Annotated in this window: 92 protein-coding genes, 4 tRNA genes and 1 pseudogene (1 of these 97 cut by a window edge); 25 read left to right on the plus strand and 72 right to left on the minus strand. The window is 70.7% G+C overall.

Features of this window, described 5'->3' with window-relative positions:
- The 4 genes from ACZ4N4_RS04425 to hrcA all read right to left on the minus strand — a co-directional run.
- Positions 1 to 742: 16S rRNA (uracil(1498)-N(3))-methyltransferase (locus ACZ4N4_RS04425; RefSeq protein ID WP_467584301.1), on the minus strand; the 742-nt coding region annotated here is incomplete at its 3' end.
- On the minus strand, positions 739 to 1,848 hold the full coding sequence (locus ACZ4N4_RS04430; RefSeq protein WP_467584303.1) for a nitronate monooxygenase: 1,110 nt from the start codon (positions 1,846 to 1,848) through the stop codon (positions 739 to 741). The genes ACZ4N4_RS04430 and ACZ4N4_RS04425, both read right to left, overlap by 4 nt.
- Positions 1,849 to 2,093: 245 nt before the next feature.
- Positions 2,094 to 3,230: a molecular chaperone DnaJ gene (gene dnaJ, locus ACZ4N4_RS04435; RefSeq protein WP_450755540.1), complete on the minus strand. Its 1,137-nt coding sequence runs from the start codon at positions 3,228 to 3,230 to the stop codon at positions 2,094 to 2,096.
- On the minus strand, positions 3,231 to 4,247 hold the full coding sequence (hrcA, locus tag ACZ4N4_RS04440) for a heat-inducible transcriptional repressor HrcA (protein ID WP_360484040.1): 1,017 nt from the start codon (positions 4,245 to 4,247) through the stop codon (positions 3,231 to 3,233).
- A gap of 163 nt (positions 4,248 to 4,410) precedes the next feature.
- Between hrcA and ACZ4N4_RS04445 the strand changes: the two genes are divergently transcribed.
- Complete coding sequence (locus tag ACZ4N4_RS04445) at positions 4,411 to 5,133, plus strand: MBL fold metallo-hydrolase (RefSeq protein ID WP_467584306.1); 723 nt, start codon at positions 4,411 to 4,413, stop codon at positions 5,131 to 5,133.
- Positions 5,134 to 5,167: 34 nt separating this feature from the next.
- A complete protein-coding gene (locus ACZ4N4_RS04450) occupies positions 5,168 to 5,974 on the plus strand; it encodes a DUF3097 domain-containing protein (protein WP_467584309.1) in 807 nt (268 codons plus the stop codon).
- Between the two features lie 44 nt (positions 5,975 to 6,018).
- On the opposite strand, the gene hemW is transcribed toward ACZ4N4_RS04450, so the two are convergent.
- Positions 6,019 to 7,251: a radical SAM family heme chaperone HemW gene (hemW, locus tag ACZ4N4_RS04455; RefSeq protein ID WP_453572769.1), complete on the minus strand. Its 1,233-nt coding sequence runs from the start codon at positions 7,249 to 7,251 to the stop codon at positions 6,019 to 6,021.
- Between the two features lie 27 nt (positions 7,252 to 7,278).
- The gene (locus ACZ4N4_RS04460) at positions 7,279 to 9,216 is read right to left on the minus strand and encodes a SpoIIE family protein phosphatase (protein WP_467584313.1); all 1,938 of its coding nucleotides are present in this window, start codon (positions 9,214 to 9,216) and stop codon (positions 7,279 to 7,281) included.
- 102 nt (positions 9,217 to 9,318) lie between these two features.
- Here ACZ4N4_RS04460 and ACZ4N4_RS04465 point away from each other — a divergent pair, with 102 nt between their 5' ends.
- Together ACZ4N4_RS04465 and ACZ4N4_RS04470 are read left to right on the plus strand one after the other, a co-directional pair.
- On the plus strand, positions 9,319 to 13,422 hold the full coding sequence (locus ACZ4N4_RS04465) for a HAMP domain-containing protein (protein WP_467584316.1): 4,104 nt from the start codon (positions 9,319 to 9,321) through the stop codon (positions 13,420 to 13,422).
- Positions 13,419 to 14,015: a response regulator gene (locus ACZ4N4_RS04470; RefSeq protein WP_467584319.1), complete on the plus strand. Its 597-nt coding sequence runs from the start codon at positions 13,419 to 13,421 to the stop codon at positions 14,013 to 14,015. The genes ACZ4N4_RS04465 and ACZ4N4_RS04470 overlap by 4 nt, the downstream gene beginning before the upstream one ends.
- 11 nt (positions 14,016 to 14,026) lie before the next feature.
- Here ACZ4N4_RS04470 and ACZ4N4_RS04475 read toward each other — a convergent pair whose 3' ends face one another.
- The gene (locus ACZ4N4_RS04475; protein WP_467584321.1) at positions 14,027 to 15,901 is read right to left on the minus strand and encodes an AMP-dependent synthetase/ligase; all 1,875 of its coding nucleotides are present in this window, start codon (positions 15,899 to 15,901) and stop codon (positions 14,027 to 14,029) included.
- A gap of 273 nt (positions 15,902 to 16,174) precedes the next feature.
- Entirely contained in the window at positions 16,175 to 18,049 is a 1,875-nt protein-coding gene (gene lepA, locus ACZ4N4_RS04480; RefSeq protein WP_453572757.1) for a translation elongation factor 4, read from the minus strand.
- Positions 18,050 to 18,270: 221 nt separating this feature from the next.
- On the opposite strand from lepA, the gene rpsT reads away from it, so the two are divergent.
- The gene (gene rpsT, locus ACZ4N4_RS04485) at positions 18,271 to 18,537 is read left to right on the plus strand and encodes a 30S ribosomal protein S20 (RefSeq protein WP_351691285.1); all 267 of its coding nucleotides are present in this window, start codon (positions 18,271 to 18,273) and stop codon (positions 18,535 to 18,537) included.
- Between the two features lie 212 nt (positions 18,538 to 18,749).
- On the opposite strand, the gene holA is transcribed toward rpsT, so the two are convergent.
- The 8 genes from holA to leuS all read right to left on the minus strand — a co-directional run bounded on the left by holA (position 18,750) and on the right by leuS (position 29,732).
- Complete coding sequence (gene holA / locus ACZ4N4_RS04490) at positions 18,750 to 19,739, minus strand: DNA polymerase III subunit delta (protein ID WP_467584325.1); 990 nt, start codon at positions 19,737 to 19,739, stop codon at positions 18,750 to 18,752.
- Between the two features lie 114 nt (positions 19,740 to 19,853).
- The gene (locus tag ACZ4N4_RS04495; protein WP_467584327.1) at positions 19,854 to 20,099 is read right to left on the minus strand and encodes a hypothetical protein; all 246 of its coding nucleotides are present in this window, start codon (positions 20,097 to 20,099) and stop codon (positions 19,854 to 19,856) included.
- 175 nt (positions 20,100 to 20,274) lie between these two features.
- Positions 20,275 to 21,129 (minus strand): arylamine N-acetyltransferase family protein, encoded by an 855-nt coding sequence (locus ACZ4N4_RS04500; protein WP_467584330.1) that lies wholly within the window; start codon positions 21,127 to 21,129, stop codon positions 20,275 to 20,277.
- A 4-nt stretch (positions 21,130 to 21,133) separates the two neighbouring features.
- Positions 21,134 to 23,815: a ComEC/Rec2 family competence protein gene (locus ACZ4N4_RS04505; RefSeq protein WP_467584331.1), complete on the minus strand. Its 2,682-nt coding sequence runs from the start codon at positions 23,813 to 23,815 to the stop codon at positions 21,134 to 21,136.
- Complete coding sequence (locus tag ACZ4N4_RS04510) at positions 23,812 to 24,915, minus strand: ComEA family DNA-binding protein (protein ID WP_467584333.1); 1,104 nt, start codon at positions 24,913 to 24,915, stop codon at positions 23,812 to 23,814. The genes ACZ4N4_RS04505 and ACZ4N4_RS04510 overlap by 4 nt, the downstream gene beginning before the upstream one ends.
- A gap of 131 nt (positions 24,916 to 25,046) precedes the next feature.
- Positions 25,047 to 25,892, minus strand: a complete 846-nt coding sequence (locus ACZ4N4_RS04515) for a DegV family protein (RefSeq protein ID WP_467584335.1) — start codon at positions 25,890 to 25,892, stop codon at positions 25,047 to 25,049.
- Between the two features lie 72 nt (positions 25,893 to 25,964).
- Entirely contained in the window at positions 25,965 to 26,693 is a 729-nt protein-coding gene (locus tag ACZ4N4_RS04520; protein ID WP_467584338.1) for a hypothetical protein, read from the minus strand.
- Positions 26,694 to 26,852: 159 nt separating this feature from the next.
- Positions 26,853 to 29,732 (minus strand): leucine--tRNA ligase, encoded by a 2,880-nt coding sequence (leuS, locus tag ACZ4N4_RS04525; protein ID WP_467584340.1) that lies wholly within the window; start codon positions 29,730 to 29,732, stop codon positions 26,853 to 26,855.
- Between the two features lie 426 nt (positions 29,733 to 30,158).
- On the opposite strand from leuS, the gene ACZ4N4_RS04530 reads away from it, so the two are divergent.
- On the plus strand, positions 30,159 to 31,451 hold the full coding sequence (locus ACZ4N4_RS04530) for a cytochrome b/b6 domain-containing protein (RefSeq protein WP_467584342.1): 1,293 nt from the start codon (positions 30,159 to 30,161) through the stop codon (positions 31,449 to 31,451).
- Positions 31,448 to 33,058 carry an NADH-ubiquinone oxidoreductase-F iron-sulfur binding region domain-containing protein gene (locus ACZ4N4_RS04535; protein WP_453572730.1) on the plus strand — a complete coding sequence of 537 codons (1,611 nt, stop codon included), beginning with the start codon at positions 31,448 to 31,450 and terminating at the stop codon, positions 33,056 to 33,058. Before ACZ4N4_RS04530 ends, ACZ4N4_RS04535 begins: the two co-directional genes overlap by 4 nt.
- A gap of 166 nt (positions 33,059 to 33,224) precedes the next feature.
- Here ACZ4N4_RS04535 and ACZ4N4_RS04540 read toward each other — a convergent pair.
- Positions 33,225 to 33,297 (minus strand) — tRNA-Ala (locus ACZ4N4_RS04540).
- Between the two features lie 113 nt (positions 33,298 to 33,410).
- On the opposite strand from ACZ4N4_RS04540, the gene ACZ4N4_RS04545 reads away from it, so the two are divergent.
- Positions 33,411 to 34,622 (plus strand): glycosyltransferase 87 family protein, encoded by a 1,212-nt coding sequence (locus ACZ4N4_RS04545; RefSeq protein ID WP_467584345.1) that lies wholly within the window; start codon positions 33,411 to 33,413, stop codon positions 34,620 to 34,622.
- Here ACZ4N4_RS04545 and ACZ4N4_RS04550 read toward each other — a convergent pair.
- From ACZ4N4_RS04550 to ACZ4N4_RS04560, 3 genes are all read right to left on the minus strand, one after another.
- The gene (locus ACZ4N4_RS04550) at positions 34,601 to 34,834 is read right to left on the minus strand and encodes a hypothetical protein (protein WP_006136074.1); all 234 of its coding nucleotides are present in this window, start codon (positions 34,832 to 34,834) and stop codon (positions 34,601 to 34,603) included. The genes ACZ4N4_RS04545 and ACZ4N4_RS04550 overlap by 22 nt on opposite strands.
- 3 nt (positions 34,835 to 34,837) lie before the next feature.
- Positions 34,838 to 35,011: a hypothetical protein gene (locus ACZ4N4_RS04555; protein WP_467584347.1), complete on the minus strand. Its 174-nt coding sequence runs from the start codon at positions 35,009 to 35,011 to the stop codon at positions 34,838 to 34,840.
- Between the two features lie 68 nt (positions 35,012 to 35,079).
- Positions 35,080 to 36,549 (minus strand): MFS transporter, encoded by a 1,470-nt coding sequence (locus tag ACZ4N4_RS04560; protein ID WP_467584350.1) that lies wholly within the window; start codon positions 36,547 to 36,549, stop codon positions 35,080 to 35,082.
- Positions 36,550 to 36,643: 94 nt separating this feature from the next.
- On the opposite strand from ACZ4N4_RS04560, the gene ACZ4N4_RS04565 reads away from it, so the two are divergent.
- Entirely contained in the window at positions 36,644 to 37,585 is a 942-nt protein-coding gene (locus ACZ4N4_RS04565) for a helix-turn-helix transcriptional regulator (RefSeq protein WP_467584353.1), read from the plus strand.
- 60 nt (positions 37,586 to 37,645) lie between these two features.
- On the opposite strand, the gene ACZ4N4_RS04570 is transcribed toward ACZ4N4_RS04565, so the two are convergent.
- The 7 genes from ACZ4N4_RS04570 to ACZ4N4_RS04600 form a co-directional block, all read right to left on the minus strand.
- A tRNA-Ala gene (locus tag ACZ4N4_RS04570) sits at positions 37,646 to 37,718 on the minus strand.
- A 136-nt stretch (positions 37,719 to 37,854) separates the two neighbouring features.
- Entirely contained in the window at positions 37,855 to 38,523 is a 669-nt protein-coding gene (locus tag ACZ4N4_RS04575; RefSeq protein ID WP_450755586.1) for a histidine phosphatase family protein, read from the minus strand.
- Complete coding sequence (gene rsfS / locus ACZ4N4_RS04580; RefSeq protein WP_450755588.1) at positions 38,523 to 38,966, minus strand: ribosome silencing factor; 444 nt, start codon at positions 38,964 to 38,966, stop codon at positions 38,523 to 38,525. Before rsfS ends, ACZ4N4_RS04575 begins: the two co-directional genes overlap by 1 nt.
- Before the next feature lie 102 nt (positions 38,967 to 39,068).
- Positions 39,069 to 40,829 carry an LCP family protein gene (locus ACZ4N4_RS04585; protein WP_467584356.1) on the minus strand — a complete coding sequence of 587 codons (1,761 nt, stop codon included), beginning with the start codon at positions 40,827 to 40,829 and terminating at the stop codon, positions 39,069 to 39,071.
- Between the two features lie 16 nt (positions 40,830 to 40,845).
- On the minus strand, positions 40,846 to 41,538 hold the full coding sequence (gene nadD / locus ACZ4N4_RS04590) for a nicotinate-nucleotide adenylyltransferase (RefSeq protein WP_453580759.1): 693 nt from the start codon (positions 41,536 to 41,538) through the stop codon (positions 40,846 to 40,848).
- Between the two features lie 69 nt (positions 41,539 to 41,607).
- On the minus strand, positions 41,608 to 41,775 hold the full coding sequence (locus tag ACZ4N4_RS04595; protein WP_351692895.1) for a hypothetical protein: 168 nt from the start codon (positions 41,773 to 41,775) through the stop codon (positions 41,608 to 41,610).
- 176 nt (positions 41,776 to 41,951) lie between these two features.
- Positions 41,952 to 42,113 carry a hypothetical protein gene (locus ACZ4N4_RS04600; RefSeq protein WP_453580758.1) on the minus strand — a complete coding sequence of 54 codons (162 nt, stop codon included), beginning with the start codon at positions 42,111 to 42,113 and terminating at the stop codon, positions 41,952 to 41,954.
- Positions 42,114 to 42,214: 101 nt separating this feature from the next.
- On the opposite strand from ACZ4N4_RS04600, the gene ACZ4N4_RS04605 reads away from it, so the two are divergent.
- Positions 42,215 to 43,384: a M48 family metallopeptidase gene (locus ACZ4N4_RS04605; RefSeq protein WP_467585317.1), complete on the plus strand. Its 1,170-nt coding sequence runs from the start codon at positions 42,215 to 42,217 to the stop codon at positions 43,382 to 43,384.
- 10 nt (positions 43,385 to 43,394) lie between these two features.
- Here ACZ4N4_RS04605 and ACZ4N4_RS04610 read toward each other — a convergent pair whose 3' ends face one another.
- The 5 genes from ACZ4N4_RS04610 to proB all read right to left on the minus strand — a co-directional run bounded on the left by ACZ4N4_RS04610 (position 43,395) and on the right by proB (position 48,347).
- A complete protein-coding gene (locus ACZ4N4_RS04610; protein WP_467584361.1) occupies positions 43,395 to 44,465 on the minus strand; it encodes an SCO2583 family membrane protein in 1,071 nt (356 codons plus the stop codon).
- 89 nt (positions 44,466 to 44,554) lie between these two features.
- The gene (locus tag ACZ4N4_RS04615) at positions 44,555 to 45,142 is read right to left on the minus strand and encodes an SCO2584 family spore wall biosynthesis protein (protein WP_467584364.1); all 588 of its coding nucleotides are present in this window, start codon (positions 45,140 to 45,142) and stop codon (positions 44,555 to 44,557) included.
- Positions 45,143 to 45,312: 170 nt separating this feature from the next.
- On the minus strand, positions 45,313 to 46,599 hold the full coding sequence (locus ACZ4N4_RS04620) for a glutamate-5-semialdehyde dehydrogenase (RefSeq protein ID WP_360483950.1): 1,287 nt from the start codon (positions 46,597 to 46,599) through the stop codon (positions 45,313 to 45,315).
- Between the two features lie 87 nt (positions 46,600 to 46,686).
- Complete coding sequence (locus tag ACZ4N4_RS04625) at positions 46,687 to 47,115, minus strand: hypothetical protein (protein WP_046733220.1); 429 nt, start codon at positions 47,113 to 47,115, stop codon at positions 46,687 to 46,689.
- 125 nt (positions 47,116 to 47,240) lie between these two features.
- The gene (proB, locus tag ACZ4N4_RS04630) at positions 47,241 to 48,347 is read right to left on the minus strand and encodes a glutamate 5-kinase (protein ID WP_453580771.1); all 1,107 of its coding nucleotides are present in this window, start codon (positions 48,345 to 48,347) and stop codon (positions 47,241 to 47,243) included.
- Positions 48,348 to 48,581: 234 nt separating this feature from the next.
- On the opposite strand from proB, the gene ACZ4N4_RS04635 reads away from it, so the two are divergent.
- Positions 48,582 to 49,985 (plus strand): polysaccharide pyruvyl transferase family protein, encoded by a 1,404-nt coding sequence (locus ACZ4N4_RS04635; RefSeq protein ID WP_467584367.1) that lies wholly within the window; start codon positions 48,582 to 48,584, stop codon positions 49,983 to 49,985.
- 39 nt (positions 49,986 to 50,024) lie between these two features.
- Here ACZ4N4_RS04635 and ACZ4N4_RS04640 read toward each other — a convergent pair whose 3' ends face one another.
- From ACZ4N4_RS04640 to ACZ4N4_RS04665, 6 genes are all read right to left on the minus strand, one after another.
- Entirely contained in the window at positions 50,025 to 51,185 is a 1,161-nt protein-coding gene (locus tag ACZ4N4_RS04640) for a glycosyltransferase family 2 protein (RefSeq protein WP_467585319.1), read from the minus strand.
- Positions 51,186 to 51,568: 383 nt separating this feature from the next.
- The gene (locus ACZ4N4_RS04645; RefSeq protein WP_467585323.1) at positions 51,569 to 53,653 is read right to left on the minus strand and encodes a hypothetical protein; all 2,085 of its coding nucleotides are present in this window, start codon (positions 53,651 to 53,653) and stop codon (positions 51,569 to 51,571) included.
- A 183-nt stretch (positions 53,654 to 53,836) separates the two neighbouring features.
- A complete protein-coding gene (locus tag ACZ4N4_RS04650; RefSeq protein WP_467584370.1) occupies positions 53,837 to 55,336 on the minus strand; it encodes a D-ribitol-5-phosphate cytidylyltransferase in 1,500 nt (499 codons plus the stop codon).
- A gap of 323 nt (positions 55,337 to 55,659) precedes the next feature.
- Entirely contained in the window at positions 55,660 to 56,892 is a 1,233-nt protein-coding gene (locus ACZ4N4_RS04655) for a hypothetical protein (RefSeq protein WP_467584372.1), read from the minus strand.
- A gap of 128 nt (positions 56,893 to 57,020) precedes the next feature.
- On the minus strand, positions 57,021 to 58,571 hold the full coding sequence (locus ACZ4N4_RS04660) for an alkaline phosphatase D family protein (protein WP_467584375.1): 1,551 nt from the start codon (positions 58,569 to 58,571) through the stop codon (positions 57,021 to 57,023).
- 174 nt (positions 58,572 to 58,745) lie between these two features.
- Positions 58,746 to 59,537 (minus strand): LysR substrate-binding domain-containing protein, encoded by a 792-nt coding sequence (locus ACZ4N4_RS04665; protein ID WP_467584378.1) that lies wholly within the window; start codon positions 59,535 to 59,537, stop codon positions 58,746 to 58,748.
- A gap of 75 nt (positions 59,538 to 59,612) precedes the next feature.
- Between ACZ4N4_RS04665 and ACZ4N4_RS04670 the strand changes: the two genes are divergently transcribed.
- A complete protein-coding gene (locus tag ACZ4N4_RS04670; RefSeq protein ID WP_467584381.1) occupies positions 59,613 to 59,780 on the plus strand; it encodes a hypothetical protein in 168 nt (55 codons plus the stop codon).
- Positions 59,781 to 59,837: 57 nt separating this feature from the next.
- Here the strand turns inward: ACZ4N4_RS04670 and obgE are convergent, their stop codons facing one another.
- The 6 genes from obgE to ACZ4N4_RS04700 all read right to left on the minus strand — a co-directional run bounded on the left by obgE (position 59,838) and on the right by ACZ4N4_RS04700 (position 68,634).
- Positions 59,838 to 61,280 carry a GTPase ObgE gene (gene obgE / locus ACZ4N4_RS04675; RefSeq protein ID WP_453575987.1) on the minus strand — a complete coding sequence of 481 codons (1,443 nt, stop codon included), beginning with the start codon at positions 61,278 to 61,280 and terminating at the stop codon, positions 59,838 to 59,840.
- Between the two features lie 157 nt (positions 61,281 to 61,437).
- A complete protein-coding gene (rpmA, locus tag ACZ4N4_RS04680; protein ID WP_020940020.1) occupies positions 61,438 to 61,692 on the minus strand; it encodes a 50S ribosomal protein L27 in 255 nt (84 codons plus the stop codon).
- Positions 61,693 to 61,706: 14 nt separating this feature from the next.
- Positions 61,707 to 62,027 (minus strand): 50S ribosomal protein L21, encoded by a 321-nt coding sequence (rplU, locus tag ACZ4N4_RS04685; RefSeq protein WP_007381993.1) that lies wholly within the window; start codon positions 62,025 to 62,027, stop codon positions 61,707 to 61,709.
- Positions 62,028 to 62,465: 438 nt separating this feature from the next.
- Entirely contained in the window at positions 62,466 to 66,632 is a 4,167-nt protein-coding gene (locus ACZ4N4_RS04690) for an Rne/Rng family ribonuclease (RefSeq protein ID WP_467584386.1), read from the minus strand.
- 277 nt (positions 66,633 to 66,909) lie between these two features.
- Positions 66,910 to 67,674, minus strand: a complete 765-nt coding sequence (locus ACZ4N4_RS04695; RefSeq protein WP_467584389.1) for a TIGR03936 family radical SAM-associated protein — start codon at positions 67,672 to 67,674, stop codon at positions 66,910 to 66,912.
- 108 nt (positions 67,675 to 67,782) lie between these two features.
- Complete coding sequence (locus tag ACZ4N4_RS04700; RefSeq protein ID WP_467584392.1) at positions 67,783 to 68,634, minus strand: hypothetical protein; 852 nt, start codon at positions 68,632 to 68,634, stop codon at positions 67,783 to 67,785.
- A 181-nt stretch (positions 68,635 to 68,815) separates the two neighbouring features.
- Here ACZ4N4_RS04700 and ACZ4N4_RS04705 point away from each other — a divergent pair, with 181 nt between their 5' ends.
- The gene (locus ACZ4N4_RS04705) at positions 68,816 to 69,169 is read left to right on the plus strand and encodes a DUF805 domain-containing protein (RefSeq protein ID WP_453575977.1); all 354 of its coding nucleotides are present in this window, start codon (positions 68,816 to 68,818) and stop codon (positions 69,167 to 69,169) included.
- A gap of 104 nt (positions 69,170 to 69,273) precedes the next feature.
- Here ACZ4N4_RS04705 and ACZ4N4_RS04710 read toward each other — a convergent pair whose 3' ends face one another.
- The 4 genes from ACZ4N4_RS04710 to ACZ4N4_RS04725 form a co-directional block, all read right to left on the minus strand.
- The gene (locus ACZ4N4_RS04710) at positions 69,274 to 69,510 is read right to left on the minus strand and encodes a DUF6400 family protein (protein ID WP_453575974.1); all 237 of its coding nucleotides are present in this window, start codon (positions 69,508 to 69,510) and stop codon (positions 69,274 to 69,276) included.
- Between the two features lie 216 nt (positions 69,511 to 69,726).
- Positions 69,727 to 70,344: a VOC family protein gene (locus ACZ4N4_RS04715; protein WP_453575973.1), complete on the minus strand. Its 618-nt coding sequence runs from the start codon at positions 70,342 to 70,344 to the stop codon at positions 69,727 to 69,729.
- Positions 70,345 to 70,410: 66 nt separating this feature from the next.
- A complete protein-coding gene (locus ACZ4N4_RS04720) occupies positions 70,411 to 71,163 on the minus strand; it encodes an SDR family oxidoreductase (RefSeq protein ID WP_467584396.1) in 753 nt (250 codons plus the stop codon).
- Positions 71,153 to 71,845 carry a cysteine hydrolase family protein gene (locus ACZ4N4_RS04725; RefSeq protein WP_467584398.1) on the minus strand — a complete coding sequence of 231 codons (693 nt, stop codon included), beginning with the start codon at positions 71,843 to 71,845 and terminating at the stop codon, positions 71,153 to 71,155. The genes ACZ4N4_RS04720 and ACZ4N4_RS04725 overlap by 11 nt, the downstream gene beginning before the upstream one ends.
- A gap of 746 nt (positions 71,846 to 72,591) precedes the next feature.
- On the opposite strand from ACZ4N4_RS04725, the gene ACZ4N4_RS04730 reads away from it, so the two are divergent.
- Both ACZ4N4_RS04730 and ACZ4N4_RS04735 read left to right on the plus strand, forming a co-directional pair.
- On the plus strand, positions 72,592 to 73,800 hold the full coding sequence (locus ACZ4N4_RS04730; RefSeq protein WP_467584400.1) for a cytochrome P450: 1,209 nt from the start codon (positions 72,592 to 72,594) through the stop codon (positions 73,798 to 73,800).
- A gap of 206 nt (positions 73,801 to 74,006) precedes the next feature.
- A complete protein-coding gene (locus ACZ4N4_RS04735; protein WP_467584401.1) occupies positions 74,007 to 74,696 on the plus strand; it encodes a DUF899 domain-containing protein in 690 nt (229 codons plus the stop codon).
- A 125-nt stretch (positions 74,697 to 74,821) separates the two neighbouring features.
- Here ACZ4N4_RS04735 and ACZ4N4_RS04740 read toward each other — a convergent pair whose 3' ends face one another.
- The 12 genes from ACZ4N4_RS04740 to ACZ4N4_RS04795 form a co-directional block, all read right to left on the minus strand.
- Complete coding sequence (locus tag ACZ4N4_RS04740) at positions 74,822 to 76,798, minus strand: TIGR03960 family B12-binding radical SAM protein (RefSeq protein WP_467584404.1); 1,977 nt, start codon at positions 76,796 to 76,798, stop codon at positions 74,822 to 74,824.
- 102 nt (positions 76,799 to 76,900) lie between these two features.
- Positions 76,901 to 78,406, minus strand: a complete 1,506-nt coding sequence (locus tag ACZ4N4_RS04745) for a CYTH and CHAD domain-containing protein (RefSeq protein ID WP_467584407.1) — start codon at positions 78,404 to 78,406, stop codon at positions 76,901 to 76,903.
- 147 nt (positions 78,407 to 78,553) lie between these two features.
- Positions 78,554 to 79,753, minus strand: coding sequence for a rod shape-determining protein RodA (gene rodA, locus ACZ4N4_RS04750; RefSeq protein WP_450755641.1), 1,200 nt, complete (start codon positions 79,751 to 79,753; stop codon positions 78,554 to 78,556).
- A gap of 28 nt (positions 79,754 to 79,781) precedes the next feature.
- The gene (gene mrdA / locus ACZ4N4_RS04755) at positions 79,782 to 82,031 is read right to left on the minus strand and encodes a penicillin-binding protein 2 (protein WP_467584410.1); all 2,250 of its coding nucleotides are present in this window, start codon (positions 82,029 to 82,031) and stop codon (positions 79,782 to 79,784) included.
- Positions 82,032 to 82,125: 94 nt separating this feature from the next.
- Positions 82,126 to 82,803: a rod shape-determining protein MreD gene (gene mreD / locus ACZ4N4_RS04760; RefSeq protein WP_360483879.1), complete on the minus strand. Its 678-nt coding sequence runs from the start codon at positions 82,801 to 82,803 to the stop codon at positions 82,126 to 82,128.
- 15 nt (positions 82,804 to 82,818) lie between these two features.
- A complete protein-coding gene (gene mreC, locus ACZ4N4_RS04765) occupies positions 82,819 to 83,829 on the minus strand; it encodes a rod shape-determining protein MreC (protein ID WP_467584413.1) in 1,011 nt (336 codons plus the stop codon).
- A gap of 162 nt (positions 83,830 to 83,991) precedes the next feature.
- Positions 83,992 to 85,011 carry a rod shape-determining protein gene (locus ACZ4N4_RS04770; RefSeq protein WP_004931372.1) on the minus strand — a complete coding sequence of 340 codons (1,020 nt, stop codon included), beginning with the start codon at positions 85,009 to 85,011 and terminating at the stop codon, positions 83,992 to 83,994.
- A gap of 321 nt (positions 85,012 to 85,332) precedes the next feature.
- Positions 85,333 to 85,746 carry a nucleoside-diphosphate kinase gene (gene ndk / locus ACZ4N4_RS04775; protein ID WP_467584415.1) on the minus strand — a complete coding sequence of 138 codons (414 nt, stop codon included), beginning with the start codon at positions 85,744 to 85,746 and terminating at the stop codon, positions 85,333 to 85,335.
- A 149-nt stretch (positions 85,747 to 85,895) separates the two neighbouring features.
- On the minus strand, positions 85,896 to 86,252 hold the full coding sequence (locus tag ACZ4N4_RS04780) for a DUF4233 domain-containing protein (protein WP_453575947.1): 357 nt from the start codon (positions 86,250 to 86,252) through the stop codon (positions 85,896 to 85,898).
- A 2-nt stretch (positions 86,253 to 86,254) separates the two neighbouring features.
- Entirely contained in the window at positions 86,255 to 87,769 is a 1,515-nt protein-coding gene (gene folC, locus ACZ4N4_RS04785) for a bifunctional tetrahydrofolate synthase/dihydrofolate synthase (RefSeq protein ID WP_453575944.1), read from the minus strand.
- A 55-nt stretch (positions 87,770 to 87,824) separates the two neighbouring features.
- Complete coding sequence (locus ACZ4N4_RS04790) at positions 87,825 to 90,269, minus strand: SpoIIE family protein phosphatase (RefSeq protein ID WP_467584419.1); 2,445 nt, start codon at positions 90,267 to 90,269, stop codon at positions 87,825 to 87,827.
- Between the two features lie 176 nt (positions 90,270 to 90,445).
- Entirely contained in the window at positions 90,446 to 93,076 is a 2,631-nt protein-coding gene (locus ACZ4N4_RS04795) for a valine--tRNA ligase (protein WP_467584423.1), read from the minus strand.
- Positions 93,077 to 93,213: 137 nt separating this feature from the next.
- On the opposite strand from ACZ4N4_RS04795, the gene ACZ4N4_RS04800 reads away from it, so the two are divergent.
- Positions 93,214 to 94,158: a hypothetical protein gene (locus ACZ4N4_RS04800; protein ID WP_467584426.1), complete on the plus strand. Its 945-nt coding sequence runs from the start codon at positions 93,214 to 93,216 to the stop codon at positions 94,156 to 94,158.
- Positions 94,159 to 94,241: 83 nt separating this feature from the next.
- Here ACZ4N4_RS04800 and clpX read toward each other — a convergent pair whose 3' ends face one another.
- From clpX to ACZ4N4_RS04825, 5 genes are all read right to left on the minus strand, one after another.
- Complete coding sequence (clpX, locus tag ACZ4N4_RS04805; RefSeq protein WP_351319384.1) at positions 94,242 to 95,528, minus strand: ATP-dependent Clp protease ATP-binding subunit ClpX; 1,287 nt, start codon at positions 95,526 to 95,528, stop codon at positions 94,242 to 94,244.
- A gap of 189 nt (positions 95,529 to 95,717) precedes the next feature.
- Entirely contained in the window at positions 95,718 to 96,383 is a 666-nt protein-coding gene (locus ACZ4N4_RS04810) for an ATP-dependent Clp protease proteolytic subunit (RefSeq protein ID WP_351691078.1), read from the minus strand.
- A gap of 67 nt (positions 96,384 to 96,450) precedes the next feature.
- Entirely contained in the window at positions 96,451 to 97,059 is a 609-nt protein-coding gene (locus tag ACZ4N4_RS04815; protein ID WP_089107498.1) for an ATP-dependent Clp protease proteolytic subunit, read from the minus strand.
- A 392-nt stretch (positions 97,060 to 97,451) separates the two neighbouring features.
- Positions 97,452 to 98,840 (minus strand): trigger factor, encoded by a 1,389-nt coding sequence (tig, locus tag ACZ4N4_RS04820; protein ID WP_467584430.1) that lies wholly within the window; start codon positions 98,838 to 98,840, stop codon positions 97,452 to 97,454.
- A gap of 187 nt (positions 98,841 to 99,027) precedes the next feature.
- Positions 99,028 to 99,104, minus strand: a tRNA-Pro gene (locus tag ACZ4N4_RS04825).
- A 163-nt stretch (positions 99,105 to 99,267) separates the two neighbouring features.
- Here ACZ4N4_RS04825 and ACZ4N4_RS04830 point away from each other — a divergent pair.
- Positions 99,268 to 99,338 (plus strand) — tRNA-Gly (locus tag ACZ4N4_RS04830).
- Positions 99,339 to 99,568: 230 nt separating this feature from the next.
- On the opposite strand, the gene ACZ4N4_RS04835 is transcribed toward ACZ4N4_RS04830, so the two are convergent.
- Complete coding sequence (locus tag ACZ4N4_RS04835; RefSeq protein WP_123976981.1) at positions 99,569 to 99,763, minus strand: hypothetical protein; 195 nt, start codon at positions 99,761 to 99,763, stop codon at positions 99,569 to 99,571.
- Between the two features lie 462 nt (positions 99,764 to 100,225).
- On the opposite strand from ACZ4N4_RS04835, the gene ACZ4N4_RS04840 reads away from it, so the two are divergent.
- Positions 100,226 to 101,347 (plus strand): acyltransferase family protein, encoded by a 1,122-nt coding sequence (locus ACZ4N4_RS04840; protein WP_453575928.1) that lies wholly within the window; start codon positions 100,226 to 100,228, stop codon positions 101,345 to 101,347.
- Positions 101,348 to 101,353: 6 nt separating this feature from the next.
- Here the strand turns inward: ACZ4N4_RS04840 and ACZ4N4_RS04845 are convergent, their stop codons facing one another.
- Positions 101,354 to 101,806 (minus strand): HD domain-containing protein, encoded by a 453-nt coding sequence (locus tag ACZ4N4_RS04845; protein WP_467584433.1) that lies wholly within the window; start codon positions 101,804 to 101,806, stop codon positions 101,354 to 101,356.
- Positions 101,807 to 102,003: 197 nt separating this feature from the next.
- Positions 102,004 to 103,167 (minus strand): PP2C family protein-serine/threonine phosphatase, encoded by a 1,164-nt coding sequence (locus ACZ4N4_RS04850; RefSeq protein ID WP_453575922.1) that lies wholly within the window; start codon positions 103,165 to 103,167, stop codon positions 102,004 to 102,006.
- 175 nt (positions 103,168 to 103,342) lie between these two features.
- Between ACZ4N4_RS04850 and ACZ4N4_RS04855 the strand changes: the two are divergent.
- Positions 103,343 to 104,583, plus strand: a pseudogene (locus ACZ4N4_RS04855) (GNAT family N-acetyltransferase).
- A 22-nt stretch (positions 104,584 to 104,605) separates the two neighbouring features.
- On the opposite strand, the gene ACZ4N4_RS04860 reads toward ACZ4N4_RS04855, so the two are convergent.
- Positions 104,606 to 105,409 (minus strand): Fpg/Nei family DNA glycosylase, encoded by an 804-nt coding sequence (locus tag ACZ4N4_RS04860; RefSeq protein WP_467584436.1) that lies wholly within the window; start codon positions 105,407 to 105,409, stop codon positions 104,606 to 104,608.
- Between the two features lie 280 nt (positions 105,410 to 105,689).
- Positions 105,690 to 106,175, minus strand: a complete 486-nt coding sequence (locus tag ACZ4N4_RS04865) for a ribose-5-phosphate isomerase (protein ID WP_450755675.1) — start codon at positions 106,173 to 106,175, stop codon at positions 105,690 to 105,692.
- A 205-nt stretch (positions 106,176 to 106,380) separates the two neighbouring features.
- Here ACZ4N4_RS04865 and ACZ4N4_RS04870 point away from each other — a divergent pair, with 205 nt between their 5' ends.
- Complete coding sequence (locus tag ACZ4N4_RS04870; RefSeq protein WP_467584439.1) at positions 106,381 to 107,859, plus strand: amino acid permease; 1,479 nt, start codon at positions 106,381 to 106,383, stop codon at positions 107,857 to 107,859.
- A 12-nt stretch (positions 107,860 to 107,871) separates the two neighbouring features.
- Here ACZ4N4_RS04870 and ACZ4N4_RS04875 read toward each other — a convergent pair whose 3' ends face one another.
- Entirely contained in the window at positions 107,872 to 109,542 is a 1,671-nt protein-coding gene (locus ACZ4N4_RS04875) for a protein kinase domain-containing protein (RefSeq protein WP_467585325.1), read from the minus strand.
- A 350-nt stretch (positions 109,543 to 109,892) separates the two neighbouring features.
- On the opposite strand from ACZ4N4_RS04875, the gene ACZ4N4_RS04880 reads away from it, so the two are divergent.
- Positions 109,893 to 110,603: an LPXTG cell wall anchor domain-containing protein gene (locus tag ACZ4N4_RS04880; protein WP_467584441.1), complete on the plus strand. Its 711-nt coding sequence runs from the start codon at positions 109,893 to 109,895 to the stop codon at positions 110,601 to 110,603.
- Between the two features lie 95 nt (positions 110,604 to 110,698).
- Here the strand turns inward: ACZ4N4_RS04880 and ACZ4N4_RS04885 are convergent, their stop codons facing one another.
- The gene (locus tag ACZ4N4_RS04885; RefSeq protein WP_450755681.1) at positions 110,699 to 111,283 is read right to left on the minus strand and encodes a biotin transporter BioY; all 585 of its coding nucleotides are present in this window, start codon (positions 111,281 to 111,283) and stop codon (positions 110,699 to 110,701) included.
- A gap of 443 nt (positions 111,284 to 111,726) precedes the next feature.
- On the opposite strand from ACZ4N4_RS04885, the gene ACZ4N4_RS04890 reads away from it, so the two are divergent.
- The 4 genes from ACZ4N4_RS04890 to ACZ4N4_RS04905 all read left to right on the plus strand — a co-directional run.
- Complete coding sequence (locus ACZ4N4_RS04890; RefSeq protein WP_453575909.1) at positions 111,727 to 112,911, plus strand: ROK family protein; 1,185 nt, start codon at positions 111,727 to 111,729, stop codon at positions 112,909 to 112,911.
- A 206-nt stretch (positions 112,912 to 113,117) separates the two neighbouring features.
- On the plus strand, positions 113,118 to 114,185 hold the full coding sequence (locus ACZ4N4_RS04895) for an ABC transporter substrate-binding protein (RefSeq protein WP_467584444.1): 1,068 nt from the start codon (positions 113,118 to 113,120) through the stop codon (positions 114,183 to 114,185).
- Positions 114,182 to 115,024 (plus strand): ABC transporter permease, encoded by an 843-nt coding sequence (locus ACZ4N4_RS04900; RefSeq protein ID WP_467584446.1) that lies wholly within the window; start codon positions 114,182 to 114,184, stop codon positions 115,022 to 115,024. The genes ACZ4N4_RS04895 and ACZ4N4_RS04900 overlap by 4 nt, the downstream gene beginning before the upstream one ends.
- Positions 115,000 to 115,343, plus strand: partial view of an ABC transporter ATP-binding protein gene (locus tag ACZ4N4_RS04905; RefSeq protein ID WP_453575901.1) — the 5' portion only. 370 nt of this gene lie beyond the right edge of the window; the window shows 344 of its 714 coding nt (coding positions 1–344); it begins with the start codon at positions 115,000 to 115,002; its stop codon lies off the right edge, out of view. Before ACZ4N4_RS04900 ends, ACZ4N4_RS04905 begins: the two co-directional genes overlap by 25 nt.

The raw sequence follows: 115,343 nt of genomic DNA on the forward strand, positions 1-115,343 counted from the left end.
TACGGCCGAGGAGCAGGGCCGCGGCCGCGGTCCCGGCGGTCGATGTGCGCATCACGGTAGGCCCCAGGGTGTAGGCCTTGGCGCCCGCCTCCTCGAAGAGCGCCACCTCGTCCCGGGCGACGCCCCCCTCGGGTCCGACGACCAGCACGATCTCGCCCTCGGCGGGCAGTTGGGCGGCGGCGAGCGGCTCGCTGCCGTGCTCGAAGTCGGAGTGCAGTACGGCGGCCAGATCGGCTTTGGCGAGAAGTGCGGCGACCTGCTTGGTGGTCGCCGCGTCCGTGATCTCCGGGAAGCGCACCCGGCGGGACTGCTTGCCGGCCTCGCGGGCGGTGGCCCGCCACTTGGCGAGGGACTTCAGGCCCCGGTCGCCCTTCCACTGGGTGATGCAGCGGGCGGCCTGCCAGGGCACGATCCGGTCGACACCGACCTCGGTCATGGTCTCCACGGCGACCTCGCCGCGGTCGCCCTTGGGCAGCGCCTGGACGACGGTGACACGGGGCTGCGGAAGGGGTTCCTCGTGGAGGATCTCCAGGTCCGTCACGACGAGCCGGTCCTTGCCCTCGGCGGCCCTGACGACACCCTCGCTCCAGCGTCCGCGCCCGTCGGTGAGGATGACGTCCTCCCCGGGCCGCAGCCGCTTCACGGAGACGGCGTGCCGGCCCTCCGGGCCGTCCAGGACGACCTCGCCGCCGGAGGAGCCGGGCACCACCAGCGGGTCGAGCACGAACACCGGGGCGGTCATCGTCCGTCCCCCCTGTCGGCTCCGCCGGCCCGGGCGCCCTCGGGCTTGCCCGACAACGCTGTCGAGGCGGCGGCGAGCTCCTGGGCGAGGACCTCCACCAGCCGCCCCGCGGGCAGCTCCCGGGCCATCCGGTGCCCCTGCCCGGCCCACAGGGCCATGCCCTGCGCGTCCCCGGCCTTGGCGGCGGCCTTGCGCAGCGGGGAGGTGAGGTGGTGGACCTCGGGGTAGGCGGCGGGCGCGTACGGGCCGTGCTCGCGCATGAAGCGGTTGACCAGGCCGCGGGCGGGCCGCCCGGAGAACGCCCGGGTCAGCGCGGTCCGGGTGAACAGCGGGTCGGTCAGCGCCCGCTTGTGCGGGTCGGCGGCGCCGGACTCGGGAGTGGCGAGGAAGGCGGTGCCCAGCTGGGCCGCGCTCGCCCCCGCGGCGAGCACGGCGGCGATCTGGCTGCCGCGCATGATGCCGCCCGCGGCGACCACCGGGATGCTCACGGTCTCGCGTATCTGGGCGACCAGCGACAGCAGGCCGATCCCGGAGCCGTCGTTCTCCGGCACGTCCCGGTGGGTGCCCTGGTGTCCGCCGGCCTCCACGCCCTGGGCGATCACCGCGTCGGCGCCGGCCCGCTCGACGGCGAGGGCCTCCTCGGCGGTGGTGGCGGTGACGAGGGTGAGGGTCCCCGCCCGGCGCAGGGCGACCAGTGCCTCGGGACTCGGCACACCGAAGTGGAAGGAGACCGCGGCCACCGGGTTGTCGAGGAGTACGGCGAGCTTCGCGTCGTACCCGTCGTCCCGGCCGCTGTCCGGGTCGCCGAGCTCGGTCTCGTACCATGCGGCCTCACCGGCCAGCTGATGCGCGTAGACCTCGACCGCGCCGGACTCGGCATGCTCCGGCTGCGGCATGAAGAGGTTCATCCCGAAGGGGCGGCCGGTCAGTCCGCGCAGCTGCTTGATCTCCTGGTACATCCCGTCGGCGGTCTTGTACCCGGCGGCCAGGAACCCCAGCCCGCCCGCCTCGGACACGGCGGCGGCGAGCTGCGGCACGGAAACCCCGCCCGCCATCGGGGCCTGCACGATCGGAAGCGGGAAGAGATCGGTCAGTGCGGAGGACATGACGGCATGTTGTCACGTCCTCCGAACAAGACCGAATCGGGCCGTCCCTTTGGCACATGCCAGATATTTCCGGGCCGAAGGGGCGGCGCCTGTTTCCGGGCCGAAGGGGCGGCGCCCCCGGCCCGGTGAGCCGTCAGCGCCCGTTGAACGCGTCCTTCAGCCGGCTGAACAGACCCTGCCGGCCCGGCTGACCGCATCCGCCCGGGGGCCGACCCCCGGACCCCCGGCAACTCCGGCAGCCCGCGTCAGCGCCCGTTGAACGCGTCCTTCAGCCGGCTGAACAATCCCTGCTGGCCCGGCTGGAACTGCCCCGTCGGCCGTTCCTCGCCGCGCAGCTTCGCCAGCTCGCGCAGCAGCCGCTCCTGCTCGGGGTCGAGCTTGGTCGGGGTCGTCACCTCGACGTGGACGATCAGGTCGCCCCGGCCGCCGCCGCGCAGATGCGTGACACCGCGGCCGTGCAGCGGGATCGACTGCCCGGACTGCGTGCCCGGCCGGATGTCGACCTCCTCCATCCCGTCCAGCGTCTCCAGCGGCACCTTCGTACCGAGCGACGCCGCCGTCATCGGAATCGTCACCGTGCAGTGCAGGTCGTCGCCGCGCCGCTGGAACGTGGAGTGCGGCAGCTCGTGGATCTCGACGTACAGGTCGCCGGCCGGACCGCCACCGGGCCCGACCTCGCCCTCGCCGGCGAGCTGGATCCGGGTGCCGTTGTCCACACCGGCCGGGATCTTCACGGTCAGCGTCCGCCGCGACCGCACCCGCCCGTCACCGGCGCACTCGGGACACGGCGTCGGCACGACCGTGCCGAAGCCCTGGCACTGCGGGCAGGGCCGCGAGGTCATGACCTGGCCCAGGAAGGACCGGGTCACCTGCGACACCTCGCCGCGACCGCGGCACATGTCACACGTCTGGGCGGAGGTGCCCGGCGCCGCGCCCTCACCGTTGCAGGTGTTGCAGACGACCGCCGTGTCGACCTGGATGTCCTTGGTCGTACCGAAGGCCGCCTCGTCGAGCTCGACCTCGATCCGGATCATGGCGTCCTGGCCGCGCCGGGTGCGCGAACGCGGACCGCGCTGCGACGCGGTACCGAAGAACGCGTCCATGATGTCCGAGAAGTTCCCGAACCCACCGGCCCCGAAGCCGCCCGCGCCCGCGCCGCCGCTCTGCGAGAGCGGATCGCCGCCGAGGTCGTAGACCTGCTTCTTCTGCGGGTCCGAGAGCACCTCGTAGGCGGCGTTGATCTCCTTGAACCGCTCCTGGGTCTTCGGATCCGGGTTGACGTCCGGGTGCAGCTCGCGCGCGAGCCGACGGAAGGCCTTCTTGATCTCTTCCTGCGACGCGTCGCGGCGCACGCCGAGAACGGCGTAGTAGTCCGTGGCCACTTACGACTCCGCCAGGATCTGTCCGACGTACCGTGCCACCGCTCGTACCGCTCCCATCGTTCCCGGGTAATCCATGCGGGTCGGGCCGACCACGCCGAGTTTGGCGAGTGCCTCGCCGCCCGAACCGTAGCCGACCGACACCACGGACGTGGAGTTGAGTCCCTCGTAGGCGTTCTCGTGACCGATGCGTACGGTCATGCCCGAATCCCCCGCCTCGCCCATGAGCTTGAGGAGGACGACATGCTCCTCCAGTGCCTCCAGGACGGGCCGGATCATGAGGGGAAAGTCATGTCCGAAGCGGGTGAGATTGGCGGTGCCGCCGATCATCAGCCGCTCCTCGTTCTCCTCGACGAGCGTCTCCAGCAGGGTGGAGAGCACCGCCGAGACCGTACCGCGGTCCTCGGCTTCGAAGGCGTCCGGCAGGTCCTCGACCAGCCGGGGCACGTCCGAGAACCGGCGACCGGCGACCCGGCTGTTGAGCCGCGCCCGCAGATCCGCCAGCGACGACTCCCCGAAGGGCGCCGGGCAGTCGACCATCCGCTGCTCGACCCGCCCGGTGTCGGTGATCAGCACCAGCATCAGCCGGGCCGGCGCGAGCGCGAGCAGTTCCACGTGCCGCACGGTGGACCGGGTCAGCGACGGATACTGCACGACCGCGACCTGCCGCGTCAGCTGCGCCAGCAGCCGCACCGTCCGCGCCACGACGTCGTCGAGGTCGACGGCGCCGTCGAGGAAGTTCTGGATGGCCCGCCGCTCCGGCGCGCTCATCGGCTTCACGCCGGCGAGCTTGTCGACGAACAGCCGGTAGCCCTTGTCGGTCGGGATCCGCCCGGCGCTGGTGTGCGGCTGGGCGATGTACCCCTCGTCCTCCAGGGCGGCCATGTCGTTGCGCACGGTCGCCGGGGAGACGCCGAGGTTGTGCCGCTCGGTCAGCGCCTTCGACCCCACCGGCTCCTCGGTGCCGACGTAGTCCTGGACGATGGCGCGCAATACCTGAAGCCTGCGTTCACTCAGCATCCAGCGCCACACCTCCAGAAAGTCGTCCCCGCGGCCGTTCGGGTCTTTCGCCTGGCACTCTGCGAGTCCGAGTGCCAGCATCCCCGGCCCAGTGTACGGCCGTCGGGTACCGACTGGGCAAGGTCGGCGAGGACCCGGGACGTTCTACCGCTAGCGTCGCGGTGTGACGGTGACTTGGGAAGAGCTGGGCTGGGAGCGGGTGGCCGAGGGGGTCGGCCGGTGCCGGCTGCCGGGCTGGGACTGCACGGCCGGGCTGGTCCTCGGGGCGGGCCCGGTCCTGATGGTGGACGCGGGGTCGAGCCTGGCGGAGGGCGCGAGGCTGCACGGGGAGGCGCAGCGGCTGGCCGGGCGCCGTGTGACCGATCTCGCGCTCACCCATCCGCACTTCGACCACGTCTTCGGCGCCCCGGTGTTCGCGGGCGCGGAGGTGTACGCGGCGGCGGGCGCGGAGGCCGTCCTCGCCCACGGCCGCGAGGCACTCCGCCTGGACGCGGTCCGCAACGGCCTGCCGGCCCCGGAGGCCGAGGAGGCGGCCGACGCGCTGCCCCGGCCCCGCCGCCCTGTCTCCGGCGAGTGGAACCTCGACCTCGGCGACGGCCGCCGGGCCCTGCTGGCCGACGTGGGCCCCGGCCACACCCGCCACGACCTCGCCGTCCTCGTCCCCGGCGACCCGCCGGTGGTGTTCTGCGGCGACCTGGTGGAGGAGTCCGGCGCTCCCCAGGCCGGCCCCGACGCCGTACCGTCCCGCTGGCCGGCCGCCCTGGACCGGCTGCTCGCCCTCGGCGGCGAGGACGCCCGGTACGTGCCCGGTCACGGAGCGGTGGTGGACGCGGCCTTCGTACGACGGCAACGCGACGCCCTGGCCGCCCGTTTCGGCGTGTCGTGACCACGCCGCCGCCGCTTCTCCTATCGTCATCCGAATGCGCCAGTACTCCGCCGACCTGACCCCGCCGTGGAAGAAGCCGAAACCGGCGCCGGAGGTGGCCGCCGAACCCGGCCTGGTCGTCGAGGAACCCGGCACCGGCTTCTGCGGCGCGGTGATCCGCTGCGAAGCGGGCACGGTGACGCTGGAGGACCGCTTCGGCAAACACCGCGTCTTCCCGCTGGAGCCGCGGGGCTTCCTCCTGGAGGGCCGGGTGGTCACCCTCGTGCGCCCCGCCTCGGCCGGCCCCGTACGTCCCGCGCGCACCGCCTCCGGTTCGGTCGCCGTGCCCGGCGCACGCGCGCGCGTGGCCCGCGCCGGCCGCATCTACGTCGAGGGCCGCCACGACGCGGAACTGGTCGAGAAGGTCTGGGGCGACGACCTGCGCATCGAGGGCGTGGTCGTGGAGTACCTGGGGGGCGTCGACGACCTCCCCTCGATCGTGGCCGAATTCGCACCGGGCCCCGACGCACGCCTCGGTGTCCTGGTGGACCACCTGCTCCCCGGCACCAAGGAGTGGCGCATCGCACAGTCGGTCACCAGCGAGCACGCCCTGGTGGTCGGCCACCCGTACATCGACATCTGGGAGGCGGTGAAACCCGCCGCCCTGGGCATCGAGTCCTGGCCGCGCGTCCCGCACGGCCAGGACTGGAAGACGGGCGTGTGCCGGGCGCTCGGCTGGCCCTCGGACAACACGGGCGCGGTGTGGCAGGCGATCCTGGCCCGCGTGGGGTCCTACAAGGACCTGGAACCGGAGCTGCTCGGGCGGGTGGAGGAACTCATCGACTTCGTGACGGCTCCTTAGGCCCTTCAGCTCCTCAGCCGGGCGCCCCTCCCGCTCCGGCCCGCTCAGTCCACCAGGTCCCTGACCACCGCGTCCGCCAGCAACCGCCCCCGCAGCGTCAGCACGGCCCGCCCGTCACCGTACGGGCCGGTCTCCAGCAGCCCCTCCCCCAGCGCCCGCCGCGCGGCCGCCAGCCCCTGCTCCTTCAGCAACGTCAGCGGCACCCCCTCCCGCAGCCGCAGCTCCAGCAGGATCCGCTCCACCCTGCGGTCCTCGTCGGTGAGGAGCTCACGCCCGGCCCCCGGCGACCGCCCCGACGCCAGCGCCGCCGCGTACGCCCCCGGATGCTTGACGTTCCACCAACGCACACCGCCCACGTGCGCGTGCGCGCCCGGTCCCGCGCCCCACCAGTCGGCGCCCCGCCAGTACAGCTCGTTGTGCAGGCAGCGGGCGGCCTCGGAGGTGGCCCAGTTGGACACCTCGTACCAGTCGAAGCCCGCCGCGGACAGCATCTCCTCGGCGATCAGATAGCGGTCCGCGTGGACGTCGTCGTCGGTCATCGGGACCTCGCCCCGGCGGATCCGGCGGGCCAGCTGGGTGCCCTCCTCGACGATCAGCGCGTACGCCGACACATGGTCCGGGCCGGCTCCGAGCGCCGCGTCCAGCGAGGCCCGCCAGTCGTCGTCGGACTCGCCCGGCGTGCCGTAGATCAGATCCAGGTTGACGTGCTCGAAGCCGGCCGCACGGGCCTCCGCGACACACGCCTCGGGACGCCCCGGGGTGTGCGTGCGGTCCAGGACGCGCAGCACATGCTGCCGGGCGCTCTGCATGCCGAAGGAGACCCGGTTGAAGCCGCCCTCGCGCAGGGCCGCCAGATACGCGGGGTCGACGGACTCCGGGTTCGCCTCCGTGGTGACCTCCGCGTCGGCGGCCAGACCGAACTCGTCGCGGATCGCGTGCAGCATCCGTACCAGGTCACCGGCGGCCAGCAGCGTCGGCGTGCCCCCGCCCACGAACACCGTGCGGACCTCGCGCGGGTCGTCGCCGAGAACCTTGCGGGCCAGCCTGACCTCGTCGATCAGGGTGTCCGCGTAGTTGTCGCGGGAGGCGAGGACACCGCCGGTGCCGCGCAGCTCGGTCGCCGTGTACGTGTTGAAGTCGCAGTAGCCGCAGCGGGTCGCGCAGTAGGGGACGTGCAGATAGAACCCGAGGGGGCGGCCGGCGGCACCGGCCAGCGCGTGCGCCGGGAGCGCGCCGTCGTCGGGGACCGGTTCGCCGTCGGGAAGTGCGGAAGGCATGTCCTCCATTGTCCCGTACGACGCCGGTTACTCCGCCTGGAGCACCAGCAGCGCCAGATCGTCCTCCGGCTGCCCGCCGCCGAACTCGTGCACGAGCCGTCGGATGCGCTCGGCGATCAGCTCGGCGCTCAGGCCCGTGCAGCTCGCGAGCGCCCTGGCGAGCCCGTCGCCGTCGTCGAACTGCCGGGAGCCCGAGCGGCGCTCGGTGACCCCGTCGGTCACGCACAGCAGGCTGTCGCCGGGCCCGAGCTCGATGGTCTCGCTGGTGTACGTCTCGTCCTCCACGACCCCGAGCAGCGTCTGCGGCCGGGCGGCGGTGCGGACCGCGCCGTCGGGGCCGAGGAGCAGCGGCAGCGGATGCCCGGCGGAGGCGAGGGTGCAGCGGATGCCGCCCGCTTCGAGGGGGGTGAGTTCGCCGTAGAGGAGGGAGAGGAAACGGGTCTGCGGGCCGTCGCCGGGCGGCATGCGGCCACCGGCGGCGACCAGGGCGCGGGCGGCGGCGTCGGCGGCCTCGGTGGCGTCGTCGAGGAGGAGCTGGTTGAGCCGGTCGAGGACGTCGGCGACCCGGTACCCCTCCCGGGCGAGCAGCCGCAGCCAGGGCCGGGCCAGGCCGATGACGACGGCGGCCTCGGGGCCCTTGCCCTGGACGTCGCCGACGGCGAAGCACCAGCGGCCGTCGCCGGCCGGGAAGAGGTCGTAGAAGTCACCGCTGGGGCCGCCCTTGTCGCACGGCTCGTAGACCAGCGCGCTGCGCACGCCCGGGATCTCGGCGACCGCGCCGGGCAGCAGCCCGCGCTGGAGGACGGCGCTGATGGTGGCCTGGCGGGCGTACTGGCGGGCCGCGCCGATGGCGAGGGCGACCCGGCGGCCGAAATCCTCGACCAGACCGGTGATCTCGTCGGGGAAACCGGCCGGGCCGGAGCGTCCGATCACGAGCGTGCCGAGCGGACGGCCCCCCGCGATCAGCCGGTAGGAGAGCGCCGAGCCGCGGGCGGTCTGCGGGCCGAGCGCCTCGCCGGGCCAGGGATACGGCTCGGGACCGGACCGTAAGCCGTCCGTCGCGCACGGCGGGTCCTTCTCCAGGGCGCGGCGCAGTTCCTCGATGCGGTTCTCGCTGCCGTGCCAGACCCGGGCCAGCCGCGGCCCGCCCGCGCCGTTCGCGTCGCCCCAGCCGCCGGACCGCACCGTCGACTCGTCCTCCAGCCACACCGCGCACCAGTCGGCCAGCCGCGGCACGATCAGCTGGCCGGTGAGCGCGGCCACCAGGTTCTCGTCGAGCTGTCCGGCGAGCAGGTCGGAGGCCTCGGCGAGGAAGGACAACGCGCCCCGGTCCAGCCAGTCCCGGTCCCGGTCGGGGCGATGGGTGCACCCCCGTTCCAGCGCGGCCGAGTGCGGCGGAGGCTCGGGCGCGAGGATCTCGGCCACCTTCAGCTCCTGCTCGTCGGGGAGCGTGCCGCCGCGCCCGGTCAGGCGCGCCCACACCGTCTTCGCGCCGACGCGGTAGGTGACCCCCCAGGACTCGGCGAGCGAGGCGACCAGGCGCAGCCCGCGCCCGTACTCCGGGGTCTCGTACGGCGTCTCCCCCGGGTGGTCGCGCGGGGCGCGGGAGGGATGGCGGTCGGTGACCTCGACGACGAACGCCGTCTCCTGCCGTGCCTCCTCCAGCCACCAGTCGACCTCGACGTCGGTGCCGGCGTGCACGACGGCGTTGGTGACGAGTTCGCTGACCACGACCAGGGCGTCCTCGGCGACCCGCTGTCCCGGCTCCAGCAGGCCGCAGTCGGTCCACTCGTCGAGGCAGGCGCGCACCAGCGCGCGGGCCGAGCCCGGCGCGAGGGGGCTCCCGGGGAGGGTCGCGCGCCCCTGCGCGTACGCGCCCGCGCTCTCGTGGGCGGGCGCCTCGTCGCGCGCAGGCGCCTCACGGACCCGGGAGACGGTCTCCCGTTGCGTGGGTATGGCCCCCATGTCGAGCTCCCGGAGCAGTTCGGACGAATACATCCCGATCGATGCGGACAGAGTGACAGACTGGCTGCGCCCATAAGCACCGAGTTACCGAAGTGGGCCGCCATGAGTGAGAACAGTGCTACGCGTGTGCTCGAAGTCGGACAGAAACCGGAACAACTCCGAGCATCCGAACTGCGCCCTCTGCTCGCCGCCATGACCGCCGCCCGCGACGGCGACTTCACGAAAGTGCCGGAGACCGGAGAGGGGATCGTCGGCGAACTCACCGCGGTCTTCAACCAGATCATGGACCGCAGCGTTCACTTCAACACCGAGGTGCAACGCGTGAAACGCGAGCTGGTGCGCCACGGCCGCCTCGACGAACGAGTGTCGGCCAGCCCCGGCCAGGGCGCCTGGACGTCCCGGGTCAACGACGTCAACCAGGTCCTCGACGCCCTGGTCGCCCCGGCGGCGAACGCCACGCGCGTCCTGGACGCGGTGGCCGGCGGCGATCTGACCCAACGCGTCGATCTGCACGACGGCAGCCGCCAGTTGCGCGGCGATCTGCGCAGACTGGGCCGCGCCGTGAACAAGATGGTCGACCAGCTGTCCCTGTTCACCGGCGAGGTGACCCGGGTCGCGCGCGAGGTCGGCACCGAGGGGCGGCTCGGCGGCCGGGCCAAGGTGCAGCGCCTGTCCGGCAGCTGGCGGGACGTGACCGAGGCCGTCAACACCATGGCGTCGCGGCTGACCGCCCAGGTCCGCGACATCGCCCTGGTGACGACGGCGGTGGCCCGGGGTGACCTGACCCGCACGGTGACCGTCGAGGCGACCGGTGAACTGCTGGAACTGAAGCTCACCGTCAACACCATGGTCGACCAGCTGTCCGCGTTCGCGGACGAGGTGACGAGGGTCGCGCGCGAGGTCGGCACGGAGGGCCAGCTGGGCGGCCGGGCCCAGGTGCGGGGCGTCTCCGGCGTCTGGAAGGACCTCACCGACAACGTCAACTTCATGGCGTCGAACCTGACCTCCCAGGTCCGCAACATCGCCCAGGTGACGACAGCCGTCGCCAACGGCGACCTCTCGCAGAAGATCACGGTCGACGCCAAGGGCGAGATTCTCGAACTGAAGTCGACGATCAACACGATGGTCGACCAGCTGTCGGCGTTCGCCGACGAAGTCACCCGCGTCGCCCGCGAAGTCGGCACCGAAGGAAACCTCGGCGGCCGGGCACAGGTCAGAGGCGTCTCCGGGGTCTGGAAAGACCTCACCGACAACGTCAACTTCATGGCGGACAACCTGACGTCCCAGGTCCGCAACATCGCGCTCGTCTCCACGGCCGTCGCCCAGGGCGACCTCGGCAAGAAGATCACCGTGGAGGCGAAAGGCGAGATCCTCGAACTGAAATCGACGATCAACACGATGGTCGACCAGCTGTCGGCGTTCGCCGACGAAGTCACCCGCGTCGCCCGCGAAGTCGGCACCGAAGGAAACCTCGGCGGTCAGGCGCAGGTCAGAGGCGTCTCCGGGGTCTGGAAAGACCTCACCGACAACGTCAACTTCATGGCGCTGAACCTGACCTCCCAGGTCCGCAACATCGCCCAGGTGACGACAGCCGTCGCCAACGGCGACCTCTCCAAGAAAATCACCGTCGACGCACGCGGCGAGATCCTCGAACTGAAGGACACCGTCAACACGATGGTGGAGCAGCTGCGGGCCTTCGCCGACGAGGTGACCCGCGTGGCCCGCGAGGTCGGCACCGACGGCCGGCTGGGCGGCCGCGCCCAGGTGCTCGGCGTCTCCGGCGTCTGGCGGGACCTGACCGACAACGTCAACTACATGGCCGACAACCTCACCTCACAGGTGCGGAACATCGCCCAGGTGGCGACGGCCGTGGCACAGGGCGACCTGTCGAAGAAGATCGACGTGGACGCGCGCGGCGAGATCCTCGAACTGAAGACGACGATCAACACGATGGTCGACACACTGTCGTCGTTCTCCTCCGAGGTGACCCGCGTGGCCCGCGAGGTGGGCTCCGAAGGGCAACTGGGCGGCCAGGCGCGCGTGGAGGGCGTGTACGGCACCTGGAAGCGCCTGACGACCAACGTGAACGAACTCGCCCTCAACCTCACCACCCAGGTCCGGGCGATCGCCGAGGTCGCCTCGGCCGTCGCGCAGGGCGACATGTCCCGGTCGATCACGGTGGAGACGCAGGGCGAGGTCGCCGAGCTGAAGGACAACATCAACCTGATGGTGGCCAACCTGCGCGAGACGACCCGTGCGAAGGACTGGCTGGAGTCCAACCTGGCCCGGCTCGCCGCGCTGATGCAGGGCCACCGGGACCTGATGGAGGTCGCCGACCTGATCCTGCGCGAACTGACCCCGCTGGTGAACGCCCAGTACGGCGCGTTCTTCCTGGCCGACCCGGACGAGGACGGCGCCGCCGTGCGGACGGCCGTACCGGCGAAGGGCCTGGCGTTCATCGCCGGCTACGGCTCGGCACAGGGCGCGATCGTCGAGACCGGCGGCCTGCCGGTGCACGGCCTGGTCCGCCAGGCGGCCCGCGAGAAGACGCGGATCCTCGTCGAGGAGGCACCGCCGGACTACATCAAGATCAACAGTGGTCTCGGGGAGGCGTCGCCGACGACGATCGTCATCATCCCGATCCTCTTCGAGGACAAACTCCTCGGCGTGATCGAACTGGCCTCCTTCTCCCGCTTCTCGGACGTCCACCTGGCCTTCTTCGACCAGTTCGTCAACACCATCGGCGTGGCCATCAACACGATCATCGCCAACTCCCGCACGGAGTCCCTGCTCGGCGAGTCGCAACGGCTGGCGATGCAGCTCCAGGAACGTTCGGACGAACTTCAAAAACAACAGGCGGAACTCCAGCGCTCCAACGCGGAACTTGAGGAAAAAGCCGCCCTCCTGGCGACTTCTTCCCAGTACAAGTCGGAGTTCCTGGCCAACATGTCCCACGAACTGCGCACTCCGCTGAACTCCTTGTTGATTCTGGCCCGACTGCTGTCCGACAACCCGGACGGCCGTCTCTCGGACCAGGAGGTCCAGTTCGCGACGACGATCCACCGCTCGGGCTCCGACCTCCTCCAGCTCATCAACGACATCCTGGACCTGTCGAAGATCGAGGCCGGCCGGATGGACGTACGCCCCAAACGCCTCCCCCTGATCAAACTGCTCGACTACGTCCACGCGACCTTCCGCCCGCTGACCCTGGACCGGGGTCTGGCCTTCGAGGTGGCGGTCGGCGAGGACGTACCGCGCGAGATGTACTCCGACGAACAGCGCCTCCAGCAGATCCTGCGCAACCTGCTCTCCAACGCGATCAAGTTCACCGCCAAGGGGAGGGTGGAACTGCGGGTCGTCCGGGTGACGGACCCCGACCAGCACTACGTCCGCGGCAGCGACGAACTGATCGCCTTCGAGGTGACGGACACCGGCATCGGGATCGCCGCCGAGAAACTCCCGGTGATCTTCGAGGCGTTCCAGCAGGCCGACGGCACCACGAACCGCAAGTACGGCGGCACCGGCCTCGGCCTGTCCATCAGCCGTGAGATCGCGGGCCTGCTGGGCGGCCGGATCGTCGCGGCGAGCGAGCAGGGCAAGGGCTCGACGTTCACGCTGTACGTCCCGGTCGTCAGCCCCGGCCACACGGCGGCGGGCCCCACCCCCGAGGACCACACCCTGACCGTCCCCGACCCCGCCAGGCCCGGCGCCCTCGACACCGACGACTCCTGGCCGGCGCCGACCAAGCTGGAGGCCTGGCAGTCCGGCCGCGCCGGCCAGATCCTGCCCGGCCGGCGCGTCCTGATCATCGACGACGACATCCGCAACGTGTTCGCTCTCACCCACGTCCTGGGCCGCGTCGGCATGCCCGTGCTGTACGCGGAGAACGGCCGGGAGGGCATCGAGACCCTAGAACGCAACCAGGACGTCGAACTGGTCCTGATGGACATCATGATGCCGGAGATGGACGGCTACGAGACCATCGCGGCCATCCGCCGCGCTCCTCGCTGGACCGGCCTGCCGATCGTCGCGCTGACGGCGAAGGCGATGCCCGGCGACCGGGAGAAGTCCATCGCGCGCGGCGCCAACGACTACGTACCCAAACCCGTGGACGTCGACCGGCTGCTCACCGTCGTCTGCGCACTCCTGGACCCCGACAGCACGGAAGGCGGCGAGACCGCCTACAAGGAACGGACAGGGCGATGATCGCTGACGAGCGGGCCGGCATCCTCCTGGTCGACGACATGGAGGACAACCTGATCGCGCTGGAGGCCGTACTGGGCTCGCTGAACGAGCCGATAGTGCGCGCGCGTTCCGGTGAGGAGGCGATGAAGGCCCTGCTGCGCCGCCGCTTCGCCGTGATCCTCCTCGACATCCGCATGCCGGGCATGGACGGCTTCGAGACGGCCGCGAACATCAAACGCCTCGACCAGACCAAGGACGTCCCCATCATCTTCCTGACGGGAGCAGAGGAGGACGCCGGGTTTGCCTTCCGCGGTTATGCGACGGGCGCGGCGGACTATCTGACGAAACCCTTCGATCCGTGGGTGCTGCGGGCGAAGGTCAACGTGTTTTTGGAGCTGCACAGAAAAAACCAGCAGTTGCAGGCTCTGTTGACGCGAGAACAGGCGGATTTCAGCGAGTTGAGCAAGCGGCTGGCGATCCTGGAGGACCACTTGTCGCAAGACGGTCCTCTGGACGCGGCGGCTCTACGGGCCGAGGTCGGTGAGCTGCGTCAGCTGATCCGACCGCAGGGGGGCGGGGAACCGCGCGAGCAGCCCCCACGCCCCGGTACCTGAGGACGAGCCCCCTACGCCTCGCGCGTCCCCGCGTACATCTCGTCGATCAGGTGCTTGTACCCGCGTTCCACAACCGGCCTCTTCACCTTCAGGCTCGGCGTGATCTCCCCGTGCTCCACATCCAGATCCCGGGGCAGCAGCCGGAACTTCTTGATGGTCTGCCACCGCTGCAGCCCCTCGTTGAGCTGCTTGACGTAACCGTCGACCATCTCGACGGTCGCCGGCGCGGCCACCACCTCGGCGTAGGACTTGCCCTCCAGGCCGTTCTCCTTGGCCCATTCCAGGATCGCGACCTCGTCAAGAGCGATCAGGGCCGTGCAGAAGTTCCGGTCGGCGCCGTGCACGAGGATGTTGGAGACGTACGGGCAGACCGCCTTGAACTGTCCCTCGACCTCGGCGGGCGCGATGTACTTGCCGCCGGACGTCTTGATGAGGTCCTTCTTGCGGTCGGTGATCCGCAGATAGCCGTCGGGGGACAGCTCACCGATGTCACCGGTGTGGAACCAGCCGTCGGCCTCCAGGACCTCCGCCGTCTTCTCGGGCAGTCCGTGGTAGCCCTGCATGATGCCGGGGCCGCGGAGCAGGATCTCCCCGTCGTCGGCGATCCGTACCTCGCAGCCGGGCAGCGGCTTGCCGACCGTACCGGTGCGGTAGGCCTCGCCGGGGTTCACGAAGGACGCGGCGGAGGACTCCGTCAGACCGTAGCCCTCGAGGATGTGCACACCGGCGCCGGCGAAGAAGTAGCCGATCTCGGGGGCCAGCGCGGCGGACCCGGAGACGCAGGCCCGCAGCCGCCCGCCGAAGGCCTCCCGCAGCTTGGAGTAGACGAGTCCGTCGGCGACCTTGTGCTTGGCGGTGAGCCCGAAGGGCGCGGTGGCGGAGCCGGTGCGGCGGAAGTTGTCCTGGGTGGCCTTGGCGTACTCGCGGGCCACGTCGGCCGCCCACTGGAAGATCTTGTACTTGGCCGCGCCACCGGCACGGGCCTTCGCGGCGACACCGTTGTAGACCTTCTCGAAGATGCGCGGTACGGCGGCCATGTACGTCGGCTGCACGACCGGCAGGTTCTCGATGATCTTGTCGACGCGGCCGTCGACGGCGGTGACATGGCCGACCTCGATCTGCCCGGAGGTGAGCACCTTGCCGAAGACATGGGCGAGCGGCAGCCAGAGGTACTGCACGTCGTCGGTGCTGACCAGCCCGGTCGCGGCGATCGCCTTCGCCATGTACGACCAGTTGTCCTGCGGCAGCCGTACGCCCTTGGGGCGGCCGGTGGTGCCGGAGGTGTAGATGAGCGTGGCGAGCTGGTCCTTGGTGATCGCGCCGACCCGCTCCTTGATCAGCTCGGGGTGCTTCTCCAGGTACTTGGCACCGCGCTCCTCCAGCTCGGCGAGGGTGAGAACCCAGTCGTCCGTCTCCACGCCGGCCGGGTCGATGACGACGACCTGGGTGAGTTCGGGCAGCTCGGCGCGCTTCTCGACGGCCTTGGCGACCTGTGCCGCGTCCTCCGCGATCAGCACCCGGCTGCCGGAGTCGGAGAGGATGAACGCCGACTCCTCCGCATTGGTCTGCGGATAGACGGTCGTCGTGGCCGCTCCGGCGCACAGGATGCCGAGGTCGGTGAGGATCCACTCGACGCGGGTGGAGGCGGCGAGGGCGACCCGCTGCTCGGGCTGGATGCCGAGTTCGATGAGACCGGCCGCGATCGCGTAGACGCGCTCGGCCGCCTGCCCCCAGCTCAGGGACTTCCACTCGTCCGGCCCCTGACCGGAGGCGGCGGGCACCGGGTACCGGTAGGCCTCGGCGTCCGGTGTGGCCGCCACACGCTCCAGGAAGAGGGCCGCCACGGACGGCGGACGGTTCTCGATCAGTGTCTGCGTGTCGCTCACGACATCCTCCGGGGGCCCGCGACGGTGCGGCTGGCTCAGTGCGGCTGGGTTTACTCACGGTGCGGTTCGCACTACTTGTTTAACTCGCGAGTAACTATCGAGCAGGGATCAGAGTAAGCCGCGACCGGCCTGTACGTAAGGGGCATCGGCCTGTCTGTTTCCCCGCATCTTCCACACAGAGCGACCCTACGCACGCGTAGGGGTCCGCCGCACTTTCGTACGGCGGACCCCTGTTGTACCCGATTTGCGGCCGTCGCCGATTGTTACCGGCGGTTACTTCTTGCTCTTGGCCGATCCCGCGCTGTCATCACTGCTGAGGACCGCGATGAAGGCCTCCTGCGGAACCTCCACGGAACCCACCATCTTCATCCGCTTCTTGCCTTCCTTCTGCTTCTCCAGCAGCTTGCGCTTACGGGAGATGTCACCGCCGTAGCACTTGGCGAGGACGTCCTTGCGGATGGCACGGATGGTCTCGCGGGCGATCACCCGGGAGCCGATGGCGGCCTGGATGGGCACCTCGAAGGCCTGCCTGGGGATGAGCTCGCGCAGCTTGGCGACGAGCCGCACCCCGTACGCGTACGCCGCGTCCTTGTGCGTGATCGCCGAGAAGGCGTCCACCTTGTCGCCGTGCAGCAGGATGTCGACCTTGACCAGGCTGGACGTCTGCTCGCCGGTGGGCTCGTAGTCCAGCGACGCGTAACCACGCGTCTTCGACTTCAGCTGGTCGAAGAAGTCGAAGACGATCTCCGCGAGCGGCAGCGTGTACCGGATCTCGACGCGGTCCTCGGACAGGTAGTCCATGCCGAGCAGGGTGCCGCGCCGGGTCTGGCACAGCTCCATGATCGAGCCGATGAACTCGCTGGGCGCCAGGATGGTGGCGCGCACGACCGGCTCGTACACCTCGCCGATCTTCCCCTCGGGGAACTCGCTCGGGTTGGTGACCGTGTGCTCGCTGCCGTCCTCCATGACGACGCGGTAGACCACGTTCGGGGCCGTCGCGATCAGGTCGAGCCCGAACTCGCGCTCCAGCCGCTCCCGGATCACGTCCAGGTGCAGCAGGCCGAGGAAGCCGACGCGGAAGCCGAAGCCGAGGGCGGCGGAGGTCTCCGGCTCGTAGACGAGCGCGGCGTCGTTGAGCTGCAGCTTGTCGAGGGCCTCGCGCAGTTCGGGGTAGTCGGAGCCGTCCAGCGGATACAGACCGGAGAAGACCATCGGCTTCGGGTCCTTGTAACCGCCGAGGGCCTCCGTGGCGCCCTTGTGCTGGCTGGTGACGGTGTCACCGACCTTGGACTGCCGGACGTCCTTCACACCGGTGATCAGATAGCCCACCTCGCCGACGCCGAGGCCGTCGGCGCCCAGCATCTCGGGCGAGTTCGTACCGATCTCCAGCAGCTCGTGAGTGGCGCCGGTCGACATCATCCTGATGCGCTCGCGCTTGTTGAGCTGGCCGTCGATGACACGGACGTAGGTGACGACACCGCGGTAGGAGTCGTAGACCGAGTCGAAGATCATCGCGCGGGCGGGCGCGTCGGCGACGCCGACCGGCGCCGGGATCTCCTTCACGACCTTGTTCAGCAGGGCGTCGACGCCGACACCGGTCTTGGCGGAGACCCGCAGCACGTCGTCCGGCTCGCAGCCGACCAGGTTCGCCAGTTCCTCGGCGAACTTCTCCGGCTGGGCGGCCGGCAGGTCGATCTTGTTGAGCACGGGGATGATCGTGAGGTCGTTCTCCATCGCCAGGTAGAGGTTGGCGAGGGTCTGCGCCTCGATGCCCTGGGCGGCGTCGACGAGGAGGATGGTCCCCTCGCAGGCCGCCAGCGACCGCGAGACCTCGTAGGTGAAGTCGACGTGCCCCGGGGTGTCGATCATGTTGAGGATGTGCGTGCTGCCCTGGTCGGGGCCCTCCGTCGGGGCCCAGGGCAGACGCACCGCCTGGGACTTGATCGTGATGCCGCGCTCGCGCTCGATGTCCATCCGGTCGAGGTACTGAGCACGCATCTGCCGCTGCTCGACCACACCGGTCAGCTGGAGCATCCGGTCGGCGAGCGTGGACTTGCCGTGGTCGATGTGCGCGATGATGCAGAAATTGCGGATCAGAGCCGGGGCGGTACGGCTCGGCTCGGGCACATTGTTAGGGGTCGCGGGCACGCAGGGTCCTGTCTCTTGAGGCGCCTTATGCCTCGGGTCGGATCGATACGTAGCCTCCATGGTCCCATGACGGGGGACCGGGGACCGGTTTGGGCGGTTCCCCGCCCCGCTGCTAGTCTGGGCAGCTGTGTCTCATGCCCTCTCAGCGCGAGGCACGTCTTCGAGAAATCATCGGTACGGGATCTGCACGGTCCCGCACCAGAACCTGAAAAGGCTCTTTCGTGGCGAACATCAAGTCCCAGATCAAGCGGATCAAGACCAACGAGAAGGCTCGTCAGCGCAACAAGGCTGTCAAGTCCTCCCTCAAGACCGCGATCCGCAAGGCCCGCGAGGCCGCTGCCGCGGGTGACGTCGAGAAGGCCACCGAGTACCAGCGCGCCGCGTCGCGTGCGCTCGACAAGGCCGTCTCGAAGGGCGTCATCCACAAGAACCAGGCTGCCAACAAGAAGTCGGCGCTCGCTTCCAAGGTCGCGTCCCTCCAGGGCTGACACTTGATACGACGCCGGAAGGACCCGGGCGGGCCCTCTCTCATCCGCCCCCGACCGGCCCCCAGAGCCTGTTCGCGGCCTGCGTTCGCCACGCGGGAACGGGCTCGAAAAGCTTGAAACCGATGCCCCGGCACTCCGCCCTTCCCCAGGACGGACGCCGGGGCTTTCGGCGTTTCCGGGTGAGCCCGTCCCCCTGCGGTACGCCCGGCCGGTTACCCCCTGCCGCGCGACCGCGCCGCCCGCGCGATGGTCACCACGGCCTTCTCCAGGGCGTACTCGGGATCGTCCCCGCCGCCCTTGACCCCGGCGTCGGCCTCGGCGACGGCCCGCAGCGCCACCGCCACCCCGTCGGGCGTCCAGCCCCGCATCTGCTGCCGCACCCGGTCGATCTTCCACGGCGGCATCCCGAGCTCCCGTGCGAGATCGGCGGGCCGTCCGCCCCGCGCGCCCGACAGCTTCCCGATGGCCCGCACCCCCTGCGCGAGCGCACTCGTGATCAGCACCGGGGCGACCCCGGTCGCCAGCGACCAGCGCAACGCCTCCAGCGCCTCCGCCGTACGTCCTTCCACGGCCCGGTCGGCGACGGTGAAGCTCGACGCCTCGGCCCGCCCGGTGTAGTACCTCCCGACGACCGCCTCGTCGATGGTGCCCTCGACGTCGGCGGCGAGCTGGGTCACGGCGGAGGCCAGCTCGCGCAGATCGCTGCCGATGGCGTCGACGAGCGCCTGGCAGGCCTCGGGGGTGGCGGAGCGGCCCAGCGCCCGGAACTCGCTCCGCGTGAACGCGAGCCGGTCCGCCGGCTTGGTCATCTTCGGGCAGGCGACCTCCCGCGCCCCCGCCTTGCGCGCCGCGTCCAGCAGCCCCTTGCCCTTGGCGCCGCCCGCGTGCAGCAGCACCAGGGTGATCTCCTCGGCGGGCGCCCCGAGGTACGCCTTCACGTCCTTGACCGTGTCGGCCGACAGATCCTGCGCGTTGCGTACGACGACGACCTTGCGCTCCGCGAAGAGCGACGGGCTGGTCAGCTCGGCGAGCGTGCCGGGCTGCAACTGGTCCGGGGTCAGATCCCGTACATCCGTGTCGGCGTCGGCGGCCCGGGCGGCGGCCACCACCTGCTGCACGGCACGGTCGAGCAGCAGCTCCTCCTGCCCCACGGCAAGCGTCAGCGGGGCGAGCGGATCGTCATCAGCAGTCTTCTTTGCCATCACGCCAAGCATCCCACGGCCCACTGACAACGCGGCCGCGCCGCCCGCCCACGCAGGCGAGGGCCGTCGTATCGCCGAGCCGGCAGGGGTGGCCGCGGCAGCCCCGCGCACCCGCTACGGCTCCTCCCGCCATCCCTCCCATTCGCCCGCGAACTCGTCCAGCTCCGCCGGGTCCAGCCGTTCCTCCGCGTCCCGCAGCAACACCAGCCACTGCGCGTCCTCGGCGTCGTCCTCCCCCGCCAGCGCGTCCCGCACCAGCCGCGGCTCCTCACCGATCCCGAAGCGCTCCCCGAGCGCCTCGGCGGCTTCCTCCGCCGCGTCCCGGTCCGGCAGCACCAGCACATGTCTCACATCGCTCACGGCACCATTCTCCGGTACCGCCACCGGCCGCAACGAGCCGGAGCGGCACGAGCGACCATCTCAGCCCTGGGGCACGATCTGCACGTCGAGGTCGACGCGGATGCTCGGCCCGACGACCGCGATCCCGCGCGCCGGCATCGTCTGCCAGCTGACCCGTTCTCCCGTGACGCCCGACTTAGCCGTTCCGGTTGATGTTCCGTGGAGTTCGCACAACGGGCACACGGTCCAGCTCGATCCCGAACCGCTCCCGGTAGACCCCCAGCACCTCCTCGTCCCCCTCCAACTCCCGTACCTCACGGGCCCCGTCCGCCGCCGTCACCGTCAGCGTCCGCCCGCCGAGCGTGATCCGACCGCCGTCCTCGGTGACCCGGGAACACACCAGCGACTGCGTGAAATGGGACGACGGCGAGGTGCTGTGCCACCACGCCCCGGCCGTGAAGTCCCCGAGCGCCCGCGGCCGGACCTCCAGCCGGTACTGCGGCTTCCCGTTCCGCAGCACGTCCAGGTCCCCGGCCACCGCACCCGGTTCTCCCCCGGCCCCCGCCGCGTCCGGCCCGGCCCCGGTGATCCGGAACGTGCCGCCCGGATCCGCCTGCTCACCCCGCTCCGCGAACGCCAGCGGGTAGTGGCTGTGCGCCCCGAACCCGACGTCGGCGAGCCACTCGCCCCCGTCCACCGTCCCCACGCGCAGCGCGAGATGGTCGTACGGGATCCCGAGCCTCCCCTCATCCCCGTACACCCGCCCCGCCAGCAGCGTCACCCGGAAACCGAGCGCGGTCAGCAACGCCGAGAACGCGCCGTTGAGTTCGTAGCAGAACCCGCCCCGGCCCCCGCCCACCACCTTGTCCACCAGCCGCTCCTGCGCCAGCACGATCTCCTCGCCGAGGTGGATCGCGAGGTTCTCGAAGGGCACGGCCCGCAGATGCCTCAGATGCAGATCCCGTAGGGCCTCGGCGGTGGGCCGGGCCGGGCGGGCGGCCCCGAGGCGGTGGAGGTAGGCGTCGGTCTGCGTGCTGTTCACCGCGTTCATGCCCTCAGTCTCGCGCCACTGCCAGCTCCCCCGCCTCCCGTCCCGTACGGCCGCCGGTCACCGCGAGCGCCCCGTCCCGGTCGGTCCGCAGCACCACCGCGCCCGCGGCCCTCAGCCGCGCCACCGTGTCGGGCGCCGGATGCCCGTACGGGTTGTCCGCCCCGCACGAGATGAGCGCCACCCGGGGTGCCACCAGCCGCAGCAGCCGCGGATCCTGGTACGCGGACCCGTGATGGGCCACTTTCAGAACATCCACCCGACCCAGTCCGGCGGCCGCCGGTGATCTCAGCAGCTCCTGCTGGGCCGGGGGTTCGAGGTCTCCGAGCAGCAGCATCCGCAGTCCGGCCGAACGGACCAACAACGCGACACTGGCGTCGTTCGGGCCGTCGGGTTCCGGTGCCGGATCCGGGGGCGGCCACAACACCCGCCAGTCCAGCCCGCCGGTGGTGCGCCGCTCCCCGGCGACCGCGTGCGTGAGAGGGATCCGGTGCTCGGCCGCCTCCCTGCGTACGAACTCGGCCTGTTCCGCCGGTTCCTCGAAGCCGGTCGTCTCGATCTGCGCCACCGTCCGCCCGCGCAGCACCCCGGGCAGCCCACCGACATGGTCGGCGTGGAAGTGGGTCAGGACGACCAGCGGGACGCGGGTGATGCCGAGTTCCCGCAGGCAGTGGTCGACCAGTGCCGGATCGGGCCCTGCATCGACCACCACGCCCGTGCCGGCACCCGCCGCGAGCACCGTCGCGTCGCCCTGCCCGACGTCGCACATCGCAAGCCGCCAGCCGGGCGGCGGCCAGCCCGTGATCACCCGGGTCAGCGGCGCCGGCCGCACCACCAGCAGCACGAGCAGCAACCCGAGCACCCCGCACCACCACGGATGCCGCAGCAACCGCCGCCCCAGAGGTACGACGGCCACCGTGACCCCGGCCAGCAGCAGCGCCCCCGCCCAGCTCCCGGGCCAGTCCACGCCCGCGCCCGGCAACGCGGCCCCGGTCCGGGCGATCCCCGCGATCCACCCGGCCGGCCAACCCGCGCACCACGCCAGCGCCTTGGCCAAGGGCATCGCCACCGGGGCCGCCGCGAGCGCCGCGAACCCCAGCACCGTGGCCGGCGCGACCGCGATCTCGGCCAGCAGATTGCACGGCACCGCCACCAGACTCACCCGCGCCGACAGCACCACGACCATCGGCGCGCACACCGCCTGCGCGGCGGCAGCCGCGCCCAGGCCCTCGGCCAGCCGCTCCGGCACCCCGCGCCGGCGCAACGCCTCGCTCCAGCCGGGCGCCAGCACCAGCAGCGCCCCGGTGGCCAGCACCGACAGCAGGAAGCCGTAACTACGTGCCAGCCACGGGTCGTACAGCACCAGCAACAGAACCGCCGTCGCCAGTGCCGGGATCAGGGACCTGCGGCGCCCGGTCGCCAGGGCGAGCAAGGCGACGGCTCCGCAGGCCGCGGCCCGCAGCACGCTGGGGTCCGGCCGGCACACGACGACGAATCCGAGGGTGAGTGCCGACGCGAACAGCGCCGTCGATCGCAGCGACAGCCCCAGGCGCGGGGCGAGGCCGCGCCGCTCGACCTGCTGGGCCAGTCCCGGCGGTCCGATGAGCAGGGCGAGCAGGATGGTGAGGTTGCTGCCCGAGACCGCGAGGGTGTGCGCGAGATCGGTCTGCTCGAAGGCCTCGTCCAGTTCGGGGGTGATCCGCGAGGTGTCCCCGACGACCAACCCGGGCAGCAGTGCCCGCGCGTCTTCGGGCAGCCCCTCGGTCGCCTCCCGCAGCCCGGCCCGCAACCGTCCGGCCAGCCGCTGCGGCCCGCTGGGCTCACCCACCACCACCGGCGCCGGACGCTCCCGCACCCGCAGCATCGCCGCGGTCCGGTCCCCGCCGGCCGTCGCCGGCGCCAGCCGCCCGCTCACCCACAGCCGTGTGGAGGGCAGCAGCCCGAGCCACTCCGCGCGGCCACCGCCACCCGGCGCCCGCACCCCCGGGTCGACGGCCATCAGCACCGGTGACCTCGTCGTCACCGCCGCCCCCTCGCCGCTCTCCACCCGCCGTACCTCGCCCCGCACCAGCACGGCGACCGGAGTGGCATGGTCACCCCGCACGCGCGGCCTGCTGACCCACGGATCGCCCGTGAGTTCCACCTCCGCGGTCACGGTCGCGTAGGCGCGGGCCAGGCCGGGCACCGGCCCCCGGCGCACATCCGCCCCGTGCAGCCCCGCGGAGGCGGCGGCCCCGGCGACACAGAGGAGCAGAGCACCGACGGAGGCGTTCCGCCAAGTCGACCGGGGGGCCGGGGGGTTGCGAGCCACCCTCCCATGCCCGGGATCCGGAGAGTTGCCGGTCACCGTCCCAGACCCGAGATCCGGAGAATTGCCGGTCACCGTCCCAGACCCGACATCTGGAGAGTTGCGAGTCGCCGTGCCGGCTCGGCGGCCTGAGCGGCTCCCGCACAGCAGGATCAGTCCGGCGATCAGGCAGACGCCGGCGGTCCCGGCCGTCCACGCCGGCGGCGTGTCCAGGGTCAGCGCCGCCGTCGCCCAGGCGGCCAGCGCGGGCGGCACCAGCCGCAGGTCGGCCGCGGCGTCCTGCCGGGGGTGCGCGGTCCCGAGCCGCTTGCCCGAACCGGCGTGCACGGCCCGGCGTACCGTCACGGATCCCGGCGGCACTCCGTCGCTCGCGCGACTCATGGCCGGACCAGATCCCGCAGGTCGGAGAAGCGGCGGTCGCCGATGCCCTTGACCTGGCGGAGTTCGTCGACCGAGCGGAAGCCGACGTGCTGGGTCCGGTAGTCGACGATGTGCTGGGCCAGTACCGGGCCGACGCCGGGCAGGGCGTCGAGCTGCTCCACGGTCGCCGTGTTCAGGGAGATCGGGGCGGACGGGCCCGTTCCCGTCGCGGCACCGCCTGCCACCTGGCCCGGGGCGGGCGGCGGGGCAGGGCCCCCGACGACGATCTGTTCGCCGTCCACCAGGAAACGGGCTCGGTTGAGTCCGCCGGTGTCCGTACCGGGCCGCACCCCGCCCGCCGCCCTTAGCGCGTCGGTCACCCGGGACCCGGCCGGCAGGGAGTGGACCCCCGGCTCACGCACCTTCCCGGTGACATCCACGACGACCTCGCCGCCGGGCCCCGCCGGCCCGGCGGGCGCCGCGGCGGTACCGGTGCCCGCGGCCGGAACCTTCTCCTCGCTCTTCTCGTACGGAGCCTCGGCGCGCACCACCTCCGGTGCGCTCACCGACTCGGTCCGGCCCGTCCAGAAGTGCTGCACGGCCAGGGCCGCGGCCACCACGAGAACCACCCCGAGGGCGACGGCGCCCCGGCGTTCCAGCCCGCACCGGGTCTGCAGCCACACCGGCATCCGCTCCCGCACGGCGAGCCCGACGCGGGACCGCAGTTTGGGGAGCGCCGGTTCGCGCAGGCCCGTGCCCTCGTCGGCGAGCGCACGGGCCGAGGACATCACCGCCGCCGCCGTGGACAGTACGGCCGCGGCGGTACGCACCCCGGACGCGGCGGTGCGCAGCCCGGAGGTGGCGGCGGTCAGTCCGGCCGCCGTACCGGTACCGGTCACCGTGCCCGCGTGCGGGGGCCCGTGTCCCGGCTCCGGCCTGGTGACCCCCCGTTCGCCGAAGAGGAGCTCCGCCCGGCGGCGCAGTTCTTCCGCCGGGGCCGGGCGGTGCCGGGTGCGGACCCGGGCCGGGGAGCGGCGGTGCCGGGTCCGGCCGTCGGAGGTGGGGCCCCGGCCCGGGCCACTGGTCGCATGTGTCTCGTGTGAGCGTGATCGAAGTGCCATGCGACGAGGATCAGGCTTCCCGCCGATTCACGATGATCTTGCTCAAGTTCCGTGGATCACGGCCCGGTTGTGGATAACTTCGCCACCCACACGAGTGAAAGCGGCGAGACCGCCGCCCTCTGATCCACAGGTCACCGCAGTGAGACGACCGCCCCGAGCAGCCCGGGACCGGTGTGCGCGCCGATCACCGCACCGACCTCGCTCACATGCAGCTGGGCCAGTCCCGGCACCCGTGCCCGCAGCCGGTCGGCGAGGGCCGAGGCCCGGTCGGGGGCGGCGAGATGGTGGACGGCGATGTCCACCTCGGCGCCGCCCGCGCGCTCGGCGGCGAGCTCCTCGAGGCGGGCGATGGCCCGGGACGCCGTCCGTACCTTCTCCAGCAGTTCGATCCGGCCGCCGTCCAGCCGCAGCAGGGGCTTGACGGCCAGCGCGGAACCCAGCAGCGCCTGCGCCGCGCCGATGCGGCCGCCACGGCGCAGGTAGTCGAGGGTGTCGACGTAGAAGTACGCCGAGGTGCCGGCGGCGCGTTTCTCCGCCGCGGTGACGGCCTCGTCGGCGGTGCCGCCCGACTCGGCGGCTTCGGCCGCCGCGAGCGCGCAGAAACCCAGCGCCATCGCGACCATCCCGGTGTCCACCACCCGCACCGGGACGGGTGCTTCGCGCGCCGCGACGACCGCCGCGTCGTAGGTGCCCGACAGTTCGGCGGACAGGTGGAGCGAGACGATGCCGGTGGCACCGGAGTCGGCGACCTTGCGGTACGTTTCCGCGAAGACCTCGGGGCTGGGCCGGGACGTGGTGACGGAGCGCCGCTTCTGCAGAGCCTGGGCCAGGGAACGGGTCGAGATCTCGGTGCCCTCTTCGAACGCCCGGTCGCCGAGGACCACGGTCAGGGGAACCGCGGTGATGCCGTGGCGCTCCATCGTCCGCGGCGGCAGGTAGGCCGTTGAATCGGTGACGATCGCGACATGGCGGGACATGAGCTGGAGGTTACCTGGCGTAGCCCAGGGACGGCAGCCCGCCCCCGCCCGCCTCGACCAGGACCGGCCGTCTCAAGTGGTGCTCTCCGGCCGGGGCTTCTTCTGCCAGGGGTAGGCCTGACGCCGCCCGGGCGGCGTGATCGCGGGCTGCCCCGGATCCTCCTCCGGGACGGACCGGGGTGCCTCGGGCCAGGTCTGGCGATCCCCCTGACCGGCAGCGGCGTCGGGCCACGGCGGGGTCTCGGGTGCGGGGGCGGGACGGGTCCAGTGCCGCAGGGCGTCCGCCTCGACGCCGATCTGCGTGCTCAAGGTGTCCAGGTCGTCGTCGGCGAACCGGTGGGCACGGTCACGCACCGCCCACCGCAACGCGTCCGCGGACTCGGTGACGCGTGTGGTGCGCCGGCGCAGCTCGGGCAGCCGGGCGGATAGCGTGGCCCGGTCCGGCTCGGACTCCAGGCGCCTGAGCTCGCCGTCCAGTTCCTGCCCGTGCACGCTGAGCCGTTGGAAGAGGCCGAGAGACTCCTTGAGCGACTCGTCCTCGGCGACGCCGGCGTGCAGCGCGTCCTGGGTGGCCCGCATAGAGGTGCGCAGGGTGAGCCGCAGCTGGGCGATCTCGGCCGCCGGGCCGATCTGGACCATGGACTTGGCGCGCAGCGTGTGGTCCTCGACCGTACGCCGGGCCTGCGTGATCGTACGGTCCACACCGCGCTTGGCGGCGCCGACCGCCTTGAACGTGACATATGCCCCGCCCGCGACGAAGAGCAGGAAGAGCACGGCGAATACGGCGATCAATGTTCCCACGGTGCTCCTCCTCCGCTGACGGCCACCCGACCACCCGACCGCTTCCGAGCACGGCAGGGGCGGCCGCCCCTTCAACGGTAAACGCAAAGAGCAGGCCCGGAGTTCCAGAAAGACCCCGAACCTGCCCTTAGGGGACCACCCCAAGGCGGCCCGTGGCCGTTACGCCGTGACGATGTTCACCAGCTTCGGCGCGCGGACGATCACCTTGCGGATCCCCGCGCCGTCCAGCGCCGCGACGACCTTCTCGTCGGCCAGCGCCACCTTCTCCAGCTCGTCCTCGGAGATGTCCGGCGACACCTCCAGGCGGGCCTTGACCTTGCCCTTGATCTGCACGACGCAGGTCACGGTCTCGTCCACGACGTACGCCGGGTCGGCGACCGGGAAGTCCCGGTGCACGACCGAGTCGGTGTGACCCAGCTTGCGCCACAGCTCCTCGGCGACGTGCGGGGCCAGCGGCGCGATCATCAGCACCAGCGGCTCGGCGACCGTACGCGGCACCGCGCCGCCCGCCTTGGTCAGGTGGTTGTTCAGCTCGGTGACCTTGGCGATGGCGGTGTTGAAGCGCAGGCCCTCCAGGTCCTGGCGGACACCGTCGATCGCCTTGTGCAGAGAACGCAGCGTGTCCTCGTCGGCATCGGCGTCGGTGACGGTGACCTCACCGGTCGCCTCGTCGACGATGACGCGCCACAGCCGCTGCAGCAGCCGGAACTGGCCGACCACCGCGCGCGTGTCCCACGGCCGGGAGACGTCCAGCGGGCCCATCGCCATCTCGTACAGGCGCAGCGTGTCGGCGCCGTACTCGGCGCAGATCTCGTCCGGAGTCACCGCGTTCTTCAGGGACTTGCCCATCTTGCCCAGCAGCCGGGTGACCTTCTCGCCCTGGTAGTAGTAGGCGCCGTCCTGCTCCTCGACCTCGGTGGCGGGCACCGGGAAGCCGCGGCCGTCGCGGTAGACGTAGGCCTGGATCATGCCCTGGTTGAACAGCTTGTGGAACGGCTCGGCGGACGAGACGTGCCCCAGGTCGTACAGGACCTTCGACCAGAAACGGGCGTACAGCAGGTGCAGCACCGCGTGCTCGGCGCCGCCGACGTACAGGTCGACGCCGCCGTGCGGCAGGCCCTGGCGCGGGCCCATCCAGTACCGCTCGATCTCCGGGTCGACCAGTTGCTGGTCGTTGTGCGGATCCAGGTAGCGCAGCTCGTACCAGCAGGAACCGGCCCAGTTGGGCATGGTGTTGGTCTCGCGGCGGTACTTCTTCGGCCCGTCGCCCAGGTCCAGGGTGACGTTGACCCATTCCTCGTTGCGCGACAGCGGCGTCTCGGGCTGGGTGTCCGCGTCCTCCGGGTCGAAGGTGCGCGGCGAGTAGTCCTCCACCTCCGGCAGTTCCAGCGGCAGCATCGACTCGGGCAGCGCGTGCGCGACGCCCTCCTCGTCGTAGACGATCGGGAAGGGCTCGCCCCAGTAGCGCTGGCGGCTGAACAGCCAGTCACGCAGCCGGAAGTTGACGGTGCCCTCGCCGATGCCCTTGCGAGCCAGCCACTCGGTGATACGGGCCTTGGCCTCGGCGACCGGCAGGCCGTCCAGCTTGATGTCGTCGTTGGAGGAGTTGATGATCTTCGCGTCGTACGAACCGAAGGCGTCCTCCCACGTCGAGGTGTCGGTGCCGCGGCCGTCGGTCGGCTCGACGATGCAGACGATCGGCAGCTCGAAGGCGCGCGCGAACTCGAAGTCGCGCTGGTCGCCGGCCGGGACGGCCATGATCGCGCCGGTGCCGTAGCCCATCAGCACGTAGTCGGCGACGAACACCGGGACCTTTTCGCCGTTGACCGGGTTGGTCGCGTACGCGCCCGTGAAGACGCCGGTCTTGTCCTTGGCCTCGGCCTGCCGCTCCACGTCGGACTTGGCGCCGGCCTGCGCGCGGTACGCGGCCACGGCCTCGACGGGCGTCGCGTGACCGCCGGTCCACACGTCGTGGGTGCCCTCGGGCCAGGCGGCCGGAACGAACTCGTCGACCAGCGGATGCTCGGGGGCCAGCACCATGTAGGTCGCACCGAACAGGGTGTCGGGGCGCGTGGTGAAGACGGTGATCTTTTCGCCGTCGATCGGGAAGTCGACGCGGGCGCCCTCGCTACGGCCGATCCAGTTGCGCTGCTGCAGCTTGATGGCCTCGGGCCAGTCCAGCTCGTTCAGGTCGTCCAGCAGCCGGTCGGCGTAGGCGGTGATACGCATGTTCCACTGGCGCAGCTTGGCCTTGAAGACCGGGAAGTTGCCTCGCTCGGAACGGCCGTCGGCGGTGACCTCCTCGTTGGCCAGCACGGTGCCCAGCCCGGGGCACCAGTTGACCGGCGCGTCGGAGGCGTAGGCCAGCCGGAACTCGCCCAGGACGTCGCCTCGCTCGACTGCGGTCAGCTCGTTCCACGCGCGCGTGTGGCCCGGTACGGCTCGCTCACCGGACTCGAACTGGGCGATCAGCTCGGAGATCGGGCGGGCCTTCTTGGCCTCGTCGTCGTACCAGGAGTTGAAGATCTGCAGGAAGATCCACTGGGTCCACTTGTAGTAGTCCGGGTCGATCGTGGCGAACGACCGGCGCTTGTCGTGGCCCAGGCCCAGCCGGCGCAGCTGCGCCTTCATGTTCTCGATGTTGGACTCGGTGGACACACGCGGGTGCGTGCCGGTCTGCACCGCGTACTGCTCGGCGGGCAGGCCGAAGGCGTCGAAGCCCAGGGTGTGCAGGACGTTGTGGCCGTTCATCCGCTGGAAGCGGGCGAAGACGTCGGTGGCGATGTAGCCCAGGGGGTGGCCGACATGCAGTCCCGCCCCGGACGGGTAGGGGAACATGTCCATGATGAACTTCTTGGGCCTGGCGACCAGCTCGGGGTCGCCGGCCAGGTCACCCTTGGGATTGGGGGCCGCGTAGGTGCCGTCGGCGTCCCAGAAGTCCTGCCAGCGTGCCTCGATCTCGGCCGCCAGGGCGGCCGTGTAGCGGTGCGGCGCGGCCTCCGCCGACGGGGCGGCGGCAGCGGGGTTCGTCTCGCTCATGATCCTCAAAGCTCCATCGATCGTCTCTGCCTGCGGCTGTGACTTTCTAGAAACGAAAAATCCCCTCGCACAGGAGGGGACGCCGCGCCGATGCCGACCGGCCGTTTGGTCCGGCGGTCGGGACTGATCAGCGCGGCCCGCTAAGCAGAAGGCGTACGGCACGCATGGCGTCAGGGTACCGCAGCACTTGAGCAAGCCGCGACGCGCTTACGTATCAACGGTTGACACGTACGTCTAAGGCGACAACCGGGACAATAGTTGAACCAGGTTCAAAACTTACTTCGCGTAACAACCACTAAGGGACATCGCAAGGCCCGCATTGCCCTTTGATAACAACGCAACAACTCAAACCTCGTACTGATCGGTATGGCGCCACTTAGGCTGCGGCACCGGGACCGCTTTCCCGAACTGCTCGGAGTTGCCCCCATGAACCCTCGTCGTAGTAACAGCTCGCTCCCCAAGCCAGGCCGCTCGGCCTGGGGGGTGGCGTCCGCTGTCGTTCTGTTGCTCATACCCGTGGTCGTGCTGACCGGAGGCAGCCAGTTCCAATCGTTCCTGAACTTCGGCGCGGGCGTGCTCTCGCTCGTCTCGCTGAGCTGCTCGGTGATCTGGGGTCTGGTCGCACAGGACCGCATCTTCCTCAACACCCGCCAGCGGATCGTCGGCCAGGCGGTGCACCGGACGACCGCGGTCGCCTCGATCGCGTTCCTGCTGGTGCACATCGTCACGAAGATCGCCCTCGATCACACCGTGGTGATCGCCGCGATCATCCCGTTCTCGCTCGGCGTCACCGGAAGCGCCGGCCTGATCGGACTCGGTTCGCTGGCCGGACTGCTGATGATCTTCGTGGGTGTCACCGGCGCCCTGCGCAGCAATTTCGCCGCCCCGGCCGTGGTGGCGGCCCGCTGGCGGGCCATGCACATGCTGGCCTACCCGGCCTGGTGCGCCGCGCTGATCCACGGCCTGTTCGCGGGCCGCGCGGCGAAGCCCTTCTTCATGATCTCGTACGAGCTGTGCCTGGTCGGCGTGATGGGCGCGCTGGCGCTGCGCGCCGCCCCGCGCCCGTTCAAGCGCAAGGTCGCCGACCGTCTCGTCTCCATCCTGGGCAGCTCGGAGCGCCCCGACCTGGACGAGCTGGACGCCAGCCGCGCCCGGGTGGGCGAGTCCGGCCTGCCGGGCTACGACGGCGGACGTGAACGCGAGCCGAGGTCCTCGCGGGCAGACGCCAGGGCCCCGCAGCCCAACCCGCTGTTCCCGACCGGCATGGCCGCCCCCGAGCCGGCCTCCGGCTTCGCGGCCGCCTACCGGGCCACCTCCACGCCCGGTCAGCCCCAGTCGCCGTTCGCGGCCGGTCAGACCGCGCGCATGGAGCGGCTGGACCTCCAGGCCACCGAGGCCTTCCCGCGCATGGACGGCCCCGGCAGCACCTCGGGCAGCTGGCCGGTCCCGTCCCCGCCGCCGGTCGGCGAGGCGCCCCCGTCGGCGTACGACCCGCTCCAGGACACCGGATACAACATCCCGGTCTATGGCAATCCGGGCGTCGGCGGACCGGGTGGACGTGATGTGTACGACACGGGTGAGACGAACCCCGGCTACGGCACGTACAACTCGAACGACACGTACAACAGCGGTCCCGCCAACGAACCAGCACCCGGCGCGTCCTTCGACGCACCGGGTTCGGGCGAACCTTGGAACACGCCTTCCGGAGGCTATAGGTGAACGAGGCCCTGCCCGACGTCCCAGAAGTCCGCGTGGTCGGCCTTCCGCAGCTCACGTCGGGCTTCGACCTTGTCGAAAGACTCGATCTGCCCATGCACCTCAAGGTGCACGGGCCGCTTGAACCCCTGGGTGGGGAGCAGCTCGCGCAGCTCTCCGAACGCATCAACCTGAAGGGCCGTGGCGGCGCGGGCTTCCCCTTCCACAAAAAGCTGCGCTCGGTCGCCGAAGCGGCGATCAAGCGCGGCGTCCGGCCGGTGGTCGTCGTCAACGGCAGCGAGGACGAGCCGGCCTGCCGCAAGGACACGGTGCTGATCAACCGTGCCCCGCATCTGATCCTGGACGGCGCGCTGCTGTGCGCCGAGGCGCTGGGTGCCCGCACGCTCGTGGTGGGGGTCACCCGCGAGTCCACGCAGCGCTCCATGGAGCAGGCGCTCGCCGAACGCGGTCTGAGCACCGGCCGCCGTTCGGCCCTGAAGGCGTTCGTCCAGCGCAACCCGGTCCGGATGGTCACCGGCGCGGCCGCGTCACTGATCCGCTCGATCGACGGCGGCCCGGCGGTCCCGCCCGGCCGTAAGACCAGCGCCTCCCAGAACGGTGTCGGCGGTGCGCCCACGCTGCTGTCGAACGCGGAGACGTTCGCGCAGCTGGCGATCGCCGCCCGGATCGGTCCGGAGCGTTACGGCAACACCGGCCTGTACGACGAGCCGGGCACCGTCATGCTGACGGTCTCCGGCGCGGTCGCCCGCCCCATGGTGATCGAGGTGCCCACGGGTGTGCCGCTGCGCTACGTCCTGCAGCTGGCCGGCGCCCCGCCGGTGCCGCAGGGTGTGCTGACCGGCGGCTATCACGGCAAGTGGATCGACGCGGCGACGGTCAACGAGGCGATCGTCTCCCGCAACTCCCTGGACGCGGTGGGCGGAGCACTGGGCGCCGGCGCGATCCTGCCGATCACGCAGGACACCTGCCCGCTGGGCGAGTCGCTGCGGGTCGCCCAGTGGCTGGCGGAGGAGAGCGCGGGACAGTGCGGTCCCTGCTATCTCGGTCTGCCGGCGGCAGCGCGCGGCATGGAGGACATCCTCAACGGCGGCGGGCCGGCTGCCCTGGAAGCGCTCAAGCAGGTCGCCAAGAACGTGAAGCGGCGCGGCGCGTGCTCGCACCCGGACGGCTCCGCGATGTTCCTGGAGTCGACGATCAAGGCGTTCACCGACGACCTGGCCGCGCATGTCCTCGGAAACGGCTGCGGACGGCCCGTGGAGGGCGTTCTGCCGCTCTTCGAGGACGGCAAGATGCCGGCCGGTATCCCGGGCGGCGGAGAGCCCGAGGAGACGAGCGGCAGCCGTCAGAAGATCTACGTCGACTGGACGCTGTGCCGGGGCCACGGCCTGTGCGCGGACATCCTCCCGGAAGTCTTCGAGCTGGGCGCGGACGGTTTCCCGACGGTGGCGCAGGCGAAGGTGCCGCGGTTCGCGGAGGCCAAGGCGCTGCGCGCGGTACGCCGCTGCCCGGCGCTCGCCCTGCGTCTCGAGGAGGACACGCGCTCCCAGGCACCGGCCAGGAACCTGCCGGTCCTCTCACAGGGCCGCGGCCGCCGCGCCCTCGGCCGCTGACCGCACCAGCACCAGCACCAGCACCAGATGTAAGGCGGGCCACCCGGTCGGGTGGCCCGCCTTACATCTGGTGCACGTTTCCCGGCGCCCGTTTCCGGTGTTTTCGAATGATTCCGAAAACGCCGAAGGCGGACCATCCATCCGGACGGTCCGCCTTCGACTTCTGTGGAGCTAAGGAGAATTGAACTCCTGACCTCCTGCATGCCATGCAGGCGCTCTACCAACTGAGCTATAGCCCCGCGTTTCGCTCCGCCCGGTTTCCCTGGCGGCGACGCCAACATTACACGGTCGACCGGGTGCACCACCAAATCGTTTCCGTTCTGTGCGGATACGGGCGCTAGTGTCGGACTTCGTGACCGTGATCGTGTTCTCCGAGACCCGGCGCCGGGTGCCGGTGGCCCTGGGGGCCTGCCTCTTGTCGTTCACGGCGTTCTGGGTGGCTCAGCGGGCCGCGCACGTGTCGATGATCGACCTGATGGTCTACCGGGCGGAGGGCGCGACCGTCCTCGCGGGCGGCGACCTGTACGCACTGCGTACGACGGCAGCTCATCTGCCGTCCACCTACCCGCCGTTCGCGGCGCTGCTGTTCACCCCGCTGACGCTGCCGGACGTCACGACCATGCGGACGCTGGCGACGGCGGGGAACCTCTTTCTTCTGGTGGTGTTCGTTGCGCTGTCGCTGCGGCTCGTGGGGCACGCGCGCGTGGAGGGCGTGCTGTGGGTCGCGGCGGCGGCCGTGTGGTGCGAGCCGGTGTGGACGACCGTGCGCTACGGGCAGGTCAATCTGCTGCTGGCCGTGCTGATCCTGTGGGATCTGTCACGGCCTCCGGCCGAACGTCCGGGCCGCTGGGCGGGGGTGGGCGTCGGGCTCGCGGCCGCGGTCAAGCTGACGCCCGCCCTGTTCGCGGTGTTCCTGCTCGCCACGGGCCTGATGGCACGCCGCGGGGGCCGGGACGGCGGCCCGTGGCTGCGGCACGCGCGCGGGGCGGCCGTCGCCTTCGCGGGGGCGACCCTGCTGGCGGCGGCCGTCCTGCCCTACGACTCGTGGCGGTTCTGGACCGGGATGGTGTTCCGGACTGGACGGGTGGGGCGGGCCGAGGAGACCGCGAATCAGGCCCTGCGCGGCGTTCTGGCGCGGTTGCTGCACACACCCGAGCCGGGGGCGCTCTGGACCGCCGCGGCGGCCCTGACGGCCGTTCTGGGGCTCGCGGTGGCGGTCGCGGCGGAGCTGCGCGGCCGGCGGGGCTGGGCGGTGGCCGGGTGTGCGGTGACCGCGCTGCTGATCAGCCCGGTGTCCTGGTCGCACCACTGGGTGTGGTGCGTGCCCGTGGTGCTGTTGCTGTGGACGCGCGGGTACCGGGCGGCGGCCGCCGGCACGCTGCTGGTCTTCTGCTCGTACGCCCTGTGGTGGGTGCCACATCAGCATGGACGGCCCGAACTGCACCAGAACGCCGTCGACTTGACGCTGTCGGCGCTCTACGCGGTCACCGGACTGCTGTTCCTGGCGCTCGCCCGGACATCGTTGCCGAAGCCGGGCGCCGTTCAGGCCGTGACGAACGAGTAGAACCGCTTGAGCGTGCAGTGCTCCTCGAGAAGACGGCCGTAGATCGGCTCGCCCTCCAGTTCACGGTAGGTCTCGATCGGGTCGCCTTTTATGATCAGCGCCCGAGCGCATTCCTCGCACCAGTACTGGTAGTCGGGGTTGATCGGCTCCATGTCGCGGACGATCGGAGTGCCGCTCCCGCACCAGTCGCACTTCCGCCTGTGTGCACCCATCGATCAGCTCCAGCTGTGGCCGCAGGCCGTGCACACGTAGGAGATCCCGCCATTGTCGCCCAGTACTTGGGCCACATGTACGGAACCGCAGGAAGGGCAGAGCAGCCGGGTGGTCGTGTCCCGTATCAACGCCGCACCGAGGAGGTGGCCGCCCTCCTCATGGATGCTCGCAGGCATCGCTACTCCTCCCGTCGGGCCGCGCCCCCTTCCGGCCGTTTGATTCTGCCACGGCCGGACCAATACGGTCAGCGACGCCTCAGTACCAGTCCGGACACGGCACCCGCGGCCGCCGTCGCGGCGAGCGCCCATGCGCAGGCTGACAGCGCCTCCGCAGAGGTATACGCCCGCGGCGCCCCAAGTGACTCAAGCCGGTTCAAGAACAGTGTGCCGAATGCGGCGACGCCGATGAGCTGGCCGAGTTGGGTGACGGTCGCCAGGAGACCGCTGGCGTCCGCCGCGTCCTCGGGGCGCACGGTTGCGAGCGCTCCGGTGAGGGTGGGGCTGAACGCGAGCGCGAGCCCCGCGCCCACGCCGGCGTACGCCACATAGAGCCACGCGCCCCCGTCGCCGCCGCCGTGGAAGACCAGCCCGACGCCGGTGACGGACAGCCCGGTCAGCGCGAACCCGGCCGGGGTCAGCGCCCGCTGCCAGGAGGCGGGCCACCTGCGCCAGGTCAGGGCGACCACGCCGAAGACGACGGCGGTCGGCGCGAAGGTGAGTCCGGCGCGCTGCGCGCCGTAGCCGAGGCCGCTCTGGACGTGCAGGGTGAGCGTGAAGAGCAGTCCGGCGTTGACGGCCATGACGGCGAGGACGCGGAAGACGGCCAGGCCCATGCCGGGGTGGCGCAGCACCCGGGGTGCGACGATCGGGGCGCCGCCGCGCCGGGCGAGCCGCACCTCGTAGCCGCAGAACAGCGCGAACAGGAGCACGGCGGCCGCCAGGGACAGCCAGGACCACAGCGGCCAGTCCTCCTCCTGGCCGAGCACCAGGGGAACCGTGAGCAGCGACACGGCGGCCCCCAGCAGGACCAGGCCGGGCAGGTCCAGGCCGCGCGCCCGCTCCGGCCCGGATCCGGTGCCCCTCGGCAGGACGCGCTTGCCCAGGACGAGGAGTACGGCGCCGACCGGCACGTTGACGAGGAACACCGGCCGCCAGCCGGTGCCGAACAGGTCCGCGCCGACCAGGACGCCGCCGATGATCTGGCCGGCCGCGGCGCCGACCGCGAGGACCGCCGAGTAGGCGCCGAGCGCCCGGATGCGGGCCTCGCCGGTGAAGGTGCGCTGGATGATGCTGAGGACCTGCGGGATCATCACCGCCGACCCGGCGCCCTGAACCAGCCGGAACACGATCAGCTGGGTGGCCCCCTGGGCCAGGCCGCAGGCCAGCGAGGCCGTCGTGAACAGCACCAGTCCGGCGAGGTGGACCCGGCCGTGGCCGAGCCGGTCGCCGAGGCGGGCGCCGGTGATCAGCAGCACGGAGTAAGTGATGGCGTAGCCGGCCACGACCAGCTGCAGGTCGGCGCCGGAGGCGTGGAGTTCGGAACCGATGGTGGGGGCCGCGACGTTCACGATGAAGACGTCCAGCACGGCCATGAACAGGGCCGCGAGGACGACCGCGAGGAGCAGCCGGGGCCGGTTGTCAGTGCCGGGTGCTTCACTTTTCGCAGGGGTTCGAGCGGGTGCGGGGCCTGGTCCCGTCCGGGATGTCGTCGTCATGTGTCCGAGCGTGGCGAGGGGCCGGTACGGGTGCCGAGAGCCCACCGATGCTGGTACTGGCAGCACCTGGCAGGGGGCGGGTGCGGCGCTCACGATGGATGACGTGACGACGGGGGACGTGACGATGAGGGCGACAGCACACCGCCGCAGGCCGGAACTGGCAGCGTTCCTGCGCAGCAGGAGGGCCCGGGTGACACCGGCCGATGTGGGGATGCCGCCGGGGCTGCGGCGGCGCACTCCGGGGCTGCGCCGGGAGGAGGTCGCCCAGCTCTCGGGCGTGGGGGTGACCTGGTACACGTGGCTGGAGCAGGGCCGGCCGATCAACGCGTCGCCGCAGGTGCTGGACGCGGTGGCGCGCACGCTGCGGCTGGACGCGCCGGAGCGGGAGCATCTGTACCGGCTGGCGGAGGTGCCGTACGCGGCGGCGCCTGAGGGGCTGTCGCGGTCGGTCGGCGCGGAGGTGCAGGGCATCATCGACGCCCTCGATCCGCTGCCCGCGGTGGTGTACACGTCGCGGTACGACGTGCTGGCCACCAATCCGGCCTACCGGGACCTGTTCCTGGTGCCGGAGACGGTGCGGATCGGGGTGCCTAACGTCCTGTGGACGTTGTTCACCGTGTCCGAGGAGGCGTGCCCGGTGGTGCACCGGGAGCGTGAACTGCCGGTGATGGTGGCGACCCTGCGCTCCAGCTACGGCAGACATGTCGGCGAGCCGGCCTGGGAGGACTTCATACGGGCGCTGTCGGGGGCGAGTGCGGACTTCGCCCGGTTGTGGGCGAGCGGTGCTGTGGCGCAGCCGGGGCCGCGGGTGAAGACGTTCCGTCATGAGGCGGTGGGCGAGCTGCGGATGACGTCGCAGTCGTTGTCGATCGACGGGGTGCCGGAGTCCCGGATCGTGGTCTACACACCGGAGGACGAACGCACGCGGGAGCAGGTCGCGTTGTTGCGGGAGCGCAGACAGCGGCTGTGGCCGGTGACCGACGACGAGGCCGCCGAGATCATCCGGGAGTGGAACACGAAAAATCCCGCCCCCTGAAGAGGGCGGGATTCTCTCACCGATCTTTGACAACTCGACAGTGTGTTGAGTGTCGATCTGTGGAGCTAAGGAGAATTGAACTCCTGACCTCCTGCATGCCATGCAGGCGCTCTACCAACTGAGCTATAGCCCCTTGCGTTCTTCCCGTCTTTCCGCTCGGCGGGGCGAACAAGAAGAACTTTAGCCTGCGACCTGCCGGAAAGTGAAATCCGGGTCCCGGGGCGGGACGGGCGGCCCGAGGATCACCGGCCGACGGCCGAAAAGGGCTCTCAGTCGTCGTCGCCGAGGACGGGCTCCGGGAGGGTGCCGGCGTTGTGCTCCAGGAGCCGCCAGCCGCGGGCGCCTTCGCCGAGCACGGACCAGCAGCAGTTGGTGAGACCGCCGAGGCTCTCCCAGTGGTGGGAGTCCAGGCCGAGCAGGCGGCCGATGGTGGTGCGGATGGTCCCGCCGTGGCTGACGACCACGAGGGTGCCGTCCTCGGGGAGCTTCTCGGCGTGCCGGAGCACGACGGGGGCGGCCCGGTCGGCGACCTCGGTCTCCAGTTCGCCGCCGCCGCGGCGGACCGGCTCGCCGCGCTTCCAGGCGGCGTACTCGTCGCCGTGGCGGGCGATGATCTCCTCATGGGTGAGGCCCTGCCACACACCCGCGTAGGTCTCGCGCAGCGCCTCGTCGCGGATCACGTCGAGGCCGGTGAGCTCGGCGAGCTGGGCGGCCGTGTCGGAGGCCCGCCGCAGGTCGGAGGAGACGATCGCGTCCGGGCCCAGGGAGGCGAGCAGCCGGGCCGCGCGGCGGGCCTGGCCGATGCCGGTCTCGGTGAGCTCGACATCGGTGGAGCCCTGGAAGCGGCGCTCCACGTTCCAGGAGGTCTGGCCGTGCCGCCACAGGATGATGCGGCGGCCGCGGCCCTTGCGGTCGGTCACCTCGCCCGTGGCGCTCATCACCACTCCCCGCCCGGCTCACCCGCGTCGTCGGCGGCCTGCAGCTCGGCGTGCTCCTGGGCCTTGCCGCGGGTGGCCTTGGCGTCGGCGGGCAGCTCGATCTCGGGGCAGTCCTTCCACAGCCGCTCCAGGGCGTAGAAGACGCGCTCCTCGCTGTGCTGGACGTGGACGACGATGTCGACGTAGTCGAGCAGGATCCAGCGGGCCTCGCGGTCGCCCTCGCGGCGCACCGGCTTGGCGCCGAGCTCCTTGCTGAGGCGCTCCTCGATCTCGTCGACGATCGACTTGACCTGGCGGTCGTTGGGCGCGGAGGCCAGCAGGAAGGCGTCCGTGATCGACAGGACGTCGCTGACGTCGTAGGCGATGACGTCATGGGCGAGCTTGTCGGCGGCCGCCTGTGCGGCGGCGGTGATGAGCTCGAGGGAACGGTCGGTGGCGGTCACTACGTGGCTTTCCGTCGGCGGTCGTTTGAACCTCAAGGGTCTCACGGACCGCCGGGCGCACCCCACGTGATTACCGGGTCACGTGGGGTGCGGCGGGCGGGCTCAGGAGGAGGACGGCTTGTAGTCCTGGCCGAGGACGACCGAGACGTCGGCGCCCGAGCCGACCGTCCCCTTGGCGACGGCGCCGGTGCCGAGGCCGAGGGTCTTGGCGACCTCGGTGGCGTTCTCCTTGTCGGCGGCGTCGGAGTACAGCACCTTGGAGATGGCCTGGGTGCCGGAGGCCGTACCGCCTTCCAGGAAGGTGTAGCCGCCGTTGACGAGGACCACGCGGGCCTTGTCGGTGTTGTCCTTCACGCCGGTGGCGTTCTGGACGGAGACCCGGATCGCGGAGTCCGCGGAGGGGCTCTTGGCGGTGCCGCCGAGGATGTCCTTGACCACGCTGGAGCTGGTCTGCGCGCTGAGGGTGCCGTCGCTCTGCACGGGCAGCAGGGCGGTCTTGTAGTCGCCGCCCTTGGCGAGGTCGGCGAGCTTGGCGAGGAAGGTGCCGAGGTCCTTGTCGGTGAGCGAGGGGTCGAGGATCTGCGCGAGGGTCTGCACGGTGACCGTGGCGGCCGAGGAGTCGGAGGACATCTTGCGCAACACGCCCTGCATGACCTGCCCGAACCGCTCCAGCTGGGCGTTCTGGGCCTCGCCGGAGGCACGGTAGGTGGCGTAGGCGACGGCGGCCTTGCCGCTGAGGGTCTGGTCCTTGCCCTTGTGGACCAGGGGCGCCTGGCCCTTCTTCTTGGCGTCCGGGTCGGGTACCTCGGCGTTGGTGTCGATGTCGATGTTGCCGACGAGTTCGACGAGGTTCTGCAGGTAGGGGGTGTCCAGGCGCCAGGTGCCCTCGATGTTGGTGCCCAGGACGGTGTCGAGCTGGTCGCGGGTCCCGGAGGAGCCGTCGTCGCCGACGGACTTGGCGAGGGTCGTGGTGGTGCCGTCGTCGTCGGTCATGGCGAGCGAGTTGGGCAGCAGGACGGTGGTGCCCTGCTTGGTGGTGGTGTTGTCGACGAGCAGCGCGGTCGAGGTGCCGCCGCCGCTGGTGTTGTGCAGGTGGACGACGACCACGTCGCGTTTCTGGGCGGCCGCGGACGTCGTCGTGCCGCCCTTGGCGCCGGAGGAGGACAGTCCGGGCAGCTTTCCGGCGTACCAGAGGTAGCCGGCGCCGCCGACGGCGACCAGGGCGAGCACGACGACCAGGGCGACCATGCGGCTGCGGGCGCGGCGCTTGGCCTCTTCGCGGCGCTCGGTGCGGTTCTCGGTGAAGTTCAGCCAGTCGATGACGTCCTCGGAGTCACCGTCCGGGTCCTCGACGAACGCGAACTGCTCGGTGTGGTAGTCCCGTTCGTCCCCGGCGGCCTGGCGAGGACCGGCGGGTTCCCCGACGGGCCCGGCCTGCTGCGGGATGTGCGCGGTCTGCTCGGCGACCCGGGACTGCCGGCCGCCGGGGGCGGCCTGCCCGTAGGGGTCGTAGACGGGCTGGCCGCCGGTGCCGTACGGGTCGTAGCCGGGCGTGACCGGCTGCTGCCCGGTGTCGTGCACGGGGGGGACGGGGGCCTGCCGGCCGGGGTCGTACGACGGCGTGCCCTGCCGGCCGGGGTCGTACGAGGGCGTGCCCTGCCGGCCGGGGTCGTACGAGGGCGTGCCCTGCCGACCGCCGCCGTCGGCGGCGTACGGGTCGTGCCCGTAGCCCTGTCCGGCGTACGGGTCGTACGTCTGCTGTTGTTGTGCGGGGATCTGGCGGTACACCGGCTGCCCGTACTCGTCGTAGCCGACGAGTTCGTACTGGTCGCTTCCGTAGCCCGCGTCGTATCGGTCGTTCACCGGTGCCCCTCTCGGCTCACTCGCCGCGGTACAGCTCGCGCTTGTCGATGTAGCGCACGACTCCGTCCGGCACCATGTACCAGATGGGGTCGCTCTTGGCGACTCTCGCACGGCAGTCTGTGGAGGAGATGGCGAGCGCGGGAACCTCCACCAGCGAGACGCCGCCCTCCGGGAGACCGCGGTCGGTCAGTTGGTGGCCGGGCCGGGTGCAGCCGATGAAGTGGGCGAGGGAGAAGAGTTCCTCCGAGTCGCGCCAGGTGAGGATCTGGCCGAGGGCGTCGGCGCCGGTGATGAAGAAGAGGTCGGCGTCGGGGTTGAGGGCGCGCAGGTCGCGCAGGGTGTCGACGGTGTAGGTGGGGCCGCCGCGGTCGATGTCGATACGGCTGACGGAGAACTGTGGGTTCTCCGCGGTCGCGATCACCGTCATCAGGTAGCGGTCCTCGGCCGGTGAGACCTTGCGGGCGGTCTTCTGCCACGGCTGCCCGGTGGGCACGAACACCACCTCGTCCAGCTGGAACTGGGCGGCGACCTCGCTGGCCGCCACGAGGTGTCCGTGGTGGATCGGGTCGAACGTCCCGCCCATGACGCCGAGGCGGCGTTTGCCGGTGTGCGCGGGGCCCGCCGGTGTGTACCGCGGGGTCGTCACCGTGTCGTAGGCGGCATCGGCCGCGTCATGCGCCGGACCGGTAGGCATGTCCTGCTCTCCCATGCGTGCAGACCCTACCGGCCCGGCCCGTGGGCCCCGCCCCGAGGACGGGTGCCGGGCTCGGCCGCCGGCTCAGCGGTCGCGGTTGAAACGGGTGGTGATCCACAGCAGGAGCAGCAGGATGATGAACGCGCTGCCACCGGTGACGAGCGGGTTGAGGCTGTTGTGGTTGCCGCCGTGCTCCTCGCCCTCGGCGGCGAGGGTGACCAACTGGGCAGCGGCGCTGTGAAGATTCATCATCTGCGGCAGGACCTATCGCGTGTGGACGGGATAAAGACGTCGGCCCATCGTATGCGGGCGGCCCGGCGACGATCACGCCGACTCCTCCGTTGGGCCGACTCCTCGGTTCCGTCGCCCCGGCGCCCCGGTCACACCGGCTGCGCCGGCCACACCGGGCGGGGAACGATCCAGGCGGCTCAGTCGTCCTTCTGTCTGTACCCGCGCAGCAGGAACCAGGCGGTCAGCGCACAGCCCAGGAACATGACGATCAGGACGACCCGCAGCAGGTCGCCCGAGCCCTGTTGGTGGGCGGCGCTCGCGGCCTGGGTGAGCCAGACGGCTCGGGGGTTGTGCTCCATGAGGCACTCCTTCGGCTGTACTGCCCGTCCACGGTATCTCCGCCTAGGCTGGGCCCTGCTTCGGGGGCACGGTGGGCACACTCACGTACATGGGGGATGACATGTCCGACGACGGCCACGAGCGACACGGGCACGAGCGGGTTCCGGGCAGGCAGCGCAGGCGGTTCCCGGGGATCTCCTCCCGCGCGTACGAGCATCCGGCCGACCGTTCGGCCCTGGTGGCGCTGCGCAAGCTGAGCGGCTTCGACACGATCTTCAAGGCGCTCAGCGGGCTGCTTCCGGAGCGGAGCCTGAGGCTGCTGTTCCTGTCCGACTCGGTCCGCGTGTCGGACCAGCAGTTCGCACACCTGAACGACATGCTGCGGGACGCCTGTTACATCCTGGACCTGGAGAAGGTCCCGCCGATGTACGTCAACCAGGACCCGCAGCCCAACGCCATGTGCATCGGCCTGGACGAGCCGATCATCGTCGTCACCACCGGGCTCGTCGAACTGCTCGACGAGGAGGAGATGCGGGCGGTGGTCGGGCACGAGGTGGGGCACGCCCTGTCGGGGCACTCGGTGTACCGGACGATCCTGCTGTTCCTGACGAACCTGGCGTTGCGCGTCGCCTGGATCCCGCTGGGCAATCTCGCGGTCATGGCGATCGTGACGGCGCTGCGGGAGTGGTTCCGCAAGTCGGAGCTGTCCGCCGACCGGGCGGGACTGCTGGTGGGGCAGGATCTGCGGGCCTCGATGCGCGGACTGATGAAGATCGCCGGCGGCAACCATCTGCACGAGATGAACGTGGACGCGTTCCTGCAGCAGGCCGAGGAGTATGAGGCCGGGGGCGATCTGCGCGACTCGGTGCTGAAGATCCTGAACGTGCTGCCGCGCTCGCACCCGTTCACCACGGTCCGCGCGGCCGAGCTGAAGAAGTGGGCCGAGTCCCGCGACTACCAGCGGATCATGGACGGCCACTATCCGCGGCGCGACGGGGACAAGGACACCTCGGTCAGCGACTCGTTCAAGGAGTCGGCGGCGAGCTACGCGAGCGATGTGAAGAGCTCCAAGGACCCGCTGATGAAGCTGGTCTCGGACATAGCGGGCGGGGCCGGCGGCCTGGGCGGCCGGGTCAAGCGCGGTTTCGACGGGTTCACGAGCCCGGCGCCCCGCAAGGATGCTTCCGCGCAGGACGCTCCCCCGAAGGACACGGCGCCGCAGGACGGCCCCGCGCAGGACCCGTCGCAGGACGGTCCGGCGCAGGACACTCCGCCGCGGGACGACGAGTAGCCAGGGCTCGTCAGACCTTCGGTTCGGCCCCGGCGGCCAGCGTCCCGCACAGGGCGGCGGCGCTGTCCGTGGCGTACGGGTTCGTGCCCGCCGGGCCGCCCGCCCTGGCGGTCTCGCCGGCCAGCAGCGGCTGCAGGTGGTCGGCGGAGTCGTCGGCGCAGGACAGCGGGCCGGCCTGGACGGAGGAGACGACCAGCTGGGTCTGGCGCAGGCGCAGGTCGTCCCGGTCGAAGCGGAAGGTCAGCTCGCGGCGGACGGTGAACAGGGAGACCTGGGAGCCGGCCGGGCCGCCGGTGGCCCGCAGCGCGTAGACGACGGTGTGGTCGGCGGTGACCTCCAGGGTGGCCGAGTCGGTCTCGGTGGCCTGCATGCTGCCCTGGACGCGGATCTTCGGATCGGCGAGTTCGGCACGGGTGGGGTCGAAGCGGACCAGCCATCCGGTGGGCGCGTGCCGGCCGTCCGCCGCGGGGTGGTCGAGGCTCTGGTCGAACTGGTCGAGCTGCCCGGGGTCGAGCAGCACCCGCGCGGGCCGCACCTCGCTGCTGTCGAGGACCTCCGGGTAGAGCGCGGAGCGGACGATGTAGTCCTTGGCCGTGGTCAGGGCGGTCACGACCTGGCTGTCGGAGAAGTGCGCGGTGCTGCGGACGGCCGGCAAAGGTATGCCCTCGGCGCCGACCTCGTACCGCGCGGCGGGACTGTGCGCGAACAGCGTCTCGGCGTCGGCGGCGCCGGGCACCTTGCCCTGCGGGGCGAGTGGGACGACGGTCATCCGCAGCGGTTCGACGGGTTTCTGGGCCTCCTGGGCGCCGTAGGGGTGGCGGACACCCATGTAGATCGCGGTGCCGAAGGCGACGAGGATCAGCAGGACGAGGATCAGGGCCTGCCGTGTGAGGCCCCGGCGCAGGGGCGGGCGGCGGCGTACGGCCGGCGCATGGTCGGACATGCGTTCGCGCGCGGAGGATTCCTGGAGGCGGGCAGCGCGGACGAACGATTCGTCGAAGACGACGGATCGGTACTCGTCCTCTCCACCCACGGGGCCGCCCTCGGGTGTCCCCTCGGGTGGGTCCACAGGCCCGCCCATACTCTCAGAGTAGGTCTCGGAAGCCTCAGGTAAACGCCCAGCTACACGACAACTTCTGACAGGTTCTCACCAGACCGGGCAATCGCCGCTCAGGGGGTGCGCGGGACCGCGGAGACCGCCGACTGGGCCGGCTGGGAGTACTCGGCTGACGCGGAGGGTGCCACCGCGGTGCCCTGTTCCAGGCCGGTGGAGGGGGGCCGGGGCACCTGGTCGCGGCTGCCGCCCGAGGAGGCGCCCCGGTAGACCGCCGCGAAGGCCAGCGCGACCATGCCGACGCCCATGACGAGAGCGAGCATCCAGGCCACGGGACGATGCCAGCGGACATGCTTGCCGTAGGCCCCTGGTGCGCCGTACCGGTCTTCGAGTACGTCGCCGTCGTCCAGGTCGTCGTCGAGGTCGGCGCCGTGGCCGAGTTCGGGGCCGTCGGGGCCGTAGCCGTCGTCGTAGCGCTCGCCTCTGGCGTGGGCACGGCGGGCCTCGGCCTCGGAGGCCTCGGCTCTGGCCTGCGCGGCGGCCAGGAGGCGTTCGACCGCGGTCGGCTCGTGGATCACGGCCGCCTTCACGAAGGCCTCGTCGAAGACCACGGCGTCGAACTCTTCGTCCGACATCCCGCGGTCATGGTCGTCGTCGGGCTCCCAGCCGTCAGGGAACGGCGTGCCCCCCACGTCCTCCGGCACGGATCCAGAGTAGACCTGGGGGGTCAATTTGGGCAGACGGTATGGAAATTCATAGGCCCTGTGAGACGCCTTTCACGCCCGCGCGGGGCCCGTACGCCCCTCCGCGCGCCCGCACGCCGAGGGGCGTGCGCGGTTGGGCCGTACGGGTGCCGGCGGCGGCTTCACAGTCGTCAGCGGCGGATGTGGCCGTCGCCGGTGACGATGTACTTGGTGCTGGTCAGCTCCGGCAGGCCCATGGGGCCGCGGGCGTGCAGCTTCTGGGTGGAGATGCCGATCTCTGCGCCGAAGCCGAACTGGCCGCCGTCGGTGAAGCGGGTGGAGGCGTTCACGGCGACGGTGGTGGAGTCGACCAGCTGGGTGAAGCGGCGGGCGGCCTGCTGGGAGGTGGTGACGATGGCCTCGGTGTGCCCGGAGGTCCACAGCCTGATGTGCTCGACGGCCCGGTCCAGGGAGTCGACGACGGCGGCGGCGATGTCGTACGACAGGTACTCGGTCTCCCAGTCCTCCGGGACCGCCTCGACCACGGTCGCCTTGGAGTCCTTGGCGTAGGCCAGCACGCGTTCGTCGGCGTGGACGGTGACGCCGGCCTCGGCGAGGGCGTCCAGGGCGCGCGGCAGGAATTCGGCGGCGATGTCCTGGTGGACGAGGAGGGTCTCGGCGGCGTTGCAGACGCTGACCCGCTGTGCCTTGGAGTTGATGAGGATGTCGATGGCCATGTCGATGTCGGCGTGGGCGTCGACGTAGACGTGGCAGTTGCCGGTGCCGGTCTCGATGACGGGGACCTTGGACTCCATGACGACGGTCTGGATCAGGGAGGCGCCGCCGCGCGGGATGAGGACGTCGACGAGGCCGCGGGCGCGCATCAGCTCGTGGACGGACTCGCGGCCCTCGCCGGGCACCAGCTGGACGGCGTCGGCGGGCAGCCCGGCGCCGCCGACGGCGTCGCGCAGGACGCGGACGAGGGCGGTGTTGGACTCGTAGGCGGAGGCGGAGCCGCGCAGCAGGACGGCGTTGCCGGACTTGAGGCAGAGAGCGGCCGCGTCGACGGTGACGTTCGGGCGGGCCTCGTAGATGATGCCGACGACGCCGAGCGGGACACGGACCTGGCGCAGGTCGATGCCGTTGGGGAGGGTGGAGCCGCGGACCACCTCGCCGACCGGGTCGGGCAGCTTCGCGACGTCACGGACGTCGGAGGCGATGGCACGGACCCGCTCCGGGGTGAGGGTGAGGCGGTCGACGACGGACTCGCTGGTGCCGTTCTCGCGGGCCTTGGCGATGTCCTTGGCGTTGGCCTCGACGATCTCGCTCGTACGGACCTCCAGGGCGTCCGCGATGGCGAGCAACGCGTCGTCCTTGACGGCACGCGGCAGCGGCGCGAGGTCGGCGGCGGCTGCCTTGGCACGGTAGGCGGCCTGCGTGACCGGGGACATGGCGTCGTACGGCGAGAGCGTGGTCATGGGGGAAGGGTAGTGCGCGCCGGCGTCCCGTCCACGCGTCATCCCATACCGCGAGACGGGATCAAAAGGGGGCAATCACGGTCACGGTCAGAACGGGTGGATACCGACCGGTGTCGCCGGTGGCGGACCGTAACCCTCGGCGATCCGCTGGTGGTAGGTGGCGCGGTCGATGACCTCCAGGCCGACGATCTCCCAGGCGGGCAGTCCTGCGGTCTGGCGGTGCTCACCCCACAGGCGCAGCGCGACGGCGGCGGCGTCATGGAGGTCGCGGGCCTCTTCCCAGTAGCGGATCTCGGCGTGGTCGCACGCGTAGCGGCTGGTGAGGAGGAACGGGTGGTCGTGGGCCAGTTGTTCGAGCCCGCGGCGCAGTTCCGGCAGGGGGACCTCGGCACCGCAGACGCTGAGGGTGACGTGCCACAGACGGGGCAGGTCCTTCGGCTCCTCGTAGGTGTCCCCGGCCGCGACGCTCGTCAGAGCACCACGGGACGCCGCAGCCCCAGGGCGCACTCGTCTCACGACGGCCTCCTTCAGCTGTGCTCGTGCGGAACGTGGTCCTGAGACAAAGTTGAGCAGGCCCCAAGGGTTCGTGTGGCGGTTTTACGGAACGTCCCCCACCGGGGGCCGTCGTTACGCCCCATTTTTTACGGGTGCAGGATCACCAGGTCGTCCCTGTGTACGACCTCGCGTTCGTACGTCGGGCCCAGTTCGCGCGCCAGCTCCCTGGTCGAACGCCCGATCAGCTGCGGGATCTCCTTGGCGTCGAAGCTGACGAGCCCGCGGGCGACCGCGCGTCCTTCCGTGTCACGCAGTTCGACCGGGTCGCCGGCGGCGAACTCGCCCTCCACGGCGGCGATCCCGGCGGGCAGCAGCGATTTGCGGCCCTCGACGACGGCACGCACGGCGCCGTCGTCGAGGGTGAGCGAGCCCTGGGGGGTGGAGGCGTGCTGAAGCCACAGGAGGCGGTCTGCGGACCGTTTGCCGGTGGGGTGGAAGTAGGTGCCGGTGTCGCCGCCGGAGAGCGCGTCGGCGGCGTGCACGGCGCTGGTGAGGACGACCGGGACGCCCGCGGCCGCGGCGATCCGGGCGGCCTCCACCTTGGTGACCATGCCGCCGGTGCCGACGCCCGCCTTCCCGGCGCTGCCGATCTCGACGCCCTCGAGGTCCCGGGGACCCTTCACCTCCGCTATCCGCGAGGTGCCGGGCTTGCCGGGGTCACCGTCGTAGACGCCGTCGACGTCGGAGAGCAGGACCAGGAGATCGGCGTGGACGAGGTGGGCGACGAGAGCGGCGAGGCGGTCGTTGTCGCCGAAGCGGATCTCGTCGGTGGCGACGGTGTCGTTCTCGTTGACGATCGGCAGGGCGCCCATCGCGAGGAGTTTGTCGAGGGTGCGGGAGGCGTTGCGGTGGTGGGCGCGGCGGCTCATGTCGTCGGAGGTGAGCAGGACCTGGCCGACACGGACGCCGTAGCGGGCGAAGGACGCGGTGTAACGGGCGACCAGCAGGCCCTGGCCGACACTGGCGGCGGCCTGCTGGCGGGCCAGGTCCCTGGGGCGGCGGCGCAGCCCGAGCGGGGCGAGGCCGGCGGCGATCGCTCCCGAGGAGACGAGGACGACCTCCTTCTCGCCACCGCTGCGGCTCCTGGCGAGGACGTCCACGAGCGCGTCGACCCGGTCGGCGTCCAGGCCGCCGGAGGCGGTGGTCAGCGAGGAGGAGCCCACTTTGACGACGATCCTGCGGGCCTCGCTCACGGCCTGCCTTGCGCTTGCCACGTCCTGTCCCCACTTCGTTGCGCGTGGCAGCAATCTACGCGAAGGGGATGCGCCGGGGGCGCGGCCGTCCAGCCTCCGGACGCGAGCACGTGCAGGCAGTACGTAACCGATCGATCACGCCTCGCTCACGGCAAAAAGGTTGCACGGACTGCTTATAGAAATCGAAGCGAACGCAAAGTTAATTTGAAGTTTGTGTCATCTAAAGTTCGCAGCGTGAAGCGCATCCTCCTCAGATCGGGCAAGAGTCCCTACGACGTCGTCACCGTCGAGGAGGCCCTGCACCGGGACGTCATAGCCACCAACGCGGGCAACCTGATCTTCAGCGATGCCGCGCACAAGATTCTCGAGACTCCGGACACCGAGGTCGTCTCGAACGGCATGCCCTCCGACGCCTCCGCCGCCGCGCGCATCAACGACGAGTACGACGCCTTCGTCATCCCGCTCGCCAACGCCTTTCGCCCGTCCTTCGAGAGCGCGCTGAAGCGGATGACCCGGCTGATCTCGAAGCTGAGGATCCCGGTGGTCGTGCTCGGCGTCGGCGCGCAGGCCGGGGTCGGCTACAACCCGGACCGGCTCAAGCGCATCGAGCCGACCGTGCGGGAGTTCTGCGCGGCGGTACTGGAGCGCAGCGCGTCGATCGGCGTGCGCGGCGAGTTCACCGAGCAGTACCTGAAGAGCATGGGCTTCAACGATGTCGAGATCATCGGCTGTCCTTCGCTGTTCCTGTACGGAGACCGGCTCCAGGTTCACAAGAAGGCGCTGGAGCTGACGCCGGAGTCGCGGATCGCGATCAACGGCTCGCACAGCGCGGTACGCGCGCAGGGCCTGGACCGGATCATCACGCGCACCCACGAGCGCTACCCGTATCTGCGGTTCGTCGGCCAGAACCTCAGCGACGCACGGCAGTTGCACTGGCGGGACCTGTCGGACCCGAACGCCGCGGTGACCGCGATGCCGACCCACCCGGACCACCCGATGTTCCACGAGGACAAGGTGCGGGTCTACGTCGACCCGGTCACCTGGATCGACGACCTGCGTTCTTTCGACTTCTCCTTCGGTTCGCGCATCCACGGCAACATCGCGGCGCTGCTCGCCGGCACGCCGGCGACGGTGCTGTGCGGTGACTCGCGGACGCTGGAGCTGTGCCGTTACTTCGAGATTCCGCACCTGCGGCTGGACCAGGCGGTCAAGGACCTTGATTCGGCGGACCCGGCGAAGCTGTACGCGGAGGCCGACTTCGGCGGTCTGGTCGGCGGCCACCAGGAGCGTTTCGAGCGGTTCACCGGTTTCCTCGACCGCAACGGACTGCAGAACACCTTCACGCACGGCGACGGCGGTGCGGCCTTCGAGGAGCGGATGCGGGAACTGACGTTCCCGGCGGGCATCCGCCCCTGGAACGAGGCGGACGTGGCCTCGCTCACCTCGCGGTTCGGCTGGCTGCACAGCCGTATAGAGGAACTGACGCTGGACAACGTCAGGCTGCAGAAGGACCTGGCGCGTGCGGGGGCCCGGGCGGCCAAGACGGTCGCCGCTCCGACGCCGCCGGCGTCGGTCTACCGGCGGGCCCGGCGGGCCGTCGGCAGGCCGATCCGGCGGGCGCTGGGGACGGGCCAGTAGGAAGTGGGGCGGCCGGCGGCGGCCTGACCGGGCGACCGGTCAGGCCGCCGCCGCTTTGACCTCCCGTGTCGGCAGCGACCTGCGGAGCCTGCGCAGGGCGCGCCGCAGGAAGGTGTTGGCCGCGTCCTCGCGGTAGCCCCCGACTCCACGGGCCTCTCGGGGTTCGGCGAGGTAGATCCAGTCGGGAATGCCTGCCGACCTCACGCGGAAGTGCGGGTAGGCGAAGTAGACGTGGGTGCCGCGCTTCTCCAGGAGGGCCCCGGCCTGCTTCTTTGCGCGGATGAACTCGACGACGTCCAGGAGGAGGTCGGGGCGCTGCACGGCGACCAGGTGGAGTCGCAGCCGCTCGTGGACCCGCAGGCGGCGTGCGATCTCCGGATTCCAGTGGGCGTCCATCAGCGGCTTGGCCAGTTCCAGCTTTTTCCGGCGGACTTCGTCGCTGTCCTTGAGGAACCGGGGACCGAACTGCGGGAGCAGGGTGACCAGGAACGGCCGGACCATGAGCGTGTCACGGCGGGGTCCGGCCGGGACCATGTCGGCGATCAGGTTCATCAGGGCGCGTGCGGAGTCGAAGCGGAGGGTGTAGCTGCCGCTCTTGGTGACGTGCTTGCCGTCCTCGCGGCCGACCAGGTAGTAGCACGGGTAGTCGGCGACCACGGAGACGCCGTCGGCGCGCAGGTAGGCCTCCATGGTGAACAGCGCGTCCTCGCCGGTCCACAGGGACTCGTCGAAACGCATCCCGTGCTGTTCGAGAAGTGCGCGGCGGAACAGTTTCTGCGCGCTGAGCGTGAACTTGATGTTGGACGAGAAGACGTCGGTACGGTCGAGCGTCTTGCCCCACATGGACTGCGGGGGTTTGCGGTTGATCCCCTCGACCTTGCCGAGGACGACGTCCGTGTTGTTCTTGTCGGCCATGGCGACCATGCGCGCGAGGGCCTCGGGGCCGAGCCGGTCGTCGGCGTCAAGGAAGAACACGTAGCGGCCGGCGGCCTTGCCGAGGCCGACGTTGCGGGGACCGCTGGGGCCGCCGGAGTTCTCCTGCCGGATCACGGTCACCGGCATGGCGGCGCGGGCCGCGAACTCCTCCAGGTACTCCCCCGTGCCGTCCGTCGACCCGTCGTCGACAGCGATGACCTCCATGCGTGCCGGGTCGAGGGTCTGGCTCTCCACGGAGGCCAGGCATTCGACGAGATACGGCATCGCTTCGTACGCCCCGATGATCACGGTCACATCAGGCTGCGCAACGACGGTCACGTTTCCCCCTAGTCAATGGTGCGTTCCCCCTGCGTCACCTCGATCGCAACGCGTTAGATGACCGGCTGGCGCAACCGGTTGCCTTGGGACGCACCTTCAGTGGCGCATGTCACATGACGAGCAGCCAGCCGAGTGGTGTACAGCGGGTTACGTCGGAGAGTACGGACGCACGGTAAGAGCTGCTCACCGGAGACCGCGAAGCATTGGTAAGAGAAATGGCGCGAATGACCAAGCAGCGGTAAGAGGTCGTGCCCGGAGAAACGTCGAAGGGGCTCGGTACCAGGGATTTCTCCCTGGTACCGAGCCCCTGGACGGTGTGGTGCGGGTGGTCAGCCGGTGGGGGTGCCCTCGGCCTCGCCGGCGGCCTTCAGCGGGTCGCCGGGCAGCACCTCGGCGAGTTCGGCCGCCTCGGGGTCACCGGCCGCGATCCGGGCCTCCTGGCCCAGGTTGCGGGTCTCGGCCTTGCGGGCGAGCGTGGCGACCGCGGCGTTGAACTGCTCGATGGAGGTCGGTTCGTCCGGTCCGAGCAGATAGCGCTTGAGCTCGTCCCGGTCCAGGGCCAACGGATCGGCCGACGGATCGCGTACGGCGTCCAGCAGGGCGTCCAGTTCCTTGGCGCTGTTGGAGAGGATCACTGCGGCACGCACCGCGGTGTTCGCCCGCTTGAACTCCTCCGCGCCGACTTCGGCGGAGTCCGTGACCGCGTACGGCTTGCCGCTCGCGATGAAGTCGGAGACGACGCTGGAGATGTCGGAGACCATCGCATCGGAGACGTTGAAGCAGTCGTAGAGGCGCGGTTCGGCGCCGGTGACGACCCGGTGCTCGTGGTCGGGGAAGGAACGCCAGTGGGCGTCGTTCCACTCGGCGCGCAGCCGGGCGATCTCCTCGTGCTTCTTCAGGTCGACGACGTCGTCCCGGCTGGCCTCGGCCTCGTCACGCTTCTCGCCGCCGGTGCCGGTCAGCTCGGCCAGGCGGGACTCGATACGGAGCAGCTCGGCCTGTGCCGCCGCCAGGGCGGCCGTGTCGGCGGTGAAGCGGGGGTCGGCGGCGCGCTGGACGGCGGCCTTCTCGAGGAGCGCGGTGACGCGTCGGTGGGCGGCGCCGGCCTGGGCGCTGACGGTGCCGGTGAAGGGGTGCGGCTTGTACAGGACACGGACCGGCGGGTCGGCCTTGACCAGCTTCTTCACGATGTTCTCGCCGGCGAGCACGAGGGAGGTGTTGCCGGGGTTGCCGTCCCAGCCCTCCCAGGTGGGCGCGTACAGGACGGTGGGGCAGCGTCCCTCGACGGGGGCGCCCGGCCCGCTCTGGATGGGGGCCAGCTGGGGGCGGCCGACCTCGACGATGTCGTCGTCGCGGACGCCGACGTCGGCGATGGCGTAGCGGTCGCGACCCGCGCGGCCGGCGGTCCACACCTCGTCGTAGACCTTGCTGAACGGGTTGACGCTGGCCAGCTTGTCGCTGTCGCCGTGGCCGATGAAGACGTGCTTCATGGTGGGGACGCGCAGCAGGTGGATGTTCTTGCCGACGTTGGCCGCGTAGAGGGCGACACGGACCGTGGAGAGGTCCAGGTTCATCAGGTGCACACCGCCGGGCACGCAGATGACGGGGGCCGTGGTCGGGGCGAGGTTCTGCAGGATGACCCGCTCGCGCAGCAGGACCAGCGGGCGGGAGTCCAGCTGTTCCATGGTCTCCAGCCACATGTTGACCTGGTAGGCGGAGTCCTTGGAGCCGGAGAAGTACAGCACCGTCTCGGGCTTGTACTGGCCCATCCAGTCGTCGACGGCGGCCAGGACGGTGTCGGCGTCCGGCGGGGTCTTGCGGCCGCGTACGTACGGCAGCAGCACCAGCACGTAGACGCAGCCCAGGGCGAGGGTGACCCCGATGCCGACGAAGCCGGCGACGGGGTTGTCCGTCATCGCCGAGACCAGCAGGCCCACCACGGCGGCGAGGTCGAGGTGGAGCATCTTCTCGGCGGAGCGGTCGAGCAGGCCGCGCGGCGGGGCGTCCGGGATGCGGATGCGGGACTTCAGGTCGACGTTGCGGGTGGCGACCGGCATCCGTCGGCGGTTGCGGATCAGGGTGACCAGCGCGCCGTGCGGGGCCTGCAGGCCGTAGAAGGCGATGAAGCAGGCGATCGCGCCGTAGAAGACCAGATTGTTCGAGAGGTCCATCCGGGCCAGCAGCAGGATCAGCAGCAGCTGCCGGATCAGGAAGCGGATCGACAGACCGGCCCGGACCTTGCTCAGGCGGTTGATGAGATAGCTGCCCTTGCGGTGCAGGTAGTGGTCCGCCAGGTACGTGACGGCGGCCGCGGCCGCGAAGGCGTAAACGCTCGGGACGAGCGCGGCGAGCATGAGCACCGGGAAGCCGAGCATCATCAGTGCCGCCGCGGCCAGCTCGGCCGCGCTGCCCACCCGGGCGACGCGAATAGCGGTGGATATCACGGAGAACCTTTTGCTGACAAAAAGGCCGGAATTTGACCTTGCGGACGATCTGGGAGGTTGTCGGTCAGGGATTTTTACGGTTCAGGCCCCTGTGATTGCTCCGCGAACGCGCAGCCACAGAGGCCTGAATTAAAGATGACTAATGAAGGCCGATTATGCCACGCCGTCCTGTCGGTCCAGGACACTGGCCAGCGCCTGTTCGAAGCCGGAGGCCAGGCCGGCGGCGGCCGTCGGGTCCTGCTGGCGGACGTCGATGACATGGCCGGTGAGTTCGGACAGCAGCACGTCGAGGGAGGTGCGGGCGACGGCCTCGGAGGAGAGCAGCGAGCCCGACGGCTCCTGGCCGAACGCCTTGGTGCGCATCGGGGTGGCGGTGCGCTCGGGGTTGATGCAGTTGACGCGGATGGCGTCGCCGGCCCACTCGTCGGACAGGGCCTGGGTGAGGTTCACCATGGCGGCCTTGGTCGAGGAGTAGAGGCTGTACTCGGCGCGGCCGCGGGTGTAGCTGCTGGAGGTGTAGAGCAGCAGCTGGCCCTTGGTCTCGGCGAGGTACTTGTAGCTGGAGCGGGCGATCTGCACCGGGGCCAGGTAGTTGACCTTCAGCGCCTCCTCGATGGTGGCGTTGTCGGTCTCGGCGAGCTTGCCGATGCGCAGCACGCCCGCCGTGTTGACGACGTAGTCGATCCGGCCGGTCTCCGCGTACGCCTTGGAGAGCGCGTCGTCGACCTCCTCCGGGTTCTCCACGTGGGTGCCGGTGGTGGAGCGGCCCAGGGCGTAGACGTTCGCGCCGTAGGACTCGGCGAGTTCGGCGATGTCCTTGCCGATGCCGTACGAACCGCCGAAGATCACCGCGGTCTTGCCGGTGAGCAGCGAGCGGTAGGCGTCCTCGCCGTTCTGCTCGGGGGCGGCGGCGGAGGCGAGTTGGAAGAGCTTGTCGGCGATGAAGACGTCGACGGGCTGGGTGACCTTCATGTTGTACTCGTCGCCCGCGACGACGTGGATCGGCACGTCCGGCAGGTACTTGAGCACGACGGAGCAGTCGTCGGTGGCCTGGAAGTTGGGGTCGCCGGCGGCGACCTCGTAGGCCCGCTTGATCGTGGACAGCTTGAAGGCCTGCGGGGTCTGGCCGCGGCGCAGCCGAGAGCGGTCCGGGATCTCGGTGATGAACTCGCCGTCATCACCGTGCGTCCGCGTGACGATGATGGTGTCGGCGGACGGGATGGCGACGTCGACCGCCTGGTAGCGCTCCAGGGCGGCCACGCAGTCGTCGATGACGCGCCGTGACAGCAGGGGGCGTACGGCGTCGTGGAAGAGGACGTTGAGGTCCTCGCCCTCGGCCAGGTCCTCACCGAGCGCCTCGATGGCGCGCTCGGTGGTCTCGTTCCGCGTGTTGCCGCCCTCGATGATCTTCTTGACCTTTGTGAACCCGGCCTTGGCGACGATCTTCTCGATGTCCGCGACATAGCCCGGCGCCATCAGCACGATGATGTCGTCGATCGAGTCGGCCTTCTCGAAGGTGGTCAGGGTGTGCTCGATGACTGCCTTGCCGGCGATCTTCAGCAACTGCTTGGGGATCGACAGACCCACCCGCTGGCCGGTGCCACCGGCCAGGATCACTGCGGTGGTTCGGGGCTTGGCTATGTGCTGGGACACAGGTGACCTACCTTGGGGCATCAGGGAACCTGGAAATGGTCCCACTTCGGGTAACCGGTATGCAAGGTGAGCGCCCTCCACTGCATATGTGCCCGCAACCTTTCATTCACCTTGCGACGCTGGTGATGGGCGCCGCCCGTCGAGTGGGTGAGAAAGTTCCGTGAATTTGCTGTGAGTAACTCCACAGGGCATTCCGATTGCTGTGCGTGATGCATGGTACGTCTCAGCAGAGCTAAGACGTGCCTTGTGGACGGCTTAGCGCGGCTAAGACGTGCCCGCGGGGACGGCTTGACGCAGCCAAGCCGTCCCGGTGCAGAACCGGCTCAGCGCCGTCGCAGCTTCTTCAGCCATCGGTGACCCAGTACCCGCACCAGCTCCTTCGACGACGTCTGGTGCACCGTTCGGGCCTTCGCTTCGGTGGTGTGACGTACCGGTACCGCGGCCGCCGCGGCGAGTGCGCCGTACAGGGCCTGGGCGGCGACCTCCGGTGCGATACGGGCCTCGGCGGCGGCCGGTCCGGTGGCCGGTTCACGCTGTTCGGGTATGGCGGAGAGCAGGGAGGGGTCGCCGAGGACGCGGACGCCCATGGTGACGATGCGTTCCACCATCTCGGCGCCGATGCGGCCGGCGGCCTGGACGGCCCAGTGGGGGGTGGAGATCTTCACGTCGGCGGCGGTGGGACTGCACGTGTTCTTCATATGCATGACGGCGCCGTTACGGACAAGTTTCGAATAGAGCTCGTCCGGCAGTCCATTTCCGCGGAATTCGACGTTGAGCTTTCGCAGCATTTCGGTCTCGGCGAGGGTGAGGGAACGGTTCGCCGTGTCCGGTACGGACCTGAGGAGGTTTTCGGGCAGCCCGAGCAGCGCTTCGAAGGTGCGCATGAGGCCGTCGCGGTCCCGGTCGTCGACCACGACGACGGTGATCCGGTCGGCGCCGACCGCGCGGATCCAGCGTTCGACGAGTCGGTCGTGCCGGTGACGGTGCCAGAAGCTGGGGTTGGGCTTCTCGTACGGGGCCTTGCGCAGCATGTGATCCAGCCACTCCTCGTACCCCATGCGCAGCCCGTTCTGCACGTACTGCTGCCACTGCGAGGGCATGATCCTGGCGATCGGGCGCAGGGTGACGAGGACGTGGACGCGGTCGCCGCCGAGCTGCTCGACGATGCGGGCGACACTTTCGTCGTCGGGGGCGTCGGCGAAGAACTCGCTGCTGATCACCGAGGTCCGGGAACCGGTGGCCTCGACCTGCTTGAGCAGCCGGATCCAGTGCTTCTCGGTGGGCGCGGTGTCGCCGATCATCGCGGGCCGGGCACAGGCGGCGAGGGCGGCTTCCATCGGGTGCCGGCTGGTCGCCGGGAACTCCACGCCGTGTCGGGGCAGCTTGTCCTTCGCGGCGAAGAGGGCGCCCTGGACGGCCGTGGTACCGGTCTTGTGGGGGCCGATGTGCAGCAGGCGGGTGCCGGTGGGCAGGGCGGCGAGGGGGCCGGTGGGGCTCATGGGGCCTATGGGGGCGTTGTCCACCGGGGCTTCGCTTCTCGTACAGTCCGTCTCCATGGTTAACGGAAGGTAAGACGTTTACCTGAGGTTCACCTGAGAGGCGCCTGGGACACAGATGAGTCCCAGGCTCCCGTTACACAGACTTGGCTTTCGGCGCACCGCTTTCGGCGCACCCGGTTCGCTCGTCAGACGACCTGTACGCCCGGTTCGTCCGCCTCGACGCGCAGGGTCGCGAGGGTGCTCGCGGTGGCCTGCGGCTTGACGACGGTGTCCACGACCCGCACGCGCGCGTCGATGCCGTCGCGGCGGATGTCGAAGAGGTGGTAGCCGCGGTGGGCGTCGATGACCTTCCAGTGCGGGTTGTCGGGCTTCAGCGGGTCGAACTGGGCGTGGAAGGCGGCCTGGTCCTGGTCGCCGTTGCTGGAGATGGAGGTGCCGACGAACTCGGCGCCGACCACGTCCGACGACGGGTCGGCGAAGTCCTGCTTCAGGTCGCTGATCATCGTGAGGTGCCGGTCGCCGCTGAGCACGACGGGGTTGCGGATCGAGGCGAACTCGTCCAGCAGGTCGTTGCGCTCGACCTGGTAGCCGTCCCAGGCGTCGTAGTACCAGAGTTTTCCGTCGCCGGGCAGGATGTCGGTCTCGGCCATCATGATCTGCGAGGCGATCAGGTTCCAGCGGGCCGGTGAGTGGTGCAGTCCGTCGAGGAGCCACTGCTTCTGCCCGGCGCCGAGCATGGTGAGGGAGGGGTCCTCGGCGGCAGCCTGGCCGGTGACCTGGTCGCTGCGGAACTGCCGGGTGTCGAGGACGTTGAGCCGGGCCAGCCGGCCGAACTCCAGGCGGCGGTACATCCGGATGTGCGGCCCGTCCGGGATCGCGCTCGCCCGGACCGGCATGTGCTCGTAGTAGGCCTGGAAGGCGGCGGTCAGCCGGGCGACGAACGCGTCGTGGGACTGCTTGTCGGGGTCCTGCGGGATCTGGCCGGCCCAGTCGTTGTCGACCTCGTGGTCGTCGAAGGTGACCACCCAGGGCGCGTTCGCGTGCATGGCGGCGAGGTCGGGGTCGCTGCGGTACTGGGCGTAGCGGTTGCGGTACTGCGCCAGGGTGTACGGCTCCCCGGTGCCCTCGTGGCGGCGCGGGCCGGCCGAGGACGGCGTGGACTCGTAGATGTAGTCGCCGACGAAGAGGACGATGTCGGGGTCCTGGGCGAGCATGTCGGCGTACGGGGTGAAGTAGCCGTGCTGCCAGTTCTGGCAGGAGGCGAGGGCCACGCGCAGGGAGCCGCCTCTGGCGTGCGGGTGGGGTGCGGTGCGGGTGCGGCCGGTCGGGGAGATCCGGCCGCCGGCCCGGAAGCGGTACCAGTAGGAGCGGTCGGGGTGCAGTCCTCGTACATCCACGTGAACGCTGTGCCCGTACTCGGGCCGGGCGTGGGCGGTGCCCCGGCGGACGGCCTTGCGGAACCGTTCGTCCTCGGCGATCTCCCAGGCGACGGGGACGACGGTGTCGGGCATGCCGCCGCCGTCGAGGGGGGCGGGGGCCAGCCGGGTCCAGAGCACGATGCCGTCGGGGAGCGGGTCGCCGGAGGCGACGCCGAGGCTGAACACGCCGTCGGGCAGCGGGGTTTCGGCCGCCTGCGCGGAGGCGGGCAGCCAGAGCTGGGCGGATGCGGCGGCGGTGAGGACGGCGGCACCGGCGGTCAGAAAGCGGCGTCGGTCGGGCGATGGTGCTCCGGTCATGCGCGGACTCCCTTGCCACGGTGGCCTCTTGAACGGTCTGACCTTCGGAAGCTCCCATGGCCGGACGGTCCGTGCGCTGAACGAGAGCATTCGTGCGCATGACAACTAGGGAGACAACGGACGACCTCCACCGGCAGAGGATCAGACCACTGGAGTCCCGCACTTGACGACGGGTCAGCCGACGCGGGCCTGGGACGGGCCGGCCTCCGTGGGAGCGGTGCCCGCCGGAGCCGTGACCGCCGCCGCCAGCCGTTCGCGGAACAAGCGGTGGCCCGGGTCGGCCGAGTTGCGCGGGTGCCAGGCCATGCCGAAGTCGAGGGGCGCCAGGTCGAGCGGGATCGGGAAGGTGCGCAGGCCCAAGGCCTCGATGGTGTCGTCGAGCCAGTCGGCGACGGTGAGTGCGACGAGGTCGGTGGTGCGGGCGAGCATCATCGCGCTGGTGTGGCTGGGTACGACGACGGCGATACGGCGCTGGAGGCCGAGTCCGTCGAGGGCGCGGTCGATGGGGCCGAGGCGTCTGCCGTGCCGGGAGATGCCGATGTGACCGGCGGCGGCGAACCGTCGGGCGGTGATCCGCTCCTGGAGGAGCGGGTGTCCGGCGCGGGCGACGCCGACCAGAGTCTTGCGGGTGAGCCGGCGGGTGCGGATCTCGGGGTCCAGGTGGCCGAGGACGCCCAGTTCGACGTCGACCAGTCCCTGCCGGAGCGCGGGCCCGCCTTCCAGTGCCTCCGGCACGAAGACGACGTCCACGTGCGGGGCCGGTGCGTGGACGTGGTCGGTGAGGGTGCCGGCGAGGCCCACGAGGAGCAGTTCGGTGCTCTGCACGGTGAAGGCGCGCTGGAGGTGGACGGGGTCGAATCCTGCGCCCGGCCGCAGGATGTCGTCGCAGCCGCGCACCAACTCGGCCACCTGGTCCCGGAGTTCGAGGGCGCGTGGGGTGGGGACCTGGCCCTGCCCGGCGCGCACCAGCAACGGGTCGCCGACGGCTAGGCGCAGCCGGGCGAGGGTACGGCTGACGGCGGCGCCGCCTTCAAGGAGCGCATGACCGGCTTCGGGATGACCGAGGGGATGGCGCAGGGGATGGTCGACATGTTCGAGGCGAAGAACAGGGGACTGGACAACGCCGAGCCGCGCACCGCCGGGTCGACGACACCGACGACGTTCCGGCAGTGGTGCGAGGAGGTGCTCAAGCCCGCCATGACGGGCTGAACACCCACAGCCACCCGCGCCCCCGAACCGGCCGCGCCGACCGCGTCCCCGCCCCTGTCACTCCTCGAACGGGTCGAAGTCGCCGTACTCGCGCAGCGACTCGTCGCGCTCCGCCTGGCGGTCGCGGCGTCGCTGCGCGGCGGGGCGCGGTTCCTCGAAGCGGTGGTCCTCGCCGCGGCGGCCGAGCATCTCGGCGCCGGACATCATGGTCGGCTCCCAGTCGAAGACGACCGCGTTGTCCTCGGGGCCGATGGCGACGCCGTCGCCGGAGCGGGCGCCCGCCTTCATCAGCTCCTGCTCCACGCCGAGGCGGTTGAGGCGGTCGGCGAGGTAGCCGACGGCCTCGTCGTTGTTGAAGTCGGTCTGCCGGACCCAGCGCTCGGGCTTCTCGCCGCGCACCCGGAACAGGCCGTCGTCCTCCTGGGTGACGGTGAACCCGGCGTCGTCGACGGCCTTGGGCCGGATGACGATCCGGGTCGCCTCCTCCTTGGGCTTGGCCGCGCGGGCCTGGCCGACCAGCTCGCCGAGCGCGAACGTCAGCTCGCGCAGGCCCAGGTGGGCGACCGCGGACACCTCGAAGACGCGGTAGCCGCGGGCCTCCAGGTCGGGGCGGACCATCTCGGCGAGGTCCTTGCCGTCGGGGACGTCGGTCTTGTTGAGGACGACGATCCGGGGCCGGTTGTCGAGGCCGCCGTACTGCTTGAGCTCCTCCTCGATGACGTCGAGGTCGGAGACGGGGTCGCGTTCGGACTCCAGGGTGGCGGTGTCCAGGACGTGGACGAGGACGCTGCACCGCTCGACGTGGCGCAGGAACTCCAGGCCGAGGCCCTTGCCCTGGCTGGCGCCGGGGATGAGCCCGGGGACGTCGGCGATGGTGTAGACGGTCGAACCGGCGGTCACCACACCGAGGTTGGGGACCAGGGTGGTGAACGGGTAGTCGGCGATCTTCGGCTTGGCGGCGGACAGCACCGAGATCAGCGAGGACTTGCCGGCGCTGGGGTAGCCGACCAGGGCCACGTCGGCGACGGTCTTCAGCTCCAGGACGATGTCCTGGAAGTCGCCGGGCACGCCGAGCAGGGCGAAGCCGGGGGCCTTGCGGCGGGCGCTGGCGAGAGCCGCGTTGCCGAGGCCGCCGCGGCCGCCCTGCGCGGCGATGTACGAGGTGCCGTGGCCGACGAGGTCGGCGAGGACGTTGCCCGCCCCGTCCAGCACCACGGTGCCGTCGGGTACCGGCAGGACCAGGTCCTGGCCGTCCTTGCCGGCCCGGTTGCCGCCCTCCCCGGGCTTGCCGTTGGTGGCCTTGCGGTGCGGGGAGTGGTGGTAGTCGAGGAGGGTCGTCACGGACTGGTCGACAGTCAGGATGACGTCGCCGCCGCGGCCGCCGTTGCCGCCGTCGGGGCCGCCGAGCGGCTTGAACTTCTCCCGGTGTACGGAGGCACAGCCGTGGCCTCCGTTACCCGCGGCGACGTGCAGCTCGACGCGGTCCACGAAGGTGGTCATGGTGGGGTGCCTCCAGTTACTTACGGGGTGATACCTATGTCAACACGCGAAAGGCGGACCCGCCTTCCCGATCGGGAAGTGAGGTCCGCCTCGCGATACGTTCGGTCTGAGCCGTCCAGTCGAAGGACTGGGAGCCGTCAGGTCAGAAGACCAGGACTCAGGCGACCGGAACGATGTTCACGACCTTGCGGCCACGGTGGGTACCGAACTCCACCGCACCGGGCTGCAGCGCGAACAGCGTGTCGTCGCCGCCACGGCCGACGCCGGCGCCGGGGTGGAAGTGGGTGCCGCGCTGACGGACCAGGATCTCGCCCGCGTTGACGACCTGACCGCCGAAGCGCTTCACGCCGAGGCGCTGAGCGTTGGAGTCACGACCGTTACGGGTGGACGATGCGCCCTTCTTGTGTGCCATCTCTCCTCAGTCCCTTACTTCGCAGCCGCGGGGATCTCAGTGACCTTGATCGCCGTGTACTGCTGGCGGTGGCCCTGACGACGGCGGTAGCCGGTCTTGTTCTTGTAGCGAAGGATGTCGATCTTGACGCCCTTGTGGTGGTCCACGACCTCGGCCTGGACCTTGATGCCGGCCAGGACCCACGGGTCGCTGGTCACAGCGTCGCCGTCGACAACGAGCAGGGTCGAGAGCTCGACCGTGTCGCCAACCTTGGCGGTGGAAATCTTGTCAACCTCAACGATGTCGCCGACAGCAACCTTGTGCTGGCGACCACCGCTGCGCACGATGGCGTACACGCGGATCTCACTCTCTCGCTCGGGAACGGCACCCCCGCAGTCCAGCCGTCCGGCACGCGGATGGCCTCTCCGGAACACCGTGTGCTCCGGAGGAAGAGGTTTACGGGGATGTGGCACGTCCTCATATCCATGGACACGCCGACGGTCAAGGTTACGGGGCGGTGGCCGAGGGGGTCAAACCGGGCCCCGGGAGGTGTGGGCCCGATCACTCGAAGCAGACCCCACGCGGAGCGGGACCGGTCGCACGGACCGGCCCCACGGAGCGCGGGACCGGTCACCAGGATCCGCCTCACGGAGCGTGGGGCCGGTCGCACGGATCCGCCTCACGGAGCGTGGGGCCGGTCGCACGGATCCGCCTCACGGAGCGTGGGGCCGGTCGCACGGATCGGCCTCACGGAATGCGGGGCCGGTCGCACGGACCGGCCCCGCGTCCGGGTGTCAGCCCTCGTCGGAGGCGGTGGTGACCGTGGTGGTCTTCTTCGCCGTCGACTTGGCGGCGGCCGTCTTGGCGGTCTTGGCCGCCTTCTTGGCCGTCGTCGTCGTCTTCTTCGCCGCCGTCTTCTTGGCCGCGGTCTTCTTGGCGGCCGTCTTCTTCGCGGCGGTCTTCTTCGCGGCCGTCTTGCGGGCCGTCTTCTTGGCCGGAGCGGCCTCCTCGACGCCCTCCTCGACGGTCTCACCGGCGACCGGCGCCTCGGCGGACGTCTCCGGCTGCCCGGCGGCCTCCGTCGACGGCACGACCACGACGGCCGCTTCCTCCGGCGCGGTCGGCGCGGTGGCCTTGCGCACCGCGCGGCGGCGCGGACGGGCCGGGGCGGCGCTCTCGGCGGGCGCGGCCGCCTCGGGCTCTGCCGCCGTCTCCGCCGTCTCCACCACCGGCTCGGCCACCGCTTCGGCCGCCGGGGCGGCGGTCTCGGCGACGACGGTCACCGCGGCCGTCTCGGCCCCTGCCGGGGAACCGGCGGGCGCCGACACCTTCCGGGTGGCCCGGCGACGGGTACGGCCCTTGGGCGCGGTCTCCTCGGCGGCCGGGGCCTCCGGTGCCTCGGGGGCCTGGACGACCGGGTCCTCCACGGCGACCGGCTCGGCGTGCGCCTCGGCGGCCGGCTCGGGCAGCACCTCGTGCTCGGCCGGGGCGGCCGGCGTCTCGGCCTCCGCGCCCCGGTTGCGGCCCGCGCGCTCCCTGGGCGCCCCGGCCGGAGCCGAGGCCCGGCGGCCCGCCCGGCGGCGGGTACGGCCGCGGCCGGCCGCGGCCTCCGCCTCGGCGACGCTGCTGTACAGCTCCTCGTCCGGCGCGAAGTCGGGGGCGGGCAGCGCGACGGGGCCGGCGGCCTCGGCCGCGACCTCCGCCGCCGTCTCGACCGCCTGGACGGCCTCGGCGTGCTCGACGGCCCCGTCGGCCACGGCCGTGTGGGTGTCGTGCAGGTCGTGGTCGTGCTCGTGCCCGTCGCCGCCACGGCCGCGCTTCTTGCGCTTGCCGCCGCCACCGCCGGAGCTGGGCTGCTCCATGTGGACGATGACGCCTCGGCCGTTGCAGTGCACGCAGGTCTCGGAGAAGGACTCCAGCAGGCCCTGTCCGACGCGCTTGCGGGTCATCTGGACGAGGCCCAGCGAGGTCACCTCGGCCACCTGGTGCTTCGTGCGGTCCCGCCCGAGGCATTCGAGCAGGCGGCGCAGCACCAGGTCCCGGTTGGACTCCAGGACCATGTCGATGAAGTCGATGACGATGATGCCGCCGAGGTCGCGCAGCCGCAGCTGGCGGACGATCTCCTCGGCCGCCTCCAGGTTGTTCCTGGTGACCGTCTCCTCCAGGTTGCCGCCCTGGCCGGTGAACTTGCCGGTGTTGACGTCGATGACGACCATCGCCTCGGTCCGGTCGATCACCAGCGAACCGCCGCTGGGCAGCCAGACCTTGCGGTCCAGGGCCTTGGCGAGCTGCTCGTCGATCCGGTAGGTGGCGAAGACGTCGACCTCGGAGGTCCACTTCGACAGCCGGCCCGCGAGGTCGGGGGCGACGTGCGAAACGTAGCCGTGGACGGTCTCCCAGGCCTCGTCGCCGCTGACGACGACCTTGGAGAAGTCCTCGTTGAAGATGTCGCGGACGACCCGGACGGTCATGTCCGGCTCGCCGTACAGCAGCGTCGGCGCGTTCGAGCTGCCGCCGTTCTTCGACTTCTTCTGGATCTCCTCCCACTGCGACTGGAGCCGTTCGACGTCGCGGCGCAGCTCGTCCTCGCTCGCGCCCTCGGCGGCGGTGCGCACGATGACGCCCGCGTCCTCGGGGACGATCTTCTTGAGGATGGTCTTCAGCCGGGCCCGCTCGGTGTCGGGCAGCTTGCGGCTGATGCCGGTCATCGAGCCCTCGGGGACGTACACGAGGTAGCGGCCCGGGAGGGAGACCTGGCTGGTCAGACGGGCGCCCTTGTGGCCGATCGGGTCCTTGGTCACCTGGACGAGGACCGACTGGCCGGACTTCAGCGCGCTCTCGATGCGGCGCGGCCCGTTGGCCATGCCCAGCGCCTCGAAGTTGACCTCACCGGCGTACAGGACGGCGTTGCGCCCCTTGCCGATGTCGATGAAGGCGGCCTCCATCGAGGGCAGCACGTTCTGGACCTTGCCCAGGTAGACGTTGCCGACGTACGAGGTCGACTGCTCCTTGTTGACGTAGTGCTCGACGAGCACGCCGTCCTCCAGGACGCCGATCTGGGTGCGGTCGCCGTACTGGCGTACGACCATCACGCGCTCGACGGCCTCGCGGCGGGCCAGGAACTCGGCCTCGGTGATGATCGGGACGCGCCGGCGGCCCTGCTCGCGGCCTTCACGGCGGCGCTGCTTCTTGGCCTCCAGACGCGTGGAGCCCTTGATGGACTGCACCTCGTCGGACGGCTCGGACGGCTTGCGGGGCTCACGGACCTTGACGACCGTGCGCTCCGGGTCGTTCTCGCCGGGCTCGCTGTCGGTGGAGCTGTCCCCGGCGCGACGCCGACGGCGACGGCGGCGACGGCTGCTGGAGGAGGAGCCGCCGACCTCGTCGTGGGCGTCCTCGTCGTCCTCTTCCTCCTGCTCGGCGGTGTCCTCGGCATCCTGCTCGGCCTGCTCGGCGGCGAGCTCGTCGCCGTCGGCGTCGCCGTCACCGGCGTCACCACGGCGGCGGCGACGGCCACCGCGGCGGCGACGGCGGCGGGACCCGGCCTCCTCGGTCTCGTCGTCACCGTCGGCGGCGTCCTCGGCCTCCTCGGCGGACTCCTCCGGCTCCTCGGCCTCGTCCTCGGCGGCGGGCCGGGCGGCCGGGGTCTCCTCGGCGGCACCCCGGCGCCGGCGTCGGCGGCGCGAACCGGTCTCGGCCTGCTCGGCCGGCTCGGCCTGCTCTACCTGCTCCACCTGTGCGGCCGGCTCCGGCCGGTACGGGGCGAGTTCCTCGGGCTCCTCCGCTCCGGCGGCCACGGCGGCCGCTTCGGCGGCGGCCCGCTCCGGGGTCTGGAACTTCGGCTCGGTGAACACGGGCGCCTGGAACACGGCCACGGCGGGCCGGGCGGGGCGGCGCTGCGACTCGTCCTCGGCGGACGTGGCCGCGGCGGCGGGCTCGGAGAACCCGATGGCGGCCTGCCGTACGACCCGGCGCCGGCGCCGCGGGGACTCGGTCTCCGGCTCCTCGACGGCGGGGGTCTCGGTGGTGGAGGTGACGGCCGGGGCCTCGACGGCCTGCGGCTGCGCCTCGGCGGGGGCCTCGGGCGCACCGGCGGGCGCGGCGACCCGGCGGGTGGCGCGGCGCCGGGCGCGCGGCGCGGGCGCGGTGGGCTCCGCCTCGGGGGCGGGGGCGCCCCCGTGGGTCTCGCCGGTCTCGGCGGCGGGCGCGGGCTCGGCGGCGGCGTCGGCGGTGTCCGCGACGGCGGCCGTGGGTGTGGCCTCGGCGGCGGTCTCGGCCGGCACCGGGGCGCCGGTGGGTGCGGACGCCCGGCGGGTCGCCCGGCGGCGGGTACGCGGAGCGGGCACGGCCTCCTCGGCGGCTTCGGTGGCCTCGGCGGCCGGAGCGGCCTCGGTGACCTCAGCAGTCTCGGCGGCCTCAGGGGCCTCGGAAACCGCGGAAGCCTCGACAGCCGCTTCCTGCTCGGCCGCCTCGGTGGGCGCGGAGACGCGACGCGTGGCACGCCGGCGCGTCCGGCGCGGCGCGGCCTCCTCGTCGCTCTGGGCGGCGGTCCCGACGGCCTCGGCCGCGGGGGCGGTCTCAACGGCCTCAGCGCGCTCGGTGGCGGTCGCCGGAAGCACGGTCTCGGCCGTCTCGACGGCCTCGGCTCCCGTCGGGGAACCGGCGGGCGCCGACGCCCGGCGGGTCGCCCGGCGGCGGGGACGCGCGGCGGGCACGGTCTCCTCGACCGCGGCGGCCTCGGATGCCTCCAGGGTCTCTGCCGTCTCCTCGTCGGCCTCTGCGGGCTCGGAGGGGAACGACTCGGCGGCCGGTATGGCCGGCGTGGTGATCTCGGCCACGGCCTCGCCCGCGGCGGGCGGTCCCGCGGGGCGGGACGCGGCACGGCGACGCCTGCGCGGCGGCAGGGTGTCGCTCGGGGTGTTCAGTTCGGAGCCCTCGGTGGGCTCGGTCGGTTCGAGCATGCGGGCGGTTCTCCCGTCAGGCTCCCGGGCGCCGCGCCTGATCCGGCGGCGTTCGCTTCGAGCGACCGCCGGTGACGTCCGCGGCTCGCGCGATGCGCGGTGCCGCCGTGTGGGGCGCGGGCGCCGCACAGGAGCTCTCTGTGTCCTGTCTCGCCGGTTCCGTACGCCTTGTCGCGGACGGCCTGGCGAAAGTCTTCTGGTCGGTGCGCTGCCCGACCCAGGTGGCTCCCGAGTACGAGGGCTGCGCGTACGACATCCGTCCTTCGCGGGACCTTCCCTACGCCGGCGCCGTCGCGGCGGCAGCGGGTTCGGCCTTCGAGAGGGCCTCCACTGCCTCGCGGTCGGGCGCGAGCGGGTCGGTCACCGTGCCGGTCTCTTCATCGAGCAGCCCCTGCGCCAGCCTGGTCACCGCTGCGGGGACCGGCGGCGCCAGGTCGGCCACGGCGCGGAGACCGGACAGGACGTCGTCGGGTCGTACGGCAGGCGTCACGTGCCGAACAACCAGCCGCAGTATCGCACAGGGCTGGTCGCTCGGCCTATCAGCCGTTTCATTGTGCGTTTCAAGTTGTACGACGGCGGGGCGCGCGTCGAAGGTCCGTACGCCGTTCTTGGTCATGCGCTGGACCTCGACGGCGTCGGCCGTGTTGAACGCGGCGACGGCCTCTCGGGCCTGCGCCGGGTCCACGCCGACCAGCCGCAGCTCCCACACGGAGGCGGTGAGCCGGTCGGCCAGGCCGGACGTGCGGGCCTCGACCGCGTCGACGATGTCGAGCCCGGTGGGCAGGGACTCGTCGAGGAGGACACGCAGTCGCTCCGGGTCGCGGACCGCGGTGAGCGCGATCTCCAGGTACTCGGCCTCGCTGCCGGTGCCGGTGGGTGCGGCATTGGCGTACGACACCTTCGGGTGCGGGGTGAACCCCGCCGAGTACGCCATGGGCACCTCGGCGCGGCGCAGCGCACGCTCGAAGGCGCGCTGGAAGTCACGGTGGCTGGTGAACCGGAGGCGGCCGCGCTTGGTGTAGCGCAGTCGGATGCGCTGCACCGCCGGTGCGGGCGGCGGGCCTTCGGGCTGTCGCTTGCCCAGTGTCGTCAGTCCTTCGTGGTTCTGGTGAGAGCAGCCGTGCCGCGAGGGCCGTGCTGCCGTGTACTGCTATCCATCAAGAGTACGTGTGTCGCGGCCGACAGGTTCCCGCCGGTCCACGGCCGCCGGCCGGGCGGGCTCGCCGAACAGGGCGCGGCGCAGGTCGGCGCGGGCCTGCCGGACGGCGCGCCCGACGGCCCGTGCGACCTGGGCGGCGGGGCGCAGCACGAGGTCGCGTACGACGTGTCCGACCGGGGTGAGGACGGTCCGGTAGAGCCGGCGCGCGGGCTCCAGGAAGATCCACCGGAAGAGGGTCCCGAGTATCCGTCCGACGGCCCGCGCGACGTGTCCGGCGGCTCGCCAGGCGTGGCCGAGGGCCTCCCGGATCTCTCTGAGGACGATGCCGAGGACATGGCCGACGGGGGTGAGGATCCAGCGCCACAGGGCGACGGCGGGCAGCACGAGGAGCACCCGCACGATCCAGTACAGGGCGGTGGCGAGTTGCTCGAACACCCAGGCGACGGCCTTGGCGACGGGCGTCAGGAGCCAGATCACCGCGTGGCCGATCGGGGTGAGCACGCGCGCGTAGAGCCACACGAGGGCGTGGCCGAGGGGGGTGAGCAGGTGGCGGTAGAGCCAGATCAGCGGGACGACGAGGAGGACGTGGAGGAGCCAGGCGACGGCGCGGCCGACGGGGGCGAGGACGTACCGCCAGAGGAATCGCGCGACGGGGACGACGAGATACCGCCACAGGAACCGTGCGACGGCGGCGAAGGCGTCCCAGAGCAGCCGTATCGGCAGCACCACCAGGAACACGAAGACGCGGACGGGGATCCTGATCGCGACGACGAGACACCCCTCGGGGTGCTGCGTCGGTGTCTGCGAATGCGTCTGCCGCTGCGGCTGCTTCTCCATGTCCATGGCCACAGAGACGCTATCGCGTGCCGCGCGGATGCGATCGGCCGCCCTTGATCACCGATCGGCGGCGACACGGTAACGGTTGTCCCGCACACGCCAATCTGGATGGAACCGGCCACGACGGCTTGATTTGCTGGGGGCCAGCCAAATCTTGAGCCTTTCTTGGGTCCTTGGGGGACGAGCAATGAACTGGTACGTGGACGTACTGAAGAAGTACGCGGTGTTCAGCGGCCGTGCGCGCCGACAGGAATACTGGATGTTCTTCCTGTTCAACCTGATCATCAGCATCGTGCTGGCGGTCGTCGGGCGGGTCATCGGGTTCGCGGCCCTCGGCGCGATCTACAGCCTGGCGGTCTTCCTGCCCGGCCTGGGCGTCTCGGTCCGCCGGCTGCACGACACCGGCCGTTCCGGCTGGGCGGTGCTGGTCGGCATCATCCCGCTGGTCGGCTGGATCATCCTGCTGGTCTGGCTCGCCTCCGAGGGCAAGCCGGAGCAGAACCAGTACGGCGACAACCCGAAGTACGCGGCCGCCGTCTGACCTGTCATGACACCGAAGGCCCGCCGGATCCGTCCGGCGGGCCTTCGCCTGTCCGAAGACCGCGACAGGACGGTCGAGCGGGTCGACCGCCTTCGCCGCGGGAATCAGCGTCGGGGCAGTACCCCGGCCGCGACGAGCGAGTCGTACAGCCGCTGCTGTTCCTCGTCGAGGCCGGAGTACAGCATGTCGTACGCCTCCTCCTCGCCCCGCATCGCCTCGACGGGGTCCCAGTCGTCGCCGAGGGCCGCCATGACGTGGGCGCGCCGGGTCATCTCGTGGCCGGTGAGATCGACGTTGAAGTCGACCGGCTCGCTGGGAAGAGTGGCATCAGAACTGGACATATGAGCGAATCTAGGCAGGGGGCCCTCCCCGCGACAAGAGCCCGTGGGACACATCACAGCAGGTCATCGCAGGTCATCCCAGGTCATCGGTGCGGCGTGACTCCGGCGGGGTGACCGCCGTGTCCGGAAGCACGGCCGGTGGCGCGGGCAGGTCCGGAGGGGCGCCGTAGCCGTGGACCACGGGGCGGCCGGCGGGCTGCCGCCCGGTGTCCCGGCTCACGTGGGCGGTTTCGTCCCGGCCTGCTCGCTCACCATGTACCGCGCGTACCAGTCCGGCCAGCCGGGGTCCTCCGCGCCGGTGCGCGCCTCGTGCTCGCCGTGTGCGGCCGCGGCCCGTCGCAGGGCACTCGCCAGGTCCTCGGCCGAGGCGAACGTGGTGGCCGCGGGATCCAGCCGTCCCGGCAGCCGGTCGGTGACCTCCTGGAGGAGCCAGCCGTTGCCGTCCGGGTCGCTGAACGACAGGAAGGAGCCGTAGCTGCCGTGCTGTGGTGCGGGACCGGGCAGCCGGGCGTCGCCGTCGGCGTGGTGGAAGACACCGCCGGCGTCGTGGAACACCTCGCTGGGGTGGGCGCCGTGCCGTGCCAGCTCGTCGTGGGCGCTGTCGATGTCGTCGACGACCAGGTGCAGCCCCCGGGCCGACCCGGGCGTCTGTTCGGTGACCGACTCGCCGAAGATGACGGACGCCGGGGAACCCGGTGGGGTCACCTGCACCACCCGGAACTCCCCGTCGGTGGCGACGTCCGCGTCGAGCCGCCAGCCCAGCGCCGTGTAGAAGTCCTTGGCCCGGTCCACGTCGGACACCGGCACCACGACGACCTCTAGTTTCATGTCCATGGCTTGCACTTCCCGTCTCGGAGGGGACACGGCGACAGCCGGATCCGCGACAGGCCGGGCAGGGGCTCAGTGTGCGAGGAGCTGCTGGCCGCCGTCGATGTCGTAGGTGGCGCCGGTGAGGGCGTCGTTGACCATGAGGTGCACCGCGAGGGCGGCGACGTCGGCCGGACCGACCACGCGCCCGATGGGCAACGTCCTCCTCAACTCCTCGCGCCGCGCTTCGAGTCGGTCGCCCAGCAGGGAGGCGGACAGCGGTGTGTCCACGAACCCGGCCGCGATGAGGTTGACCCGGACCGGGGCGACCTCCAGCGCCAGGTTGGCGACCAGCGCCGGCAGCGCCGCGGTGAGGGCGCCGGTGACCGCCATCCCGGGCGCGGGCCGCCGGCCGCCGGTACCGCCGATGAAGAGCAGCGCCCCGCCTGCCCTGACCTTCCCGCGGCTCGCCCGCGCCACCGCCAGCACCATCGCCAGACGCCCGCCGAAGTCCCGCCCGGCGTCGGTCAGGTCGAGTTCGTCGAGGGTGGCATAGGACGGGCTGCCCGCCGTCACCAGCACATGGTCGACCCGCCCGGGCAGCTCCCCTACGAAGCGCTCCATGCGTTCGGTGTCGTGGGCGTCGAACACGGCCGTGCTCAGCGGGTGCAGCTCTTCCGCGGCCCGCTGGAGGCGCTCGGCGTTGCGCGCCACGAGCACCAGTTCGCCGCCGGCCGCCCGTACCCGCCGCGCGGTCTCCAGGCCGATGCCCGCGCTGCCGCCCACCACCACGACCGTCTGACCGGCCAGTTCCCCGTGCGCTCCGCTCGGCTCGTCACCACTCATGAGCGCCGTCTCCGCTCTGCCGTGAGCCCACGCCGGCCCCGGCGTCCACCCTCCCGACGAACTCGTCGGTGGTGACGACGGCATGGGCGTACAGGGGCGCGTTGAGTTCGAAGAATGCGGTCATCTCCGGCCAGCCGAAGGACGCGATGGCGTCGCGGACGAGGGTCACGTGGTACCCCAGCTCCTGGCCGAAGCGCGCGGTGGTGTCCACACAGGTGTTGGCCCGCATACCGATCAGCACGATCTTCCGGATGTGGTGCTGCTTCAGCATGAAGTCGAGGTCGGTGTTGGCGAACCCGCTGGACGCCCAGTGCTGCCGCACGACGATCTCGTCCTCGCGCGGCCGGAAGTCGGGGTGCCACTCGCCGCCCCAGCTGCCCTCGGCGAAGACCTGCTGGGCGACGACGCGCCGCTGGGTCGGGGACAGGTGGTCCCAGGTGACGTAGTCGTTCGGCGTCGTCCGGTGGTGCGGCACGACGAAGACGCGAAAACCGTGGGCGCGGGCCGTGGCGAGCACGGTCCGCATATGGCCGAGCAGGCCCACGCCCTCCGCCACTTCCTTCGCCCGGGGCCACAACTTGCCGCCCTCGGACAGGAAGTCGTTGTAGGGGTCGACGATCAGAAGAGCGGTTTCGTCCGGGTAATACGGTGAGTACCGCGCTTCGGAGGTCTCAGCAGTCATGGACGGTTCCCAACTGGTCAGCGACCGGATCGCTCGCTGCCGGGACACGGCACCGGCCGGTGCGTCCGGCGACCGCCCGCAAGCCCTCCGCGCCCCAAGCCCCGCGTAACACTCCGTCACGGGCCCGCCGGCTCAGAATCCCCAGTCTGTCACTCCCCCGGCCCGACGGCATCCGGGCCGCCGCCCCCTCACCGGCGCCGGCACCAGCCGAGGGACACGTCAGCCGAGCGATCCGGTTGCGCCCGAGCCTGTCCGGCCCAGAGCGAGTGCGCAGGTACGGGCGGAGCAGGTACGGGCCGGCACCTCACGGAATACCTCCGTGGACCAGGTCCCGGGGTGCGAGCAGCCGCCTCAGCAGCGGGACGCCGGTTTGCGAGCCTCTCCGAGGGGGTCGATCCTGAAGGGACGATGCCGTCCGATCGTGTGGATCGCACGTATGGACTGCGGAGCCGACGGCGACCGTGAGCTGCGAAGACCGTGTTCCAGAGAGCGGCGACCAGCCGTACGGCCCCTGCGAGCCTCTGCTGTCCCTGCAGGCGTTGCTCGGGCGCTTTCGGCCCGAGGTCACGGCGATGCCGCGGCGGCATCGAGTCGGTGGGTGTTCCCTCGCCGGGCGAGCAGTCGGCCGTCGCCCGGGGGACGCTCGACGAGGAGTGGTTCGTCGCCGGGTACGGGTATCGCGGCCGTTCGTTGCGGCGCATGCCCGACCGCCGGCCCTGCACCGCTCGGAGCCCTCAGGAGTCACCATGACATCCGGCACCATCGTCGCGCGGATCACCGACTACGCCAATCGGGCCGATCCGTACCCGCTCTACGCGGAACTGCGCGAGACACCGGTCAGGCGGGAGGACGACGGCTCCTACCTGGTCAGCACCTACTACGAGGTGCGGAGCCTGGCCAACGACCCACGGCTGAGCAACGACACGAGCAACCGTCCGGCCGGCTACGCCCGCCCCGGGCGACCGGTGGCGGAGAGCGGTCTGCCGCCCAGTTTCATCTTCACCGACCCACCCGTGCACGACCGGCTGCGCGCCACCATCAACCGGCCGTTCGGTCCCCCGCACAGCCCCGGATTCCTCGACGGTCTGCGCGGAGAACTGGACGACGTCGTCAGGGAACTGCTCGACGCCTTCGAAGGCAAGGACGAGGTCGACATCGTCGAGGCCTTCTCCTACCCCCTTCCCGTCACCGCCATCTGCAAGGTCCTCGGCGTGCCACGCGAGGACGAACCGCGCTTCCACGGCTGGGCCGATGCCCTGGCAACGTCGGTCGACCCCCGATCCGATGACGACGACGGCGCGGAAAAGGCACAACAGGCGCGCCAGGACCTGGGCGCCTACCTGAGCGATCTGATCGAGACCAAACGCCGCCACCCCGGCCCCGGGATACTCAGCGCGCTCGCCCCCGACATGACACCGGCGGACCTGGAAGCCACCGCCGTGCTGCTCCTGGTCGCCGGCCACGAGACCACCGTCAACGCCATCAGCAACACGACCCTCATCCTGTTGCGCCGCCCCGATCTGCTCGAACGGTTCCAGAAGGAACCGGACCTGGCCGCCCCGCTCATCGAGGAAGTGCTCCGCTACGAACCTCCTGTCCAGTTCGTCCCGTGGACCACCGCCCTGGCCGACATCGACGTCGCCGGCACCACGATCCCCAAGGGCTCGCCGGTCTGGCTCATGCTGGCCGCGGCCAACCGCGACCCCCGGCGCTTCGAGCATCCCGACCGGTTCGATCCCGACCGCAAGGACAACGAGCACCTCGGGTTCTACACCGGCATCCACTACTGCTTCGGCGCCCCCCTCGCCCGCATGGAACTCCATGCGGCGCTGCCCGAACTGTTCCGCCGGGTCAGGTTCTCGCGGCTCCTCGAGGACCCGCCCCCGTACCGCGCCAACGCGGTGCTGCGCGGCCCCCGGCACCTTCCCGTGGCGATCGAGGGCATCACGCCCTGAGCGCACCCCCTGAGCGCCGGGACCTCCAGGACCGGCAGGCGCCCCTGCCGAGCCGGCCGTCCCGTCGCGGCATCCCGGCCTTCCTAGGAGCTTGATCCCGGACGGGCGCCCTCCGCCGCGTTCGCAGGCCGACCGATGAGTTCCCGAGCCCTGCGCGGTCTGCCTTCGCACAAGCCGAAGCCGTGCACGAGATCCGTGAGGGAACCATGACCGACCACGCGCTACCACCCGTCGTCGACTCCGCGACCTGGGAACACCGGCTCGCGGCACTGCGTGCCCGGGAGAAGGCCGCAACGCGGGAGCTCGACGCCGTCGCCGCGGAGCGTCGCCGCCTGCCGATGGTCGAGATGCCCGACTACACACTCGAGGGCGAAGACGGCCCCGTTCGGCTGGCAGACGTCTTCGAGGGCAGGAGGCAGCTGATCGTCTACAACCACATGTGGTTCACCGGCAAGGAATGGCAGTGCCCGGGCTGTACAGGGTTCACCTCGCAGTACACCCGCCTGGAGTTCCTGGACAACTACGACGCCCGGTTCGTCGTCGTCACCCAGGGCCCGATCAAGGAGGCGCTCGCCTACAAGCAGCGGGTCGGCAACCGGATGGCGTGGTACTCGACCGCGAACAGTCCGTTCGGGTCCGACGTCGGCGCACCGCCCGACGGTGGATTCGCGGTCAACGTGTTCCTGCGCGACGACGACACCGTCTATCGCACCTGGCACACCGACGGCCGGGGCACCGAGCAGCTCAGCCACAGCTTCGCGCTGATCGATCTCCTGCCGTACGGACGGCAGGAGGAATGGCAGGACTCGCCCGAGGGCTGGCCCCAGTCCCCCACGTACAGCCGGTGGGCGACGTCCGAGAACATCGCCGCGCTCTATGGCCCGGGTTCCGGCTGAACTCGTCACGGACGACGAGCGGGTGAACCCGACGGCCTGTCAACGGCCATGGCACGGAGGCGAAAGGAGGCCGCAGACGCGCCCCTGCCGGGCGCTCGGCCATCCGGCCGGGCGCCTGGTTCGCCTCAGTGCGCGTGCCCACCCGGTGCCGACGCGGCGTTCTTGACCGTCAGCGGCAGCAACTTCTTGCCGGTCGGGCCGATTTGGATGGAGGTGTCCATCTGCGGGCACACCCCGCAGTCGAAGCAGGGGGTCCAGCGGCAGTCCTCGACCTCTGTCTCGTCGAGGGAGTCCTGCCAGTCCTCCCAGAGCCAGTCCTTGTCGAGGCCGGAGTCGAGGTGGTCCCAGGGGAGGACCTCCTCGTAGGTGCGCTCGCGGGTGGTGTACCAGTCGACGTCCACGCCGAAGGCGGGCAGCGTCTTGTCGGCGCAGGTCATCCAGCGGTCGTAGGAGAAGTGCTCGCGCCAGCCGTCGAAGCGGCCGCCGTCCTCGTAGACCGCGCGGATCACGGCGCCGACGCGGCGGTCGCCGCGGGAGAGCAGGCCCTCGACGATGCCGGGCTTGCCGTCGTGGTAGCGGAAGCCGATCGAGCGGCCGTACTTCTTGTCGCCGCGGATCTTGTCGCGGAGCTTCTCGAGGCGCGCGTCCGTCTCCTCCGCCGAGAGCTGCGGGGCCCACTGGAAGGGCGTGTGGGGCTTGGGGACGAAGCCGCCGATCGAGACCGTGCAGCGGATGTCGCCCTGGCCGGAGACCTCGCGGCCCTTCTGGATGACGTTCATCGCCATGTCGGCGATCTGGAGGACGTCCTCGTCGGTCTCCGTGGGCAGGCCGCACATGAAGTAGAGCTTCACCTGGCGCCAGCCGTTGCCGTAGGCGGTGGCGACCGTGCGGATCAGGTCCTCCTCCGAGACCATCTTGTTGATGACCTTGCGCATGCGCTCGGAGCCGCCCTCGGGGGCGAAGGTGAGGCCGGAACGGCGGCCGTTGCGGGTCAGTTCGTTCGCCAGGTCGACGTTGAAGGCGTCGACGCGGGTGGAGGGGAGGGAGAGGCCGATCTTGTCCTCGGTGTAACGGTCGGCCAGGCCCTTGGCGATGTCGCCGATCTCCGAGTGGTCCGCGGAGGAGAGGGAGAGGAGGCCGACCTCCTCGAAGCCGGTCGCCTTGAGGCCCTTGTCGACCATCTCGCCGATGCCGGTGATCGAGCGCTCGCGCACCGGGCGGGTGATCATGCCGGCCTGGCAGAAGCGGCAGCCGCGGGTGCAGCCGCGGAAGATCTCGACGGACATGCGCTCGTGGACGGTCTCGGCGAGCGGGACGAGGGGCTGCTTGGGGTACGGCCACTCGTCCAGGTCCATGACGGTGTGCTTGCTGACCCGCCACGGCACGCCCGACTTGTTGGGGACCACGCGGGCGATACGGCCGTCGGGGAGGTACTCGACGTCGTAGAAGGCCGGGATGTAGACGGAGCCCGTTCTGGCGAGGCGGAAGAGGACCTCCTCGCGGCCGCCGGGGCGGCCCTCCGCCTTCCACTCGCGGATGATCTTCGTCATGTCGAGGACGGCCTGCTCGCCGTCGCCGATGATCGCCGCGTCGATGAAGTCGGCGACGGGTTCCGGGTTGAAGGCCGCGTGGCCGCCGGCCAGGACGATCGGGTCGTCCAGGCCGCGGTCCTTCGACTCCAGGGGGATCCCGGCCAGGTCGAGGGCGGTGAGCATGTTGGTGTAGCCCAGCTCCGTGGAGAAGGACAGGCCGAACACGTCGAAGGCGCCCACCGGGCGGTGGCTGTCCACCGTGAACTGCGGGACGCGGTGCTCGCGCATCAGCGCTTCCAGGTCCGGCCACACGCTGTACGTGCGCTCGGCGAGGACGCCCGCCTGCTCGTTGAGGACCTCGTAGAGGATCATGACGCCCTGGTTGGGCAGGCCGACCTCGTACGCGTCCGGGTACATGAGCGCCCAGCGGACGTCGCAGTCCTCCCACGGCTTGACCGTGGAGTTGAGCTCTCCGCCGACGTACTGGATCGGCTTCTGCACATGCGGGAGCAGAGCTTCGAGCTGCGGGAACACAGACTCGGCGATCTGAGCGGCGGCTTCGGCAGGCATCTCGCGGACCTTTGTGAGCTGACTGGGGGCACCCCCGGCCGGAGGCTGGGGGAGGGTGGTCATCCAGCGTAGCGCGCCCGGCGGTGTCCCCTGTACGCCCGCTCAGACGGGCGCAGCCTTCTTGATCTTCCGCCAGGCGCCCGGCGTCTCCGCCTCCGCCTGCGCCGCCCGCCGTTCCTCACGGCCGTACAGCAGCCCGTAGGTGAACGCGCTCTCCCCGGTCGCGTGGGCCACCGCGGACAGTTCCCGCAGGGTCTGGCGGGCCATCACGCTGTCCTGGTGCTCGCCGAGCAGGGACTGGAGGGACTTCATGGATTTGACCAGTGACTTCGCCGCCCCGCCGAGGGCGGGGCGGGCCGCCTCGGCCGCGTAGCGGGTGCGCTTGGCCTTCTTGCGGGCGTCGTGCAGGCCGAGGTCGCGGTCGTGGCCGGGGGGCTGTGCCATGGCGGTCTCGATCAGGTCGGTCACCTTCGCGAAGTCCTTGTGCACGGCCTTGGCGAGGACCTTCTCCGGCTTCCCGGCGGCCGCCTTGCGCAGCGGCGGGTCGGCGATCAGGGTGTCCAGGGTGTCCAGCAGGGCGAGGTAGCGCTTGGAGTCCAGAACGCCGAGCAGCCGGCGCCGGGAGCCGCGCTCGCCGGCCTCGGCCCAGGCCTGCAGACGGTCGTGGACGGGGCCGGAGACGAGGGGGCCGGGGACCTCGTCCAGGGCGGTCATCAGGCGTGCGGCGAGGACCTCCTGGTCGCGGCCCACGCCGAGCTCCCCGGCCAGCCACTTCAGCTCGTCCGCGACCGGGTCGGTGACCTTCCGGTCGAGGACCTTGCCGAAGGAGCGGAAGGTGCTGCGCAGCCGGCGGGTGGCCACCCGCATGTCGTGGACGCCTTCCTCGGTGTCCAGGCGTACGGCGGGGTCGAGCTCGACGATCGCGTCCCGCTGGGCGCGGACGTAGGCCAGGACGTGGTCGCCGGCCGTGACGGGCGCGCCGGAGTCCGGCTTGGGCGGGTGCGGTTTGCCGCCCTTGGTCTCGGCCAGGGCCCGGGCCAGTTTCGAGGCGGACCCGGACGGCCGTACGCCCGCCTTGCCCAACCGTTTCTCCACCTTGTCGAGGAAGGCCGGGTCGCCGCCGTCGGCGAGTTCCACCTCGATCTCGGTCCACTGGGCCCTGCCCGCGCCGCCGAAGAGCCGTTCGGCCCGGACGCGGTCCACGCTCACCTCGGCGAGCAGGGCGCCGTCCGCGCCGACGAGGTGGCGGATGTCGCGGGTGGTGCGCAGCCGGATCACCGGGACCAGCTGGCCCTCACGGACCCGGGAGCGGGCCAGGCCGGCCAGTTCGCCGGGGATCGTGTCGGAGAGCGGGGCGTGGATCTCGTCGCGGATGCCGGGGGCCACCGGGAGTTTGAGGTGCCAGCCGGCGTCGGTGCCTCCGGTGCGGTGCCGCAGGGTGACCCGGGCCGAGGCCAGGCGCAGGTCGGAGGTGTCGTGGTAGGTCGCGTCGAGTTCGGCGGTGCCCTTGTCCACGACGTTCGCCACGCCGGCGACGCCCGTCAGGTCGGGCAGCCCACTCTCGTCGGATTCGTACTTGCGCTCGATCTCACGCTTCGTATCCGCCATGAACCGAATCTAGTGGCCATTGCCGCACAGGGACAGCGGGCGCGGAGGTGTATCGGAGGAAAAGCCTGAATGAGGCTGAGGTGAACACATCGGAAACGACATGTGCACCTCACCCTTGGGTGTCAGCCTACGCCGGCATCGGTCCCGTTACGCCGACATCGGGCGCTGCACCCTGATCGACTGCAGCAGTCCCACCGCCACCCACACCGCGAACATCGACGAGCCGCCGTACGACACGAACGGCAGCGGCAGGCCGGTGACCGGCATGATGCCGAGGGTCATGCCGATGTTCTCGAACGCCTGGAACGCGAACCAGGCCACAATGCCCGCCGCCACGACCGTGCCGTACAGCTCGGTCGTCTCGCGGGCGATCCGGCAGGCGCGCCACAGGACGACACCGAGGAGCACGATGATCAGGCCCGCGCCGGCGAAGCCCAGCTCCTCCCCCGCCACCGTGAAGACGAAGTCGGTCTGCTGCTCGGGGACGAACTGGCCGGTGGTCTGCGAGCCGTGGAAGAGGCCCGCGCCGGTCAGGCCGCCGGAGCCGATGGCGATCCGGGCCTGGTTGGTGTTGTAGCCGACGCCCGCGGGGTCGAGGTCGGGGTTGGCGAAGGCCGCGAAGCGGTTGATCTGGTACTCGTCCAGGATGTGCAGCTGCCAGACCGCGATCGCGCCCAGCAGGCCGGTCGCGAGCAGGCCGAAGATCCAGCGGTTGGAGGCGCCGGAGGCGAGCAGCACGGCCAGGATGATGATGACCATGACCATGACCGAGCCGAGGTCGGGCATCAGGAGCACGATCAGGATCGGCACCGAGGCCAGGCCCAGCGCCTGCAGGACCGTGCGGTGGTCGGGGTACTTCTTGTCGCCGGCGTCGACCCGGGCCGCCAGTATCATCGCCATCCCCAGGATGATGGTGATCTTGACGAACTCGGACGGCTGGAGCGAGAAGCCGCCGCCGAGCACGATCCAGGAGTGCGCGCCGTTGACGGTGGAGCCCAGCGGGGTGAGCACGGCGAGGATGCCGAGCAGCGACAGGCCGTAGAGGATCGGCACCGCGTTGCGCAGCTGGCGGTGGCCGATCCAGACCGTGCCGATCATCAGGGCGAGCCCGATGCCGGTGTTCATCAGGTGCCGGAACAGGAAGTAGTACTGGTCGCCCTGGTTGATCTCGGTGCGGTTGCGGGTCGCCGAGAACACCAGCAGCGAGCCCAGCAGGGACAGCGCCAGGGCCGCCATCAGCATCGGCCAGTCCAGGCGGCGGGCCAGCGAGTCACGGGCGAAGACCCGGGTCCAGCCGGCCCGCGCGGGACCGTATCCGGAGACGGAGAAGCTGTTGGCTCCGGTCATGCCGGGAACCTCCCGCCACAAACGCTCGTCACGTCAGCATCCTCCGGCTTCCCCTCTTCCGTGCCCGCCTGCGGGTGTTCCGGTTGCCCGTCGACGGCGAGGCCGTGGTGGCCGGGGTCTGCTGGCCGTCGTCGCCCTTGTCGCTCTGCTGGCTCGCCTGGAAGTCCTTCGCCGGGTCCTTGGAGATCTTCGGGGAGGCGATGGTGCCGTCCGTGCGGACCTTGGGCAGGCCCTGCTGCGGGGTGTAGAGCAGCGCCTTGTTCTTGTCGATGGAGCCGTCGGCACCGACGCCGTACAGCGCGCTGTAGATGTTGCGGACCGCCTCACCGGAGGCACCGGAACCGGTACCGGCCTGGGCGATGGTCATGATGACCGTGTAGTCCTTGCTGTAGGTGGCCAGCCACGACGTGGTCTGCTTGCCGTAGACCTCGGCGGTACCGGTCTTGCCGTGCAGGGCGATCTTGTCCTGCGGCCAGCCGCCGAACTTCCAGGCGGCGGTACCGCGGGTGATGACGCCCGCGAAGGCGTCGTCCATGCCCCTGAGGGTGGCCTGGCTGACGGGCAGCTTGCGCACCGCCTTGGGCTTGATCTCCTGGACGGACTTGCCGTCGGCGCTGACGACGGCCTTGCCGATGGTCGGCTGGTACTCGGTGCCGCCGTTGGCCACCGCGCCGTAGATCATCGCCTCCTGGAGCGGCGTGACGAGGGTGTCGCCCTGGCCGATGGAGTAGTTGATCTCGTCGCCCTCGCGCATCTTGTTGCCTTCGAGGCAGTTCTCGTACTCGATCTTCTCGACGTAGGTGCCGTCCTTCTTGCCGGACTTGCACCAGGCGTCCTTGTTGGCCTTCCAGTAGTCGAGCTTCCACTGGCGGTCGGGGACCCGGCCGGTGACCTCGTTGGGGAGGTCGACGCCGGTCTCCTTGCCGAGGCCGAACTGGTGGGCGGTCTTGAAGAACCAGTCCTTGGGCTCGCCCTTCTTCGGGTTGATGCCGCCGTCCTTCTTCCACTCGCGGTCGGCGAGGCCGTAGAAGACGGTGTCGCAGGACACCTCCAGGGCGCGGCCGAGCGAGATCGGGCCGAAGTTCTCGCCCTCGAAGTTCTTGAAGACCTGGCCGCCCACCGAGTACGAACTCGTGCAGGGGTAGCCGCCGTCCCACACGTAGCCGGCCTGGACCGCGGCGGCCGTGGAGACCACCTTGAACGTCGAACCGGGCGCCGCCTGACCCTGTATGGCCCTGTTGAGCAGCGGGTAGTCGGAGTTCTTGCCGGTGAGGGCCTTGTAGTCCTTGGCGGAGATGCCGCCGACCCAGACGTTCGGGTCGTAGGTCGGCGCGGAGGCCATCGCGACGATCCGGCCGGTCTTGGCCTCCATCACGACGACGGCACCGGAGTCGGCCTTGTAGTTCTCACTGGTGATCTTGTCGTACTGCTGGCGGGCGGCCTTCATCGCCTTGTCCAGCTCGTACTCGGCGACCCGCTGGACGCGGGAGTCGATGCTGGTGACCAGGTTGGAACCGGGCTCGGCGGCGTCGGACTTGGCCTTGCCGATGACCCGGCCGAGGTTGTCGACCTCGTAGCGGGTGACGCCTGCCTTGCCGCGCAGTTCCTTGTCGTACTCGCGCTCCAGGCCGGAGCGGCCGACCATGTCCGAGCGCAGGTAGGGCGAACTGGTGTTCTGGGCCTGCTGGATCTCGGCGTCGGTGACCGGGGAGAGGTAGCCGAGGACCTGGGAGGTGTTGGCCTTGCCGGGGGCCGGGTAGCGGCGTACGGCCTCGGGTTCGGCGGTGATGCCGGGGAAGTCCTCGGCGCGCTCGCGGATCTGCAGGGCCTGCTTGGCGGTGGCCTCGTCGGTGATCGGGATCGGCTGGTAGGGGGAGCCGTTCCAGCAGGGCTGCGGGGTCTTGGAGTCGCAGAGGCGGACCTTCTGCATGACCTCGGTGGGGCTCATCCCGAGTACGCCGGCGAGCTTGGTGAGGACCGCCTTGCCGTCGTCCGCCTGCTTGAGCAGGTCGGTGCGGGAGGCGGAGACGACCAGCCGGGTCTCGTTGTCCGCGATGGGCACTCCGCGCGCGTCCAGGATGGAACCGCGGACGGCGGGGTCGACGACCTGCTGGACGTGGTTGCCGGAGGCTTCCTTCTGGTACTCGGCGCCCTCACGGATCTGCAGGTACCACAGGCGGCCGCCGAGGGTGCCGAGCAGGGAGAGGACCAGGATCTGGATGACGACGAGACGGATCTGGACCCGTGGGGACCGTCCGGTCTCGGGAATATTGGTCACTGGGTTGCCTCCCCCTCTCAGTGATGTACGTAGGTGTCATATACGACGAAGCTGTGGGCCGCGTCGCCGGGTCGCCGGGTGAACTCCCCCGTGCTCACAGGCGCTTGACCCCCTTGATGCGGCCGACGCGGACGTTGCGGGTGCGGGCCCTGGCCCGCAGGGAGCCGAGACCGCCACGCTGGCCGCCGACGCGCAGTCCCGTCCCGGAGGAGAGCCAGCCGGAGGAGATGTCGCCCGCCTTGGTGCCGGAGTTGGCCTCCGTCAGCGGGTCGCTGTCGGCGCGGCGGGCCAGCCACATGATGCCGGGCACCACGAACGGGGCGAGCAGCAGGTCGTAGAGGGCGGCGCTGATCAGCAGGCTGGTCATGCCGACGTGCCGGGCGGCGGTGTCGCCGACGAGGGCGCCGACACCCGCGTACAGCAGGGTGGAGCCGACGGCGGCGGCGACCACGACGAGCATCGGCCCGGTCGCGGACTTCAGCCGGCCGTTCTCCGGCTTGATGAGGCCGGCGAAGTAGCCGACGACGCACAGCACCAGGGCGTAACGCCCGGCCGCGTGGTCGGCGGGCGGGGCGAGGTCGGCGAGGAGTCCGGCGCCGAAGCCGACGAGGGCGCCGCCCACATGGCCGTACACCATGGCGAGGCCGAGGACCGTGAGCAGCATCAGATCGGGGACGGCGCCCGGGAGATGGAGGCGGGCGAGGACGCTCACCTGGATCACCAGGGCGACGACGACCAGGGCGGAGGAGAGCAGGATCCGGTTGACACGCATGAAGGGATTCAGCTCCTACCGCTGCTGCTGGCCGTTGGTGTCGGTCTCGTCCGTGCCGGAGTTCGTGCCCGAGTCGGTGCCCGAGTTCGTGCCCGAGTCCGATCCCGTGTTCGCGCTCGCGGACGGGGTGACCGTGACGGTGACCGTCGGGGTCGGCGTCGGCTTCGGCTTGGCCGGGAGCACCTCGTCGCGCGGGTCCTTCTTCGGTGCCTCGACGACCACACCGACGATGTCGAGCTTGGTGAAGGACGCGAACGGCGTGACGTACAGGGTGCGGGTGAGGCCGCCGTTGGACGGGTCGACGCTGGAGACCGTGCCGACCGGGACGCCGGGCACGAAGGGCCGGTCGGCCTGGGAGCCGAAGGTGACGAGCCGGTCGCCCTTCTTCACCTCGGCCTTGCCGTTGAGGAGTTCGACGCGCAGCGGGCGGTCGCCCTGCCCGGAGGCGAAGCCGAGTTCGTCGCTGCCCTCCATGCGGGTGCCGACGGTGAAGTCGGGGTCGTTGGCGAGCAGCACGGTGGAGGCGTCCGGGCCGACGGTGGTGACGCGGCCGACCAGGCCGTTGCCGTTCAGCACGGTCATGTCCCGCTTGATGCCGTCGTTGGCGCCGACGTCGATGGTGATGGTCCAGGAGAAGCCCTGCGCCGACCCTATGGCGATGACCTGGGCGCCCTTGATGCCGTACTGGCCCTCGCCGGCCATCTTCAGCATCTTGTCGAGCTGGTTGAGACGACTGCGGTTACGGTCGTCGCTGCCGAGCTTCGCCTTGAGGGTCGCGTTCTGCTTCTCCAGCCGGGCCAGGCGGTCGTGCCGTTCACCGGAGTCGCGGACGGCGGAGACGGCGTTGCCCACCGGGTCCACCACGGTCGACATGCCGTTCTCGATCGGGCCGAAGACCGCGGCCGCGGCCTGCCGGGCGCCGTCGACCGGCGAGTTCCTGCCACCTCGGATGTCCACCGTGATCAGCGCGAACGCGATGGCGATCAGCAGCACCAGGAGCAGCCGGCTCTCTTTCGTGTCCCTCACGTGCGGCGGCCGTGCCTTCCTCGATAGGAACTTGCGGGAGCTTGTTTTGTTGGTCGGGGGGAAGTCGGGGGGCGGAGCTCGTTCTTGGGAGCCTATGCCTCCATATCAACGATCCGCCGCACGAGAGGGGATCATCTCGTACGGCGGAATCGAAGAGTTACGTCATCTGCGCGGCTGGGCGTCCAGAACCTGCTGGAGCGCCTCGAATTCCTCGACGCACTTGCCGGAGCCGAGCGCCACGCTGTCCAGCGGGTCCTCGGCGATGTGGATCGGCATGCCGGTCTCCCGGCGCAGCCGCTCGTCCAGACCGCGCAGCAGGGCTCCGCCGCCGGTCAGAACGATTCCCCTGTCCATGATGTCACCGGACAGCTCCGGCGGGCACTTGTCCAACGTGGTCTTGACGGCGTCCACGATCGCGTTGACGGGTTCCTCGATCGCCTTGCGGACCTCGGCGGCCGAGATGACCACGGTCTTCGGCAGCCCGGACACCAGGTCCCGGCCGCGGATTTCGGTGTGCTCGTCGGCGTCCAGGTCGTACGCGGAACCGATCGTGATCTTGATCTGCTCCGCCGTCCGCTCACCGAGAAGGAGGCTGTACTCCTTCTTGATGTGCTGGATGATCGCGTTGTCCAGCTCGTCGCCCGCGACGCGGATCGACTGGGCGGTGACGATGCCGCCCAGCGAGATGACCGCGACCTCCGTGGTGCCGCCGCCGATGTCCACCACCATGTTGCCCGTGGCCTCGTGGACCGGCAGGCCGGAGCCGATGGCTGCGGCCATGGGCTCCTCGATGATGTGCACCTGGCGGGCACCGGCCTGCGACGACGCCTCGATCACCGCGCGGCGCTCGACCCCGGTGATACCGGAGGGCACGCACACGACGACCCGCGGCCGCGCCAGGTAGCGCCGCTTGTGGATCTTCAGGATGAAGTAGCGGAGCATACGCTCGGTGATCTCGAAGTCGGCGATCACGCCGTCCTTCAGCGGCCGTACGGCGACGATGTTGCCGGGCGTGCGCCCGATCATCTTCTTCGCTTCCGCGCCGACCGCGAGAATTCCACCGGTGTTCGTATTGATCGCGACAACGGACGGCTCGTTGAGTACGATCCCGCGACCCCTGACGTACACCAGCGTGTTGGCGGTCCCGAGGTCGACAGCCATGTCACGGCCGATGAACGACATTGAGTTCCCCATCAGGATTCGTCTGGCCTTCCTGGGAGCTTTTGAGGGCATTTCAGGTCGGCGAAGTGGGTGCTGTGACGTGAAGGCTTACATCGTAGACGCGCCTGCACGAACACTGCGCGAGGGTCTTCGCCATTGTCATCACGTACAGGGCCGCCTCGCTTGTGGAGACGGTCCGACGGGGGCACTCGTTCCCCCGATCGGCACGCATATGCCGAGGGACGGCCGAAATCATTCGACCGTCCCAGGCCAGACGGAGTAGTGGACTGACGATCCGTCAGAAAAATCTACGGAAACTCTACGGGGCCCCGCCCCGGGGAGTCAGGAGCGGCCCGGGAAGAAGATCTTGATCTCACGTTCGGCGGACTCCTCGGAGTCGGACGCGTGGATCAGGTTCTCGCGGACGATCACCCCGAAGTCGCCGCGGATCGAGCCCGGCGCGGCGGCGATCGGGTCGGTGGGGCCGGCCAGTGCGCGGATGCCCTCGATGACCCGCTCGCCCTCGACGATCAGGGCGACGACCGGGCCGGAGGCCATGAACTCGACCAGCGGCTCGTAGAACGGCTTGCCGACGTGCTCGGCGTAGTGCTGCTCCAGCGTCGCCCGCTCCAGGGAGCGCAGCTCCAGCGCGGTGATCCGCCAGTCGGCCTTGCGCTCGATACGGCCGATGATCTCGCCGGTCAGGCCGCGACGGACGGCGTCGGGCTTGAGCAGGACGAGGGTGCGCTGAGTCACGTGAGGGCTCCTTCGCGGTACTTACGTGTGCGGTGAGGAGAGGCTACAGGGCTGGTCCGGGCGTCCGTCACGCAGTGTCAGTAGGCCCGGTCACCGGCGGCCGGGGGCTGCCGCCCCCGGACCCCCGCTCCGGCTGAACGGCCTCGGCCTCACACGCCGGTCGGGCTGTTCTCGGTGCTCTCCGCCGCGAAGCGGGCCTTCGCCTCGTCGATCTTCCTGCCGTAGTGCACCGACGCCCACCACAGGGCCGCGAAGACCGCGCCCAAGAAGTACATCGTCGGCACGAAGACGCCGGAGCCGATCAGCGCGATCTGCAGGGCCCAGCCGAGGACGATGCCGCCGGGGCGGGTGATCACACCGCACAGGGCCACGCAGAGGAACATCGCGATGCCGCTGACCAGCCACACCGTGGCGGTGGACAGGTCGGGGTCCTTCATGGCGACCAGCGCGGCGAAGCCGATGACGAAGAACTCGCCGATCAGGGTGGAGGAGCAGAGCGTCCGCATGGTCAGGCCCTCCCCAGCAGCAGGCGGGCCTCGCCGACCGTGATGACCGAGCCGGTGACCAGCACCCCCGCGCCCGCGAACTCGCCCTCCTCCTCGGCCAGCGTGATCGCGGCCTCCAGGGCGTCCGGCAGCCGCGGCTCGACCTGGACGCGGTCCTCGCCGAACACCTCGACGGCGACCGCGGCCAGTTCGTCCGCGTCCATCGCGCGATGGGTGGAGTTCTGGGTGATCACGACCTCGGCGAAGATCGGCTCGAAGGCCTCCAGGAGGCCCCGGACGTTCTTGTCGCCGCTCGCCCCGACCACGCCGATCAGCCGGCTGAAGTCGAAGGCCTCGCCGACCGCCTCGGCGGTGGCGCGGGCGCCGGCCGGGTTGTGCGCGGCGTCCAGGACGACGGTGGGAGAGCTCCGTACGACTTCGAGCCGGCCCGGCGAGGTGACCGCCGCGAAGGCCTTGCGGACCGTGTCGATGGCGAGGGGCTCCGGACGCTGGGCGCCGACGCCGAAGAACGCCTCCACGGCGGCCAGCGCGACGGCCGCGTTGTGGGCCTGGTAGGGGCCGTGCAGAGGGAGGAAGATCTGGTCGTACTCGCCGCCGAGGCCGCGCAGGGTGAGCAGCTGGCCGCCGACGGCGACCTGGCGGGCGACCACGCCGAACTCCAGGCCCTCCCGGGCCACCGTGGCGTCCACCTCGACGGCCTTCTTCAGCAGCACCTGGGCCGCGTCCACCGGCTGCTGGGCCAGGATCACGGTGGCGTCCTGCTTGATGATCCCGGCCTTCTCGCCGGCGATCTCGGCGGTGGTCTCGCCGAGCCGGTCGGTGTGGTCGAGGTCGATGGGGGTGACGACGGCGACGTCGCCGTCGATCACGTTGGTGGCGTCCCAGGAGCCGCCCATGCCGACCTCGACGACGGCGACGTCGACGGGGGCGTCCGCGAAGGCCGCGTACGCCATGCCGGTGAGCACCTCGAAGAAGGAGAGCCGGTACTCCTGCCGGGAGTCGACCATCTCGACGTAGGGCTTGATGTCCTGGTACGTCTCGATGAACCGCTCGGCGGAGATCGGGGCGCCGTCGAGGCTGATGCGCTCGGTGATCGACTGCACGTGGGGGCTGGTGTAGCGGCCGGTGCGCAGGTCGAAGGCGCCGAGCAGGGCCTCGACCATGCGGGCGGTGGACGTCTTGCCGTTGGTGCCGGTGATGTGGATCGAGGGGTACGCCCGCTGGGGCTCGCCCAGGACGTCCATCAGGGCGGTGATCCGGGTGACCGACGGCTCCAGCTTGGTCTCGCCCCAGCGGGTGGCCAGCTCCGCCTCGACCTCGCGCAGGGCCCGGTCGACCTCGGGGTCCTCGGGGCGGCCCGGGACGTCGGCCTGCGCCGGACCGCCCTGGGTACGCAGGGTCCGGCTGCCGGCCTCGATCACCGCGAGATCGGGGTCGCGTTCCGTCTCGGCCTCGACGATGTCGTCGAAGTTCTCGTCGAAGCTGTCATGGGGGTCGCGCGGGGGCAGATCACTCACGGCACCAGTCTACGGAGCCCGGCACCGGCCCGGCGGCCCAGGAGGGCCCGAAGGGCTAGGAGGGATCGGCGGGGGGCAGGGCCTGTTCGCACCAGATGGTCTTGCCGGCGGCGGTCTGCCGGGTGCCCCAGCGCTGGGTGAGCTGGGCGACCAGCAGCAGGCCGCGGCCGCCCTCGTCGAAGACCCGGGCCCGCCGCAGGTGGGGGGCGGTGCTGCTGCCGTCGGAGACCTCGCAGATCAGCATCGCGGTGTCCCGGATGAGCCGCAGCTGGATCGGGGAGCCGCCGTAGCGGATGGCGTTGGTGACCAGCTCACTGACCACCAGTTCGGTGGTGAACGACAGGTCCTCCAGCTGCCAGGCGCCGAGCTGGTCGATGGTCAGCGTCCGGGCCCGGGCGACGTGCTCGGCGTCCGCGGGGACCTCCCAGGTGGCCACCCGGTCGCAGGGCAGGGCATGGGTGCGGGCGAGCAGCAGGGCGACGTCGTCCGCCTGTTCGCCGGTGCGCAGCGTGGCCATGACGCGGTCGCAGGTGGCCTCCAGCGACTCCCCGGGCGTCGCCAGCGCACGGCGGAGCCGTTCGAGGCCCTGGCTCAGGTCGAGGTTGCGGGAGTGCACCAGGCCGTTGCTGAACAGCGCGAGGGTGGTGCCCCCGGCGAGGTCCAGCTCGGTCGTCTCGAACGGCAGTCCGCCGAGCCCGAGGGGCGGTCCGGCCTGGCCGGGGGCCTTCTCCACCGCGCCCTGCGGAGTGATCACGAAGGGCAGCGGATGCCCCGCGCTGGCGAGGGAGCACCGCCGCGAGATCGGGTCGTAGACGGCGTACAGGCAGGTCGAACCCACCTCTCCGGCCGGTTCCGGGGCGCCGTCGTCGAGGTGGAGGACGAGGTCGTCGAGGTGGGTGAGGAGTTCCTCCGGCGGCAGGTCGACGTCGGCGAGGGTACGGACCGCCGTGCGCAGCCGGCCCATGGTGGCCGAGGCCTGGATGCCGTGGCCGACGACGTCCCCGACGACCAGGGCCACCCGGGTGCCCGACAGCGGGATCACGTCGAGCCAGTCGCCCCCGACTCCGGCCCGGGTGCCGGTCGGCAGGTAGCGGTAGGCGATGTCGACGGTCGGCCGGGCGGGCAGGGCGTGCGGCAGCAGGCTGTGCTGGAGGGCCAGCGCGGTCTCGCGCTCCCGGGTGTAGCGCCGCGCGTTGTCGATGGCGGCCGCGGTCTTCGCGGCCAGTTCCTCGGCGTCGGACAGGTCGTCCTTCTCGAACGGCGGGGAGTCCCTGGTCCGCCAGAAGGCGATCACCCCCATCGGGACGCCCTGCGCCGACAGCGGCGCGGTGATCAGCGAGCGCATGCCGTAGGCGAGCAGCCGGTCCCCGCACCGGGTGTCGGCGGCCCACCCCGCCGGAGCGGCGCGCAGGTCGGAGTAGAGGGCCGGCCCGGTGCCGGGGGCGGCCGGCCAGGATGCGGCCGGTGCGCCGACCGGGGCCAGCGGCGACTCGTCGCGGATGCCGCCCCGGGCGACCCGCTGCAGGCCCGCGCCGTCGTCGTTCGCGGGCTCCCCGCCGGTCAGGACGGCCGCCGCCAGGTCGACGGTGACGTGGTCGGCGAAGCGAGGGACGGCGACCCGGACGAGTTCGTCGGCGGTCCGCCGCACATCGAGGGTGGTGCCCACGGCCGTACCGGCGTCGTAGAGCAGTCTGAGCCGCCGGTGGCTCTTCTCCAGAGAGGCGGCCATGCTGTTGAACGCCGTCTCCAGCTGCCCGATCTCCCGCCTGCCGGAGGGCGGCACCCGTGCGCTGAGGTCTCCGGCGGCGAGCCGGGTCGCGGTGACGGCCATCCTCCGCACCGGCCAGACGATCACCCGGGTCACATAGGCCCCGTAGCCGACGATCAGCAGGACCGCCCCGGCGACACCGACGGACGCCGCGAAGGTCAGCCGGTCCATCCGGTGCTCGAGGGCGTGCTCGCGCCGGTCGATGACGACGCGCTCGTCGCCGAGGTAGTTGCCGAGCTGGCCGCGGAGCGCCTCGACGCGCCGTCTGCCCTCCCGCGTGCGTGCGCTGCTGCTCGCGTCGGGATCGCCGCGCCGGGCCGCGTCGACGAGCGGGACCGAGTAGTCGTCGATGAAGGACTGCCCGGACTCCTGGATCTGCCGGGCGAGCCGCCGCTGGGAGGCGGAGGGGCTCATGTCCACGAGCCGCTGTGCCTGCGCGGGGAACGCGGCCCGCCCCGCCCGCCACGGCTTGAGGAACTCGTCCTGCCGGGTGACGACGTAGCTCAGCTGACCGCCCTCCATGTCGAGCACGGCCTTCTCGACGTCCATGGCCTGGGTGAGTGCCGGCCGGCCGCCCCGGGCGGTCACCAGGGAGCCGCGCGCGTCCTGGATCGCCCAGAGCAGCATCAGGAAGACGAGGCCGATGAGTACGGCGAGCAGGGCGCCCGTGACAGCCGTCAGGGGAACCAGTCCCCTGTGCGGAGGTGTCTTCGTTCGGCCCCTGCGCAGCATGCGGGCGTTCCCTCCGCCACGAAGCATCAGAAAGGAACATTCAGGTCATGTCCCTACTTTTGGATTGTAGGGCGGTGGCCGGTCCGCGCTTGATGACGGACGAAACAGACGCAGGCGCCCGGCGGCCCGCGGAACGGGCTGCCGGACGCCTGCGGGGGCGTGCGGGGGCGTGCGGGTCAGGCCTGCGGAAGGCGGTCCAGCTGGGTCTGGATGCGGGCGATGTCCTCGTCCGCCTTGGCCAGCCGGCCGCGGATCTTGTCCACCACGTTGTCCGGGGCCTTCGCCAGGAACGCCTCGTTGCCGAGCTTGGCGGTCGCCTGGGCCTTCTCCTTCTCGGCGGCCGCGAGGTCCTTGGCGAGGCGCTTGCGCTCCGCCGCCACGTCGATCGTGCCGGAGAGGTCGAGGGCGACCGTGGCGCCGGCGACCGGGAGGGTGGCCGTGGCCGCGAAGGCGTCGCCCTCCGGCTGGAGCCGCAGCAGCTGGCGGATGGCCGCCTCGTGCGGGGCGAGCGCCGTGCCGTCGAGGGTGAGGCGCGCGGGGACCCGCTGGCCGGGCTGCAGGCCCTGGTCGGCGCGGAAGCGGCGGACCTCGGTGATGACGGACTGGAGGCTCTCGATCTCCCGCTCGGCCGCCTCGTCGCGGAAGCCGCTGTCGGCCGGCCAGTCGGCGATGACGACCGACTCGCCCCCGGTCAGGGTCGTCCACAGGGTGTCCGTGACGAAGGGGACCACCGGGTGGAGCAGCTTCAGGGTGACGTCGAGGACCTCGCCCAGGACCCGCTGGGAGACCTCGGCGCCCCGGCCGCCCGCCTGGAACGTCGTCTTCGACAGCTCGACGTACCAGTCGAAGACCTCGTCCCACGCGAAGTGGTAGAGGGCGTCGGACAGCTTCGCGAACTGGAAGTCGTCGTAGAACGCGTCGACTTCGGCGACCGTCTTGTTGAGGCGGGACAGGATCCAGCGGTCCGTCGCCGACATCTCGGACGCGTCCGGGAGCGGGCCCTGGACGGTCGCGCCGTTCATCAGGGCGAAGCGGGTCGCGTTCCAGATCTTGTTGGCGAAGTTGCGGGAGGCCTGGACCCAGTCCTCGCCGATCGGGACGTCGGTGCCGGGGTTGGCGCCGCGGGCCAGGGTGAAGCGGACGGCGTCGGAGCCGTACTTGTCCATCCAGTCCAGCGGGTCGACGACGTTGCCGAAGGACTTCGACATCTTCTTGCCGCGCTCGTCACGGACCAGGCCGGTCAGCGCGATGGTGCGGAAGGGGACCTCGCCGTCCATCGCGTAGAGACCGAACATCATCATCCGGGCGACCCAGAAGAAGATGATGTCGTGGCCGGTCAGCAGGACGTCGGTCGGGTAGAACTTCCGCAGGTCCGCGGTCTGTTCGGGCCAGCCGAGGGTGGAGAACGGCCACAGGCCCGAGGAGAACCAGGTGTCCAGGACGTCGGTGTCCTGCTTCCACCCCTCCGCCTCGGTGCCGGGCGGCTGCTCGTCGGGGCCGACGCAGACGACCTCGCCGTCGGGGCCGTACCAGACCGGGATCCGGTGGCCCCACCACAGCTGGCGCGAGATGCACCAGTCGTGCATGTTGTCGACCCAGTCGAAGTACCGCTTCGACATGTCCTCGGGGTGGATCTTGACCCGCCCGTCGCGGACCGCGTCACCGGCCGCCTTCGCCAGCGGGCCGACCTTGACCCACCACTGCATGGACAGCCGCGGCTCGATGGTCGTGCTGCAGCGCGAGCAGTGGCCGACGCTGTGGACGTACGGCCGCTTCTCGGCGACGATCCGGCCCTGCGAGCGCAGCGCCGCGACGATCGCGGAACGCGCCTCGAAGCGGTCCAGGCCCTCGAAGGGACCGTGGACCGTGATGACGGCCCGCTCGTCCATCACGGTGATGGACTCGAGGTTGTGGCGCTGGCCGATCGCGAAGTCGTTCGGGTCGTGGGCCGGGGTGACCTTGACGGCACCCGTGCCGAACTCCGGGTCGACGTGCGTGTCCGCGACGACGGGGATCGTACGGTCGGTCAGCGGGAGCTTGATGCGCCTGCCGACCAGGTGCCGGTACCGCTCGTCGTCGGGGTGGACGGCGACGGCCGTGTCACCGAGCATCGTCTCCGCGCGGGTGGTGGCGACGACCAGCGTCTCGTCCCCCTCGCCGTACTTGATGGAGACCAGCTCGCCGTCGTCCTCCTGGTACTCCACCTCGATGTCCGAGATGGCCGTCAGACAGCGCGGGCACCAGTTGATGATGCGTTCGGCGCGGTAGATCAGCTCGTCTTCGTAGAGCTTCTTGAAGATGGTCTGGACGGCCTTGGACAGGCCCTCGTCCATGGTGAAGCGCTCACGGTCCCAGTCGACGCCGTCGCCGAGCCGGCGCATCTGGCCGAGGATCTTGCCGCCGTACTCTTCCTTCCACTGCCAGACGCGCTCGACGAACGTCTCGCGGCCGAGGTCCTGGCGGGACTTGCCCTCCTCGGCGAGCTGCTGCTCGACCTTGTTCTGGGTGGCGATACCGGCGTGGTCCATGCCGGGCAGCCAGAGCGCCTCGAAGCCCTGCATGCGCTTGCGGCGGGTCAGCGCGTCCATCAGCGTGTGCTGGAAGGCATGGCCCAGGTGCAGGGAGCCGGTGACGTTCGGCGGCGGGATGACGATGGTGTACGCGGGCTTGTCGCTCTTGGCGTCGGCCGCGAAGTAACCCCGCTCCACCCAGCGCTCGTACAGCGGCCCCTCTACATCGGCCGGCGCGTACTGGGTCGGCAGTTCGGTGCTGGGCGCTGTGGGCTGCTGCTGAGCATTCTCGGTCACGGGGCTCAGTTTAGGGGTGTCCCGGCGCTGTCCCGAAACGCGTTTGTTCTGTAACGGTGAGCACCCTCGTGCCGTGAGTCCCCTGTGGCTGAGCCAGGATGTCAGGAACACATAAGCATCTGGAGGGGAACCCAGAGATGAGCTACAACCAGCCGGGCCCGTACGGAGGGCCGCCGCAGCAGCCGGGACCGTACGGACAGCAGCCGGGTCCGTACGGCCAGCCGCCGCAGGCGCCCCAGCCCGGCTACGGCTACCCCCAGCAGGCCCCGCCGCAGCCGCCGCAGCCGGGCTACGGCTACCCGCCCCAGGGCGTCCCTCCCGTCCCGCCGCAGCCGCCCTACGGCCAGCCTCCGTACGGCCAGCAGCCCTACGGCGTTCCGCAGCCGCCGGCTCCGGGCGGCGGCCGGAAGAAGACGGGCCTGGTCATCGGCGCGGTGGCGGTGGTGGCGGCCGTGGCGGTCGGCGCGTACTTCGTGCTCGCCGGGGGCGGGAGCGGCGGGCTCAAGGACGACGGGCCGCACAAGCTCACCGCGCCGGCCTCGCTGCTGTCCGCCAAGTACAAGCGGGTGGGCGACCCCAGCGAGGAGAAGGCGAGTTCGAGTGACGCCAAGGACTTCGCCAAGTCCGGCGTCACCGACGCCACTTCGGTCACCGCGATCTACTCGACCGTCGACCTGGAGTCCCTCGACGCCACCGACCCGACGGACCTGGCGAAGGCGCAGACCGCCGAGAACCTCACCCTGTTCGGGGTCTACGGCTCGGTGAAGGACCCGCAGGCCGCGCTGGACGCCACCTTCGCGCAGATGAAGAAGGAGGGCACCTCCGACGACGACAGCGTGAAGCTGGTCGGCGACGCGCAGTCGGTGTCCCCCGCCGGGCTGGACGGCGCGGTGATGAAGTGCCAGCAGGCGCAGGGCAAGAGCCAGCTCACCGGCAAGCAGCAGACGGCGTACCTGTGCATCTGGGCGGACTACAGCACGATCGGCATGGTGGAGCCGACGGCGGGTGTGAAGACGTACAGCGTCGACGAGTCGGCGAAGCTCGCCGCCGATGTCCGCGCGCAGGCGCGCGTCGCCAAGTAGACCTGTACGACGTGCGAGCGGTGTGAACGCCGAAGCGCCGGGCCCTCCTCGGAGGAGGGCCCGGCGCTTCGGTGTTGACGTGGTTACGCCGACTTCTGCTCGCCCGCGCCCCGGCCGCGCGCGTCGCGCGGGATCAGGGTCGGGTTGACGTTGGAGTGGACGACGTCGGCCGTGATGACGACGCGGGCCACGTCCTTGCGGGACGGCACCTCGTACATCACCGACATGAGGACTTCCTCCATGATGGCGCGCAGGCCGCGCGCGCCGGTCTGGCGGAGGATCGCCTGGTCGGCGATGGCCTCCAGGGCCTCGCGCTCGAAGTCCAGCTCCACGCCGTCGAGTTCGAAGAGGCGCTGGTACTGCTTCACCAGCGCGTTGCGCGGCTCGATCAGGATCTGGAGCAGGGCCTCGCGGTCCAGGTTGTGGACCGAGGTGATGACGGGCAGCCGGCCGATGAACTCGGGGATCATGCCGAACTTCACCAGGTCCTCGGGCATGACGTCCTCGAACTGGTCCTTGGACTGCAGCTCCCGCTTGGAGCGGATCGTCGCGCCGAAGCCGATGCCCTTGGCACCCGCCCGGGACTCGATGATCTTCTCCAGGCCCGCGAACGCACCGCCCACGATGAACAGCACGTTCGTCGTGTCGATCTGGATGAACTCCTGGTGCGGGTGTTTGCGGCCGCCCTGCGGCGGGACGGAGGCCGTGGTGCCTTCGAGGATCTTGAGAAGGGCCTGCTGCACACCCTCGCCGGAGACGTCTCGCGTGATCGAAGGATTTTCGCTCTTACGGGCTACCTTGTCGATCTCGTCGATGTAGATGATCCCGGTCTCGGCCTTCTTGACGTCGTAGTCGGCCGCCTGGATCAGCTTGAGGAGGATGTTCTCGACGTCCTCGCCCACGTAGCCGGCCTCCGTCAGCGCGGTGGCGTCGGCGATCGCGAACGGGACGTTCAGCATGCGGGCCAGGGTCTGCGCCAGGAGGGTCTTGCCGGAGCCGGTGGGGCCCAGCAGCAGGATGTTGGACTTCGCCAACTCGATGGCGTCCTCGCGGCTTTGGCCGCCGCCGTTCTCACCGGCCTGGACCCGCTTGTAGTGGTTGTACACCGCGACCGAGAGGGCCTTCTTGGCGGCCTCCTGGCCGACCACGTAGCCCTCCAGGAACTCGTAGATCTCGCGGGGCTTGGGGAGTTCCTCCCAGCGCACCTCGCTCGTCTCGGCGAGTTCCTCCTCGATGATCTCGTTGCAGAGGTCGATGCACTCGTCGCAGATGTACACACCGGGCCCTGCGATGAGCTTCTTGACCTGCTTCTGGCTCTTGCCGCAGAACGAGCACTTGAGCAGATCGCCGCCGTCACCGATGCGTGCCACGGTGTGCTTCCCCTTCGCCTGGGAGACGCCTGGACTCTTTCGAATCCAGCGGCTCCTGGTGCTGCCTTATGTCGACGGTACCTTGCCGGGCCCCCCGTACGGGCCCCCCTTGGCACGGTTCACTTTGACGTGCACCTTGCCGAGCCCACGGTCAAACCGGGCCAAGGGCGGCAGAGACTACATCCTCTGTCAGCGGACGTCAGCGTTGTTCATCTTCCGGGTGGAGATGATCTGGTCCACGATGCCGTACTCCAGCGCTTCCTCGGCCGTGAGGATCTTGTCGCGCTCGATGTCCTCGCGGACCTGCTCGATCGGCCGGTTGGAGTGCTTGGCCAGCATGTCCTCCAGCTGCTCACGCATCCGCGTGAACTCGTTGGCGATGATCTCCAGGTCGGAGAGCTGGCCGCGGCCGGTGGAACCGGCCGGCTGGTGGATCAGCACGCGGGAGTTCGGCAGCGCCATGCGCTTGCCGGGCGTGCCCGCGGCCAGCAGGATCGCGGCGGCGGAGGCCGCCTGGCCCATGCAGACCGTCTGGATGTCGGGCTTCACGAACTGCATCGTGTCGTAGATCGCCGTGAGGGCGGTCATGTCGCCGCCCGGGCTGTTGATGTAGATCGAGATGTCCCGGTCGGGGTCCATCGACTCCAGGCACAGCAGCTGCGCCATGACGTCGTTGGCGGAGGCGTCGTCGATCTGGACGCCGAGGAAGATCACGCGCTCCTCGAAGAGCTTCGCGTACGGGTCGTACTCGCGAATGCCCTGGGAGGTGCGCTCGACGAAGCGCGGGATGACGTAGCGGGCGTCGGGCCGGGGCCCGTCGTAGCGGGCGTCAGCAGCGCCGGGAATGTTGCTCATGAGGGTGTTCACCGTCCTGGTGGCGTTCGGGGGGCTGGAGTCTCGGCGGAGCGGGGCGTGGCCGGGCTCAGGAGGCGCCGGTACCGCCGCCTCCCGGAACACCGGAGGCATGCGTGATGATCCCGTCAATGAGACCGTACTCCTTGGCCTCTTCCGGGGTGAACCAGCGGTCGCGGTCGCCGTCGCGGACGATCGTCTCGACGGACTGGCCGGAGTGCAGGGCGGTCAACTCGGACATGGTCTTCTTGGTGCGCAGCAGGTACTGGGCCTGGATCTTGATGTCCGAGACCGTACCGCCCAGGCCCGCGGAGCCCTGGTGCATCATGATGTCCGTGTGCGGCAGGGCGAAGCGCTTGCCGGCGGTGCCGCCGGTGAGCAGGAACTGGCCCATCGAGGCCGCCATGCCCATGGCGATGGTGACCACGTCGTTCGGAATGAACTGCATGGTGTCGTAGATCGCCATACCGGCCGTCACCGAGCCGCCGGGGCTGTTGATGTAGAGGAAGATGTCCTTGTTGGGCTCCGCCGCGAGTAGCAGCAGCTGCGCGGTGATCTTGTTGGCGATGTCATCGTCCACCTGCTGACCCAGGAAGATGATCCGCTCGCCGAGCAGCCGGTTGTAGACCTGGTCGCCGAGGCCACCACCGAAGGAAGGCTCGCCGGCGGCGGAGGGCATCAGATTCGTCACGTATCCACCTGCTCGTCTTACGACGGCGCCGGGCCGTCTCACGTTTCCGTAGCCGGGGGCTTGGCTGCCCTCGTACTCATGGACCCTAACGCGATGGTCCCTTCGGGGAATCCCGGTAACAGGGCTGTTCGCCGGGGGCGTAGAGCCTCCGGCGGTGGGCCGATGGCTACTCGCCGTGGTTGTGCCGGCGCAGGTGCCTCCGGCGGAAGGGCCGCCGCCGACCCGCCGCGGCTGTGCCGGTGGGAGGCGGCTGCGGGTCCGATGTGGCCGCTCGCGCAGTTCCCCGCGCCCCTTTCGGGGCGCTGACCCCAGGCCCTATGGCAAGGGGCCCCCGGGCAGTGCCCAGGAGCCCCTTCTACGTCGCTGGAGGCGCCGTGGGCTCAGCCCTCGGACTTCTCCTCGTCCGTGGCGTCCGCGGCCTCGGCGGCGGCCTCGGGGGCCTCCGTCTCGTCCTCGTCCTCGTCGTCCAGGTCGACGATCTCGCCGTTGGTGTCCTTCACCGTGGCGGCCTCGACCACGACGGCCAGGGCCTTGCCGCGGGCGACCTCGCCGACCAGGAGCGGGACCTGGCCGCCCTCGACGACGGCCTGGGCGAACTGGTCGGGGGACATGCCGGAGGAGGCCGCACGCCGCATGAGGTGCTCGGTGAGCTCCTCCTGGTTGACGTTCAGCTTCTCGACCTTGACCAGCTCGTCGAGGACGAACTGGGTCTTGATGCCCTTGACCGCGGCTTCCTTGGTCTCGGCCTCGAACTCCTCGGCGGTCTTGCCCTGGATCTCGAGGTACTTCTCCAGGTCGAGGCCCATCTGGCCGAGCTGGTGGTGCTCCAGGTTGTGCTTGCGGGTGTTGATCTCGTCCTCGAGCAGCTTCTCGGGGACGGGCACCTCGACGAGCTCCAGGAGCTTCTCCAGGACGCGCTCCTGGGCCTGGGTGGCCTGGTCGTAGGTCTTCATGTTGGCCAGGCGCTTGCGGCTGTCGGCCTTCAGCTCGTCCAGGGTGTCGAACTCGGAGGCGAGCTGCGCGAACTCGTCGTCCAGCTCGGGGAGTTCGCGGGCGGCGACCTGGGTGACCTTGACGGTGACCTCGGCCTCGCGGCCGGCCGCGGAGCCGCCCTTGAGCTCGGAGGTGAAGGTGGCCTCGCCACCGGCCTCCAGGCCCTTCACGGCGTCGTCGATGCCGTCCAGCAGCTCGCCGGAGCCGATGGTGTAGGAGACGCCGTCGGCGATGCCGTCCTCGAGCACCTCGCCGTCGACCTTGGCCTCCAGGTCGATGGTGACGACGTCGCCGTCCTGGGCGGCCCGCTCGACCGGGGAGGTGGAGGCGAAGCGCTCACGGAGCTGCTCCACGGACTTCTCGATGTCCTCGTCCGTCACCTCGACGGCGTCGACCTCGACCTCGATACCGGAGTAGTCCGGGATCTCCAGGGCGGGGCGGATGTCGACCTCGGCGGTGAAGTTCAGCGTCTCGCCGTCCTTCAGCTCCGTGATGTCGACCTCGGGCTGGCCCAGCGGGTTGAGCTCGGCCTCGTTGACCGCCTCGGTGTAGAACTTCGGGAGCGCGTCGTTGACGGCCTCCTCCAGCACCGCACCGCGGCCGAACCGCTGGTCGATGACGCGGGCCGGGATCTTGCCCTTGCGGAAGCCCTTCACCGTGACCTGCTGGTTGATCTTCTTGTACGCCGCGTCGAGGCTGTCCTTGAGCTCCTCGAAGGGCACCTCGACAGTGAGCCGAACCCGGGTCGGGTTCAGGGTCTCCACGGCGCTCTTCACGGTTCGGTCTCCTTGTGGCTGACTGCTTGGGTTCTGCCGGGGCCAGAGAGGCACCGGCGGAGTTTCGCCGCCCGGAGGAGTTCGTAGGCCGCCGAGTGGGGGCCGGGACACGCGGGCGCGCAGCTTGCATAGTAACCGCAGCCGCTCAGCGCCCCAAAAGGCGATCAAGACGGACGCCGTCATTCGGTGGTCGGGGTGGCGGGATTTGAACCCACGGCCTTCCGCTCCCAAAGCGGACGCGCTACCAAGCTGCGCCACACCCCGTTTCGGTGCGACACGTAGGGTACATGGCGGGGCAGCCCGCGTCGGCCGCTTTGTTCACCCGCGTCGGCATCCCGTCCGTGCACACCAACACGTTGGCCTACGCGGCGGACGACCCGCTACGATGCCTTCTGTGCCGCGGTCACCGATCTGCGGCGCGTGTTGTGCGGGCGTAGCTCAATGGTAGAGCCCCAGTCTTCCAAACTGGCTACGCGGGTTCGATTCCCGTCGCCCGCTCCGCGTGGCGAAGGCCCAGGTGAGAGGTTTCGACCTCCTCGCCTGGGCCTTCGGCGCGTCCGGGGCCGGGCCGCCGCTCGCCGGACACGCCGACCGCACGGACGGAGCGGACGCCGTACAGGGCGTACGGAATCTACGTCTCGTGCTCCTTCGCCCACGGATCGCGTCCAGGGGGCGCATCCACGGTTCACGTCTGCGCCGCGCGGGCGCGCCCGCGCGCGCCCGCGCGGTCAGAAGCTGATCGAGTTGATGGTCTGCGCTATCGAGTCGAGGAAGCGCTGGATCGAGGGGGCCATCCCGGTCGACGCGAGGAAGAAGCCGAAGAGGACGGCCACGATCGCGGGGCCGGCCTTGATGTTCCCCCCTCTGATCAGCACTACCAGGATGATCGCCAACAGCAGCACCACAGACAGTGAAATGGCCACAACTGATCACGCCCTCGGTCGGTTCCGCTCTCCCGGCCCGGGGGTACGACCCCGCACCCCCGCCAGAACCATCGTGCCACCAACCCGGCCGCACTATGCGGCCCGTGACACAACGTCGACAACTCACCGCCCACCGGCCCCCGCCCGCACAGTAATTCGACGCCCCACCCGGCCGTAGATCCAAGGTAATTGAGCGACTTGGTTGCGGTGTCCACACAACGCCCGCGCAGCCAATTCGAATTGTTGACACAGGCATCACAAGCCGGGATCACACGCTGGCGTTATGCACCAATTAGTCAGGATGAATAGGGACATCGCGGGTGTAAGTGCCCCATGAAACCGCATGGACGCAGGAGTCGACTCGGGTAAATAGACCGGCGGTTCACAAGTGATCACGGAAGATATCCAGCATTCACTTCGGCGGTTTCACGAAATCCCACAGGCGACGCTAGGGTGCCTCAGATGTTTGCCGCCGCCACGCCCCCCGGCCAGAACCCAGCACCGCGTCCCCCGGCCCGGCCACCGGCGGACGGACAGCGCGACGCGTTCTTCGACAACGCCAAGTACCTGGCGATCGTGCTCGTCGCGATGGGGCACTCCTGGGAGCCGCTGAAGGGCGACAGCCGCGTCCTGGAGGCGCTGTACTGCGTCGTGTACGCCTTCCACATGCCGGCGTTCATCATCATCTCCGGCTACTTCTCCCGGAATTTCGACATGCGTCCGGACCGGCTGAAGCGGCTGGTCACCGGTGTCGTCGTGCCGTACGTCCTGTTCGAGACCGCCTATTCGTTGTTCCAGCGGTACATCGACCACGCCCCCGGCCAGGACATCAGCCTGCTCGACCCCTGGTACCTGACCTGGTTCCTGTGCGCGCTGTTCGTCTGGCGGCTGACCACGCCGATCTGGCGGGCGGTCCGGCATCCGCTGCCCGTCGCCTTCGTCATCGCGATGCTGGCGTCCGTGTCCCCCACCATCGGTGACGACCTGGACCTGCAGCGGGTCCTGCAGTTCCTGCCGTACTTCGTGCTCGGCCTGTGCCTGCGGCCCGAGCACTTCCGGCTGGTACGCCGGTGGCCGGTGCGGATCGCCGCGGTGCCGGTGTTCGCGGTCGCGCTGGCGTTCTCCTGGTGGTCGGTGCCGCGGATGAACACCGCGTGGTTCTACCACCGGGACGCCGCGCAGGAGCTGGGTGTGCCGTGGTGGTGCGGGCCGGTGATGGTGCTCGCGATGTTCGGCTGCTCGATGGTGCTGACGGCCGGCTTCCTGTCCTGGGTACCGGGCCGGCGGATGTGGTTCACAGCACTGGGCGCGGGCACGCTGTACGGCTATCTGCTGCACGGTTTCGTCGTGAAGTACGCCGACCACGCGGGCTGGTTCGACCCGCGGTGGCTGCACCGCCCGCTCGGCGAGATCCTCGTCACCGCACTCGCCGGCGCCGTTGTCACGCTGCTGTGCTCCGGGCCCGTCCGGCGGGTCTTCCGGTTCGCCATGGAGCCGAGGATGGCGTGGGCGTTCCGGCAGGACGCGGCGGAACTGGCGCGGGGGCGGCAGAGCCGGGAAGCCCGGGAGACGGCCGGCGTGTGATTCCGGCTACGCCGGCAGACCGAGGAGGGCGCGCATCCGGGCGTACTTCTCGGTCAGCCGTTTCCGGGTGTCCTCGTCGAGTACGGCGAGCCGGCCCGGGTCGGCGTTGTGCGCGAGGTCGGCCTGTTTGACGAGGAGCGCGCCCGGGGTGTCGAGGATGCGGCGGGCGTACGCCTCGGGCGGCTCGCCGGGGTGTTTGGTGACGGCGAGGACGATGGCCCTGGTGCGGGCGGTGAGGGGGGCCGCCGCCAGCCAGTCCGCCGTGACGGCGTGGTCCTCGACGGCGTCGTGCAGCCAGGCGGCGGCGATCTGCTCCGGGTCGCCGCCGCGGACGCGGACGCCTTCGGCGACGGCGGCGAGGTGCTCGGCGTAGGGGCGGCCGGCCTTGTCGGTCTGCGCGGCGTGCGCGGCCCGGGCGAGCGCCTCCACTTCGGAGAGGGAGAGCGGGGTCGGGGTCACGGTGCGAGTATCCCGTGGCGGGGGTGGGGGTGGGGACGCTTACCGGCGCTTGCAGGGTGCCGCCTGCGCCCACCCGTGCCGCCCCAGCGGCACGACTGCCCGCAGCTAGGGAGAGACGGCGGGCGAAGCGCCGCGTAAGGGGCGCGGGGAACTGCGCGAACAGCCCGCACCGGCCCGCAGCCCAACCGTCGGCCTCCTCACCGCGCCGCCTCCCGGCAGATCAGCAGCAGCGCCCGGTCGTCGTTCACGTCCCTCGCCACCGCCTCGATCAGGTGCCAGGCCGCCCCGTGGAAGCCGCCGGCGACATAGCGGTCGGCCTCTCCCGTGAGGCGGTCGATGCCCTCCACGATGTCCCGGTCCGACGTCTCCACCAGGCCGTCCGTGAAGAGCATCAGGACGTCACCCGGGCGCAGTGAGCCCTTGACCGAGTCGAACTGCGCGCCGTCGTAGACACCCAGGAGCGGCCCCTCCGCGGCCTTCTCCTCCCAGCGGCCGCTGCCCGCGCTGAGCTGGAGGCCCGGGGGGTGACCGGCGGAGTAGAGCTCGTAGTCGCCGGAGTCCAGGTCGAGGACCAGGTGGATCGAGGTGGCGAAGCCCTCGTCCCAGTCCTGGCGGAGGAGGTATCCGTTGGCGGCGGTGAGGAAGGCGTGCGGGGGCAGGGACCCCAGCAGGCCGCCGAACGCGCCGGACAGCAGCAGGGCGCGGGACGCCGCGTCCATGCCCTTGCCGGAGACGTCCGTGAGGACGACCTCCATCGTGCGCCCGTTGTTCGTGCGGGCCGCGACCACGAAGTCGCCGGAGAAGGACTGCCCGCCGGCCGGCCGCAGGGCCATCTCGCGGTGCCAGCCCGGCGGCAGCTTCGGCAGCTTGCTCTGCACCCGGATGCGTTCGCGCAGGTCGAAGAGCATGGTGCCGCCGCGCCGCCAGGGCACGCCGACCCGGCTGCGGAACTGGGCGGTGAGGAGGCCGAAGAAGCCGCAGGCGGCGACGACGAGGACCACGCCCGGGGTGACCCGGGAGGGGCCCTCCGTGTAGGGGCCGAGGCGGACCGACTCCACGATCAGCGCCGTGGCCGCCGCCGCGTACAGGCCGAGCAGGCTCGCCGGGCGCAGCAGCAGGCCGCCCGCGATGATCGGCAGGACCAGGGAGGCCGGGGAGAACCACACCGAGTTGGCGAGGGTCATGGCCGCCAGTACCGGGACGGTCAGCAGGAGCCCGACGAGCGCGATCCAGTCGGAGCCGTCGCCGCGGAAGTAGTCCACGGCGCTTCTGCGCAGCCCGACGCGGGCCCGGTGCCACTGCATCTTCCACCGGGCCGTGAACGTCTCGGCCTTCCCGCGCCGCTCTCCGTCTACTGCCATTAGTTCGGGACCCTATCCATCGGACCAGCTGCTTGGCACGGGAGGTCCCACTTGTCCCCCGTCCGAGGTTCGCCGTCGAGTGCGACTTCACAGTGAACTTCACCGGACGCCCCCGCGTCGCCGTCCGGGAGAAATTCGCTGGCTCGTCCCGCATCGCCCCTGGTAGGCATGGCCTATGGCGACCGACCGTACGACCGAGTTGAAGGTGCTGCGTGCCGAGGAGTTCGACGGGTGGTGGGACCATCTGGTACGGGCCTTCGGGGCCGGACCGGCGTCGGCCGAGGAGCGCGAGCTGGACCGCTCCCTCACGGAGTTCGAGCGTTCGCTGGCCGCCTGGGACGGGGCGGAACTCGTCGGGACGGGCGGGGCGTTCAGCTTCCGGATGACCGTGCCGGGCGGCGCCGTGCTGCCCGTGGCGGGCGTCACCATGGTGAGCGTGTCCGCGACGCACCGGCGGCGCGGGGTGCTGACCGCGATGATGCGGCGCCAGCTGGACGACGTACGGGAGCGGGGCGAGGTGCTCGCCGCGCTGACCGCCTCCGAGCCGGCGATCTACGGCCGCTTCGGGTACGACACCGCGGTCCAGCAGCTGCAAGCCGAGATCGACACGAGCCGGGTGACGCTGGCCGTGCCGGCCGGCACCGACGACGTACGGCTGCGCTACGCCAGGCCGGCCGACGTGCTCGACGCGTGCGAGGCGGTGTACGCGGAGCTGGTGCCGCTGCGGCCCGGGATGCTGGCCCGGCAGCCCGGCTGGGAGCGGGCGGCGCTGGTGGATCCGGAGAGCGACCGGGACGGGGCGTCGGCGCTGCAGTGCGTGGTCGCCGAGCGGGACGGGCGGGTCACCGGGTACGCCCGGTTCCGTACCAAGCGGGCTGGTCGCCGAGCGGGCACGACGGCACGGTGGCGCTGCAGGACCTGGCCGCGGTGGACGCGGCGAGCGACGCGGCGCTGTGGCGGTTCCTGTTCGGCATCGACCTGATGTCGAAGCTGACGCTGCGGGGGCGACCGGTCGACGACGCCTGGCAGTACCTGGTCTCCGACATCCGGCGCTGTCTGACGCGGGTGCGGGACATGGGGTACCTCCGTCTCGTCGACGTCGGCGGGGCGCTCGAGGCGCGGACCTATCAGGCGCCGGTGGACGTGGTGCTGGAGGTGGCGGACGCCTTCTGCCCCTGGAACGAGGGGCGTTGGCGGCTGACCGGCGACGCCAAGGGCGCGTTCTGCGAACGTACGACGGACACGGCCGAACTCGCCCTGTCCGTACGGGAGCTGGCGGCGGCCTACCTCGGTGGCGTGTCCCTGGTGTCGCTGGCCCGGGCGGGCCGGGTGCGGGAGCTGCGGCCGGGGGCGCTGGCCGAGGCGTCGACGGCGTTCGGGTCGGCGGCGCTGCCGTGGCTGCCGCACGGTTTCTAGCGCGCCCTCCGGTGGGCGCCGCTCAGCGGTTCTGACAGCGGGGGCACCAGAAGAGGTTGCGGGCGGCGAGGTCCGCGGTGCGGATCCCGGTGCCGCAGATGTGACAGGGCAGGGTGGCCCGGCGGTAGACGTACACCTCGCCGCCGTGGTCGTCGACGCGCGGCGGGCGGCCCATCGCCTCCGGGGTGTGCTCGGGGCGGACGGTGTCGATCCGGTTGTTCCGCACGCCTTCGTGCATGAGCCCGACGAGATCGGCCCAGACGGCGTCCCACTCGGCCGGCCCGATCTCCTTCCCGGCGCGGTAGGGATCGATTCCGTGCCGGAACAGCACCTCGGCGCGGTAGACGTTGCCGACCCCCGCGATGATCTTCTGATCCATCAGCAGCGCGGCGACGGTCGTACGGCTGCGGGAGATCTTCCGGTACGCGACGCTCGGGTCGGCGTCGGCACGGAGCGGATCCGGACCGAGCCGGGCGTGTATGGCGTTCTTCTCCGCGTCGGTGATCAGGGCGCAGGTGGTGGGGCCGCGCAGGTCGACGTACGAGGTGGCGTCGGCGAGGCGGAGCCGGACGGTGTCGGTGGCCGGGGGCGCGGGGGCGTCACCGAAGGTGACCTTGCCGAAGAGGCCGAGGTGGATGTGGACCCAGTCGCTGTCCCGGAAGCCCAGGAAGAGGTGCTTGCCGTGGGCTTCGGTACGGGTGAGGGGGGCGCCGTCGATCAGCTGGGCGGCGTCGGAGAACTTGCCCTGCGGACTGCTGACCCGCACGGGTCCGGTGAGCCGCCGGTAGTCCAGCGCGAGCCGGTGAATGGTGTGCCCTTCCGGCACCGGGGTAGTTCCTTTCCCACCCACCACCCGACTCGGTCGGTGGAGAGGTGAACGTCGAGGGCCAAGTGCCCGGCCGGGGCCCCGAAGCGAAGTGAGAGAAACGGGCCATAGCCCAGCCGGGGGCGCAAGCGCTCCGTAAGGGGCGCGGGGAACTGCGCGAGCAGCCCCCACGCACCCGCAGCCGAACGCCTACCGGGCCGCCCCTGGTCAAAGACACGGCCCCGCTCGGCGCTCCCCGACCTCGCTTCTCAGGCCGCCGAGTCGGGTGGGTGGGCAGACGCTACGGCTGGGGGTGGTGCGCCGGGATGGGCGGGAGGGTGCCCGTCGTCTCGTACTCCGTCAGCATGTCGATGCGGCGGACATGGCGCTCACCCTGCGAGAACGGCGTGTTCAGGAAGGTCTCGACGAACTTCGTCGCCTCTTCCTGCGTGTGCATCCGCGCCCCCACCGCGACGACGTTCGCGTTGTTGTGCTGCCGGCCGAGCGAGGCGGTCTCCTCGCTCCAGGCGAGCGCCGCCCGCACGCCCTTCACCTTGTTCGCGGCGATCTGCTCACCGTTGCCGGAGCCGCCGATCACGATGCCGAGGGACTCCGGGTCCGCCGCCGTCCGCTCGGCCGCACGGAGGCAGAAGGGCGGGTAGTCGTCCTGGGCGTCGTAGATGTGGGGGCCGCAGTCGACGGGGTCGTGACCCGCTTCCTTCAGCCACTCGACGAGGTGGTTCTTGAGTTCGAAGCCCGCATGGTCGGAGCCGAGATACACGCGCATGGGATGAGTGTGACATGGCCGTAAACGCGCGGCAGTGCGGGGGCCACGCCCCGGGAAGTGTGAGTAACACTACAGAACCTCAGGAAAACCTCAAGTAACGATCTGGAATCAAAGGTTCAGGAATCCGCCAGCCTCCGTTTCACTGGACCAACTCGTACGCCGCTCGTACGGGACCCCCGCTCAACGGCGCAAAGGAATTCCCCCTATGACTTCGCAGCCGACCACGACTGCCCCGCCCCCGGCCGGCGATCCCGGCAACGGCAACGGTCTGCACGCAGGACTCAAGAACCGCCATCTGTCGATGATCGCCATCGGCGGCGTCATCGGCGCCGGTCTCTTCGTCGGTTCCAGTTCGGGTATCGCCACCGCAGGGCCCGGCATCCTCTTGTCGTACGCCCTCGTCGGCACCCTCGTCGTCCTGGTGATGCGGATGCTCGGCGAGATGTCCGCCGCCAATCCGACCTCCGGTTCGTTCTCCGCGCACGCGGACCGCGCGCTCGGCCGCTGGGCCGGGTTCTCCATCGGCTGGCTGTACTGGTTCTTCTGGGTCGTGGTGCTGGCGGTGGAGGCCACCGCCGGCGCCAAGATCCTGGAGGGCTGGATCCCGGCCGTCCCCCAGTGGGGCTGGGCGCTCATCGTGATGGTGGTCCTCACCGCCACCAACCTGGTCTCGGTCGGCTCGTACGGCGAGTTCGAGTTCTGGTTCGCCGGGATCAAGGTCGTCGCGATCGGCGCGTTCATCGTCGTCGGCCTGCTGGCCGTCTTCGGTGTGCTGCCCGGCGTGCACGCGGACAAGGCGAGTTTCGCCAACCTCACCGACCACGGCGGTTTCCTGCCGCACGGGCCCGGCGCCATCCTCACCGGTGTGCTGCTGGTCGTCTTCTCCTTCATGGGCAGCGAGATCGCCACCCTGGCCGCCGGCGAGTCCGAGAACCCGCAGCGCGCGGTCACCAAGTCGACCAACAGCATCATCTGGCGGATCGGCGTCTTCTACCTGGGCTCGATCCTCATCGTCGTCGCGCTGCTGCCCTGGAACGACCCGTCGATCAAGGAGAAGGGCTCGTACGTCGCCGCCCTCGACTCCCTCGGCATCGCGCACGCCGGCGAGATCATGAACTTCATCGTGCTGACCTCGGTGCTGTCCTGTCTCAACTCCGGTCTGTACACGGCCTCCCGGATGGCGTTCTCGCTCGGACAGCGCGGCGACGCGCCGAAGGCGTTCGCCCGGACCACCTCCCGCGGTGTGCCGATGGCCGCGATCGTCGCCTCCGTCGTCTTCGGGTTCGTCGCCGTCTTCTTCAACTACCGGTTCCCGGACTCCGTCTTCCTCTTCCTCGTCAACTCCTCCGGCGCGGTGGCCCTGTTCGTCTGGCTGGTCATCTGCTTCTCGCAGCTGCGCATGCGGAAGATCATCCAGGCCGAGGCGCCGGAGAAGCTCGTCGTGAAGATGTGGCTGTACCCGTACCTGACCTGGGCGACGGCCGGTCTGATCGTGTTCGTCCTGGGCTACATGCTGACCGACACGGAGGGCGAGAGCAGCGGCCGTACGACCGTGCTGCTGTCCTTGCTCGTCGCGGCGCTCGTGATCGCCGTCGCCGTGGTGAAGCAGAAGCTCACGGAGAGCCGCGTGGCGGCGACCGCCGCGGAGGCGGGCGAGCCCGCCGACAAGGTGTCCGTCGGCTGAGCCGACCGCCGGTCACAGCAGGGTGAAGCCCTCCTTGACCTGCTCGTACGTCTGCACGGCCTGGGTTTCGATCGCCGGCTGGTACCAGGTGTTGATCTGGTACGACTTGCCGTCGGCGTCGAAGCCCAGCAGCCGTGCGTGCCAGCGGACGCCCTTGAGGGAGAAGGTGTACTCCCAGACCACCGCCGGGTAGCCGCGGAACCTCGTCTCGACCAGCCGGATCTTGCTGTAGTCCTGGCCCTGGTGGGCGCTGCGTTCGGAGGCGCTCCAGCTGTCCATGAGGTCACCGCGGGCCAGGGAGGACTTGGCGACGAGTTCCTGGCTGCCGTCGGGGGAGGTGTAGTGCACCTCGGCGCCGGTCTTCACGTCCCTGCGCCAGCCCTTAGGGGTCACCCAGGCGAAGCCGCCGGCCTCCTCGTGGGCGCCGGGCGGAAGGCTGCGGGGGCGGGCGGTGCCCGCCACTGTGGGCGCCGATGTGGTGGGCGTCGCGGTCGAGGGGGTTGGGGAGATACCGGCTGCTGTGCCGTTGTCGCCGCCGCCTGTTGTGGTGGCGAGGAGGACGGCGAGGGCGGTGGCCACCGCCGCGGTTCCCAGTACGGCCAGGAGAGTTGTGCGTTTGGGGGCTTTGCGCGAGTGGGTCGCTGCGGGTTCGTGGTGGCTGGGCGCGCCGTTCCCCGCGCCCCTTTCGGGGCGCTGCAAGGTGGGGGCTGCCGAGTTGCTGGGCGGAGTTTCCGAGCGGACCTCTGAGCGCTGCGTCGCCGCCTCCGTCGAAGCACTCACCGGCGGGGACGTCTGTACCTCCGTCGGATGCGGCTGCGGGCGTTCGTCCTGCGGCTGCGGAATACGCAGCTTCGTCAGGTCCACGTACGCCGGTGTCGGGCGCTCCGCCGGCACTGGGGCCGGAGTCGGACAGGTCTGCGTCGGGGTCCGGGGTGGGTATGCCACCGGGCGCAGGGTCCGTTCGACCTCCGCCAGGCCGGGCCGGGCCGTCGGTTCCTTCGCCAGCAGCGCCGCCAGCAGGTCGTGCAACGGGCCCGCCGCCGCGGGGAGTTCGGGCTCCTCGTAGAGGACCGCGTGCAGCGTGGCCAGGGTCGTGTCGCGGGAGAAGGGGGAGCGGCCGCCGAGGGCCGCGCACAGGGTCGCGCCGAGCGACCAGACGTCGGACGGCGGGCCCTGCGGGCGCCCGGAGATCCGCTCGGGTGCCATGTAGTCGGGGGAGCCGACGAGCATGCCGACCATGGTGAGCGCCTTGGCGTCCTGGATCGCCGCGATGCCGAAGTCGGTGAGCACGACCCGGCCGTCGGTGTTCTCGACCAGGACGTTCCCGGGTTTGATGTCACGGTGCAGCACTCCCCCGGCGTGCACCTGGCGCAGCGCGGCGACCAGTCCGAGGCCGATCCGGGCCGCGGCGCGCGGGCTCAGCGCCCCTTCCTCGGCCATGATCCACTCAAGGGAGCGGCCGTTGACCAGCTCCATGACGATCCACAGGCGTTCGCCCTCGTCGACGACGTCGTAGACCCGTACGACGTTGGGGTGGTCGATCCGGGCGGTGGCCCTGGCCTCGCGCAGGGTGCGTTCACGGCGGGTGCGGGTGTCCTCGGCGTCGAGGCCGTCGATCCGCATCTCCTTGACGGCGACCTGCCGGTCGAGCGTCTCGTCGGCGGCCCGCCACACCCGCCCCATTCCCCCCTGCCCGATACTCTCGGCCAGCCGGTAGCGACCGGTCACCAGCAGCCCCGGCACACCACCGCGCCCCGCGCTCTCCGCGTTCCCTGGACCAACCGCGTCCCCTGGACCAACCGCGTTCCCTGGACCACCGGAATTCCCTGGACCAACGGAATTCCCCGCGCCCCCTGGAATCCCTGGACTCCCTGAATTCTCCGGCAATTCGCTGCACCCCCTCAACGACCGCCCCTGCTGACACACAATGGTCACACTTACGGCCGTACCAGCATAGTGCGGAGAAATCTTGTGGTACCTCTTCAAGTGACCGCGAATTCAGGCGCGGTCAGGGGGTTGCAAGGGGGACGAACATGAGTTCTCGTCGTATGGCAGTCGTCGCGGGATCGCTGGTCACGGCATCTTTCTCGGCCGTGATGATCCTCCCGTTCACGGCGGCCGCCGATGACCAGGGACCGGCAAGCGGCAAGGGGGGAAAGGCGGTTGACCAGGCACCGGCGGGTGTGAAGCTGACGACCACGCTGCCCGGGAAGATCTCGGTCGACAACAGTTCGCAGAAAACGGCGATTACCGCCACGGTAAAGAACGAGGGAACCAAGGACAGCGCCGACATCGAACTTCTGGTGGTCGGTTTCGACGGCCTGAAAGTCACGAACGCGCAGGGCTGCGACGCCATCGCGGCGAAGGATCTGCCGGCCGGTTCGAACAGCGGCTTCAGTTGCCCGGTCGGCGTGCTCGGCGCGGGCAAGTCGAAGTCGTACCCGGTGGACGCCACGTTCGACCTGGGCAAGACCGGGAAGATCTGTCTGCCCGTGCAGAGCGCGGACGGGAAGAAGACCTTCTGGCAGCAGGGCCCGGTGCCGTTCGGTACGACGAACCCGTCGCCGAACGCCCCGGCCACCCCGCTGCTGCTGGGCACCGACAACAAGCCGGTGGGGCCGGGCGGCGACCAGCTGCCGAAGACCGGCGCGGGCGGTGACGTGCTGCCGCTCGGCGCGGCCGGTGCGGCGCTGATCGCGGCCGGGGCGGCGGGCGTGTGGTGGTCGCGGCGGCGGACCTGCTGAGCAGGACACCCACGGGAAGGGGCCCGGGGCGCGTGCGCCCCCCGGGCCCCTTCCCGTATTCGGTACCGTCGGCTCTTGCCGGCCGTTCGGTGCCGTCAGCTCTTGTCGGCGAGCTTCCAGGCGGCCGGCAGCGCGCCCATCGCCAGGGCCGCCTTCACCGCGTCGCCGATCAGGAACGGGGTGAGGCCGGCGGCGATCGCCGCGGACGCGGACAGGTGGGCGGCGTAGGCCAGGTACGGCACACCGATCGCGTAGATGATCGCCTCGCCGAGCAGCATCGTGCCCGCCATCCGCAGCACGTTGCGGTCGGCACCGCGGCGGGCCAGGGAGCCCACGACGGCGGAGGCGAGCATCATGCCGAGGATGTAGCCGAAGGAGACGGAGACCCCGGAGGTGCCGCTCGCGAACCACGGCACGCCCGCCAGACCCGCCAGCGCGTACAGGGCGAGGGAGAGCAGACCGCGGCGGGCGCCGAGGGCGGTGCCGACGAGCAGGGCCGCGAAGGTCTGGCCGGTGACCGGGACCGGGGAGCCCGGCACCGGGACGGCGATCTGGGCGGCGAGGCCGGTGAGCGCGGCGCCGCCGACCACGAGGGCCACGTCGCGCACCCGGGACGCGGGCAGGAGGTCGGCGAGGACGGTGCCGGTGCGGGGCGACGCGGCTGCGGTGGCGGTGCTCATGGGGACTCCGCGGGGTGAGGGTGGGCAGACAAGCAGGGAACACCGTGACGCTATCCCGGCCCGCCTGAGCCGAACACGTCAGCGGTCGACAAAGGCCGGAACGGGCGCTTGGTGGGCTCCCCACAAAGGATGCGGGCTACACGCGGTTTGAGGTGACGCCGATCACTGAGGCAGAGATGTTTCAGTCACGTCAACGGCGTTGAACAGGCCTGTGGAGTTCCACCAATCGAATCCTAGTGGTCTGGTGGGATTCCGGGTCGCTGGCCTACGCTTTCGGACATGGTCGCCCAGTCCCGGAACTTCACGTCGCGTCGCTATGTCGACCTGCGACGGCAAGGGGCTGCCACCTGTCGCCGCCCGGTCTGAGGCCGCGTGGCAGGGACCGGACCCGGCGCGCCTCACTCTCCGAGACGTGTCGGCCCCCGTTCCCGAGGACGGTTCCCATGCCCCGTACCGCGGCACCCCCGCTCATCTCTCCCCCCGGCGACCGGCGGCGGGCCAGCGCCAGCGTGGTCCTGCGGTCGGTGCTGGAGCACGGACCGGTGGCCCGCTCCACCATCGCCCGGCTGACCGGGCTCTCCCCGGCCTCCGTCACCGACTACTGCGCCCGGTTCACCGAACTCGGCCTGATCCGGGAGGCGCAGGCGCCGCGCCGGGCCGGCGGTGTGGGCAGACCGCATGTCCCCGTCGACCTGGACGACTCGCGGTTCGTGGTCGGCGGGGTGCACGTGGCCGTGCCGTACACCACGGTCGCCCTGCTCGACCTGCGCGGACGGGTGCTCGTACGGCGGGAGTTGAAGCACCGGGACACCGAGCCGCGCGGGGTGCTGGAGCGGGCCGCCGCCGGATTGGCCGCGCTGCTCGACGGGGTGCCGGGCAGCCGGCCGCTGGGCGTCGGGGTCGCGGTCGGCGGCTGGGTGGACCGGGACTCCGGGACCGTCGTCGAGCACCCGCTGCTGGGCTGGCGCGAGGTGCCGGTGCGGGAGCTGCTCGGCGCGCACACCGGGCTGCCGGTCCATGTGGACGGGCACGCCCGGGCGTTGGTCAACGGGGAGCGGCTCTTCGGGCGGGCCCGGGGCAGCCGGAGCGTGCTGCATCTGTTCGTCGGGAACGTGGTCGACGCGGCCTTCGCCACCGGCGACGAGGTGCACCACGGCCCGCGCTCGCAGGCGGGCACGATCGCCCATCTCCCGGTGCCGGGCGGCACCGAGCCGTGCGGCTGCGGGCGCACCGGCTGCCTGCAGGTGGAGCTGAGCGAGCGGACCCTGGTGCGCCGGGCCCGGGCGGCCGGGGTCGTCGACGGTGTCAATCCGATGGACGTCCTCGCCGCGGCCGGCGCCGGTGACCCGGTGGCGGCGCGGCTGCTGGTGGAGCGGGCGCGGCTGACCGGGCGGGCGGCGGGGCTGCTGCTCGACGTGCTCAACCCGGAGAGCGTGGTGGTCACCGAGGTGGGCGTACTGAACCGCGAGGACTGCCTGGCCGCGCTGCGGGAGGCGGTCGGACCGGAGCGGGCGGCCGTGGTCGCGCCGACCAGTTTCGGGGACTCCGTGCTGGCGGTGGCGGGCGGTTCGGTGGTCCTCGACGTGCTGTACCGGGACCCGTTGAACGCGTCACCACGGCTTATTTAATTCAGAAACTCGGAATGTTGACAGCCGTCGTCCACGACAAGGAACATCCTTCTCATGACCTGTCGCACCCTCTGTTGCTGACGTCTTGACGCGCTCCGAGCGCGCATTTCCCGCTGCGTGAGATCTCTCTTTCCGGCCTTCTGTCGCCGGGAATTCTCCCTGCCTTTCCGCTGCTTCTCAGCTGCTTTTCTCCCGGGAGCCCTCCCATGCCTTCTGCGTCCCCCTCCGGCATCGACCGCCGGCTCTTCCTCTCCTCGCTGCTCGGCGCCTCGGCGGCCGTGGCCGGGCTCAGCGGCTGCGCGGGCGGCTCGGCCGCCGCCGAGACGGCGGGCGCCTCGACCGCTCCGCTGGCCGCCAAGGTCCCGGCCGGCACCAGCCTGAAGATCGCCTCCTATCTGAACACCCAGCAATTGCAGTTCAAGCTGGCGAAACTGCCCGAGCTGCCGTTCACGGTGTCGAGCTGGCTGAACATCGGGGCCGGTCCCGATGTCATCAACGCGTTCCGTGCCAAGTCCCTCGACCTCGCGAACAACGCGGGGATTCCACCGATCCAGGCGCAGTTCCAGGGTTTCGCGGCGAAGATCGTGGCGATCAACATCACCCGCAAACCCAACTATCTGTTCGCCACGAAGCCCGGCAGCGACATCCGCACGGTCGCCGATTTCAAGGGCAAGAAGCTCGCCTTCTCGCAGGGGCAGGCCCAGGGGGTCGTGCTGCTGCGGGCGCTGAAGGAGGCCGGGCTCGCCTACGACGACGTGCGGCTGGTCCCGCTGACCAGCAACCAGTTCTTCACGGCCCTGCAGTCCGGCCAGGTGGACGTGGCCCCGCTCTCCAACACCCAGGCGCCGGCCTATATCCAGCAGTACGGCGCGAAGGGCGCCCACACGATCGCCACCGACGTCGTCGACCTGCTCAACCTGCTGTGGGCGCCGCAGGCGGTGCTGAACGACAGGGCCAAGGCGGCCGCGGTCGCCGCGTACATCCCGCAGTGGGCCAAGGGCCTGGTCTGGCAGTGGGAGAACCCGGACACCTGGAACGAGGAGTTCTACGTGAAGACCCAGAACCTGACCCTCGCCCAGGCCCGGGGCATCACGAAGCTGGCCAACAAGCCGTTGTTCCCGCCGAGCTGGGACGAGGCGATCAAGTGGGAGCAGGAGACCGCCGATCTGCTGGCGGCGGGCGGCTTCGTGAAGAAGACCGACGTCTCCTCGCTCTTCGACCACCGCTTCGAGTCCCTCGCCGCGAAGGCCGTACCGGCGGAGTACCGGAAATGACCGCCGTGGCCACCGGCACCGTGCCGGTTCCCGTCGAGGAGGAGGCCCGCCGGGTCCGCCCGCGCCGCCGCCTCTCCCCCGGTCGCCGGCTGCCCGCCGCCCGGCTGGCCGGGCCCCTGGTCTTCCTCGCCGCCTGGGCGATCGCGTCCGCCGCCGGGCAGCTCGACCCGGGCGCGATCCCGGCGCCCTGGACGGTCCTGGACACGGCGTACCACCTGTGGACCGGGGGGACGCTGCGCACCGACATCCTGACCTCCGTGGAGCGGGCCGGGTACGGCTTCGCGATCGGGCTGACCGCCGGGGTGCTGCTGGCCCTGGCCGCCGGGCTCACCCGGACCGGGGAGGCGCTGATCGACGGGACCGTGCAGATCAACCGGGCCATCCCCACCCTCGGTCTGATCCCGCTGTTCATCCTCTGGCTGGGCATCGGCGAGACCTTCAAGATCGCCATCATCGCGATCGTCGTGTACATCCCGGTCTACCTGAACACGCATGCCGCGCTGTCCGCCATCGACAGCCGGTACGTCGAACTCGCCGAGGTCCTGGACCTGTCGAAGCTCCAGTTCATCCGGCAGATCGTGATCCCCGGCGCGCTGCCCGGATTCTTCGTGGGACTCCGGCTCGGTGTCACCGGATCCTGGCTCGGTCTGGTCGTCCTGGAGCAGATCAACGCCACCAGCGGCCTCGGCTACATGATGTTCCAGGCCCAGAACTACGGCCGCAGCGACATCATCCTGGTCGGCCTGCTGATCTACGGCGTCTTCGGCCTCGTCTCCGACACCGTGGTCCGTGGCATCGAACGGAGGGTGCTGTCATGGCGCCGCACACTGAGCAGCTGACCCGCCCCGCCGTTCGGCTCCGGGGGCTGACGAGGTCGTTCGGGGGCCGCACGGTCCTCGACGACATCGACCTCGACCTGCCCGCCGGGCAGTTCACCGCCCTGCTCGGACACAGCGGCTCCGGCAAGAGCACCCTGCTGCGGGCGGTCGCCGGACTCGACCACGGGGTCGCGGGGAGCGGTGAACTCACCGCTCCGGAACGGGTGTCGGTGGTCTTCCAGGACTCCCGGCTGCTGCCCTGGCGCCGGGTGCTGGACAACGTGGTGCTGGGACTGGACGGCAAGGACGCCGACGCGAAGGGCCGCTCCGCGCTCGCAGA

Source organism: Streptomyces sp. NPDC026538, from assembly GCF_055567535.1.

Excerpts from the sequence above, each read along its gene's own strand:
- ACZ4N4_RS04430 (WP_467584303.1), bottom strand. The coding sequence starts at position 1,848 with ATGTCCTCCGCACTGACCGATCTCTTCCCGCTTCCGATCGTGCAGGCC.
- hrcA (WP_360484040.1), bottom strand. The coding sequence starts at position 4,247 with ATGCTGAGTGAACGCAGGCTTCAGGTATTGCGCGCCATCGTCCAGGAC.
- ACZ4N4_RS04450 (WP_467584309.1), top strand. The coding sequence starts at position 5,168 with ATGCGCCAGTACTCCGCCGACCTGACCCCGCCGTGGAAGAAGCCGAAA.
- hemW (WP_453572769.1), bottom strand. The coding sequence starts at position 7,251 with ATGCCTTCCGCACTTCCCGACGGCGAACCGGTCCCCGACGACGGCGCG.
- ACZ4N4_RS04460 (WP_467584313.1), bottom strand. The coding sequence starts at position 9,216 with ATGGGGGCCATACCCACGCAACGGGAGACCGTCTCCCGGGTCCGTGAG.
- ACZ4N4_RS04465 (WP_467584316.1), top strand. The coding sequence starts at position 9,319 with ATGAGTGAGAACAGTGCTACGCGTGTGCTCGAAGTCGGACAGAAACCG.
- ACZ4N4_RS04470 (WP_467584319.1), top strand. The coding sequence starts at position 13,419 with ATGATCGCTGACGAGCGGGCCGGCATCCTCCTGGTCGACGACATGGAG.
- holA (WP_467584325.1), bottom strand. The coding sequence starts at position 19,739 with ATGGCAAAGAAGACTGCTGATGACGATCCGCTCGCCCCGCTGACGCTT.
- ACZ4N4_RS04500 (WP_467584330.1), bottom strand. The coding sequence starts at position 21,129 with ATGAACGCGGTGAACAGCACGCAGACCGACGCCTACCTCCACCGCCTC.
- ACZ4N4_RS04505 (WP_467584331.1), bottom strand. The coding sequence starts at position 23,815 with ATGAGTCGCGCGAGCGACGGAGTGCCGCCGGGATCCGTGACGGTACGC.
- ACZ4N4_RS04510 (WP_467584333.1), bottom strand. The coding sequence starts at position 24,915 with ATGGCACTTCGATCACGCTCACACGAGACACATGCGACCAGTGGCCCG.
- ACZ4N4_RS04515 (WP_467584335.1), bottom strand. The coding sequence starts at position 25,892 with ATGTCCCGCCATGTCGCGATCGTCACCGATTCAACGGCCTACCTGCCG.
- leuS (WP_467584340.1), bottom strand. The coding sequence starts at position 29,732 with ATGAGCGAGACGAACCCCGCTGCCGCCGCCCCGTCGGCGGAGGCCGCG.
- ACZ4N4_RS04530 (WP_467584342.1), top strand. The coding sequence starts at position 30,159 with ATGAACCCTCGTCGTAGTAACAGCTCGCTCCCCAAGCCAGGCCGCTCG.
- ACZ4N4_RS04550 (WP_006136074.1), bottom strand. The coding sequence starts at position 34,834 with ATGGGTGCACACAGGCGGAAGTGCGACTGGTGCGGGAGCGGCACTCCG.
- ACZ4N4_RS04555 (WP_467584347.1), bottom strand. The coding sequence starts at position 35,011 with ATGCCTGCGAGCATCCATGAGGAGGGCGGCCACCTCCTCGGTGCGGCG.
- ACZ4N4_RS04560 (WP_467584350.1), bottom strand. The coding sequence starts at position 36,549 with ATGACGACGACATCCCGGACGGGACCAGGCCCCGCACCCGCTCGAACC.
- ACZ4N4_RS04565 (WP_467584353.1), top strand. The coding sequence starts at position 36,644 with ATGGATGACGTGACGACGGGGGACGTGACGATGAGGGCGACAGCACAC.
- ACZ4N4_RS04575 (WP_450755586.1), bottom strand. The coding sequence starts at position 38,523 with ATGAGCGCCACGGGCGAGGTGACCGACCGCAAGGGCCGCGGCCGCCGC.
- nadD (WP_453580759.1), bottom strand. The coding sequence starts at position 41,538 with ATGGGAGAGCAGGACATGCCTACCGGTCCGGCGCATGACGCGGCCGAT.
- ACZ4N4_RS04595 (WP_351692895.1), bottom strand. The coding sequence starts at position 41,775 with ATGATGAATCTTCACAGCGCCGCTGCCCAGTTGGTCACCCTCGCCGCC.
- ACZ4N4_RS04600 (WP_453580758.1), bottom strand. The coding sequence starts at position 42,113 with ATGGAGCACAACCCCCGAGCCGTCTGGCTCACCCAGGCCGCGAGCGCC.
- ACZ4N4_RS04605 (WP_467585317.1), top strand. The coding sequence starts at position 42,215 with ATGTCCGACGACGGCCACGAGCGACACGGGCACGAGCGGGTTCCGGGC.
- ACZ4N4_RS04610 (WP_467584361.1), bottom strand. The coding sequence starts at position 44,465 with ATGGGCGGGCCTGTGGACCCACCCGAGGGGACACCCGAGGGCGGCCCC.
- ACZ4N4_RS04620 (WP_360483950.1), bottom strand. The coding sequence starts at position 46,599 with ATGACCACGCTCTCGCCGTACGACGCCATGTCCCCGGTCACGCAGGCC.
- ACZ4N4_RS04640 (WP_467585319.1), bottom strand. The coding sequence starts at position 51,185 with ATGCCGTATCTCGTCGAATGCCTGGCCTCCGTGGAGAGCCAGACCCTC.
- ACZ4N4_RS04655 (WP_467584372.1), bottom strand. The coding sequence starts at position 56,892 with ATGGAGACGGACTGTACGAGAAGCGAAGCCCCGGTGGACAACGCCCCC.
- ACZ4N4_RS04660 (WP_467584375.1), bottom strand. The coding sequence starts at position 58,571 with ATGACCGGAGCACCATCGCCCGACCGACGCCGCTTTCTGACCGCCGGT.
- ACZ4N4_RS04670 (WP_467584381.1), top strand. The coding sequence starts at position 59,613 with ATGACCGGCTTCGGGATGACCGAGGGGATGGCGCAGGGGATGGTCGAC.
- obgE (WP_453575987.1), bottom strand. The coding sequence starts at position 61,280 with ATGACCACCTTCGTGGACCGCGTCGAGCTGCACGTCGCCGCGGGTAAC.
- rpmA (WP_020940020.1), bottom strand. The coding sequence starts at position 61,692 with ATGGCACACAAGAAGGGCGCATCGTCCACCCGTAACGGTCGTGACTCC.
- ACZ4N4_RS04690 (WP_467584386.1), bottom strand. The coding sequence starts at position 66,632 with ATGCTCGAACCGACCGAGCCCACCGAGGGCTCCGAACTGAACACCCCG.
- ACZ4N4_RS04700 (WP_467584392.1), bottom strand. The coding sequence starts at position 68,634 with ATGGACATGGAGAAGCAGCCGCAGCGGCAGACGCATTCGCAGACACCG.
- ACZ4N4_RS04705 (WP_453575977.1), top strand. The coding sequence starts at position 68,816 with ATGAACTGGTACGTGGACGTACTGAAGAAGTACGCGGTGTTCAGCGGC.
- ACZ4N4_RS04710 (WP_453575974.1), bottom strand. The coding sequence starts at position 69,510 with ATGTCCAGTTCTGATGCCACTCTTCCCAGCGAGCCGGTCGACTTCAAC.
- ACZ4N4_RS04715 (WP_453575973.1), bottom strand. The coding sequence starts at position 70,344 with ATGGACATGAAACTAGAGGTCGTCGTGGTGCCGGTGTCCGACGTGGAC.
- ACZ4N4_RS04720 (WP_467584396.1), bottom strand. The coding sequence starts at position 71,163 with ATGAGTGGTGACGAGCCGAGCGGAGCGCACGGGGAACTGGCCGGTCAG.
- ACZ4N4_RS04725 (WP_467584398.1), bottom strand. The coding sequence starts at position 71,845 with ATGACTGCTGAGACCTCCGAAGCGCGGTACTCACCGTATTACCCGGAC.
- ACZ4N4_RS04730 (WP_467584400.1), top strand. The coding sequence starts at position 72,592 with ATGACATCCGGCACCATCGTCGCGCGGATCACCGACTACGCCAATCGG.
- ACZ4N4_RS04735 (WP_467584401.1), top strand. The coding sequence starts at position 74,007 with ATGACCGACCACGCGCTACCACCCGTCGTCGACTCCGCGACCTGGGAA.
- ACZ4N4_RS04740 (WP_467584404.1), bottom strand. The coding sequence starts at position 76,798 with ATGCCTGCCGAAGCCGCCGCTCAGATCGCCGAGTCTGTGTTCCCGCAG.
- ACZ4N4_RS04745 (WP_467584407.1), bottom strand. The coding sequence starts at position 78,406 with ATGGCGGATACGAAGCGTGAGATCGAGCGCAAGTACGAATCCGACGAG.
- rodA (WP_450755641.1), bottom strand. The coding sequence starts at position 79,753 with ATGACCGGAGCCAACAGCTTCTCCGTCTCCGGATACGGTCCCGCGCGG.
- mreD (WP_360483879.1), bottom strand. The coding sequence starts at position 82,803 with ATGCGTGTCAACCGGATCCTGCTCTCCTCCGCCCTGGTCGTCGTCGCC.
- ACZ4N4_RS04770 (WP_004931372.1), bottom strand. The coding sequence starts at position 85,011 with ATGTCGTTCATCGGCCGTGACATGGCTGTCGACCTCGGGACCGCCAAC.
- ACZ4N4_RS04780 (WP_453575947.1), bottom strand. The coding sequence starts at position 86,252 with ATGCGGACGCTCTGCTCCTCCACCCTGATCGGCGAGTTCTTCGTCATC.
- ACZ4N4_RS04790 (WP_467584419.1), bottom strand. The coding sequence starts at position 90,269 with ATGCTGCGCAGGGGCCGAACGAAGACACCTCCGCACAGGGGACTGGTT.
- ACZ4N4_RS04800 (WP_467584426.1), top strand. The coding sequence starts at position 93,214 with ATGAGCTACAACCAGCCGGGCCCGTACGGAGGGCCGCCGCAGCAGCCG.
- ACZ4N4_RS04810 (WP_351691078.1), bottom strand. The coding sequence starts at position 96,383 with ATGAGCAACATTCCCGGCGCTGCTGACGCCCGCTACGACGGGCCCCGG.
- ACZ4N4_RS04815 (WP_089107498.1), bottom strand. The coding sequence starts at position 97,059 with ATGCCCTCCGCCGCCGGCGAGCCTTCCTTCGGTGGTGGCCTCGGCGAC.
- ACZ4N4_RS04840 (WP_453575928.1), top strand. The coding sequence starts at position 100,226 with ATGTTTGCCGCCGCCACGCCCCCCGGCCAGAACCCAGCACCGCGTCCC.
- ACZ4N4_RS04850 (WP_453575922.1), bottom strand. The coding sequence starts at position 103,167 with ATGGCAGTAGACGGAGAGCGGCGCGGGAAGGCCGAGACGTTCACGGCC.
- ACZ4N4_RS04865 (WP_450755675.1), bottom strand. The coding sequence starts at position 106,175 with ATGCGCGTGTATCTCGGCTCCGACCATGCGGGCTTCGAACTCAAGAAC.
- ACZ4N4_RS04870 (WP_467584439.1), top strand. The coding sequence starts at position 106,381 with ATGACTTCGCAGCCGACCACGACTGCCCCGCCCCCGGCCGGCGATCCC.
- ACZ4N4_RS04875 (WP_467585325.1), bottom strand. The coding sequence starts at position 109,542 with ATGGGGCGGGTGTGGCGGGCCGCCGACGAGACGCTCGACCGGCAGGTC.
- ACZ4N4_RS04880 (WP_467584441.1), top strand. The coding sequence starts at position 109,893 with ATGAGTTCTCGTCGTATGGCAGTCGTCGCGGGATCGCTGGTCACGGCA.
- ACZ4N4_RS04885 (WP_450755681.1), bottom strand. The coding sequence starts at position 111,283 with ATGAGCACCGCCACCGCAGCCGCGTCGCCCCGCACCGGCACCGTCCTC.
- ACZ4N4_RS04890 (WP_453575909.1), top strand. The coding sequence starts at position 111,727 with ATGCCCCGTACCGCGGCACCCCCGCTCATCTCTCCCCCCGGCGACCGG.
- ACZ4N4_RS04895 (WP_467584444.1), top strand. The coding sequence starts at position 113,118 with ATGCCTTCTGCGTCCCCCTCCGGCATCGACCGCCGGCTCTTCCTCTCC.
- ACZ4N4_RS04900 (WP_467584446.1), top strand. The coding sequence starts at position 114,182 with ATGACCGCCGTGGCCACCGGCACCGTGCCGGTTCCCGTCGAGGAGGAG.